Origin of the sequence: Variovorax sp. DAIF25 (assembly GCF_050711835.1) — a bacterium.
Lineage (GTDB): Bacteria > Pseudomonadota > Gammaproteobacteria > Burkholderiales > Burkholderiaceae_C > Variovorax.
The window spans coordinates 337913-450424 of the sequence record NZ_CP136636.1; the positions used below are offsets into that span (position 1 = coordinate 337913).

Annotated in this window: 103 protein-coding genes (1 of these 103 running past the window's edge); 68 read left to right on the forward strand and 35 right to left on the reverse strand. The window is 70.2% G+C overall.

The features are described from left to right. From R0232_RS01550 to R0232_RS01565, 4 genes are all read left to right on the forward strand, one after another. A protein-coding gene (locus R0232_RS01550; RefSeq protein ID WP_431511040.1) for a Bug family tripartite tricarboxylate transporter substrate binding protein crosses the window boundary here: on the forward strand, positions 1–383 show its 3' portion. 619 nt of this gene lie to the left of the window's left edge; only the last 383 of its 1002 coding nucleotides appear in the window; its start codon lies off the left edge, out of view; the stop codon is at positions 381–383. Beyond that, complete coding sequence (locus R0232_RS01555; protein ID WP_431511041.1) at positions 380–1333, forward strand: D-2-hydroxyacid dehydrogenase; 954 nt, start codon at positions 380–382, stop codon at positions 1331–1333. Before R0232_RS01550 ends, R0232_RS01555 begins: the two co-directional genes overlap by 4 nt. Before the next feature lie 52 nt (positions 1334–1385). After that, the gene (gene radA / locus R0232_RS01560) at positions 1386–2777 is read left to right on the forward strand and encodes a DNA repair protein RadA (protein ID WP_208513288.1); all 1392 of its coding nucleotides are present in this window, start codon (positions 1386–1388) and stop codon (positions 2775–2777) included. 463 nt (positions 2778–3240) lie between these two features. Continuing rightward, on the forward strand, positions 3241–3681 hold the full coding sequence (locus R0232_RS01565) for a glycerate kinase (RefSeq protein WP_208513287.1): 441 nt from the start codon (positions 3241–3243) through the stop codon (positions 3679–3681). Here R0232_RS01565 and R0232_RS01570 read toward each other — a convergent pair. Both R0232_RS01570 and R0232_RS01575 read right to left on the reverse strand, forming a co-directional pair. After that, positions 3678–4625, reverse strand: coding sequence for a LysR family transcriptional regulator (locus tag R0232_RS01570; RefSeq protein WP_296774586.1), 948 nt, complete (start codon positions 4623–4625; stop codon positions 3678–3680). The two genes, R0232_RS01565 and R0232_RS01570, sit on opposite strands and share 4 nt — an antisense overlap. 16 nt (positions 4626–4641) lie before the next feature. After that, on the reverse strand, positions 4642–5700 hold the full coding sequence (locus R0232_RS01575) for an asparaginase (protein ID WP_431511042.1): 1059 nt from the start codon (positions 5698–5700) through the stop codon (positions 4642–4644). Positions 5701–5990: 290 nt separating this feature from the next. Between R0232_RS01575 and R0232_RS01580 the strand changes: the two genes are divergently transcribed. Continuing rightward, entirely contained in the window at positions 5991–7304 is a 1314-nt protein-coding gene (locus R0232_RS01580) for an MFS transporter (RefSeq protein WP_431511043.1), read from the forward strand. Between the two features lie 44 nt (positions 7305–7348). Next, positions 7349–8560 (forward strand): M20 aminoacylase family protein, encoded by a 1212-nt coding sequence (locus R0232_RS01585; RefSeq protein WP_431511044.1) that lies wholly within the window; start codon positions 7349–7351, stop codon positions 8558–8560. A 16-nt stretch (positions 8561–8576) separates the two neighbouring features. On the opposite strand, the gene R0232_RS01590 is transcribed toward R0232_RS01585, so the two are convergent. Continuing rightward, a complete protein-coding gene (locus R0232_RS01590) occupies positions 8577–9563 on the reverse strand; it encodes a recombination-associated protein RdgC (protein WP_296774595.1) in 987 nt (328 codons plus the stop codon). A 214-nt stretch (positions 9564–9777) separates the two neighbouring features. On the opposite strand from R0232_RS01590, the gene R0232_RS01595 reads away from it, so the two are divergent. The 3 genes from R0232_RS01595 to R0232_RS01605 are packed head-to-tail and all read left to right on the forward strand — an operon-like array spanning position 9778 to position 12113. Continuing rightward, entirely contained in the window at positions 9778–10731 is a 954-nt protein-coding gene (locus tag R0232_RS01595; RefSeq protein WP_093344017.1) for a branched-chain amino acid transaminase, read from the forward strand. Positions 10732–10736: 5 nt separating this feature from the next. Continuing rightward, positions 10737–10946 (forward strand): zinc-finger domain-containing protein, encoded by a 210-nt coding sequence (locus R0232_RS01600; protein ID WP_208513281.1) that lies wholly within the window; start codon positions 10737–10739, stop codon positions 10944–10946. 42 nt (positions 10947–10988) lie between these two features. Then, the gene (locus tag R0232_RS01605) at positions 10989–12113 is read left to right on the forward strand and encodes a DUF2827 family protein (RefSeq protein ID WP_431511045.1); all 1125 of its coding nucleotides are present in this window, start codon (positions 10989–10991) and stop codon (positions 12111–12113) included. On the opposite strand, the gene R0232_RS01610 is transcribed toward R0232_RS01605, so the two are convergent. The 9 genes from R0232_RS01610 to R0232_RS01650 form a co-directional block, all read right to left on the reverse strand. Next, entirely contained in the window at positions 12110–13147 is a 1038-nt protein-coding gene (locus R0232_RS01610; protein WP_431511046.1) for an NADP-dependent oxidoreductase, read from the reverse strand. The genes R0232_RS01605 and R0232_RS01610 overlap by 4 nt on opposite strands. A gap of 109 nt (positions 13148–13256) precedes the next feature. After that, positions 13257–13880 (reverse strand): TetR/AcrR family transcriptional regulator, encoded by a 624-nt coding sequence (locus R0232_RS01615; RefSeq protein ID WP_431511047.1) that lies wholly within the window; start codon positions 13878–13880, stop codon positions 13257–13259. A 52-nt stretch (positions 13881–13932) separates the two neighbouring features. Next, positions 13933–15204, reverse strand: coding sequence for an O-antigen ligase family protein (locus tag R0232_RS01620; RefSeq protein ID WP_296774607.1), 1272 nt, complete (start codon positions 15202–15204; stop codon positions 13933–13935). Between the two features lie 80 nt (positions 15205–15284). Next, the gene (locus R0232_RS01625; protein WP_395349371.1) at positions 15285–16469 is read right to left on the reverse strand and encodes an ATP-binding protein; all 1185 of its coding nucleotides are present in this window, start codon (positions 16467–16469) and stop codon (positions 15285–15287) included. A gap of 85 nt (positions 16470–16554) precedes the next feature. Beyond that, positions 16555–17277, reverse strand: coding sequence for a response regulator transcription factor (locus tag R0232_RS01630; protein WP_093344026.1), 723 nt, complete (start codon positions 17275–17277; stop codon positions 16555–16557). Between the two features lie 66 nt (positions 17278–17343). Continuing rightward, the gene (locus R0232_RS01635) at positions 17344–18993 is read right to left on the reverse strand and encodes an NAD(P)/FAD-dependent oxidoreductase (protein ID WP_431511048.1); all 1650 of its coding nucleotides are present in this window, start codon (positions 18991–18993) and stop codon (positions 17344–17346) included. 14 nt (positions 18994–19007) lie between these two features. Beyond that, on the reverse strand, positions 19008–19829 hold the full coding sequence (locus tag R0232_RS01640; RefSeq protein ID WP_398496570.1) for a beta-ketoacyl synthase chain length factor: 822 nt from the start codon (positions 19827–19829) through the stop codon (positions 19008–19010). Continuing rightward, on the reverse strand, positions 19826–21031 hold the full coding sequence (locus R0232_RS01645; protein WP_431511049.1) for a beta-ketoacyl-[acyl-carrier-protein] synthase family protein: 1206 nt from the start codon (positions 21029–21031) through the stop codon (positions 19826–19828). The genes R0232_RS01640 and R0232_RS01645 overlap by 4 nt, the downstream gene beginning before the upstream one ends. A 127-nt stretch (positions 21032–21158) precedes the next feature. After that, positions 21159–22604 (reverse strand): AmpG family muropeptide MFS transporter, encoded by a 1446-nt coding sequence (locus R0232_RS01650; protein ID WP_431511050.1) that lies wholly within the window; start codon positions 22602–22604, stop codon positions 21159–21161. Positions 22605–22675: 71 nt separating this feature from the next. Between R0232_RS01650 and R0232_RS01655 the strand changes: the two genes are divergently transcribed. The 16 genes from R0232_RS01655 (at position 22676) to R0232_RS01730 (ending at position 38566) form a co-directional block, all read left to right on the forward strand. After that, positions 22676–23530, forward strand: coding sequence for a M48 family metallopeptidase (locus R0232_RS01655; RefSeq protein WP_431511051.1), 855 nt, complete (start codon positions 22676–22678; stop codon positions 23528–23530). 235 nt (positions 23531–23765) lie between these two features. Then, positions 23766–25487: an allophanate hydrolase gene (gene atzF / locus R0232_RS01660; protein WP_431511052.1), complete on the forward strand. Its 1722-nt coding sequence runs from the start codon at positions 23766–23768 to the stop codon at positions 25485–25487. 38 nt (positions 25488–25525) lie between these two features. Then, a complete protein-coding gene (locus R0232_RS01665; RefSeq protein WP_208508769.1) occupies positions 25526–26527 on the forward strand; it encodes an ABC transporter substrate-binding protein in 1002 nt (333 codons plus the stop codon). A 4-nt stretch (positions 26528–26531) separates the two neighbouring features. After that, on the forward strand, positions 26532–27362 hold the full coding sequence (locus R0232_RS01670; protein ID WP_431511053.1) for an ABC transporter permease: 831 nt from the start codon (positions 26532–26534) through the stop codon (positions 27360–27362). Next, positions 27359–28192 (forward strand): ABC transporter ATP-binding protein, encoded by an 834-nt coding sequence (locus R0232_RS01675; RefSeq protein ID WP_203203762.1) that lies wholly within the window; start codon positions 27359–27361, stop codon positions 28190–28192. The genes R0232_RS01670 and R0232_RS01675 overlap by 4 nt, the downstream gene beginning before the upstream one ends. A 14-nt stretch (positions 28193–28206) precedes the next feature. Continuing rightward, a complete protein-coding gene (locus tag R0232_RS01680) occupies positions 28207–28413 on the forward strand; it encodes a DUF4089 domain-containing protein (RefSeq protein ID WP_431511054.1) in 207 nt (68 codons plus the stop codon). Then, the gene (locus tag R0232_RS01685) at positions 28410–29837 is read left to right on the forward strand and encodes an AtzE family amidohydrolase (protein ID WP_431511055.1); all 1428 of its coding nucleotides are present in this window, start codon (positions 28410–28412) and stop codon (positions 29835–29837) included. Before R0232_RS01680 ends, R0232_RS01685 begins: the two co-directional genes overlap by 4 nt. A gap of 22 nt (positions 29838–29859) precedes the next feature. Next, on the forward strand, positions 29860–30246 hold the full coding sequence (gene hpxZ / locus R0232_RS01690; RefSeq protein WP_431511056.1) for an oxalurate catabolism protein HpxZ: 387 nt from the start codon (positions 29860–29862) through the stop codon (positions 30244–30246). Between the two features lie 63 nt (positions 30247–30309). Further along, the gene (locus R0232_RS01695) at positions 30310–31428 is read left to right on the forward strand and encodes a BMP family ABC transporter substrate-binding protein (RefSeq protein WP_203203766.1); all 1119 of its coding nucleotides are present in this window, start codon (positions 30310–30312) and stop codon (positions 31426–31428) included. Between the two features lie 25 nt (positions 31429–31453). Beyond that, a complete protein-coding gene (locus tag R0232_RS01700; RefSeq protein ID WP_431511057.1) occupies positions 31454–32530 on the forward strand; it encodes an ABC transporter permease in 1077 nt (358 codons plus the stop codon). Beyond that, positions 32527–33450 carry an ABC transporter permease gene (locus R0232_RS01705; protein WP_057592790.1) on the forward strand — a complete coding sequence of 308 codons (924 nt, stop codon included), beginning with the start codon at positions 32527–32529 and terminating at the stop codon, positions 33448–33450. The genes R0232_RS01700 and R0232_RS01705 overlap by 4 nt, the downstream gene beginning before the upstream one ends. Positions 33451–33493: 43 nt before the next feature. Continuing rightward, positions 33494–34495 (forward strand): formamidase, encoded by a 1002-nt coding sequence (locus tag R0232_RS01710; protein WP_431511058.1) that lies wholly within the window; start codon positions 33494–33496, stop codon positions 34493–34495. After that, on the forward strand, positions 34492–35202 hold the full coding sequence (gene biuH, locus R0232_RS01715; RefSeq protein ID WP_093344045.1) for a biuret amidohydrolase: 711 nt from the start codon (positions 34492–34494) through the stop codon (positions 35200–35202). The genes R0232_RS01710 and biuH overlap by 4 nt, the downstream gene beginning before the upstream one ends. 316 nt (positions 35203–35518) lie before the next feature. Further along, positions 35519–37084 (forward strand): ABC transporter ATP-binding protein, encoded by a 1566-nt coding sequence (locus R0232_RS01720; RefSeq protein WP_431511059.1) that lies wholly within the window; start codon positions 35519–35521, stop codon positions 37082–37084. Between the two features lie 13 nt (positions 37085–37097). Further along, positions 37098–37766: a cysteine hydrolase family protein gene (locus tag R0232_RS01725; protein WP_431511060.1), complete on the forward strand. Its 669-nt coding sequence runs from the start codon at positions 37098–37100 to the stop codon at positions 37764–37766. Continuing rightward, positions 37763–38566, forward strand: coding sequence for a GntR family transcriptional regulator (locus R0232_RS01730; protein WP_093344051.1), 804 nt, complete (start codon positions 37763–37765; stop codon positions 38564–38566). Before R0232_RS01725 ends, R0232_RS01730 begins: the two co-directional genes overlap by 4 nt. 135 nt (positions 38567–38701) lie before the next feature. Here R0232_RS01730 and R0232_RS01735 read toward each other — a convergent pair whose 3' ends face one another. After that, positions 38702–39664, reverse strand: coding sequence for a tripartite tricarboxylate transporter substrate binding protein (locus R0232_RS01735; RefSeq protein WP_208508761.1), 963 nt, complete (start codon positions 39662–39664; stop codon positions 38702–38704). Positions 39665–39698: 34 nt separating this feature from the next. Further along, on the reverse strand, positions 39699–40949 hold the full coding sequence (locus tag R0232_RS01740) for a flavin-dependent oxidoreductase (protein ID WP_208508760.1): 1251 nt from the start codon (positions 40947–40949) through the stop codon (positions 39699–39701). Positions 40950–41021: 72 nt separating this feature from the next. Between R0232_RS01740 and R0232_RS01745 the strand changes: the two genes are divergently transcribed. Continuing rightward, positions 41022–41921, forward strand: a complete 900-nt coding sequence (locus tag R0232_RS01745) for a LysR family transcriptional regulator (protein WP_431511061.1) — start codon at positions 41022–41024, stop codon at positions 41919–41921. 1 nt (position 41922) lies between these two features. Here the strand turns inward: R0232_RS01745 and R0232_RS01750 are convergent, their stop codons facing one another. Then, a complete protein-coding gene (locus R0232_RS01750; protein WP_261215328.1) occupies positions 41923–42828 on the reverse strand; it encodes a LysR family transcriptional regulator in 906 nt (301 codons plus the stop codon). A gap of 155 nt (positions 42829–42983) precedes the next feature. On the opposite strand from R0232_RS01750, the gene R0232_RS01755 reads away from it, so the two are divergent. From R0232_RS01755 to R0232_RS01800, 10 genes are read left to right on the forward strand one after another with little or no spacing between them, the layout of a single operon-like run. After that, entirely contained in the window at positions 42984–43829 is an 846-nt protein-coding gene (locus tag R0232_RS01755) for a cysteine hydrolase family protein (protein ID WP_431511062.1), read from the forward strand. A 1-nt stretch (position 43830) separates the two neighbouring features. Next, the gene (locus R0232_RS01760) at positions 43831–44871 is read left to right on the forward strand and encodes an ABC transporter substrate-binding protein (protein WP_431511063.1); all 1041 of its coding nucleotides are present in this window, start codon (positions 43831–43833) and stop codon (positions 44869–44871) included. 41 nt (positions 44872–44912) lie between these two features. Continuing rightward, a complete protein-coding gene (locus tag R0232_RS01765; RefSeq protein ID WP_398497618.1) occupies positions 44913–45704 on the forward strand; it encodes an SDR family NAD(P)-dependent oxidoreductase in 792 nt (263 codons plus the stop codon). Positions 45705–45721: 17 nt separating this feature from the next. Beyond that, positions 45722–47191, forward strand: coding sequence for an allantoinase AllB (gene allB, locus R0232_RS01770; RefSeq protein ID WP_431511064.1), 1470 nt, complete (start codon positions 45722–45724; stop codon positions 47189–47191). Next, positions 47188–48342: a ring-opening amidohydrolase gene (locus tag R0232_RS01775; protein ID WP_431511065.1), complete on the forward strand. Its 1155-nt coding sequence runs from the start codon at positions 47188–47190 to the stop codon at positions 48340–48342. Before allB ends, R0232_RS01775 begins: the two co-directional genes overlap by 4 nt. Positions 48343–48350: 8 nt before the next feature. Next, positions 48351–49235, forward strand: coding sequence for an ABC transporter ATP-binding protein (locus R0232_RS01780; protein WP_413761769.1), 885 nt, complete (start codon positions 48351–48353; stop codon positions 49233–49235). Further along, on the forward strand, positions 49232–50014 hold the full coding sequence (locus R0232_RS01785; RefSeq protein ID WP_093344073.1) for an ABC transporter permease: 783 nt from the start codon (positions 49232–49234) through the stop codon (positions 50012–50014). The genes R0232_RS01780 and R0232_RS01785 overlap by 4 nt, the downstream gene beginning before the upstream one ends. A gap of 21 nt (positions 50015–50035) precedes the next feature. Further along, positions 50036–50452 carry a DUF3830 family protein gene (locus tag R0232_RS01790; protein ID WP_203203782.1) on the forward strand — a complete coding sequence of 139 codons (417 nt, stop codon included), beginning with the start codon at positions 50036–50038 and terminating at the stop codon, positions 50450–50452. Positions 50453–50478: 26 nt separating this feature from the next. Continuing rightward, positions 50479–51522, forward strand: coding sequence for an ABC transporter substrate-binding protein (locus tag R0232_RS01795; RefSeq protein ID WP_209540480.1), 1044 nt, complete (start codon positions 50479–50481; stop codon positions 51520–51522). Between the two features lie 10 nt (positions 51523–51532). Next, complete coding sequence (locus R0232_RS01800; RefSeq protein WP_431511066.1) at positions 51533–53035, forward strand: amidohydrolase family protein; 1503 nt, start codon at positions 51533–51535, stop codon at positions 53033–53035. A 641-nt stretch (positions 53036–53676) separates the two neighbouring features. Here R0232_RS01800 and R0232_RS01805 read toward each other — a convergent pair. Then, positions 53677–54480 carry an exodeoxyribonuclease III gene (locus R0232_RS01805; RefSeq protein ID WP_057591267.1) on the reverse strand — a complete coding sequence of 268 codons (804 nt, stop codon included), beginning with the start codon at positions 54478–54480 and terminating at the stop codon, positions 53677–53679. Positions 54481–54491: 11 nt separating this feature from the next. Here R0232_RS01805 and pyrE point away from each other — a divergent pair, with 11 nt between their 5' ends. Together pyrE and R0232_RS01815 are read left to right on the forward strand one after the other, a co-directional pair. After that, positions 54492–55175, forward strand: coding sequence for an orotate phosphoribosyltransferase (gene pyrE / locus R0232_RS01810; protein WP_093344081.1), 684 nt, complete (start codon positions 54492–54494; stop codon positions 55173–55175). Positions 55176–55187: 12 nt separating this feature from the next. After that, entirely contained in the window at positions 55188–55898 is a 711-nt protein-coding gene (locus tag R0232_RS01815; protein WP_296774658.1) for a DUF4124 domain-containing protein, read from the forward strand. An 80-nt stretch (positions 55899–55978) separates the two neighbouring features. Here R0232_RS01815 and gatB read toward each other — a convergent pair whose 3' ends face one another. The 3 genes from gatB to gatC are packed head-to-tail and all read right to left on the reverse strand — an operon-like array spanning position 55979 to position 59281. After that, on the reverse strand, positions 55979–57469 hold the full coding sequence (gene gatB, locus R0232_RS01820) for an Asp-tRNA(Asn)/Glu-tRNA(Gln) amidotransferase subunit GatB (protein WP_431511067.1): 1491 nt from the start codon (positions 57467–57469) through the stop codon (positions 55979–55981). Position 57470: 1 nt separating this feature from the next. Beyond that, positions 57471–58985 carry an Asp-tRNA(Asn)/Glu-tRNA(Gln) amidotransferase subunit GatA gene (gene gatA / locus R0232_RS01825; RefSeq protein WP_431511068.1) on the reverse strand — a complete coding sequence of 505 codons (1515 nt, stop codon included), beginning with the start codon at positions 58983–58985 and terminating at the stop codon, positions 57471–57473. Further along, positions 58982–59281 (reverse strand): Asp-tRNA(Asn)/Glu-tRNA(Gln) amidotransferase subunit GatC, encoded by a 300-nt coding sequence (gene gatC / locus R0232_RS01830; protein ID WP_057591262.1) that lies wholly within the window; start codon positions 59279–59281, stop codon positions 58982–58984. The genes gatA and gatC overlap by 4 nt, the downstream gene beginning before the upstream one ends. 224 nt (positions 59282–59505) lie before the next feature. Here gatC and R0232_RS01835 point away from each other — a divergent pair, with 224 nt between their 5' ends. The 10 genes from R0232_RS01835 to R0232_RS01880 all read left to right on the forward strand — a co-directional run bounded on the left by R0232_RS01835 (position 59506) and on the right by R0232_RS01880 (position 72067). Then, entirely contained in the window at positions 59506–60549 is a 1044-nt protein-coding gene (locus R0232_RS01835; protein ID WP_057591261.1) for a rod shape-determining protein, read from the forward strand. An 84-nt stretch (positions 60550–60633) separates the two neighbouring features. Continuing rightward, a complete protein-coding gene (gene mreC / locus R0232_RS01840) occupies positions 60634–61647 on the forward strand; it encodes a rod shape-determining protein MreC (RefSeq protein WP_431511069.1) in 1014 nt (337 codons plus the stop codon). Further along, the gene (gene mreD, locus R0232_RS01845) at positions 61644–62165 is read left to right on the forward strand and encodes a rod shape-determining protein MreD (protein ID WP_093344091.1); all 522 of its coding nucleotides are present in this window, start codon (positions 61644–61646) and stop codon (positions 62163–62165) included. The genes mreC and mreD overlap by 4 nt, the downstream gene beginning before the upstream one ends. A gap of 2 nt (positions 62166–62167) precedes the next feature. Continuing rightward, positions 62168–62944: a hypothetical protein gene (locus R0232_RS01850; protein ID WP_431511070.1), complete on the forward strand. Its 777-nt coding sequence runs from the start codon at positions 62168–62170 to the stop codon at positions 62942–62944. A 26-nt stretch (positions 62945–62970) separates the two neighbouring features. Then, positions 62971–64941, forward strand: coding sequence for a penicillin-binding protein 2 (gene mrdA, locus R0232_RS01855; protein WP_203203792.1), 1971 nt, complete (start codon positions 62971–62973; stop codon positions 64939–64941). A 233-nt stretch (positions 64942–65174) separates the two neighbouring features. Further along, positions 65175–66197: a D-xylose ABC transporter substrate-binding protein gene (gene xylF / locus R0232_RS01860; protein ID WP_093344096.1), complete on the forward strand. Its 1023-nt coding sequence runs from the start codon at positions 65175–65177 to the stop codon at positions 66195–66197. A 95-nt stretch (positions 66198–66292) separates the two neighbouring features. Next, complete coding sequence (locus R0232_RS01865) at positions 66293–67483, forward strand: sugar ABC transporter permease (protein ID WP_431511071.1); 1191 nt, start codon at positions 66293–66295, stop codon at positions 67481–67483. 2 nt (positions 67484–67485) lie between these two features. Then, a complete protein-coding gene (locus R0232_RS01870; RefSeq protein WP_431511072.1) occupies positions 67486–68286 on the forward strand; it encodes an ATP-binding cassette domain-containing protein in 801 nt (266 codons plus the stop codon). A gap of 25 nt (positions 68287–68311) precedes the next feature. Further along, positions 68312–69487 carry an ROK family transcriptional regulator gene (locus R0232_RS01875; protein ID WP_093344100.1) on the forward strand — a complete coding sequence of 392 codons (1176 nt, stop codon included), beginning with the start codon at positions 68312–68314 and terminating at the stop codon, positions 69485–69487. 180 nt (positions 69488–69667) lie between these two features. After that, the gene (locus tag R0232_RS01880) at positions 69668–72067 is read left to right on the forward strand and encodes a membrane-bound PQQ-dependent dehydrogenase, glucose/quinate/shikimate family (protein ID WP_431511073.1); all 2400 of its coding nucleotides are present in this window, start codon (positions 69668–69670) and stop codon (positions 72065–72067) included. Here R0232_RS01880 and R0232_RS01885 read toward each other — a convergent pair. From R0232_RS01885 to R0232_RS01900, 4 genes are all read right to left on the reverse strand, one after another. After that, positions 72064–73059: a Bug family tripartite tricarboxylate transporter substrate binding protein gene (locus tag R0232_RS01885; protein ID WP_093344103.1), complete on the reverse strand. Its 996-nt coding sequence runs from the start codon at positions 73057–73059 to the stop codon at positions 72064–72066. The two genes, R0232_RS01880 and R0232_RS01885, sit on opposite strands and share 4 nt — an antisense overlap. A gap of 43 nt (positions 73060–73102) precedes the next feature. Further along, a complete protein-coding gene (locus tag R0232_RS01890) occupies positions 73103–73975 on the reverse strand; it encodes an isocitrate lyase/PEP mutase family protein (protein WP_093344104.1) in 873 nt (290 codons plus the stop codon). Between the two features lie 81 nt (positions 73976–74056). Next, entirely contained in the window at positions 74057–74572 is a 516-nt protein-coding gene (locus R0232_RS01895; protein ID WP_431511074.1) for a 3-isopropylmalate dehydratase, read from the reverse strand. After that, positions 74569–75840: a 3-isopropylmalate dehydratase large subunit gene (locus R0232_RS01900; protein WP_431511075.1), complete on the reverse strand. Its 1272-nt coding sequence runs from the start codon at positions 75838–75840 to the stop codon at positions 74569–74571. The genes R0232_RS01895 and R0232_RS01900 overlap by 4 nt, the downstream gene beginning before the upstream one ends. A gap of 123 nt (positions 75841–75963) precedes the next feature. Between R0232_RS01900 and R0232_RS01905 the strand changes: the two genes are divergently transcribed. Next, positions 75964–76812, forward strand: a complete 849-nt coding sequence (locus R0232_RS01905; RefSeq protein ID WP_208509402.1) for an IclR family transcriptional regulator — start codon at positions 75964–75966, stop codon at positions 76810–76812. A gap of 10 nt (positions 76813–76822) precedes the next feature. Here R0232_RS01905 and R0232_RS01910 read toward each other — a convergent pair whose 3' ends face one another. Next, a complete protein-coding gene (locus tag R0232_RS01910) occupies positions 76823–78091 on the reverse strand; it encodes a helix-turn-helix domain-containing protein (RefSeq protein WP_431511076.1) in 1269 nt (422 codons plus the stop codon). Between the two features lie 134 nt (positions 78092–78225). Here R0232_RS01910 and R0232_RS01915 point away from each other — a divergent pair, with 134 nt between their 5' ends. After that, complete coding sequence (locus R0232_RS01915; protein WP_431511077.1) at positions 78226–80355, forward strand: PQQ-dependent dehydrogenase, methanol/ethanol family; 2130 nt, start codon at positions 78226–78228, stop codon at positions 80353–80355. 91 nt (positions 80356–80446) lie between these two features. Here the strand turns inward: R0232_RS01915 and R0232_RS01920 are convergent, their stop codons facing one another. Further along, a complete protein-coding gene (locus R0232_RS01920) occupies positions 80447–81424 on the reverse strand; it encodes a tripartite tricarboxylate transporter substrate-binding protein (RefSeq protein WP_093344113.1) in 978 nt (325 codons plus the stop codon). A 263-nt stretch (positions 81425–81687) separates the two neighbouring features. On the opposite strand from R0232_RS01920, the gene R0232_RS01925 reads away from it, so the two are divergent. The 3 genes from R0232_RS01925 (at position 81688) to R0232_RS01935 (ending at position 85158) form a co-directional block, all read left to right on the forward strand. Next, positions 81688–82869 (forward strand): M48 family metalloprotease, encoded by a 1182-nt coding sequence (locus R0232_RS01925; protein WP_431511078.1) that lies wholly within the window; start codon positions 81688–81690, stop codon positions 82867–82869. Positions 82870–82987: 118 nt separating this feature from the next. Further along, positions 82988–84454 carry an NAD-dependent succinate-semialdehyde dehydrogenase gene (locus tag R0232_RS01930; protein ID WP_431511079.1) on the forward strand — a complete coding sequence of 489 codons (1467 nt, stop codon included), beginning with the start codon at positions 82988–82990 and terminating at the stop codon, positions 84452–84454. Between the two features lie 125 nt (positions 84455–84579). Next, positions 84580–85158, forward strand: coding sequence for a type 1 glutamine amidotransferase domain-containing protein (locus tag R0232_RS01935; RefSeq protein ID WP_431511080.1), 579 nt, complete (start codon positions 84580–84582; stop codon positions 85156–85158). 9 nt (positions 85159–85167) lie between these two features. Here the strand turns inward: R0232_RS01935 and R0232_RS01940 are convergent, their stop codons facing one another. Further along, positions 85168–86334, reverse strand: coding sequence for a citrate synthase (locus R0232_RS01940; protein ID WP_431511081.1), 1167 nt, complete (start codon positions 86332–86334; stop codon positions 85168–85170). An 83-nt stretch (positions 86335–86417) separates the two neighbouring features. On the opposite strand from R0232_RS01940, the gene R0232_RS01945 reads away from it, so the two are divergent. After that, complete coding sequence (locus R0232_RS01945; protein ID WP_431511082.1) at positions 86418–87530, forward strand: citrate synthase/methylcitrate synthase; 1113 nt, start codon at positions 86418–86420, stop codon at positions 87528–87530. 79 nt (positions 87531–87609) lie between these two features. Next, positions 87610–88635 carry a hypothetical protein gene (locus tag R0232_RS01950; RefSeq protein WP_431511083.1) on the forward strand — a complete coding sequence of 342 codons (1026 nt, stop codon included), beginning with the start codon at positions 87610–87612 and terminating at the stop codon, positions 88633–88635. Here the strand turns inward: R0232_RS01950 and R0232_RS01955 are convergent. The 7 genes from R0232_RS01955 to R0232_RS01985 all read right to left on the reverse strand — a co-directional run bounded on the left by R0232_RS01955 (position 88626) and on the right by R0232_RS01985 (position 97315). Beyond that, entirely contained in the window at positions 88626–89873 is a 1248-nt protein-coding gene (locus R0232_RS01955) for a phenylacetate--CoA ligase family protein (protein ID WP_431511084.1), read from the reverse strand. The genes R0232_RS01950 and R0232_RS01955 overlap by 10 nt on opposite strands. Positions 89874–90225: 352 nt before the next feature. Further along, positions 90226–91038 (reverse strand): ABC transporter ATP-binding protein, encoded by an 813-nt coding sequence (locus R0232_RS01960; protein ID WP_093344123.1) that lies wholly within the window; start codon positions 91036–91038, stop codon positions 90226–90228. 123 nt (positions 91039–91161) lie between these two features. Then, positions 91162–92493: an ABC transporter substrate-binding protein gene (locus tag R0232_RS01965; RefSeq protein WP_431511085.1), complete on the reverse strand. Its 1332-nt coding sequence runs from the start codon at positions 92491–92493 to the stop codon at positions 91162–91164. Positions 92494–92558: 65 nt separating this feature from the next. Then, a complete protein-coding gene (locus R0232_RS01970) occupies positions 92559–93623 on the reverse strand; it encodes a branched-chain amino acid ABC transporter permease (RefSeq protein WP_057597141.1) in 1065 nt (354 codons plus the stop codon). A gap of 3 nt (positions 93624–93626) precedes the next feature. Continuing rightward, the gene (locus R0232_RS01975; protein WP_431511086.1) at positions 93627–94556 is read right to left on the reverse strand and encodes a branched-chain amino acid ABC transporter permease; all 930 of its coding nucleotides are present in this window, start codon (positions 94554–94556) and stop codon (positions 93627–93629) included. Position 94557: 1 nt separating this feature from the next. Beyond that, positions 94558–95340, reverse strand: coding sequence for an ABC transporter ATP-binding protein (locus tag R0232_RS01980; RefSeq protein WP_093344128.1), 783 nt, complete (start codon positions 95338–95340; stop codon positions 94558–94560). Position 95341: 1 nt separating this feature from the next. Further along, positions 95342–97315: an AMP-dependent synthetase/ligase gene (locus tag R0232_RS01985; RefSeq protein ID WP_093344192.1), complete on the reverse strand. Its 1974-nt coding sequence runs from the start codon at positions 97313–97315 to the stop codon at positions 95342–95344. An 85-nt stretch (positions 97316–97400) separates the two neighbouring features. Here R0232_RS01985 and R0232_RS01990 point away from each other — a divergent pair, with 85 nt between their 5' ends. Then, the gene (locus R0232_RS01990) at positions 97401–98189 is read left to right on the forward strand and encodes a Crp/Fnr family transcriptional regulator (protein WP_093344129.1); all 789 of its coding nucleotides are present in this window, start codon (positions 97401–97403) and stop codon (positions 98187–98189) included. Continuing rightward, positions 98186–98656: a hypothetical protein gene (locus R0232_RS01995; protein WP_208509088.1), complete on the forward strand. Its 471-nt coding sequence runs from the start codon at positions 98186–98188 to the stop codon at positions 98654–98656. The genes R0232_RS01990 and R0232_RS01995 overlap by 4 nt, the downstream gene beginning before the upstream one ends. 12 nt (positions 98657–98668) lie before the next feature. Here R0232_RS01995 and R0232_RS02000 read toward each other — a convergent pair whose 3' ends face one another. Then, the gene (locus tag R0232_RS02000) at positions 98669–100102 is read right to left on the reverse strand and encodes a sigma-54 interaction domain-containing protein (RefSeq protein ID WP_431511087.1); all 1434 of its coding nucleotides are present in this window, start codon (positions 100100–100102) and stop codon (positions 98669–98671) included. Between the two features lie 285 nt (positions 100103–100387). On the opposite strand from R0232_RS02000, the gene R0232_RS02005 reads away from it, so the two are divergent. The 11 genes from R0232_RS02005 to R0232_RS02055 all read left to right on the forward strand — a co-directional run bounded on the left by R0232_RS02005 (position 100388) and on the right by R0232_RS02055 (position 111139). Then, a complete protein-coding gene (locus tag R0232_RS02005) occupies positions 100388–101320 on the forward strand; it encodes a 3-hydroxyacyl-CoA dehydrogenase family protein (RefSeq protein ID WP_431511088.1) in 933 nt (310 codons plus the stop codon). A 314-nt stretch (positions 101321–101634) separates the two neighbouring features. Then, positions 101635–103215, forward strand: coding sequence for a tannase/feruloyl esterase family alpha/beta hydrolase (locus tag R0232_RS02010; RefSeq protein WP_431511089.1), 1581 nt, complete (start codon positions 101635–101637; stop codon positions 103213–103215). 46 nt (positions 103216–103261) lie between these two features. Beyond that, positions 103262–104032 carry an ABC transporter ATP-binding protein gene (locus R0232_RS02015; RefSeq protein ID WP_431511090.1) on the forward strand — a complete coding sequence of 257 codons (771 nt, stop codon included), beginning with the start codon at positions 103262–103264 and terminating at the stop codon, positions 104030–104032. After that, positions 104032–104739, forward strand: a complete 708-nt coding sequence (locus tag R0232_RS02020) for an ABC transporter ATP-binding protein (protein ID WP_422099665.1) — start codon at positions 104032–104034, stop codon at positions 104737–104739. Before R0232_RS02015 ends, R0232_RS02020 begins: the two co-directional genes overlap by 1 nt. Positions 104740–104772: 33 nt before the next feature. Then, positions 104773–105978, forward strand: a complete 1206-nt coding sequence (locus tag R0232_RS02025) for an ABC transporter substrate-binding protein (protein WP_431511091.1) — start codon at positions 104773–104775, stop codon at positions 105976–105978. A 45-nt stretch (positions 105979–106023) separates the two neighbouring features. Further along, positions 106024–106899 (forward strand): branched-chain amino acid ABC transporter permease, encoded by an 876-nt coding sequence (locus R0232_RS02030; RefSeq protein ID WP_203201892.1) that lies wholly within the window; start codon positions 106024–106026, stop codon positions 106897–106899. A gap of 11 nt (positions 106900–106910) precedes the next feature. Beyond that, positions 106911–107912 carry a branched-chain amino acid ABC transporter permease gene (locus R0232_RS02035; protein ID WP_208510438.1) on the forward strand — a complete coding sequence of 334 codons (1002 nt, stop codon included), beginning with the start codon at positions 106911–106913 and terminating at the stop codon, positions 107910–107912. Positions 107913–108001: 89 nt separating this feature from the next. Further along, positions 108002–109471 (forward strand): GDSL-type esterase/lipase family protein, encoded by a 1470-nt coding sequence (locus tag R0232_RS02040; protein ID WP_431511092.1) that lies wholly within the window; start codon positions 108002–108004, stop codon positions 109469–109471. Between the two features lie 60 nt (positions 109472–109531). After that, positions 109532–110296, forward strand: a complete 765-nt coding sequence (locus tag R0232_RS02045) for an SDR family NAD(P)-dependent oxidoreductase (RefSeq protein WP_431511093.1) — start codon at positions 109532–109534, stop codon at positions 110294–110296. 11 nt (positions 110297–110307) lie between these two features. Further along, entirely contained in the window at positions 110308–110565 is a 258-nt protein-coding gene (locus R0232_RS02050) for a hypothetical protein (RefSeq protein WP_208510441.1), read from the forward strand. A gap of 175 nt (positions 110566–110740) precedes the next feature. Then, positions 110741–111139 (forward strand): hypothetical protein, encoded by a 399-nt coding sequence (locus R0232_RS02055; RefSeq protein WP_431511094.1) that lies wholly within the window; start codon positions 110741–110743, stop codon positions 111137–111139. 63 nt (positions 111140–111202) lie between these two features. Here the strand turns inward: R0232_RS02055 and R0232_RS02060 are convergent, their stop codons facing one another. Further along, entirely contained in the window at positions 111203–112186 is a 984-nt protein-coding gene (locus R0232_RS02060) for a Bug family tripartite tricarboxylate transporter substrate binding protein (RefSeq protein ID WP_431511095.1), read from the reverse strand. Positions 112187–112512 lie beyond the last annotated feature (326 nt).

Consider the following 112512-nt stretch of genomic DNA (forward strand, 5'->3'; position numbering starts at 1 on the left):
GCCGCGTCTCGTTCATGTTCGCCGACCTGCCGGCCGCGCTGCCGCACGTGCAGGGCGGCCGCGCGAAGATCATCGCGACCGCGGGCAAGACGCGCTCGGCGCTCTATCCCGAGGCGCCGACCCTGGCCGAGGCGGGCGTGGGCGAGATCGACTTCGACACCTGGGCCGGCCTGGCCGTGCCCAAGGGCACGCCGCAGCCCATCGTCGACCGGCTGGCGCTGGAACTCAACAAGGTCATCGCCGATCCGGCCGTGCGCGCGAAGCTGGCGCTCATCGGCGTCGAGCCCGCGCCGTCCTCGCCGGCCCGCTTCACCGAGTTCATCGCTTCGGAGAATGCCAAGTGGCGCGCCGTGATCCAGGCCGCCGGCATCAAGCTCGAATGACGGCGCCGCCGCTGCGCTCGCTGCTGGTCTTCAACGGCGAGGCCGGGTTCTATGCGCAGGCCCTGCGCGCGCGCTGCCCGTCGCTGGAGGTGCGGGCGACCACCGAGCGGGCCGAGGCGCTGCGCCTGCTGGCCGAGGTCGAGGCGCTGGTGGTCTCGGGCCCGTGGGTCGACGATGCGATGCTCGCGGCCGGGCCCGCGCTGCGCTGGGTCCATGCGCTGACCTCGGGCACCGACACCATCACCGGCTCGCCCGCGCTGCGGCCCGGCACGCTCGTGACCTCGTCGCGCGGCGTGCATGGCCCGCAGATGTCCGAGCTGGCGCTGCTGCTGATGATGGCGCTGGCGCGCGACCTGCCGCGCATGCTGCGCGACCAGCGCGAAGGCGCCTGGCACCGCTGGCCGCAGCCGCTGCTGTGGCGCCGGCACGCGGTGCTGGTCGGCACCGGCCACGTCGCGCGCGAGCTGGCGCGGCGCTGCCAGGCGATGGGCATGCGGGTCAGCGGCATCTCGGCCACGCCCGCGCCTATCGACGGCTTCGACGACGTGCAGGCGCGCGAGCGGCTGCCGCAGGTGGTGGCGCAGGCCGATTTCGTGGTGGTGCTGACCGCGCACGATGCGCGCACCCATCACCTGATCGATGCGCCGGTGCTCGCGGCCATGCCGGCGCATGCCTTCCTCGTCAACCTCTCGCGCGGCGGCGTGGTCGACGAGCACGCGCTGCTCGCGGCGCTCGAGGGTGGCGTGATCGCCGGCGCCGGGCTCGACGTCTACGAGACCGAGCCGCTCGCGGCCGGCCATCCGCTGCGCCGGCTGCCGAACGTGATTGCCACGCCGCACATCGGCGGCCTGAGCGACGTCTATGCGCGGCAGGTGCTGCCGATGCTGCTCGACAACGCGGCGGCCCTGGCGGTGGGCGACGTCGGCGCGCTGGTCAACCGCGTGTGCTGAGCGAGCGTCCCCGCGCCGCGGTGGCGCGGGGCCACGCCCTAAACTCCCGGCCATGGCCAAGGACAAATCCATCTACGTCTGCAGCGAATGCGGCGGCACCAGCGCCAAGTGGCTCGGCAAGTGCCCGAGCTGCGGCGCCTGGAACACACTGATCGAACAGGCGGCCGGCGGCGCGAACGCCCCGGCCAACAACCGCTTCGGCACGCAGTTCGCGTCGCTCGCCGGGGCTTCCGAACTCGCGGTGCTCTCGGAGATCGAGGCCAGCGACGTCGCGCGCACGCCCACCGGCCTCGACGAGCTCGACCGCGTGCTCGGCGGCGGCGTGGTGGCCGGCGGCGTCACGCTGATCGGCGGCGACCCGGGCATCGGCAAGTCGACCCTGCTGCTGCAGGCGGTCGATGCGCTGCAGCGCGCGGGGCAGAACGCGCTCTACGTCACGGGCGAGGAGAGCGGCGCGCAGGTGGCGCTGCGCTCCAAGCGGCTGGGCCTGGACCACTCGCAGGTGCAGGTGCTGGCCGAGATCCAGCTCGAGAAGATCATTGCCACGCTCGACGCCACGCGCCCGGCCATCGCGGTGATCGACTCGATCCAGACCGTCTACTCCGACCAGCTCACCTCGGCGCCGGGCTCGGTGGCGCAGGTGCGCGAATGCGCGGCGCACCTCACGCGCTTCGCCAAGACCAGCGGCACGGCCGTGGTGCTGGTGGGCCACGTCACGAAGGAGGGCGCGCTCGCGGGGCCGCGCGTGCTCGAGCACATGGTCGACACGGTGCTGTACTTCGAGGGCGACACGCACTCGAGCTTCCGGCTGGTGCGCGCGATCAAGAACCGCTTCGGCGCGGTCAACGAGATCGGCGTGTTCGCGATGACCGAGCGCGGCTTGAAGGGCGTGGCCAACCCGAGCGCGATCTTCCTGAGCCAGCACACCGAGCCGGTGCCCGGCAGCGTGGTGCTGGTCACGCTCGAGGGCACGCGGCCGATGCTGGTCGAGATCCAGGCGCTGGTCGACGACGGCGGGCCGAGCCCGCGCCGGCTGTCGGTGGGCCTGGACCGCGACCGGCTCGCGATGCTGCTGGCGGTGCTGCACCGCCATGCGGGCGTGGCCTGCATGGACCAGGACGTGTTCGTCAACGCGGTCGGCGGCGTGCGCATCAGCGAACCGGCGGCCGACCTCGCGGTGATGCTGGCCATCACCTCGAGCCTGCGCGGCAAGCCGCTGCCCAAGGGCTTCATCGCCTTCGGCGAAGTGGGCCTGGCGGGCGAGGTGCGGCCCGCGCCGCGCGGCCAGGAGCGGCTGCGCGAGGCCGCCAAGCTGGGCTACAGCATCGCGGTGGTGCCCAGGGCCAATGCGCCGCGCAAGGGCACGAAGGAGATCGAGGGCCTGACGATCCACGCGGTGGACCGGATCGAGGAGGCGATGGACGTGGTGCGCGAGCTCGAGTGAGCGAGCGCCCAAAAAAAACGGGCCGCAACGGCCCGTGAAAAAACGCCTGGCGCATCGGTGGCGGCGCGCCCGGCGAGCTCCCAACCTCCTACCCCCTGATTCGTGCGTCGCTGCGTGGCGTGAACGCCGGGCCGCCGTCGCGCCGGCATTGGCCGCCGGGCGACGGGGCCGGGTTCATCGCGTTCCGGCCGCCGACGGCGGCCTCTCCCTGACAACGTGGGCCGCCGCGGCCGCCTTGTTCGTGCCGGGGTTCGCCGGTGCCGCGCAGGGCGGCGAGGCTGAGCCGGACGAAGGTGACGGAGCGTGGAATGTTCATCTGCGGTGTCTGCGGGGCCCGGGCCGATGCCCGTGCGGCGAAATGTGCCCGCGACGGCCCGCGGCGCGGGCGGCTTTGTGGCCCGGTAGCGCGAGATGCGCCCGGCGGTAGCCGGGTCCGCTACCCCGGCGCGCCGGCGCGGCGACAATGCGGGCCATGAATTTCCAGAAGTTTCTCGTGCCCGTGGGGGCGCTCGTCGTGCTCGGTCTGGCCTGGCGCAGCTATGGCTGGGGCGGCGTGGCCCTGGCGGCCGGCGCGATCGTGATGTTCCTGCTGATGCACTTCAACCGCGCGATGCAGGTGCTCAAGCGCGCGGCCGACCGGCCCGTGGGCACGGTGGCCAGCTCGGTGATGCTCAACGCCAAGCTCAAGCCGGGCGTGACGCTGATGCACGTGGTCGCGATGACGCGCGCGCTCGGCGAACTGCGCTCGCCGCAGGACCAGCAGCCCGAGCACTACCGCTGGACCGATGCCGGCGGCTCGTACGTCGACACGGTGTTCAACGGCGGCAAGCTGCAGGGCTGGACGCTGACGCGGCCCGAGGTCCAGGACGACGAGCCCGAGGCGCCGGCCTCTCCTTCGGCCTAATCGACGCTCTTGCGCGCGCCGCGCGGCGCGCGCCACGGCGGGTTGATGCGCGCATGGTGGCGCGCCTCCTTCGCGAACTCGGTGCACACGTGCGTCATCAGGTCGGCCGAGCGGTAGACCAGGTAGACCTCGAAGTCGGGCAGCTCGTCGGTGATCGGCAGCCGCTCGAGCGCGTCGCCGCTCAGCCGCAACGGCCCGGCGCCGTGGAACACCGCGTCCGACCACATGCTGACCAGGTCGGTCTGCGTGGCGAGCTGCAGGCCCAGCAGGTTGGAGGCGCTCTGCACCATGCGCCGCGGCATCTCGAGCCCGTGCAGGCGCATGGTGCTGACCAGCGGGCTGAACGGATCGTCGACCGGGTCGAGCACCAGCCAGTCGGCATCGAGCAGCGGCCGCAGCTTGCGCACGCGGCGCAGCGGATGGCCGGCGCGCACCGACAGGTGCATCGCCACCGAGAACAGCGGCTCCCACTGGAACACGTTCGAGCCGGGCCCGCTGCAGGTCGAGATCAGGCCGAGGTCGAGCCGGCCCTCGCGCAGGCCCTCGAGCATCTGCTGCGGCCGCATCTCGAAGGCGCGCAGCGCCACGTTGGGAAAGCGCTGGCGGAACGCGGCCATGGCCTCGGGCAGCGGGCCGTTCGAGGCCACCGCGGTGAAGCCGATGTCGAGCCGCGCCTCGTCGTGGCCGCGGATCGCCTCGATGTCCTCGAGCGCATGGCGCAGCTCCTGCTCGACCACGCTGGCGCGCTTGACCAGCGCCGCGCCGTAGGGTGTGAGGCTCACGCCGCGCGTGGAGCGCGACATCAGCGTGACGCCGAGCTCGCGCTCGAGCTCGGCGATCGCCTTCGACAGCGCCGGCTGGGTGGTGTGCAGGCTGCGCGCCGCCTCGTGGATGCTGCCGTGCTGCGCCACCGCGAGCAGCACGCGCAACTGCTGCAGCTTCATCGCGCGCGCCCGGGCCTCAACGGTCGAAGGCCGCCTGCAGGCCGGCCTTGTCGCTCACGCCCTGGTGCAGCTTGAGCATCAGCAGCAGGCGCGCCTTCTGCGGGCTCAGGTCGCCGGCCATCACGGCGCCGGCATCGAAGGTGGTCTTGCCGCCGCCGACGAAGCCGTACAGCGGCATGGTGCGGCCGTTCGGCACGCGGGTGGCGATCACCACCGGCACGCCGCGCCCGAGCGCGTACTTCACGGCCTCGTACATCGAGACGTTCATGTTGCCCATGCCCACTGCCTGCACCACGATGCCCCTGGCGCCCTGGTCCACCGCGTAGCGCAGCAGCGAGCCGTCGGCACCGCCGAACATCGCGAGGATCTCCACGCGCGGCATCTCGGCGCTGCCGATGTCGATGTGCTGGCGGCGCAGCGCGGTGCGCGAGAACACCACCTTGTCGTCCCAGACCTCGCCGATGAAGCCGAAGTCGCCCGACTTGAAGGTCTCGACGTTGCCGGTGTGGGTCTTGGTCACGGTGCGCGCGGCATTGATCTGGTTGTTCATCGCGAGCATCACGCCCTGGCCCACGGCCTCGGGCGTGGTGGCGATGCGGATCGCGTTGAGCAGGTTGCGCGGGCCGTCGAAGTCGCTCGAGGACGCATTGCGCTGCGCGCCGATCAGGATCACGGGCTTGTTCGACTTGACCGTGAGGTCGAGCCAGTAGGCCGTCTCCTCCATGGTGTCGGTGCCGTGCGCGATCACAACGCCCGCCACCTCGGGGCGCGCGAGCGCGTCGTCCACCGCCTTGGTCAGGCGCGTCCACCACTTGGGCTCGACGTAGTTGGCCGACATGGCCGAGAAGTTGTTGACCTCGATGGTGGCGTACTTGCCGGCATCGGGCACGGTCTGCATCAGGTCGTCGCCCGAGATCGCGGGCACCACGCCCTTGGTGACGGGGTCGACCTTCATCGCGATGGTGCCGCCGGTGGCGATGAACTGCACGACGGGCCGGCTGCCCTGGGCCGAGGCGGCCATCATGCAGCAGGGCGCGAGGGCCAGCAGGCAGAGGCAGTGGCGGATGAGCTTCATGGTGTTGTCCTTTTTCTCGAGGGCTGGGAAGCGGCAGGGCGCCGACGCGCCATTGTGAAGGCGCCATGCCCGCGAATGGCGCGCGATGCGCCATCTCGGTAGTTCCACCGATGGCTTCGCGGCCCTGCTTCTGCGGGGGATGCCTTTTGGTTATCGGCATGAAAATTTGTGATTCCTCGCCACCGCGCTTTGCCTGAATACTCCGCCGCCACGGGTTCGGGGTGCCATGCGCCGCATGAAGTTCGCGCTTCGCGAATCCGTCGTCCGCAACAACGCCCCGTGGAGATCGAATGAGCGAAGCCGCCGCCCTGCCTGCCAGCCCCGTGCTGGCTTCTTCCCCACCCGCCACCGCCACCAAGGGCGGCCAGAGCCAGTTCCGGCTGATCGCCGCCTGCTCGATCGGCAACGCGCTCGAGATGTACGACTTCACCGTCTACAGCTTCTTCGCGCTGCTGATCGGCAAGCTGTTCTTTCCCTCCGAGAGCGCCTTCGGTTCGCTGCTGCTCGCGGTCGCGACCTTCGGCATCGGCTTCGTGATGCGGCCGCTGGGCGGCGTGATCATCGGCAACTACGCCGACCGCAAGGGCCGCAAGGCCGCGATGACGCTGACCATCGCGTTGATGGTGGCCGGCACGCTGTGCATCGCGCTCGCGCCCACCTATGCCTCGGCCGGCGTGTTCGGTTCGCTGATGATCGTCGCGGGCCGGCTGCTGCAGGGCTTCTCGCTCGGCGGCGAGGTCGGCGCCGCGACCTCGATGCTGATGGAGGCCGGCGGCGTCAAGGGCCGCGGCTTCCGCGTCAGCTGGCAGCTCGCGAGCCAGGGCCTGTCGGCGCTGGCCGGCGCGCTCACCGGCGCGCTGCTGTATGCGCTGCTGCCGCAGGCCTCGCTCGAGAGCTGGGGCTGGCGCCTGCCCTTCCTGCTGGGCCTGCTGATCGCGCCGGTGGGCCTGTACATCCGCTCGCACCTCGAGGAAACGCACCAGGCCGAGAGCCATGAAGCCAGCCCGATCGGCCGGCTGCTGCGCGCCCACGGCGGCACCGTGTTCAAGGGCATCCTCGCGACCACCGCGGGCACGGCCACCATGTACCTGGTGGTGTTCTTCATGCCCACCTACATGATCCGCGTGCTCCACATGCCGCCTTCGCTGTCGCTGCTGTCGGGCTGCGTCACCGGCATCACGCTGTTCGTGGTGTCGCTGGTGGCGGGCCGGCTGGCCGACCGGCTCGAGCGCCGCAAGCCGCTGGCGATCGGCTCGCTGCTGTTCAGCCTGGTCGCGGTGGGCCCGGTGTTCTGGCTCATCAGCCACCATCCGAGCGTGCCGCTGGTGCTGTGCCTGTCGGCGCTGCTGACCGCGAGCGTGAACATCGGCACCACGCCGATGTTCCTGATGCTGCTCGAGATGCTGCCGATCGGCGTGCGCGCCAGCGGCATCTCGGTGATCTACAGCGTGGGCGTCACGATCTTCGGCGGCTCCTCGCAGTTCATCGTGACCTGGCTGCTGGCGCAGACCGGCAACCCGCTCTCGCCGGCCTTCTACATGATGGCCTGCGGCGTGCTGAGCATCGGCGCGCTGCTGAGCCTGCGCGAACGGCGCGTCGGTTGAGCGCCGCCTTCCTTCCCACCTTTTCCGCGAAACGACGCCTTCCCATGACCCGCGAACTCAGCCTCCAGACCACCAAGCTCCTGTCCCGCCTGTTGCCGCCGATCGAGATCGACACCGAGGCCTTCGTCGACATCCGGCGCCGGATCCATGCCGAGCCCGAACTCGGCTTCGAGGTGAGCGCGACCAGCGAACTGGTCGCGCGGCTGCTGCGCGAATGGGGCTACGAGGTGCACACGGGCATCGGCAGGACGGGCGTGGTGGGGCAGCTCAAGCTCGGCAGCGGCACGCGGCGCCTGGGCATCCGCGCCGACATGGACGCGCTGCCGATCGTCGAGGCCACGGGCCTGCCCTATGCGAGCCGGCAGCACGGCCGCATGCATGCCTGCGGCCACGACGGCCACACCGCGATCCTGCTCGCGGCGGCGAAGGCGCTCGCCAAGAGCCGCGACTTCGATGGCACGCTGAACCTGATCTTCCAGCCCGACGAGGAGAACCTCTGCGGTGCGCGCGCGATGATCGCGGACGGCCTGTTCGAGCGCTTTCCCTGCGACGCGGTCTATGCGCTGCACAACGCGCCCGGCGTGCCGGCCGGCAGTTTCATCGTGCAGGCCGGGCCGGTCACGCTCTCGTCCGACGTGGCCGACGTGACGATCCAGGGCAAGGGCGGCCATGGCGCGATGCCGCACCGCGCGCAGGACCCGGTGGTGGCGGCCGCCGCCACCGTGACCGCGCTGCAGAGCGTGGTGGCGCGCAACGTCGCGCCCGACGACACCGCGGTGCTGTCGGTCGGCTTCATCCGCGGCGGCGCCACCCACAACGTGATCCCGCAATCGGTCGCGCTCGGGCTCAACGTGCGCGCGGCCCGGCCCGAGACGCGCGCGTTGGTGGAGTCGCGCATCCGCGAGATCGTCGCGCTGACCGCGCAGGCGCATGGCGTGGAGGCCAGCATCGATTACCGGCCACTGGTGCCGCCGGTGGTCAACACCGAGGCCGAGAGCCGATTGATGACCGAGGTGTGCGCCGCGCTGGTGGGCGCGGACAAGGTGGCGGCCACGGTGCCGCGCGGCTTCGCGGGCAGCGAGGACTTCGCCTGGATGCTGGCCGCGCTGCCCGGCTGCTACGTGCTGCTGGGCAACGGCGAAGGCGAGTTCGGCGGCTGCATGGTGCACAACCCCGGCTACGACTTCAACGACGAGGTGCTGCCGCTGGGCGCGGCCTGCTGGGTGCGGCTGGCGCAGACCTACCTGGTGGCCTGACGCCGGCCGCGCCGGCTCAGAACGGCGCGTCTTCCTCTTCGGCGGTGGTCACGGCCGTCGCGCTGGCGGCGGCCTTCGGCGCTTCCTCGGCCGGCGCCGCGGTGAACGCCGCCTCGCCGCCGAGCGCGTCGAGCAGCGCCGGCACCAGCTGGCCCAGCTCGCCGGTGGCGATCGCCACGTCGGCATCGAAGTTGTCTTCCTTCTTGCCGCCGCCGGCGCCTTCGTCGGTGCCCTCGAGGAACACGATCTTGCGGATCTGCAGGCCGTGCGTGAGCTCGAAGGACACGCGGTCGTCCCAGGTCAGCGCGAGGCGGGTCGGGCGCTTGCCGTCGGCGATGTGCTGCTTGACCTCGTCGATGTCGAGCGGGTGCTTGGCATAGCGCACCACGGCCTTCGATTCGTCGGTGGCCTTGAGCTCGCACTCGCGGTCGATGGTGAAGCCCGCGGGCGGCTCCTGCGAGGCCAGCCATTCGGACATGGCGGCGGCCGGCTCGATCTGGGTGTTGAGCTGCATCGTGCCGAAGCCCGTGAAGTTCTGCACCAGGCTGCTGACCACCTCGTCGGCGCGCGCCGCGTTGGAGCTGTTGACCACCAGCCGGCGCTCGGCCTGGTCGACCCAGACCGTGACGCGCGCGGTGCGCGTGAAGGCCATCGGCAGCAGCTCGTGCGTGATGTCCTCCTTGAGGTCCTTCTTTTCCTTCTTGCCGGGCTTGCGGCCGGTGGTGGCCTCGATCTGCGCGCAGCGCTCGTCGAGCTTGCGGCGCACCACCGAGCCCGGCACCGACTTGCTCTCGATCATGTACTCGAGCAACCACTGGCCGTCGATGGATTCCACCAGCGGGCCGTGGGCCTCGCCGCGCGGCTCGACCCAGCCGGCCGACTTCTCCTGCGAGGCGCCGCAGGGCTCGAAGCGCTGCTTGCCCAGGCCTTCCTCGGCCTCGGCCAGCGTTTGCGACCAGCCGGGCTCGATGCGGTAGACGATGACGTTCTTGAATACGGACACGGAGAATCTTTCCCTTCAATCGCTTGTTTGGCGGAACCGGCCATTGTCGCGGCGTCGGGCCGGTTCGCGCCACCGGCGGTGCATGGCCCGGGGCGCCGGTCAGGCAAGAGCGGCACGGCGCCGTAAAATCGGCGGCTTTGGCGGCCTTCAGGCCGCACCCCACAGCCTCCCCCCGCTGAAGGCTTTCTGCAAAAGCTCCCAAAGGAATCAGGAAATGAGCTCGATCCCCCCCTCGCTCGACGACCGTGACGGCAAGATCTGGATGGATGGCGAACTCGTGGACTGGCGCGACGCCAAGATCCACGTGCTGAGCCACACGCTGCACTACGGCTGCGGCGCCTTCGAGGGCGTGCGCGCCTACAAGACGGCCGACGGCGGCACGGCGATCTTCCGCCTGGCCGAGCACACCGAGCGCCTGTTCAACAGCGCCAAGATCCTGCGCATGAAGATCCCGTTCACGCAGGAACAGCTCAACGAGGCCCAGAAGCAGGTCGTGCGCGAGAACAAGCTCGAGAGCTGCTACCTGCGCCCGCTGATCTGGATCGGCTCCGAGAAGCTCGGCGTGAGCCCCAAGGGCAACAAGATCCACGCCATGGTCGCGGCCTGGTCCTGGGGTGCCTACCTCGGCGAGGAAGGCATGCGCCGCGGCATCCGCGTGAAGACCTCGAGCTACACGCGCCACCACGTCAACATCACGATGACGCAGGCCAAGACGGTCAGCAACTACACCAACTCGATCCTCGCCAACATGGAAGCGCTGGACGACGGCTACGACGAGGCGCTGCTGCTCGACGCGAGCGGCTTCGTGTCCGAAGGCGCGGGCGAGAACGTGTTCGTGGTCAAGAACGGCGTGGTCTACACGCCCGACCTGTCGGCCGGCGCGCTCAACGGCATCACGCGCAACACCATCCTGCACGTGTGCAAGGACCTCGGCATCGAGCTGGTGCAAAAGCGCATCACGCGCGACGAGGTCTACATCGCCGACGAAGCCTTCTTCACCGGCACCGCGGCCGAAGTCACGCCGATCCGCGAACTCGACCGCGTCGAGATCGGCAACCGCGGCGATGGCGGCGCGCGCGGCCCGGTGACCGAGAAGATCCAGGCGGCCTTCTTCGACATCGTGAACGGCAAGAATCCCAAGTACGCCCACTGGCTCACGAAGGTCTGAAGAACATGTCCACCACTGCAGTCGTCGAACTCCTCGCGAAGGAGCTCAACCACCAGGGCGGCGTGTTCTGCCCCAGCCCCAAGGCCGACATGAAGCTCTGGAACAGCCACCCCAAGGTCTACCTGGACGTGGCGCGCACCGGCGAGGCCAAGTGCCCGTACTGCGGCACCACCTACCGGCTCAAGGCCGGCGAGGTGGTGTCGGCGCGGCACTGACGCAACCTTAGAAAAAGAGACCGGGGGAGGCCCGGAACATCCATGAAGATCAACGTCGCGATCACGATGGAGATCCGGGCCGATGCACGGCAATCGATCTGGTTCAACGGCGCCAACCAGCACTGCGTGTACCTCTACATGCTGCTGAAGCGCTCGCCGCTGGTGGGCGAGGTCTGGCTGGTGCACGGCGACGGCGTCGCCGCCTATGCCGAGGGCATGATGCTCGGCGAACTGGCCGGCGCGCTGCGGCCGCTCTCGACGGTGGTCCACCAGACCGACCTGCTGATCGAGATGAATGCGCTGGTGCACCCGACGCACGTCGAGGCGGTGCGCCAGCGCGGCGGGCACTGCGTGTCCTACCGCTTCGGCAACGACTACGTGGTGGCGGTCGAGACCATCAACTTCCAGGCCAATCCCTGGCTGCCGAACCCGCACCGCGTGCAGTTCGACGAGCTCTGGACCAACCCGCAGCACGCCCACACCTGCAAGAGCTACTTCGAGGCCGTGTACCGCGCGCCGGTGCATGTGCTGCCGCACGTGTGGTCGCCGTACTTCCTCGAGCAGAGCCTCGCGGCCAATGCCGAGCTCAAGGCACGCTTCGGCTACCGCAACCAGGGCCGGGCCAAGCGCATCGCCTTCTTCGAGCCGAACCTCAACGTGGTCAAGAGCTCGCTGATCCCGATGCTGGCGGCCAACGAATGCCATGTGCGGCGGCCCGAGCTCGTGCAGCACGTCTACATGACGAACACCTTCGACAAGAAGGAGAACACGGCCTTCAAGCACATCGCGCTGGGGCTGCGGATGGTGCAGGACGGCAAGGCCACGGCCGACCCGCGCGCGCCTTTCGTCGAATGGGCCGCGCATCACACCGACATCGTGGTGTCGCACCAGTGGGAGAACGGCCTCAACTACCTGCTGTACGAGGCGCTCTACGGCAACTACGCGCTGGTGCACAACTCGCCGTTCCTGCGCGAGGTGGGCTACTACTACCCCGAGTTCGAGGTCTTCGAGGCGGCCGCCGCGATCGAGCGCGCGGCCGAGACGCACGATGCGCAGCTGGATGCGCAGGCGCAGGCCAACGCGGCCTTCCTGCGCACGCTAGCTCCGGCGCACGCGCCGAACATCGAGGCGCACGACGCGCGCATCAGGGCGCTGTTCTCGAACTAGGTCTCGTCGGCCACGCGCACCACGCGCTTGCCGAAGTTGCGCCCCTGCAGCAGGCCGATGAAGCCGGCCGGCGCGCTCTCCAGGCCCTCGACGACGTCTTCCATCGGCCGGACCTCGCCGCGTTCGATCCAGTCGCCCATCTCGCGGCGGAAGGCCTCGAAGCGCTCGCCGTAGTGGTCGAGGATGACGAAGCCCTGCATGCGGATGCGCTTCTGCAGCAGCGAGGCCATCAGCAGCGGCAGGCGGTTCGTCCCCTGGGTTTCGCCGTCGGCGTTGTAGTCGGCGATGTGGCCGCAGACCGGCACGCGCGCGCCGATGTTGAGCAGCGGCAGGACCGCGTCGAACACCGGTCCGCCGACGTTCTCGAAATAGACGTCGATGCCCTTGGGGCAGGCCGCGGCGAGGCGCTCGGCCAGTGAGGGATCGTGGCGGTCGAGGCAGGCGTCGAAGCCCAGCACCTCGACCGCGTGGCGGCACTTGTCCGCGCCGCCCGCGATGCCGACCACGCGCGCGCCCTTCAAGCGGGCGATCTGTCCGACCATCGCGCCGACCGCGCCGGTGGCCGCGGCCACGACCACGGTCTCGCCGGGCCTGGGCTGGCCGATGTCGAGCAGGCCGACGTGGGCGGTGAAGGCCGGCATGCCGAGCGCGCCGAGCGCGAGCGAGGGGCGCGCCATGTCGCCCAGCGGCATCAGGTCCTGGCCGTCGGACAGCGCGTAGTCCTGCCAGCCCGCGTTGCCGAGCACGAGTTCGCCGGCGCGGAACCGTGGATGCCTCGAGGCCACGACGCGGTTGACCGTGCCGCCCACCATCGGCTGGCCCAGCGGCACCGAGGCCGCGTAGATCGGCGCGACCTCGTCCATCAGCTGGCGCATGTACGGGTCGAGCGAGAGGTACAGCGTGCGCAGCAGCACCTGGCCTTCGGCGGGCGCGGGCACGGCGCCCTCCTCGAGGCGGAAGTGCGCGGGCGTCGGCAGTCCGCGCGGGCGAGCGGCGAGGACGAGGCGGCGGTTGACGGTGTCGCTTTGGGGCATGGACAGGGGCTCCTGGGTGGTGGAAGGGCGATGACCTGGCAGGTAATTAGACCGGTCGTCTAGAAAAGGGCCGCAAAAAAGGCGGGAGCGACATCCGTCGTCCCGCCTCTCAGCCGACCGGGGTGGGAACGGGGGCCAGACCGAGCGCCTGCCGCGTGCCGGCCATGGTGCGGTCGAGCGGTGCGCGGTCACGCGCGATCTTCGCGAGCAGGCTGGCGCCGAGCCAGCTCTGGTAGAGCGAGACCGCCTGGGTCTGTGCGGGATCGCCGGCTTCGGCGGCGGGCAGCGAGCCATCGGCGCGGCCGGTCTCGATGCAGTGTGCGAGCCGGTCGGTGATCTGGCGGATGCCGCGGTCCAGCGCCGCGCGCATGGTCTCGGACAGGTCGCAGACCTCGGCGCCGAGCTTCACCACGAGGCAGCGGCTCTGGGCGTCGTCGCCGGTCTGCGAGTCGAGCCAGTCCTGGAAGTAGGCGACCAGCTGCTGCGCGCCCGTGCCCGACTCGGCCAGCAGGGCGTCGGTGCGCGCGAGGTAGTCGCTGAAGTAGGCCTCGAGCACCGCCTCGCCGAAGGACTCCTTCGAGCCGAAGTAGTGATAGAACGAGCCCTTCGGCACCTTGGCCAGGCTCAGCACCTCGGCCAGCCCGACGGCCGTGAAGCCCTTGCGCAGCAACAGCGGATGCGCCACGTCGAGGATGTGGCGGCGAACGTCGGGAGGCGTGGCGACGGCAGTCATGGCGCCGGACTCTAGCGCCGATTAGACCAGTCGTCTAGTACGAGATTGCGGGTCAGCCCGGCGCCGCCGCGCGCTTCGAGGCCTCGGATTCGCTGCCGATCCGCCGGCCCGGCCAGAGGTCGCGCCAGGGCTCGGGGTCCTGCCGCTCCTGCGCCAGCCGCAGGTAGACCATCGCGATCCACAGCAGCGCCAGCCCGATCTGCGCGTCGCGCAGCGCCGAGTTCACGCAGGAGGCGATCAGCGCGATCAGGGTCGCGGCCAGCGCATAGCGACCCGCGATGTCGGGCCGCTTCCAGGCCTGCCAGACGGCCGCGACCATGATCGCGAGCAGGCTCAGCAGCCCAGGCAGGCCGCCCTGCGCGCCCATCCAGAGGAAGTCGTTGTGCGGCATGTTCGAGTCGGCGAACAGCGCGGGGCCGCGCTGGTGCCACTGCTCGGTCCAGCCGCCGATGCCCCAGCCGGTGAGCGGCCGGTCGGCGATCATGCGGCCGGTGTCGCGGTACATGAAGTAGCGGATGACCATGCTGCCGTGGAAGATCTCGCCGGCCTGCGCCTTCTCGATCTCCTGGATGCCGACCTCGACCTTCTGCTGCAGCTGCGGCAGCTGGTAGAGGCCCGCACCCAGCACCACGGCGCCCACGATCAGCGCCGCCGACAGCGCCTTCAGGTGGCTGCGCCACTGGTGGATGCAGACCAGCGGCAGCACCAGCAGCAACGCCAGCACCGAGGTGCGCGAGGTCAGCGGCAGCGCCACCACCGCCATCAGCAGCAGCACCAGCGCGAAGGCCGGCAGCGCGCGCAGCGGCCGGTGCGCCGCGATCTGCGACAGGCCCCAGACCGCCGCCGTCGATGCCACCACGCTGAACAGCAGCGCGTTGCTGATCGACTTGTTGCCGACCTCCATCACCACGCCGCGCAGCGGCGCCCAGATGTGGAAGCCGCCGACCGCGTAGAACACCACCACCAGCAGCAGGTTGAGCGCCGAGATCAGCAGGAAGCCGCGCAGCGCCCACATCGCCTCGTCGCGCGCGAGCGCCATCGCCATCAGCAGCGTGGCCGCGATGCGCAGCCCGTGCACCAGGTTCGAAGGGGTCTCGGGGTAGTGCGGCCGGATGGCCAGCACGATCAGGGTCCAGGCCACATAGGCCACGACCGGCCACCACAGCGGATTGGCGCGCAGCCGCGCGATGCGTTCGCGGCCGCTGCCCGCGACCAGCAGGGCGACCAGCAGCAGCAGGGCCGAGAGGTAGGTGACGCCGACCGGCATGTACACCGCGAGCCCCCAGAACATGGCCGCGGGCCGGACGATGTGCGATCTCTGCATAGGGCGCGAATTCTAGGGGGCCGCATTCCGGCGCAACCTGACTTCACCCCGGGGCGCGCGGGGCTTGGCCGCGCCGTGCCTCAGCCGCGCGGCAGCCGGATCACGAAGCTCGCGCCGCCGCCGGGCCGGTCCTCGCAGCGCACCGTGCCGCCATGGCGCTCGGTGATCGACTTGACCAGCGCCAGCCCGAGGCCGACGCCGCCGTTGCGCTCGCTCGCGCCCGGCAGCCGGTAGAAGGGCTCGAAGATGCGCTCGCGCAGCGCGGCCGGCACGCCCGGGCCGCGGTCGTTCACGCGCACCGTGGCCTGGCCGTCGGCGCTGCCGAGCTCGACCGAGATCTCGCCGGCGCCGTAGCGGCGCGCGTTCTCGAGCAGGTTGCGGATCACGCGGCGCAGCAGCCGCGAGACGCCCGGCACGGTCAGCGCCGCGTTGTCGGTGCCTTCCACCAGGTCGAGCTCGGCGTCGACGCGCGCGCATTCCTCGGCGGCCAGGCCGGTCAGGTCGACCGCCTCGATGGTGCCCATGTCGGCCTCGCTGGCGTCGAGCCGGCTGGCCAGCAGGATCTCGTCGATCAGCTGATCGAGCTCGGCGATGTTGCGCGAGATCTCGGCGCGCGCCGCGGGGCTCGGCTGGTCGCCCATGAGCTCCAGGCTCATGCGGATGCGGGTCAGCGGCGAGCGCAGCTCGTGCGAGGCATTCGCCAGCAGCGACTTGTGCGAGCGCACCAGCTGTTCGATGCGCACCGCCGATGCATTGAAGCGCTTGGAGAGATCGGCCACTTCGTCCTGCCCTTCCTCGGTGACGCGCACCGACAGATCGCCCTCGCCCCAGCGCTGCACGCCGCGCTGCAGCGTCTCGAGCCGCTTGGTGAGCCGGCGCACGATCGGATAGACGCCGAGCGCCACCGCCACGCCGACCAGCGCGATCATCCAGCCCAGGCCGAAGGGCGTGCGCCAGGGCGCGAAGCCGCTGGTGCCGGTGGCGCGCTCGCGCGGCGCCACGCGCAGCGTGATCTCCTTGCCGTCGCTGAGCGTCACGTCGAATTCCAGCCCCTGGCCCGGCACGCGCAATGCCTTGCCGGCGCCGATCTGCTTGTCCTGCGCGTCGAGCACCACCACCTCGCGCGGCACCGGCGCGAGCCGTTCGCGCTCGGCCTCGGCCGCCACGCGCACGATCCAGTTGGCCATCAGCGTGAGGATCACCACGCCGCCGACCACCGCGAGCCAGATGCGCACGTAGAGGTGGCGGGAGTACAGATTGATCATGGGGAGGAGGGGAGTGCGGCGGCCGGGGCCGGCCGCCTTTTCTGGAGAGGTGCCACGAGCGGGACGGAAATCACCCGTCGGCCGTTCAGTCCTGCTGCTTGGCGAACACGTAGCCCACGCCGCGGACCGTGAGGATGCGCTTCGGATTCTTCGCGTCGACCTCGATCGCCGCGCGGATGCGGCCCATGTGCACGTCGATCGAGCGGTCGAAGGCCTCGAGCTCGCGGCCACGCACGGCTTCCATGATCTGATCGCGCGTCAGCACCCGGCCCGCGCGCTCGGCCATCGCGACCAGCAGGTCGAACTGGTAGGAGGTGAGGTCGGCCACCTGGCCGGCTACCGAGACGGTGCGCGCGTTGCGGTCGATCTCGAGCGTGCCGAAACGCATCATCGACGCGGCCTCGGCCTCGGTGCTGCTCTCGCCGCGGCGGCGCAGCACGGCGCGGATGCGCGCCAGCAGCTCGCGCGGCTCGAAGGGCTTGGGCAGGTAGTCGTCGGCGCCGATCTCCAGGCCGATGATGCGGTCCATCGGGTCGCCCTTGGCGGTCAGCATCAGCACCGACACCTTGGAGATCGCGCCCGGCAGCGCGCGGATGCGGCGGCAGACCTCGAGGCCGTCGGTGTCGGGCAGCATCAGGTCGAGGATGACGAGGTCGGGCGCGTGCTGCTGCAGCTGCTCGAGGCCGCTGGCGCCGTCGCCGGCATGGTTGAAGCCGAAGCCCGACTGGGTGAGGTATTCGCCGACCATCTGCGCCAGGCGCTGGTCGTCTTCGATCATCAGGAGTTGGGGGGTGCTCATGCGCTTCATGGTGTTCCACCGGGAGCAAGCTGGCTTGAACGCTCCGTAAAGTTGGGTAAACCTGGTGCCGCGGTGTCAACCGGCCGGCACTGCGAAAAGCATAGCGCCGTCGTCCTGCGCAGCGGCCGAAAGCCGCTCCGCGCCGCGGTATTCGGGCTGCGCGAGCAGGGCCTCGAGCGCGACAGCCTCGAGCGCCGGATCGCAGTCGCGCGCCCGCGCCAGGATCTCGCCGGCCAGCCGGCGCAGCTGCGCGGTCGAGGCCCGGATGCGCGCCTTGAAGGCCGCGTCGTCGAGCCGGTCGTTGAGGCTGCGGTTGAGCTCGGCGAACCACGGCATCGCGGCCTGGTCGAGCATCGCCGCGCGGTTGCGCTTCTCGCTCGCGCCCGACCAGGCGCGCAGCAGCGCCTGCACCGCGAGGTTGAGGCGCTGGCAGTGCTGCAGCTCGTCGCGCACGCTGCCCAGCAGCGCCAGGTCGGTGAGCCGGCCCTGGAAGAAGATCTGCGACAGCACGCCCCAGTAGTAGGCGTAGTCCCAGATCACCTTCACCGGCAGCACCTCGGGATCGCCGAACAGCGGGTACTGGTCCTGGTAGAGCGCCAGCGTGCTCTCGTAGAACGAGTGGTAGATCTGGTCGTAGAGCTGCGCGCGCGCCTCGATCGAGCGGCCGCGCCGGTCGTGCGCGATCAGGTCGGTGATGTAGGTGTTGCCGATCGCGATGAAGTCGCTGCCCGGCGAATAGAAGGGGTCGAGGAACAGGCCGGCCTCGCCGGTCAGCGCCCAGCGCCGGTCCGAGAACACCTGCTTGCAGCCGTACGAGAAGTGGCGCAGGAACGCGAAGTCCTGCAGCAGGTGGCGCTTGCCGTCGAGCGCCTCGTAAAGCCGCGGCTGGTAGGTCGCGAACCAGGCCATGGCCTTGTCGAAGCTGTCGATGGTGGCCAGCGGATGCAGCTTCTGGTCGGCCACGATGCCCACCGAGTGCGAGCCCGAGGCCAGCGGGATCAGCCACACCCAGTAGCCCGCGCCCACCAGGTGGTTGGTCGACAGCCACCGCGCCTGCGGATCGCAGCGCGCGCGCCAGGCCTCGTCGTCGCTCCAGTGATCGATGGTGATGCGCTCGCCGATGCGGAACCACACGGCGTTCACGTCGTGGTCGTTGGGCTGCGCCAGCCCCAGCTTGCGCTTGAGCAGGCCGGCGCGCCCGCAGGCGTCGATCAGCCAGCGCGCCTCGGTGTCGCGGGTTTCGCCGCCCTGGGTCCATTGCAGCCGGTGGTGGGTGGCGCCGTCCTCGGCCAGCTCGATGCGGCGCACGAAGGCGTCGTCCGCGAAGTGCACGCCGTGGCGCGCGGCCTCCTGCGCGAGGTAGTTCTCGAGGATGCCGCGATCGATCTGGTAGCTGGGCACCGACAGGTAGCGGCTGGCGCCGATCTCGGTCACGCCGTCGATGTCGCGCCGGCCCTCGCTGAAGAAGAAGCGGAAGCCGAACTTGCGCAGCTGCTCGTTGTGGAAGTGCGGCTTCAGGCCCAGCACGGTGTCGAAGTAGTGGGCGCCGATCTCGACCGACGATTCGCCCACCTTGTGCGCCGCATGCGGCACCGGGTGCGCGCGGCGCTCGAGCACCAGCACCGAGAGGTCGTCGAAGCGCTGGCGCAGCTGCAGCGCGAGCGTGAGCCCTGCCAGACCGCCACCCATGATCACTGCGTCGTAACGAGGGGCGGTCGGCTTCATTCGGGGGTTTTCCGTCAGTGCCCGCCGGGCCGCAGCAGCAGTCTCAGCGAGAGGGTGGGGGACAGCGGCAGCGTCACCGGCGCATCGGTGCGGCCGTCGAGCCGCGCCAGCGCCTCGAACAGCCCGAGCGCCTGCGCCATCGGGTTGACCTGCGCGAGCGTTTTCGCCGCGTCGGACGTGGGCGCCGTTCCGGCCGCGCCGTCGCTGGCCAGCGACCAGTCGAGCGCCGCCACCGTGCGTTCGGTGGGCTCGGGCGCCAGCACCAGCGCCAGCGCGAGCTGGCCCTGGCTGCCCGTCACGGCCGCCAGCGGGCCGGAGGCGGGCGCGTCGTAGCCCACCAGCAGCACCGCCTCGCGGTCGGCCGCGCACTGCGCCGCGGCCTCGAGCAGGGCCGCGCCGAAGCTGCTGTCGTAGGCCGAGATCGAATTGCTCGCGGCCATGCAGCCGGTGCCGATGGTCCAGTAGCCCACGGCGGCGTTGTGCACCGAGTTGTGGAAGCGCGTGGGCGACAGCACCGACGGATCGGTGGCGAGCGTGCTGCACATGTAGTCGTTGATCGACAGGTCGCCGTGCGCCGAGACGAACACGCAGGGCAGGTCGGCGGCCTGCCGGCCCGAGCCGGCGATGGCGGCGGCCGCCACCTCGAGCGCCAGCGCCACGGTGTCGGGCGCGCGGCGGCGCTCGGCCGGGGCCAGCACCTGCGGCGCCGGGCGCTTCGCGGGCGGATCGGTGAGCGCGCCCTCGCCGCGGAAGGCCGCGCGCGCGGCCTCCCAGCCGGGCAGGGTGGGGGCCCAGAAGGCGGGCCCCTCGATGTAGATCGTCGGTGTCGTGCTCATGCGCCCATCGCCTTGCCGAACACCAGTGCGCAGTTGTTGCCGCCGAAGCCGAAGGAATTGGAGAGCGCGTAGCGCACCTCGCCGCGCGCCGGCGCGAGCCGGATCTGCGGGCCGAAGCCCGGGTCCAGCGCGGCCGAGTTGACCGTGCCCGGCATCAGGCCGCGCTCGATCGCCAGCAGGCTGATCACCGCCTCGACGATGCCCGCGGCGCCCAGCGTGTGGCCCGTGAAGCCCTTGGTCGAGCTCGCATGCGTGCGCGCCGGGAAGCGCCGCGCCACCAGCGCGCCCTCGACCTCGTCATTCTTCTGGCTCGCGGTGCCGTGCATGTTGATGTAGTCGATCGCCTCGGGCGCGAGGCCGGCGCGCGCCAGTGCCTCGTCGAGCGCGCGCTCGGCGCCCAGGCCCTCGGGATGCGGCGTCGACATGTGGTGCGCGTCGCTGGCCTCGCCGTAGCCCAGCAGTTGCAGCCCGGTGGCGGAAGCGGCGTCGGCGCGCTCGAGCAGCGCGAAGCCCGCGGCCTCGCCCAGGCTGATGCCGTCGCGGTCCGGATCGAAGGGCCGGCAGGGCCCGCCCGACACCAGCTCGAGCGAGTTGAAGCCGAACAGCACGCTGCCGCACAGCGTGTCGACGCCGCCGACCACGGCCGCGTCGACCAGGCCCAGGCGGATCAGCCGCTCGGCCGAGGCGAACACCTTGGCGCTCGACGAGCAGGCGGTGGAGATGGTCTCGCTCGGCCCCTCGAGGCCCAGCACTTCCTGCACGAACATCGCGAGCGAATGCGGCGTGTGCACCTTGGGGCGTCGCTGTGCGGGCGGAAAGGCGCCGCTGGCGTCGAGTTGGGTATAAGCAAGCTCGGCCTCACCGATGCTCGAGGTCGAGGTGCCGAGGATCAGCGCGATGCGCGCCGCGCCATGGCGCCGGCGCGCCGCGGCCACGGCCTTGAGGAAGCCGTCGGCCTGCAGGCCGAGCCAGGCCAGCCGGTTGTTGCGGCAGTCCCAGTGCGCGAGGGCGTTGGGCAGGCGGATCTCTTCGAGGCCGTCGACGCGGCCGATCCAGGTCGGCAGCGGCGCGGGGCCGAAGTCGTTGGCGCGCAGGCCGCTGCGCGAATGTTCGAGCGCTTCGGCAAGCGGCTCCTTGCCGACGCCGACGGCCGAGGTGGCCGTGTAGGCGCTGATCTGGAGGGGGGGAATGCGGGCGGGCACGGTGTGGGCGTGGCTGGGCGGTGACGCGGTTGGAGGAGTAGTTCTTGTGGTCGGGTCTGGGGAAAGCAGCGCAAAGCCTACCAGTTGCGGGGGTGGGGCCGTGTCGGCGGTTTCCTATGGGGCCGGGTCAGGATTTCCCGCTGTCCGGACCCACGGCCAGCGTGCGCGAGGCCAGCGCCACCAGCACCAGCACCGGCACGCCGAGCAGGGCGGTCGCATAGAAGAAGGTGCTGTAGCCGTAGGCGTCGACGAACACGCCCGAGTAGCCGGCGATGAACTTCGGCAGCAGCAGCATCAGCGAGCTGAACAGCGCGTACTGCGTGGCCGAGTAGCTGATGTTGGTGAGGCTCGAGAGGTAGGCGATGAAGGCCGCCGATGCGATGCCGCCCGCGAGGTTGTCGGCCGAGACCACGGCGATCAGCGCCGTGGTGTCGTGCCCGCGCGTTGCCAGCCAGGCATAGAGCAGGTTGCTGGCGGCGCTGAGCACCGCGCCAAGCATCAGCACCCGCATCACGCCCAGGCGCATCGACAGCACCCCGCCGATGAAGGCACCCACCAGCGTCATGGCGACGCCGAAGGACTTGCTGATCGTCGCCACTTCGTTCTTGGTGAAGCACATGTCGACGTAAAACGGGTTGGCCATGATGCCCATGACTACGTCGCTGATCCGGTAGACGGCGATCAGCGCCAGGATCAGCGCCGCGTGCCAGCGGTAGCGGCGGATGAAGTCGGCAAAGGGTTCGATCAGCGCGCTGCGAAGCCATTCGGCGGCGCCTCGCGCCCTGGGCAACTCGCGCCGCACGGGTTCGGGCGAAAACAGCACCGTCAGCACGCCGATGGCCATCGATCCGGCCATGACCAGATAGGCGGTGCGCCAGGCGCCCTGCGCATACGTGCCGGCGGCACTGGCGGCCTGGGCGATGGTGCCGGCCACCGCGCCGCTGGCGGCCCGGCAACTGGCGGCGACGGAGTCGGCCACCGGGCCTTCGGCGACGTTGGCCACCCACAGCACCCCCGCCCCGGCCCAGATCATCGCGAGCCGGTAGCCGGTCTGGTAGGCCGCGGCCAGCGCCGCCTGCTTGCGGGTTTCGGCCGACTCGATACGGAAGGCGTCGAGCGCGATGTCCTGCGTGGCCGAGCCGAAGGCCACCAGCAGCGCGCACCAGATCATCGGCGTGAGCCCCTGGCGCGGATCGTTGACCGCCATGCCGACCAGCCCCGCGATCACCATCCCCTGCGCCAGCAGCAGCCAGCCGCGCCGGCGCCCGAGCAGCGTGGTCAGCGGCGGCAGCGGCAGCCGGTCGACCAGCGGCGCCCAGACCCATTTGAAGCCGTAGGCCAGGCCGACCCAGCTCAGGTAGCCGATGGTGGCGCGGTCGATGCCGGCCTCGCGCAGCCGGAAGCTCAGCGTGCCCAGCACCAGCAGCAGCGGCAGCCCGGCCGAGAAGCCCAGCGCCAGCATGCGCAAGGTGGCGGGTTCGAGGTAGACCTTCAGGGCGTCGCGCCAGGGCGGCGAACCGGCGGCGGTGGATTCGGCGGGCGGGACGGAAGACATGTGGGGGCGATTGTCCATGAGCGCCGCGCCTGCCGGCCGCCGGGTCATCCACCAAGGCGTCTTCATTTGTTCCTATCATCCGGCCCCATATGTGCACACGCTGCGATCGCTCCGTTCCAGTCGGCTCCGCCGCTTCCCCCTGGCAGCCGCGGCGCGCCTTCCTGCTGGCCGCGGCCGGCGCGGCATTGAGCGGGCCGGCGCTCGCGCAGGTCGACGTCGGCAATGCCTCGGTCGCGCGCAACCTCGTGCCGGCCGACCGCATCGAGGCCGCGGGCGGCCAGCAGTACGGCGAGCTGCTGGAGCAGGCGCGCGCCAAGAACGCGCTCGCGGGCGACGGCAATCCGCAGCTGCAGCGGCTGCGCGCCATCGCCAACCGGCTGATCCCTTTCGCCACGCCCTGGAACAGCCGCGCGCGGCAATGGAAGTGGGAGGTCAACCTGATCGGCAGCAAGCAGATCAACGCCTTCTGCCTGCCGGGCGGCAAGATCGCCTTCTTCACCGGCATCCTCGACCAGCTCAAGCTCACCGACGACGAGGTCGCGATGGTGATGGGCCACGAGATGGCCCATGCGCTGCGCGAGCATGCGCGCGCCCGCATGGCCAAGAGCGCGGGCACCGGCGCCGCGCTCTCGATCGGTGCGCAGCTGCTCGGCCTGGGGCAGGTCGGCGACCTCGCCGCGCGCGCGGGCACCCAGCTGCTCACGCTCAAGTTCAGCCGCGGCGACGAGACCGAGGCCGATCTCGTCGGCCTGGAGCTCGCGGCGCGCGCCGGCTACGACCCGAAGGCCTCGGTCTCGCTGTGGAACAAGATGGCCACGGCCTCGAAGAACCAGGGCGGGCTGAGCTTCCTCTCCACCCACCCGAGCGGGCCGGACCGGATCGCGAAGCTGCAGGCGAATCTGCCGAAGGTGGAGAACCTGTACCGGGACGCCAAGAAGAGCTGAGCGCCCTGTCTTCCTCCTTCCCCCTCTGGGGGAAGGCCGGGATGGGGGCTCCGGGCGGTGGATGCGGTCTGCGCTGTTGCAAGGCCCGGTGCCCCCACCCCAACCCTCCCCCAGCGGGGGAGGGAGCCATACATAAATACCTGAGCAGCTGATGCCGTAGGCGCGTCGGCAGCGGCCCGTGCGCGCTGGCACGCCGCTTGCATCTCGACTTGTACACAAGTTTGGATGCCTGATCATGGTGCATGACGAGAAAGACCCGGCCGCCGCAGCGTGGATCCTGCGTTTCGCGCAGCCGCTGACGCGCGAGAACGACGACACGCGGGAAGCCACGCCCGCTTCCACCGCCACCCCCGCCCCGCTCGCGGGCCTGCGCTTCGCCGTCAAGGACAACATCGACGTCGCCGGCGTGCCCACCACCGCCGCCTGCCCGGCCTTCGAGCGCCTGCCGGCCGCCCATGCGGCCGTGGTGCAGCGGCTGCTCGACGCCGGTGCGTCGCTGCTCGGCAAGACCAACCTCGACCAGTTCGCCTGCGGCCTCAACGGCACGCGCTCGCCCTATGGCGAGGTCGGCAATGCCTTCGATGCACGCTACGTGTCCGGCGGCTCGAGTTCGGGCTCGGCGCGCGTGGTCGCCACCGGCGAGGCCGACTTCGCGCTCGGCACCGACACGGCCGGCTCGGGCCGCGTGCCCGCGGGCCTCAACAACATCGTCGGCCTCAAGCCCTCGCGCGGGCTGCTGAGCACCGCCGGCGTGGTGCCGGCCGCGCAGAGCGTCGACTGCGTCTCGATCTTCGCGCGCACCGTCGCGCTCGCGGCCGAGGTGCTGCAGGCCGCGCTCGGCTTCGATGCGCGCGATCCCTATTCGCGCGACATCGCGCTCGATGTCGAACCCTTCCCCGCCGCCTTCCGCTTCGGCGTGCCCGACCGCCTCGCCTTCTTCGGCGACACGCTCGCCGAGGCCGCCTTCGCCGATGCGCGCCGCCGCCTCGAGGCGCTGGGCGGCACGGCCGTCACCGTGCCCTTCGCGCCGCTGGCCGAGGCCGCCGCGCTGCTCTACGACAGCGCGCTGGTGGCCGAGCGCTATGCCGCGGTGCGCGCCTTCTTCGACCGCCACGAGGCCGAGGTGGTCGAGCCCGTGCGCGGCATCCTCGCGCAGGGCCGCGGCTACAACGCGGCCGACGTGTTCGAGGCCCAGACCCGGCTGCGCGCGCTCGCGCAGCAGGCCGAGCCGATGTGGCGCGACATCGATGTGCTGCTGGTGCCCACCGCGCCCACGCACTACACGCGCGACGCGATGCGCGCCGACCCGGTGGCGCTCAATCGCAACCTCGGCGCCTACACCAACTTCGTCAACCTGCTCGACTACGCCGCGCTCTCGGTGCCCAGCAGCCTGCGGTCCGACGGCCTGCCCTTCGGCATCACGCTGATCGGCCGCTGCGGCAGCGACCTCGCGCTGGCCGAGCTGGGCCAGCGCTACCACCATGCCACCGGCCTCGCGCAGGGCGCGACCGGCGAGCCGCTGCCCGCGCCGCGGCCGATCCGTGGCCTCGCACCAGTGCCGGCCGCGACGCTGCCGATCGCGGTGGTCGGCGCACACCTCAGCGGCATGCCGCTCAACGGCCAGCTCACCGAGCGCGGCGCCGTGCTGCGCGAAGCGATCCAGACCGCGCCGCGCTACCGCCTGTACGCGCTGCCCGGCACCGTGCCGCCCAAGCCCGGCCTGCAGCGCAGCGCCGAGGGCGGCGCCGCGATCGCGCTCGAGGTGTGGGACCTGCCGCTGGCCGAGGTCGGCGGCTTCCTCGCGCTGATCCCCGCGCCGCTGGGCCTGGGCAGCGTCGAGCTGGCCGACGGCCGCTGGGTGCACGGCTTCATCTGCGAGGGCCATGCGCTGGCCGGCGCCGAAGAGGTCACGCGCCATGGCGGCTGGCGCGCCTATCTCGCGAGCCGCGCCGCCTGAATCCCTGTTGTCTTCGAACCCCGACCGAGGAGTCTTCCATGTCCATCTCCGACCTTCCTTCCACCGCCTCGCGCCGACAGGTGCTGCAGGCCGGCGCCGCCGGCCTCGCGGTGCTCGCCGCGCCGGCGATCGTGCGCGCCCAGGCGGCACCGAAGATCCGCGTCGGCTTCTGGCCGGTGGCCGCGGGCCTGCCCTTCTTCGCGGCGGTCGAGCGCGGATTCTTCAAGGAAGCGGGGCTCGACGTGGAACCGCAGAAGTTCGCGGGCGCGCAGCAGGTGATGGAAGCCATGCTCGCGGGCCGCTGCGACGGCAGCGCCAACGGCACCGGCTCGGCCAACCTCGCGATCGGCGAGATCGCGCAGCCGGGCCTGTTCAAGATCTTCTGCACCAACCCGAGCAACGCGAAGTTCGTGCTCGACGAGTTCATCGTCGCCAAGGACAGCCCGATCAAGGCCATGGCCGAGCTCGCGGGCAAGAAGGTGGCCTCGGGCCCGGGCATCCAGAACGTCACGCTGTGCAAGACCATGCTCGAGCGCGCGGGCGCCAAGGGCGTGTCGGTCAGCGAGCTGCCGATCGGCCAGCACGTGGCCGCGCTGGTGGCGGGGCAGGTCGATGCCTGCTACACGCTCGAGCCCACGGGCACCGTGGGCCGCATGAACGGCACCACGCGCGTGCTCGAGGCCGGCGTGGTCGCGCGCTACATCCTCGGCGACCCGATGGCGCCCTGGCATGGCGGCGCCGCCAGCCTCACGACCGAGTTCCTCAAGAAGAACCCCGACGCCGCGAAGAAGTACATCGCCGCCTATGCGCGCGGCGTCGAGCTGGTGCGCAGCCAGCCCGACGAGGCGCGCCAGTACATGAAGGGCTACACCGCCATCGAGGGCAAGCTCACGGCCGAGGTGCCGCTGGCCTCGTACATGCTCTACAACGAGTTCAAGCCCAGCGACGTCGCCTACTTCCAGAAGTTCTACGACCTGTTCACCGAGAAGGGGATCTTCGAGAAGAAGGTCCTGGTGGACGGCCTGCTCTACAAGGCCTGACGCCATGGTCGACAGCAGCACCACCGCCTCCCCGTGGGCGCCGCCCGCGGGCAACGCCACCGCCTCCGCGGCACCGAAGGCGCCCGCCTGGGAGCGCTGGCTGCCGGCCATCGGGCCGGTCGTCCTGTTCATCGTCTGGGACCTGGTGGTGCGGCTCGGCTTCATCAAGCCGATCCTGCTGCCCTCGCCGGCCGACACCGTGGCCGCGCTCATCACCGGCCTGGCCGGCGGGCCGCTGCTGCTCGACTTCGCCGTCACCGTGTGGCGCACCGTGCAGGCCTTCGCGATCGCCGCCGTCGTCGGCATGCCGCTGGGCGTGCTGCTGGGCAGCAACGAACGCGCCTACCGCAGCGTCGAGTTCCTGATCGACTTCTTCCGCTCCACGCCCTCGTCGGCGCTGATCCCGCTGTTCCTGCTGATCTTCGGCGTGTCCGACATCAACAAGGTGGCGATCGCGGCCTTCGGCGCGCTGCTGATCGTGGTGTTCAACAGCGCCTACGGCGTCATCAACGCGCGCAAGCAGCGCGTGATGGCGGCGCGCGTGATGGGCGCCTCGCGCTGGCAGATCTTCAAGGACGTGCTGGTGTGGGAGAGCCTGCAGCCCAGCTTCGTGGGCCTGCGCTCGGCGGTCTCGATGGCGCTGGTGATCGTGATCGTGGCCGAGATGTTCATCGGCTCCGACAACGGCCTGGGCCACCGCATCATCGACGCGCAGCAGGTGCTCAACGTCAAGAGCATGTATGCCGCCATCCTCGCGGCCGGCGCGCTGGGCTACGTGCTCAACATCCTCTTCCTCGTGGCCGAGCGCCGCATCGTTCACTGGAGCGGCCGATGAAAGCCACGCCCGACATCGTCGTCAACGGCCCGGTGTATGCCGACGTGCCCAAGCCGGTGTTCAAGCCCGGCCCGGCCGGCACCCACATCACGATCCGCGGCCTCACCAAGTACTTCGCGGGCTGGCCGCTGTACGAGAACTTCGACCTCGACATCCCCAAGCACCGCATCGTCTCGGTGTTCGGTCCCAACGGCTGCGGCAAGTCCACGCTGATCAACATGATCGCGGGGCTGATCCCCATCGACAGCGGCGAGATCCTGTTCGACGGGAAACAGCGCAAGGACACCAAGATCGGCTACGTGTTCCAGAACTACCGCGAGGCGATGTTCCCGTGGATGCGCACCATCGACAACATCGCGTATCCGCTGAAGCTGGAAGGCCGCAGCAAGGCCGAGGTCGATCGCCGCATGGAGGAGCTGGTCGCTTCCTTCGACGTCAAGTTCGACCTCAAGCGCTTTCCCTACGAGCTCTCGGGCGGCCAGCAGCAGACCGCGTCGATCATGCGCGCGCTCGCGCCGAACCCCGAGGTGCTGTTCCTCGACGAGCCCTTCTCGGCGCTCGACTTCGAGATGACGCTGTTCATCCGCGAGAAGCTGCAGGAGGTGTTCATGCAGACCGGCACCACCATGTTGCTGGTCTCGCACGACCTCGAGGAGGCGGTGTACCTGGCCGACGAGGTGCTGCTGCTGACCAAGCGCCCGACCAAGGTGGCCGAGATCCTGCGCTATGGCGATGCGCGCCCGCGCACGGTCGAGACGCTGAGCACCGAGAGCTTCGTCGCGATGAAGAAGCTCAGCCTCGACATCTTCCAGCGCGAAGTGCGCCGTTGAGAGGAGACGACGCGATGACCCCCGAACAGATCGAACGCCACGTCGACGCGGCCGCGGCCGCGCTCGGCCTCCCGCTCTCGCCCGCGCACCGCGAGGGCGTGCTGCGCTACTTCGCGCTCGCGGCCGGCTTCGCGGCCACCGTCGAGGCGGTGCCGCTGTCGGTGCACGACGAGGCGGCGGTGCAATTCGTTCCGGTCGCGCCTTCGGAGGCCGGCCGATGAACGCCGCCAGCCTGATCGCCAGGGACGCGAGCGCCATGGTCGAGGCGGTGCGCCGCGGCGAGGTCAGCGCCAGCGCGCTGGCCGAAGCCAGCCTCGCGCGCATCGAGGCCACCGACGGCCGCGTCAACGCCTTCACCGCCGTGCTGCGCGAACGCGCGCTGCGCCGCGCCGCGCAGGTCGATGCCTCGCTGGCTTCGGCCACGGCCGAGCGCACGCGCGAACTGCCGCTGCTCGGCGTGCCCTTCGCGGTCAAGAACCTGTTCGACATCGCGGGCATCGCCACGCTGGCCGGCTCGAAGATCGAGCGCGAGGCCGCGCCCGCGAATGCCGACGCGCTGCTGGTGCGCCGGCTCGAGCGCGCGGGCGCGGTGCTGGTCGGCGCGCTCAACATGGACGAGTACGCCTACGGCTTCACCACCGAGAACAGCCACGAGGGCCCGACGCGCAATCCGCACGACCTCTCGTGCATCGCGGGCGGTTCCTCGGGCGGCTCGGGCGCGGCCGTGGCCGCGGGGCAGGTCGCGCTCACGCTGGGCTCGGACACCAACGGCTCGATCCGCGTGCCGGCCTCGCTGTGCGGCGTGTTCGGCCTCAAGCCCACCTTCGGCCGGCTGCCGCGCAGCGGCAGCTATCCCTTCGTCTCCAGCCTCGACCACCTCGGGCCCTTCGCACGCTCGGCGCGCGATCTCGCGCTGGCCTACGACGCGATGCAGGGGCCGGAGGATCCCGCCGGCCGGCGCGACCCCGGCTGCACGCAGCGCGCGGTCGAACCGGTGGCGCCGCTGCTGGTGCGCGGCACGCAGGGTTTGCGCATCGGCGTGCTCGGCGGCTACTTCCGTGCCAATGCGGGCGCCGAGGCCAACGCCGCGGTCGACCGCGTGGCCGATGCGCTGGCCGCGCACGCCAGCGTCGAGCTGCCGCTGGTCGAGGCCGGCCGCGCGGCCGCCTTCCTGATCACCAACGCCGAAGGCGCGGCGCTGCACCTCGACGACCTGCGCCGCCGCGCGCACGACTTCGAGCCGCTGTCGCGCGACCGCTTCCTCGCGGGCGCGCTGCTGCCCGCCGCCTGGATCGCGCGCGCCCAGCGCGTGCGCCGCGTCTATGCCGAGGCGGTGGCGCGCGTGTTCGGCCGCTTCGACGTGCTGCTCGCGCCCGCCACGCCGAGCGCCGCCACGCCTGTGGGCGCCGAGCGCTTCGAGATCAACGGCCAGAGCCTGCCGGTGCGGCCCAACATGGGGCTGCTCACCCAGCCGATCTCGTGCATCGGCCTGCCGGTGTGCAGCGTGCCGGTGTGGGGCGCGCATGCGCGGCTGCCGATCGGCGTGCAGCTGATCGCCGCGCCCTGGCGCGAAGACCTCGCGCTGCGCGTGGCCGCGGCGCTCGAGGACGCGGGCGTGGCGCGCGCGCCCGTGGCCACCCTTTGACGACCGACGGACACCCCGCTTCATGACCACTCCCGAGATCAACCTGCCCGACGTGCTCGCCGAAGTCGAGGCCGTGTTCGCGCGCTACGAGCACGCGCTGGTGAACAACGAGGTCGAGGTGCTCGACGAACTGTTCTGGAACAGCCCGACCACGCTGCGCTACGGCGCGACCGAGAACCTCTACGGCTACGAAGAAATCCAGGCCTTTCGCGCATCGCGCCCCGCGCAGGGGCTCGCGCGCGAGCTGCTGCGCGTCGTCGTCACCACCTACGGCCGCGACTTCGCGACCGCCAACTGCGAGTTCCGCCGCGAAGGCAGCGAACGCACCGGCCGCCAGAGCCAGACCTGGATGCGCACGGCCGATGGCTGGCGCGTGGTCGCCGCGCACGTGAGCCTGCTCGGCGCCTGAGAACACGTTCCGACGCAGGGCCCATTTCTTGCACCCCCACCTCCACCCTCCCGAAAGCACAGCATGACGAGCCAACCCAATCGCCGCGATTCCCTCAAGACCCTGGCCGCCCTCGGCGCGGCCGGCACCCTCGGTGCGCTGAGCCCCTTCGCTCGCGCGCAGGCCAAGCCGCTCACCGTCGGCGTGATCTACGTCGGCGCGCGCGACGACTACGGCTACAACCAGGCGCACGCGCAGGCCGCGGCCGAGATCAGGAAGCTGCCCGGCATCAAGCTGGTGGAAGAGGAGAACGTGCCCGAGACCGCGGCCGTGCAGAAGACCATGTCGGGCATGATCGCGCAGGACGGCGCCAAGCTGCTGTTCCCGACCTCCTTCGGCTACTTCGATCCGCACATCCTGGCCGTCGCGCCCAAGAACCCCGACGTGCGCTTCTCGCACTGCGGCGGCCTCTGGACCGAGGGCAAGCATCCGAAGAACGTCGGCAGCTTCTTCGGCTACATCGACGAGTGCCAGTTCCTCAACGGCGTGATCGCCGCCCACATGACGAAGAGCAACAAGATCGCCTTCGTCGCGGCCAAGCCGATCCCGCAGGTGCTGCGCAACATCAACGCCTTCACGCTCGGTGCGCGCTCGGTCAAGCCGAACATCACCTGCAGCGTGATCTTCACGGGCGACTGGTCGATGGCCGTGAAGGAGGCCGAGGCCACCAACAGCCTGGCCGACCAGGGCTGCGACGTGTTCACCATGCACGTGGACGGCCCCAAGGTGGTGGTCGAGACGGCCGCCAAGCGCGGCAAGATGGTCTGCGGCTACCACGCGAGCCAGGCCAAGCTCGCGCCGAATGCCTACCTCACGGGCGCCGAGTGGAACTGGCTCACCGCCTACAAGACCGCGATCGAGGCCGCGCAGACCGGCAAGCCGCATCCCAACTTCCTGCGCGGCGGCCTCAAGGAAGGCTACGTGAAGATGTCGGCCTACGGCCCCATGGTCCCGGACGCCGCGAAGAAGCAGGCCGACGACATCAAGGCCAAGATGATCGCGGGCACCTTCGACATCTTCAAGGACGGCATCAAGGACAACAAGGGCGCGGTGGTGGTGCCCGCGGGCAAGGTCCTCAAGCAGACCGACCTCGAGCTCGAGAAGATGAACTACCTGGTCGAAGGCGTGCTCGGCTCAGTTTGAGCGCAGCGCCGTCCATCGCATCGCCATGCGCAACGCGCTCAAGGAATTCGCCCTCCCGGTCTTCGCCATCGCGGCGGCGCTGCTGGTCTTCGGCCTGGTCGTCGCCTTCGCGGGCGTCGATCCGGTGGAGGTCTGGACCACGCTGTTCAAGGGCGCCTTCGGCGACTGGTTCTCGTGGCAGAACACGCTGCAGCGCGCGGCGCCGCTGATGCTCACGGCCCTGTGCGTGGCGCTGCCCGCGCGCGCCGGGCTGATCGTGATCGGCGGCGAGGGCGCGCTGGTGTTCGGCGGCCTGGCCTGCGCGGCGCTCGCGCACGCGCTGCCGCTGCCTTCGGGCGTGGCCGGCATCACGCTCCTGTGCATCGCGGGCGCGGCCGTGGGTGCGCTGTGGATCATGCTCGCGGGCTGGCTGCGCCAGTACCGCGGCATCAACGAGACCATCAGCAGCCTGCTGCTGGCCTACATCGCGATCGGCATCTTCAAGCACCTCGTCGAAGGGCCGCTGCGCGATCCCGCGAGCCTCAACAAGCCCTCGACCCACACCTTGCCCGACGGGCTGCTGATCGGCGGCATCGGCGGCTCCGACGTGCACTGGGGCCTGGTGGTCGGCATCGTCGCCTGCCTCGGCCTCGCGGCCTGGCTGCGCGCCACGCCCTCGGGCTTCTCGGTGCGCGTGGTGGGCGGCAACCCGCGCACCGCGCAGCTCGTGGGGCTGCCGGCCACGCGGCTGATCCTCGGCGCCTGCGGCCTCGGCGGCGCCTGCGCGGGCGTGGCCGGCGCGATCGAGGTGGCGGCGGTGCACACCAACGCCAACGCCTCGCTGATCGCGGGCTATGGCTACGCGGGCATCCTCGTTTCCTTCATCGCGCGCCACAACCCCGCGGCCATCGTGCCGGTGGCGATCCTGTTCGGCGGCTTCGGCGCCGCGGGCAGCCTGCTGCAGCGGCGTGTCGGCCTGCCCGATGCCTCGGTGCTGGTGCTGCAGGGCATCGCCTTCGTGCTGATCCTCGCGAGCGAGGGGCTGCGCACGGTCAACTGGAAGAAGTTCGGCGATCGCATGCTGCCCGAGGCCAAGAGCTACGACAGGAGTTCCGTCGTATGACCGCAGACCAATGGATCGCGCTCGTGGCCGGCATCGTCGGCGGCGCGCTGCGCGTGGGCGCGCCCTTTCTGTTCGTGAGCCTGGGCGAATGCCTCACCGAGAAGTCGGGCCGCATCAACCTCGGCCTCGAAGGCGTGCTGGTGCTGTCGGCCATGGCGGCCTTCGGCGGTGCCTACCTCACCGACTCGGCCTGGCTCGGCGTGCTGATCGGCGCGACGGCGGGCGCGGCGCTCGCGCTGCTGCACGGCCTGCTGTGTTCGCTCGACCGCGTCAACGACGTGGCCACCGGCATCGCGCTGATGCTGCTGGGCACCGGCCTGGCGTTCTACCTCGGCAAGCCGCTGATCCAGCCGCAGGCGCCGCAGATTCCCGCGATCCCGCTGGGCTTCTGGAGCGACAACCCGGTGGTGCGTTCGGCGCTGCAGCTCAACGCGCTGGTGCCGGTCGGCCTGGCGCTCGCGCTGCTGCTGTGGTGGGGCTTCGCGCGCACGCGCATCGGCCTTTTGGTACGCATGGCCGGCGATTCGGCGCAGGCCACGCGCGCGCTCGGCTATTCGGTCTCGGGCCTGCGCATCGCGGCCACCACCGCGGGCGGCTTCATCGCGGGCCTCGGCGGCGCCTCGCTCACGCTGTTCTATCCGGGCAGCTGGAACGAGGGCATCTCCAGCGGCCAGGGCCTGATCGCGGTGGCGCTGGTGATCTTCGCGCGCTGGAGCCCGCTGCGCTGCGTGGGCGCGGCCTTCCTCTTCGGTGGCGCGGGCGCCATCGGTCCCGCGCTGCAGTCGATCGGCATCGGCTGGGGCTACCACCTCTTCAACACCGTGCCCTACGTGCTCACGCTGGCGATCCTGGTGCTGACCTGCCGTCCCGGCAGCGCGGCCGCGGGCAGCCCCGGCGAGCTGTCGGCCACCAGGAACTGAGCTTCGACATGACCCCTGAACCCATCACACAAGGACATCGCCCATGAGCGGCCTCGGCGGACTCAACAAATCGGCCAACGGCGTCGTCGTCGGCCTGGTGCAGCTGCAGCTGCCGAACGTGAAGACGCGCGCCGAGCTCGCGGCCCAGACCGCGCGCATCTGCGAGCTGGTGGGCAAGGCGCGCCGCAACCAGTCGACCATGGACCTGGTGGTGTTCCCCGAGTACGCGCTGCACGGCCTCTCGATGGACACCAATCCCGAGATCATGTGCACGCTCGACGGCCCCGAGGTCGCGGCCTTCAAGCGGGCCTGCATCGAGCACCGCATCTGGGGCTGCTTCTCGATCATGGAGGCCAACCCGCGCGGCAACCCCTACAACAGCGGCCTGATCGTCGACGACCAGGGCGAGATCCGGCTCTACTACCGCAAGCTGCATCCGTGGGTGCCGGTCGAGCCCTGGGAGCCCGGCAACCTCGGCGTGCCGGTGTGCGACGGCCCCAACGGCAGCAAGCTCGCGCTGATCATCTGCCACGACGGCATGTTCCCCGAGATGGCGCGCGAGGCCGCGTACAAGGGCGCCGAGATCATCCTGCGCACGGCCGGCTACACCGCGCCGATCCGCCATGCCTGGAAGATCACCAACCAGGCGAACGCCTTCTGCAATCTCGCGTACACGGCCAGCGTGTGCCTCAGCGGCAGCGACGGCAGCTTCGACTCGATGGGCGAGGGCATGTTCTGCAACTTCGACGGCACGGTGCTGGTCGAGGGCGGCGGCCGCGTCGACGAGATCGTCACGGCCGAACTGCGGCCCGACCTGGTGCGCGAGGCGCGCACCGGCTGGGGCGTGGAGAACAACATCTACCAGCTCTACCACCGCGGCTACGTGGCGGTGAAGGGCGGGGCGCAGGACTGTCCCTACACCTACATGCGCGACATGGCCGCGGGCACCTACCGCCTGCCCTGGAGCGCCGAGGTCAAGGTGACCGACGGCACGCCTTGCGGCTTCGCGCCGCCCGAACGCAGCTACGCAGGACCCGAGCAATGAGCACCACCGACACCGCCGCCGTGCAGCGCCACGTCGCGGCCGAACCCTATGCCTGGCCCTACAACGGCCAGCTTCGGCCCGACAACACGGCGCTGATCGTGATCGACATGCAGACCGACTTTTGCGGCAAGGGCGGCTATGTCGACGTGATGGGCTACGACCTGTCGCTGGTGCAGGCGCCGATCCAGCCGATCGCGCGCACGCTCGCGGCGCTGCGGCCGCTGGGCTATCACGTGATCCACACGCGCGAGGGCCACCGGCCCGATCTCGCCGACCTGCCGGCCAACAAGCGTTGGCGCTCGCGCCAGATCGGCGCCAACGGCGTGGGCATCGGCGACGACGGTCCCTGCGGGCGCATCCTGGTGCGCGGCGAGCCGGGCTGGGAAATCATCCCCGAGCTCGCGCCGCTGCCCGGCGAGACCGTGATCGACAAGCCCGGCAAGGGCTCGTTCTATGCCACCGACCTCGAGCTGATCCTGCGCACGCGCGGCATCGAGAACCTGATCCTCGCGGGCATCACCACCGACGTCTGCGTGCACACCACCATGCGCGACGCCAACGACCGCGGTTTCGAATGCCTGTTGCTGTCGGACTGCACGGCGGCGACCGACCATGGCAACCATCTCGCGGCGCTCAAGATGATCACGATGCAGGGCGGGGTGTTCGGGGCGCATGCTTCGTCGCAGGCTTTGCTGGCGGCGTTATGAGCGCGGGTCATTCGGTTTGTGTCACGGGGACTGGCTTTCGACGGCCGGGGCGCGATCACGCCACTGGGGTGCCTTGCTCCGCGAATGTCCCCCGGCCTTCGGCCTCCTCCTTGATTTCGCTGCGCAAGGCACCCCAGCGACGTGATCGAGACGCGCACGGGTCGAACCGGCCGCACCACCGCTGCGCTTCTCGTGCACAGGGCGCCGGGTGCTCCCCGCAGCGAAATCAAGGAGGAGCCGAAGGCGGGGGACATTCGCGGAGGGGAGTACCCGGCGCCCTGTGCACGCGCCCCGAACGAAACCTCGGAGCACAAACATGAGCACCCACGCCATCGGCGGCCTCCCCCCAGGCACCGGCGCGCTCGCGCTCGACACCTACCGCCTCACCAAGCGCTTCGGCGCCTTCACCGCGATGGACAGCGTGACCCTGCGCGTGGAACCCGGCAGCGTGCATGCGCTGCTCGGCGAGAACGGCGCGGGCAAGAGCACGTTGGTCAAATGCGTGGCCGGCTTCCAGCGCGCGGAGGAGGGCAGCATCCTGATCGACGGCCGCGAGCAGGACATCGCCAACCCCATCGTCGCGCGCGCGCTCGGCATCGGCATGGTCTACCAGCACTTCACCCTGGCGCCGGGCATGACCGTGGCCGAGAACTTGCTGCTGGCCGGCGGCCGCACGCCCGCGGTGATCGACTGGAAGGCCAAGCGCGCCGAGCTCGAGGCCTTCCTCGCCACCACGCCGTTCCGCCTCGACCTCGATGCGCGGCCGTCCGAACTGGCCGCGGGCGAGAAGCAGAAGCTCGAGCTGCTCAAGCAGCTCTACCTGAAGCCGCGCCTGCTGATCCTCGACGAGCCCACCTCGGTGCTCACGCCGCAGGAGGCCGACGAGGTGCTGGGCCATGTGCGCGAGTTCGCGCGCAGCGGGTTGTGCACGGTGCTGATCATCACGCACAAGTTTCGCGAGGTCATGGCCTATGCCGACGGCGTGACGGTGCTGCGGCGCGGCAAGGCCGTGCACCACGGCCGCGTGGCCGACACCAGCCCGGCGCTGCTCGCCGCGACCATGATGGGCGCGCAGCAGACCGCCGCGGCCCCGGCGCAGGCCGCTGCCTCCACCCGCCGCGTGCCGGCCGCCGATGCGCCCGTCGCGCTCGAGGTCGAGGGCCTGCGCGCGCTCGGCGACCGCGGCACGCTCGCGCTGCACGACCTGAGCCTGTCGGTGCGCGCGGGCGAGATCGTCGGCGTGGCCGGTGTCTCGGGCAACGGCCAGCGCGAACTGGTCGAGGCACTGGTCGGCCAGCGCCCGCGCCTCGCGGGCCGGGTGTGCGTGATGGGCACGCCCTACCGCGCAAGCCGCGCCGAGAACCGCGAACTCAAGGTGCGCAGCCTGCCCGAGGAGCCGTTGCGCAATGCCTGCGTGGGCGACTTGAGCGTGGCCGAGAACATGGCGCTGCGCGACTTCGACCGTCTGCCGCTCGCGGCCGGCGGCCTGCTGCGCTTCTCGCGCTGGCGCGCACGGGCGCGCGAATGGATCGCCGAGTACGGCGTGAAGACCCAGGGCGAAGGCGCCCCCATCCGCAGCCTCTCGGGCGGCAACGTGCAGCGCGCCGTGCTCGCGCGCGAGCTCGCGGGCGATATCAACGTGCTGATCGCGGCCAACCCCGTGTTCGGCCTCGACTTCGCGGCCGTGGCCGAGATCCATGCGCGCATCGTGCAGGTGCGCGAGAAGGGCGGGGCGGTGCTGCTGGTCAGCGAGGACCTCGACGAGCTGCTCGAGCTGTCGGACCGCATCGTCGTCATGAGCGAGGGCCGCGTGGTCCACGAGACCGCCGCCGCGGGCGCCGAGCGGCACGTGATCGGCGCGCACATGGGCGGCGGCCACTAGAAGGACATCGAACATGCAGATCGCACAGGCCCTGCCTTTCCCCTACGACTTCGACCCAAAGACCACCGCGCTCGTGCTGATCGACATGCAGCGCGACTTCATCGAGCCCGGCGGCTTCGGCGAGACCCTGGGCAACGACGTCTCGCTGCTCGAGGCCATCGTGCCGGCCACGCAGCGCGTGCTCGCCGCCTGGCGCGCGGCCGGCGGCCTCGTCGTCCACACGCGCGAGGCGCACCGGCCCGATCTCTCGGACTGTCCGCCGGCCAAGCGCAACCGCGGCAATCCCACGCTGCGCATCGGCGACGAGGGGCCGATGGGCCGCATCCTCGTGGCCGGCGAGCCCGGCAGCCAGATCATCGAGGCGCTCGCGCCCGTGGCCGGCGAGATCGTGATCGACAAGCCCGGCAAGGGCGCCTTCTATGCCACCGAGCTGCACGAGCTGTTGCAGGCGCGCGGCATCACCCACCTGCTGTTCGGCGGCGTCACCACCGAGGTCTGCGTGCAGACCAGCATGCGCGAGGCCAACGACCGCGGCTACGACGGCCTGCTGCTCGAGGACTGCACCGAGAGCTACTTCCCGGCCTTCAAGGCCGCCACCGTCGAGATGGTGCGCGCCCAGGGCGGCATCGTCGGCTGGACCGCGACCGGCGGCCAGCTCATCGAAGCGCTCGGCGGCGCATGAAGCGCGCCGCAGCGACTACCATTCGCCCCGTGTCGACCATCGCCCGTCCCCGCCACGGCACCGAAGCCGCCGAACCCAGCGCCCCCGCGTCCACGCCCGTGGCCGCCGACGCGGTCGTGTTCCGCACGCGCGCCGACGAGGTCTATGCGCAGCTCAAGCGCGACGTGGCCGAGTTCATCCTCGTGCCGGGCGACCGCTTCACCGAGAACGAGATCAGCGATCGCCTCGGCGTCTCGCGCACGCCGGTGCGCCAGGCGCTGTTCCGGCTGCAGCAGGAGGGCTTCGTCGAGGTGCTGTTCCGCAGCGGCTGGCGCGTGCTGCCCTTCGACTTCGAGCAGTTCGAGCAGCTCTACGACCTGCGCATGATCCTGGAGACATCGGCCGTGCACCGCCTGTGCGAGGCCGACCGCCGCGTCGACCGCAGCCTGCTCGACGAGCTCGCGGCCATCTGGCTGGTGCCCGCCGCGCAGCGCAGCACCGACATGGCGCAGGTCGCGGCCTGGGACGAGGCCTTCCACTGCTCGCTGGTGGCGGCCGCGGGCAATGCCGAGATGGCGCGCGTGCACCGCGATGTCACCGACCGCATTCGCATCATCCGCCGCCTCGACTTCACGCAGCAGCCGCGCATCGACGCCACCTACGACGAGCACGCCAAGATCCTCAAGGCCGTGCGAGCCAACCGCGGCGACCAGGCCGCGATGCTGCTGCGCGCCCACATCGAGACCAGCCAGGCCGAGGTGCGCAAGATCACGCTGCACCAGGTGCACCTGGCGCGGCACGCGGGGCGCGCGCCGCGCTGAGGGTATTTGCCCCTTCCCCCTCTGGGGGAAGGTCGGGATGGGGGCACCGGGCGGTCGATGAGGCCGCGACCCTGTCCACCGCCGCATGCCCCCACCCCAGCCCTCCCCCAGCGGGGGAGGGAGCAAGACGCCGACTCAATCGGCCGTGATGTTCCCCTTCTTCACCACCGCCGCCCAGCGCTGCGCATCCTTCTGGATCAGCGTGCCGAACTCCGCCGGCGTCGAGCTCGCGGGCACCATGCCCTGCGACTCGAAGGACTTCGCGACCTCGGGCGACTTCAGCACCGCGGCGATCTCCTTGTTGAGCCGCGCCACCACGTCGGCCGGCGTGCCCTTGGGCGCGAGCACGCCGTACCACATGTCGACGTTGTCGGCGGTCACGCCGGCCTCGGCCAGGGTGGGCACGTCGGGCAGCTGCGGCAGGCGGTGGCTGCTGCCGGTGGCGAGCGCCTTGAGCTTGCCGGCCTGGATGTGCTGCAGCGCCACGTGCACCGGCAGGAACATCGCGTCGATGCGCCCGCCGAGCAGGTCGGTGACGGCGCCCGCGGTGCCCTTGTAGGGCACGTGCAGCAGCTCGGTGCCGGTGCCCTGCATCAAGAGCGCCATCGACAGGTGGTGCGGCGTGCCGACGCCGGGCGTGGCGTAGGTCAGCTGGCCCGGATGCGACTTGGCCGCGGCCACGAGCTGCGCGAGCGTGGTGGCCTTCTGCGTGTTCGGGTTGGTCACCAGCAGCAGCGTGCCCCAGGAGGTCAGCGACACCGGCGTGAAGTCGGCCACCGGGTCGTAGGCCAGCGTCTTGTAGAGGCTCTTGTTCATCACCAGCGTGTTGACCTGCACCATCAGCGTGTAGCCGTCGGGCTTGGCGCGCGCCACCTTCTCGCTGCCGATGTTGCCGCTGGCGCCGGCCACGTTCTCCACCACCACCGGCTGGCCCAGCGCCGCGGGCAGCCGCGCCGAGAGCTGGCGCGCGATCAGGTCGATGCCGGTGCCGGGCGTGTAGGGCACGACCAGCGTCACGGCCTGGTCGGGCCAGGCATGGGCGGCCATGGCGCTGGCGGCGGTGAGCAGGGTGGCGAGGGTCTTGGTCAGAAGGCGCATGGTGTCTCCGGGTGCATGTTCTTGTGGGATGGGTTCAAAGGTACGAGGCGCGCTGCTTGAGCGCGGCCGGGTCGTAGCCGGCCACGCGCTTGTAGTGGTCCGAGATCGCCTGCAGCTCCTGCTGCGTCACGATCTCGTCGAGCTTGTCGAAGCGCTTGCCGCCCGAGCGCTCGAACACCTCGCGCAGGATGGTGTCGGGCGGGTTGCTGCGGTTGGTCAGCACCACCTCGGTGGTGGCCTTCACGCGCACCCGGTCGTAGCTCTCGAGCGCGGCCTGGCCGACGCCCTCGCGCTTCATCGCGCCCGCGAGAAAACGTGCGTCGATGATCGCCTGGCCCGCGCCGTTGGAGCCGCGCGGCACCATCGGGTGCGCGGCGTCGCCCAAGAGCGTGAGGCGGCCGTGGGTCCAGCGCGGCAGCGGGTCCTGGTCGACCATCGGGTACTCGAGGATGGTGTCGGAGGCCTGGATCAGCGCCGGCACGTCGAGCCAGTCGAAGTGCCAGTCGGCGAAGGCGGGCAGGAAGTCCTCGAGCCGGCCGGCGCGGCTCCAGTCGCGCATCGCGGGCTGCGGCGCGTGGATCTCGGCCACCCAGTTCACGAGCTGGCGGCCCTGCGCATCGATGTCGTTGCGGATCGGGTAGATCACCATCTTGCCGACCGTGAGCCAGCCCGCGCGCACCATGCTTCCGCCCGACAGGAAGGGCTGCCACGCGGCCGTGCCGCGCCACATGTTGATGCCCGAGTAGCGCGGCGCGCCCTCGTTGGGATAGAGCTGCTTGCGCAGCGCCGAGTGGATGCCGTCGCAGCCGATCGCCACCGCGCCGCGCACCGGCGCGCGGCCGTCGGCGAAATGCACCGTCACGCCCGCGTCGTCCTGCTCGACGCCGGTGCAGCGGTGGCCGCAGCGCACGCTGTCGGGGCCGAGGCGCCTCAGCGTCTCCTCGAGCAGCACGGTCTGCAGGTCGCCGCGGTGGATCGAGTACTGCGGCCAGTCGTAGCCCGCATGCCGGCCCGCGGGTTCGCGGAACACCAGCTGGCCGTGCTCGGTGAAGAACACGGCCTCCTGCGTGCGCACGCCGACCCGGTCGAGCGCCTCGAGCAGGCCCAGCTCGGACAGCTCGCGCACCGCGTGCGGCAGCAGGTTGATGCCCACGCCCAGCGGGCGCAGCTCGGGCACGGCCTCGTAGACGCGGCAGGCGATGCCGGCCTGGTGCAGGCTCAGCGCGAGGGTCAGGCCGCCGATGCCGGCGCCCAGGATGATGACTTCGTTGGATGCGGTGCTCATGGGGGCCGTATTGGGACCTGAAACGAGCCATAGGGGAAATTTAGATGTGATATGGATTTATCATGAATCCTTATGAACCTGAGCACGCGCCAGATGCGCGCCTTCCTGCAGGTGGCGCGCATCGGCAACTTCACGCGCGCGGCCGAGCAGGCGCACATCACCCAGGCCGGCCTGAGCATCCTGATCCGCGAGATGGAGAAGCAGCTCGGCTGCCGCCTGTTCGACCGCACCACGCGCATGGTGAGCCTCACGCCGGCCGGCCGGCGCCTGCTGCCGGTGGTCGAGCGGCTGCTGACCGATCTCGACGACGTGGCGGCCGAGCTCGGCGCCGAGGGCGACGCGGCGCGCCAGACCCTGCGCATCGCGGCCACGCCGCTGGTGTCCTCGCACCTGCTGCCCTGGGTCTTCGCGAGCTTTCGCGAAGCGCATCCGCAGGTCGCGCTGCGGCTGTTCGATGCCGACCTGCGCGACGTCGAGGCGATGGTGGAGGCGGGCGATGCCGACCTCGGCCTGGGCTTCTTCTTCAGGGCCGCGCCCGACCTCGACCGCACGCCCGTGGGCCGCTTCGAGCTGATGCGCGTGACGCAGGCCGCGGCCGACGGCGAGCCGGTCGGCAGCGCGCCCTGGTCGGCGCTGCGCGGCGCCGCGCTGATCGGCCTGCCGCCCGGCAACCCGATCCAGAAGGTGATCGACCGCCAGCTCGGCGAGATGGGCCTGGCCGACGCACAGCGGCCCGCCTTCAACTTCTTCGGCACGCTGATCTCGATGGTCGAGGCCGGCTTCGGCACCGCCGTGATGCCCACCTTCGCGCTCGCGGCCTGCCGCCGCCACCGCGTGCGGACCGACGTGCTCGTGAAGCCGCGCGTGGGCATGGACTTCTTCCGCGTGACCAAGCGCGGCGCGCACGAGACCGAGGCGCTGCGGGCCTTCAGCGAGACGCTGATGAAGGCGCTGCCCGCGCTGTCGCGCTGATTCAGTCCAGCGCCGCCAGCCGCTTCCCCAGGAACTCCGCGAACGCATAGGCGATCACCGGCAGCTGCCGCCCGCGCAGGTTCGCGAGCACCAGTTCGCCGCGCGGAAAGCCGCGGTCCTCGATCTCGCGCACCACCACCTCGCGGTCGTCGGGCAGGGCGCCGATCGCCATCTGGAACGAGATCGAGCGGCGGTCGTAGACGCAGCCGCGCAGGAACTCGAAGCTGTTGCTCTCCACCATCGCGTCGATGCGTATCGAGCTGCGCGCGAGGAAGCGCTCGATCAGCTGGCGCCCGCCGGTGTCGCGGTTGGGCAGCACCACCGGGTACTCGGCGCAGTCGCGCAGCCGCACGCCGGTGGCCGTGCCGGTGGCGATCGCCAGCGGATGGCGCGCATGCATCAACGCCATCAGCCGCTGCTCGACCGAGGTCAGGCGCTCGATGTCGCTCTCGGGCGCGAGGTTGAACACCAGCGCGAGGTCGGTGCCGAAGCTGCGCAGCGCCTCGGCGGCCTGCACGTGGTCGCCGATGCGCACCTCGAAGGCCACCAGCGGATGGCTCTGGCGGAAGTCGTGGATCGCCGCGGGCAGGAAGCGCGGCGCCAGCGCCTGGCTCGCCACCACCCGCACCGTGCCGCGGCGCAGCCCCTTGAGCTCCTCGATCTCGGAGCGCACGCGCTCGAGGTCGGCCGCGCGGCCGCGCACGTAGCGCATGAACAGCTCGCCCGCGGTGGTCAGCCGCATGCCGCGCGGCAGCCGCTCGAAGATCGGCGTGCCGAGCTCCTCCTCGATGTCCTGGATGCGGCGGTTCACGGCCGAGGGCGCGACATGCAGCCGTTCGGCGGCCTGGCGGATCGAGCCCGCGCGGGCGACCTCGTCGGCATAGCGCAGGAATCGCAGGTGGTTCATGGCGGATCGTCGTGTGGAGGGTGTGGCCGCGGGCGATTGCACGATCCGGGCCAGTGGCGGCACAGGGCCTGCGTTGCCGTTGCGGCAACGCAGGGTCCGCGAAACGGTATGGATTCGGAGCACCTCCTGGCACGGTGACTGCGTGGTGGTCGGGCATGAAACGCCCATCGCCGTCCCCACGCACCAAAGACGCACAGCCAGCGCGCTTCGGCCCCGCCGCGCACAACGCCTGGACGCTCGACGCGCAGGGCGTGAGCCTGGTGCGCGCACCAAGGCGGCCCGTTCCGGTGCGCATCGATGCGCAGCCGCAGCCGGTGCGCTTCGACCTCGCGCGCAGCGCGCTCGTGGTGGTCGACATGCAGAACGACTTCTGCCATCCCGAGGGCTGGTTCGCGCAGAAGGGCCTGGGCACCAAGGCCGCGCGCAAGCCCATTCCCGTCATCGCGCGCCTCTTGCCCGCCTGGCGCGCGGCCGGCGGCGCGGTGGTGTGGCTCAACTGGGGCATCCGCGCCGATGCGCGCAACCTCAGCCCGACCATCCATTTCAAGGGCAAGCGCAGCGCCGACGGCGTGGGCTATGCCGAGCGCTCGCCGATCGACCGCGGCCCCTCGCTGGTGCGCGGCGAGTGGGGCGCGCGCGTGGTCGACGAGCTCGAGGTCGCCGCCTCCGACATCACCGTGCACAAGCATCGCCTGAGCGGCTTCTGGGACAACGAGTTCGACAGCCTGCTGCGCCAGCAGGGCATCACCACCTTGCTGTTCGCCGGCATCAACACCGACCGCTGCGTGTTCTCCACGCTGCAGGACGCGGCCTTCCTCGGCTACGACTGCGTGCTGCTGAAGGACGCCTGCAACACGCCGTCGCCGGCCTACGTCACGCGCGGCATCCATTTCATCGTGCAGCAGCTGCACGGCTTCGTCGCCACGGCCGAAGCGCTCATGGCCTCGCTGCCGAAGCGTTCGCGCCGCACCGCATCCACCCCGTCCCACCAGGAGTCCTGACATGTCCCTCTTCCGCCTTCCCATGCCCGCGCTGCTCTCGGCCTGCGCGCTCGCGCTGGCCGCCACCGGCGCCGCCGCCCAGACCTCCGTCAAGATGGTCCTCAACTGGAAGTACGAAGGCGCGCAGGCCTGGTTCTTCACCGCGCAGGACAAGGGCTACTTCAAGGCCGAGGGGCTCGACGTCGAGATCGACCAGGGCGAGGGCTCGGCCGCCTCGATTCCGAAGGTGGCCGCGGGCGCCTACCAGGCCGGCTTCGGCGACGTGAACGCGCTGATCGACCTGGCCTCCAAGCGCCCGGCCGATGCGCCGGTGGCGGTCTACATGCTCTACAACACGCCGCCCTTCACGCTGGTGGTGAAGCAGGACAGCCCGATCCGCACGCCCAAGGACCTCGAGGGCAAGACCATCGGCGGCCCGGCCAACGACGGCGCGCTCAAGCTGTTCCCGGCCTTCGCGAAGATCGCCAACGTCGACCCCGCCAAGGTCAACATCACCAACATGGCGCCTAACCTGCGCGAGCAGATGCTCAGCCGCGGCCAGATCGACGCCGCCTTCGGCTACGTGACCACCGTGAGCTTCAGCGCCAAGGCCATGGGCCTCGATCCCGCGAAGGACCTGCGCTTCATCCGCTACGGCGACCACGGCATGGACCTGTATTCGAACGCCGTGTTCTTCTCGCGCGCCTTCGTGAAGGACAACCCGAAGGCGGTGCAGGGCTTCGTCAAGGCGCTCAACCGCGCGATCAAGGACGTGATCGCCGATCCCGATGCCGGCGTGGCCGCGGTGATGAAGCGCGAGCCGCTGCTCAAGCGCGAGGTCGAGAAGGAGAAGCTGCTCGCCACCCTGCGCAACGACATGAGCCATCCCGAGATCGCGCGCATCGGCCTGGGCGACATCGACGAGGCACGCATGCAGCGCGGGATCGAGATCGTGGCCGATGCCAACAAGCTGCCGCGCAAGCCCACGGTGGCCGAGGTGTTCGACCGCGGCTTCCTGCCCGCGCGCGCCGAGCGGCCCTCGAGCCTGGACCGCCAGCCCTGAACCCCCGCCACAACGACGAACGAACAGAGAAAGACACGAACATGGACCTGCAACTCAAGGACAAGGTGGCGCTCATCACCGGCCCCGCCAAGGGCATGGGGCGCGCCGTGACGCTGGCCTTCGCGCGCGAAGGCGCGAAGCTGGTGCTGGCCGGCCGCGACACCGCCGCCATCGAGCCCGTGGCCGCCGAGGCGCGCGCGCTCGGCGTGGCCGCCATCGTGGTGCCCTGCGACCTCACGAAGAGCGCCCAGACCGAGGCGCTGGCCGCGCATGCGCTCGAGGCCTTCGGCCGCATCGACATCCTGGTCAACGTGGCCGGCGGCTCGGGCCCGATCGGCAAGACCGGCTGGGAGACCACGAGCGAGGAGTTCGACGAGATCGTGCAGCTCAACATGACGGGCTGCTTCAACACCATGCACGCGGTGCTGCCCTCGATGATCGAGCGCCGAAGCGGCAAGGTGGTCAACGTCGGCGGCACCTTCGGCATGCGCGGGCGCGCCGGCCGGCTCGCCTACTCGGCCTCGAAGTGGGGGCTGCGCGGCATCACCAAGAGCTTCGCGCTCGAGGCCGGGCCGCACGGCATCAACGTCAACTGCGTCGCGCCGGGCATGGTCGACGGGCCGCGTTTTCGCGAGAAGGTGTGCGCCAACATGGCCGAGAAGCTGGGCATCACGCTCGAGGAGGCAATGACGCGCCATGCGGCCGACTACGCGCTGCGCCGCGTCTCCACCGACGCCGACGTGGCCAACGCCTGCCTGTTCATGGCCAGCGACGTCTCGCGCCAGATCACCGGCGTCGACCTGCCGGTCGATGGCGGCTGGGCCATGCTCTGAACGCGGGGGAACGAAGCATGAAGGAAGTCGACCTCGTCATCCGCGGCGCCCAGGTGGTGTCGCCGGACCGCATCTTCGAAGCCGCCGTCGCGATCGCCGGCGAGCGCATCGTGGCCGTGGGCCACGACGACACCATGCCGAGCGCGCGCGAGGAGATGCGCGCCGACGGCCTGCACCTGCTGCCGGGCGCCATCGACAGCCACGTGCATTTCCGCGACCCCGGCTATCCGAACAAGGAGACCTGGAAGACCGGCTCGGCGGCCGCGGCGCTCGGCGGCGTGACCACCGTGTTCGAGATGCCCAACACCAACCCGCCGACCGGCACCGTCGAGGCGCTGCGCTTGAAGCAGAAGGCTGCCGAGTCCTCGTACGTGGACTTCGGCATCCACGGCCTGCTCGGCGACGACACCGTCGAGCGGCTCGAGGAACTGCTCGAGGCCGGCGTGACCAGCTTCAAGGCCTTCGTCGGCAACACCTTCGGCAACCTGCCCGCGCCCACCGACGGCGCGCTGCTCGAGGGCTTCGAGAAGCTCGCGCCGCTGGGCATCCGCACCGTGGTGCATGCCGAGAACTCCTCGATCCTGTTCCGGCGCCAGAAGAAGATGCAGGCGGCCGGGCGCATCGACGCGATGGCGCACCTGGCGGCGCGGCCCGCGGTGGCCGAGATCGAGGCCATCGGCCGGGTGCTCACCCTGGCCGAATGGACCGGCGCGCGCGTGCACATCGCGCACCACAGCGCGGCCGATTCGCTCTACCTGCTGCGCGCGGCGCGCGCACGTGGTGTCGACGTGACGGCCGAGACCTGCCCGCAGTACCTGCTGCTCAACACCGACCACATGCGCACGCTCGGCGGCGTGATGCGGCTGAACCCGCCGATCCGCGAACCGCGCCACAACCAGCCGCTGTGGGACGCGTTGATGGACGGCACGCTCGACATGATCGCCACCGACCATGCGCCGCACGCGCCCGAGGAGAAGACGCGCGAGAGCATCTGGGACTGCGACTGCGGCTTCCCGGGCGTGGAGACGCAGATGCCGCTGATGCTGACCGAGGTCAACCGCGGCCGCGCCTCGCTGATGGACTACGTGCGCTGGAGCTCGGTCAACCCGGCCAAGGCCTGGGGCCTGTACGGCACCAAGGGCGTGATCGCGCCGGGCGCGCATGCCGACATCGCCTTCGTCGACATGAACCGCGCGGGCGTGTTGTCGCAGAACAAGCTGCAGAGCATCAGCAAGATCTCGCCGTGGAACGGGCGCGCGGTGCGCGGCTATCCGCTGCACACCCTGCTGCGCGGACGCTTCGTGATGCGCGACGGCCGGCTGGTGGCCGAGGCCGCGGGCTGGGGCCGCTCGGTGAAGGGCGTGCAGCGCATGCCTGTGGCGAAGCCGCGCAACACCGAGCACTACAGCAGCGCGATCCTCGAGACGCCGCCGGGCGTGCCCGCGAATGCGGTGCCGGTGGGCGAGATCGACTGGAACGCGGCATGAGCGCAGATCGCATCCAGGAGGTGCGCGTCTGGCGCATCGCGTGCAGCGGGCCCGGCGACCTGCGCGGCGCGCGGGCATTGATCGAGGCGGGCGAGCTCGTGCCGTCGGAGATCGTCGCGGTGATGGGCAAGACCGAGGGCAACGGCTGCGTCAACGACTTCACGCGCGAGTACGCCTCCGCGGCCTGGTGCCAGCTGCTCGCGGGCGCGCTCGGCTGCACGCCCGAGGCCGTGCACCGCCAGGTGGCGCTCGTGATGTCGGGCGGCACCGAGGGCGTGCTCTCGCCGCACTTCACCGTGTTCGCGCGGCGCTGGCGCGAAGAGGCAGCGCCGGCGCATGGCGAGAAGCGGCTGGTGGTGGGCGTGGCGCACACGCGCGACTTCCTGCCCGAGGAGATGGGCCGCGCCGCGCAGATCGACGCCACCGCCGAGGCCGTGGCCGCGGCGATGCGCGACGCGGGCATCGACAGCACGCACGACGTGCACTTCGTGCAGGTCAAGTGCCCGCTGTTGACCTCGGCCAAGGTGGCGGCCGCGCTCGCGCGCGGTGCCGCGCCGGTCACGCACGACAGCTACGAGTCGATGGGCTACTCGCGCGGCGCCTCGGCGCTCGGCGTGGCGGTGGCGCTCGGCGAGGTGGCGCGCGCCGGGATCGGCGACGCCAGCGTGATGGCCGACTGGAGCGCCTACTCGGCGCGCGCCTCGGCCTCGGCCGGCATCGAGCTCGAGGGCAACGTGGTCATCGTGCTCGGCGAAGCGCGCGCCAGCGCCTCGGCGTTGCGCATCGCCCACGGCGTGATGCGCGACGCGATCGATGGCCACAGCGTGCGCGCGCTGCTGCGCGATGCCTTCGGCCTCGATGCCGAGCGCGACGCGCAGGCCGTCTCGCGCCGGCTCGTGAACCTGCTCGCCAAGGCCGAGGCCAGCCCCGACGGCCGCGTGCGCGGCGAGCGCCACACCATGCTCAACGACTCCGACATCCATGCCACGCGCCATGCGCGCGCGGTGGTCGGCGGCGTGCTGGCCTCGCTGGCCGGCCACACCGCGCTCTATGTCTCGGGCGGTGCGGAGCACCAGGGGCCCGCGGGCGGCGGTCCGGTGGCCGCGATCGTGCGCGTCGAGGACGCGCACGCGTCCTCTCCTTCATCCTGAAAGCGACCATGGAACGAGCCTTCATCCAACTGTCGGACGTGATGCTGCGCTACGGCGGCGGCACCATCGCGCTGGACCACACCACGCTGGGCATCGACAAGGGCGACTTCGTCGCGCTGGTCGGCCCCAGCGGCTGCGGCAAGTCGACCATCCTCAAGCTGGTGGCAGGGCTGCTGCGGCCCAGCGCAGGCGCCGTGATCGCGGGCGGGCGCGAGGTGGGCGCCGTGGGCGTGCGCACGCCCGCCGGCAGCCATGCCTCGGCCGCACCGCGGCTGCGCATCGGCCTCGCGTTCCAGAACCCGACCATGCTGCCCTGGCTCACGATCCGCGAGAACGTGATGATCCCGCTGAAGATCGTCGAGCCGTTTCGCCAGGACTACCGGCGCAAGAAGCGCGGCGAATACGCCGAGCGCGCCGATGCGCTGCTGGCCCAGGTCGGCTTGAAGGGCTTCGGCGACAAGCGGCCCTGGCAGCTCTCGGGCGGCATGCTGCAGCGCGCCTCGCTGTGCCGCGCGCTGGTGCACGAGCCCGAGCTGCTGCTGCTCGACGAGCCCTTCGGCGCGCTCGACCAGTTCACGCGCGAGGAGCTGTGGGACATCATGCAGTCGCTGTGGATCGCGCGCCGGCCCACGGTGCTGCTGGTGACGCACGACCTGCGCGAGTCGGCCTACTTGGCCAACCGCATCTGCGTGATGAGCGCGCGGCCGGGCCGCATCCTCGAGACGCGCGAGGTCGGCTTCGCGCGGCCGCGCACGCTCGAGAGCAGCTATGCGCCCGAGTTCGCAGCGCTGGTGCAGCAGCTGCGCATGCGCATCGCGCAGGCGCGCCGCGGCGGCGACGCGGTGCCCGAGGCCGTGGCGGCCGAGCCGCTGGTCGCGGAGGTGGCGGCATGAACGCGATCTCCCCCGTGCTGCGCCAGCGCCTGCTGTCGACCGGCGCGCTGCTCGGCTTCTTCGTGCTGTGGGAGCTGGCCTGCCTGGCCGGCGGCATCTCCGACCTGGTGCTGCCGCGGCCGAGCCAGATCGCCCACGTGCTGCTCGAGAAGATGCCGCTGCTGTGGCCGCACACCGTGCAGACGCTCTACACCACGCTCGCGGGCTTCGTGCTCGGCGTGGCCGCGGGCGTGCTGATCGGCGTGGCCATCGGCTCCTCGAAGCTGGCCTACGACGTGACCTATCCGCTGCTGGTGGGCTTCTCGAGCATCCCGAAGGTGGCGGTGGTGCCGCTGTTCGTGGTGTGGTTCGGGGCCGGCACGGTGCCCGCGATCCTGACCTCGATGGTGATCAGCATCTTCCCGGTGGTGGTCAACGTGGCCACCGGCCTCGCGAGCACCGAGCCCGAGCTCGAGGACGTGCTGCGCGTGCTCGGCGCGCGCAAGCGCGACATCCTCTGGAACGTGGGCCTGCCGCGCACGCTGCCCTACCTGTTCGCCTCGCTCAAGATCGCGATCACGCTGGCCTTCGTGGGCACGGTGCTCAGCGAGACCGTGGCGGCCAACAAGGGCATCGGCACCGTGATGATGATCGCCAGCGGCAACTTCGACGTGCCGATGGTGTTCGCGGGCCTGTTCCTGCTCGCGGCGATGGGCGTGCTGCTGTATGCGGTGTCGGCCCTCGTCGAGCGGCGCATGACGGGCTGGGCCCAGCGCAAGACCGACATGGCCATGGCCTGACTCCCCCACGACGAGACCGACATGACTTCCACACGCATCCTCATCACCGCGGGCGACCTGCGCTTCGTGGCGCAGACCCATCCCGACGCGCCGCTCACCGTGGCCGCGTTCTCGAAGCTCCTGCCCTACCGGCAGAAGCTGATCCACGTGCGCTGGAGCGGCGAGGGCTGCTGGGTGCCGCTGGGCGACTTCCAGCTCGGCGTGGGCTTCGAGAACCACACCAGCCATCCCTCGGTGGGCGACATCCTGTTCTATCCCGGTGGCTACAGCGAGACCGAGATCATCCTGGCCTATGGCGCCTGCAGCTTCTCGAGCCGCATGGGCCAGCTCGCGGGCAACCACTTCCTGAGCATCGTCGAGGGGCGCGAGCAGTTGCGCGAACTCGGCCGGCGGGTGCTGTGGGAGGGCGCGCAGGACGTGCGCTTCGAGGCCGCCTGAACATCACGCAAGACCAAGGAGCTTCCATGCTGCAAACCCTCTCGCGCCGCGGCGCGCTCGCGGCCCTGCCCGCGCTGGCGGCCGCGCTCGGCGCGCCGCGTGCCTTCGCGCAGGCGCCCACGCCGATCAAGTTCGTGCTCGACTGGAAGCTGCAGGGCATCCATGCCTGGTACTACCTCGCGCAGGACCGCGGCTATTTCGCGGCCGAGAAGCTGGCCGTGAGCATCGACCAGGGCGACGGCTCGGCGGCCGCCGTCACCAAGGTGATGAACGGTGCCTACCAGGCGGCCTTCGGCGACATGAACGCCATCGTGCAGAACGCCGCCACGCGGCCGGCCGACGCGCCGGTGATGGTCTACATGCTCTACGACCGCGCGCCCTTCGCGCTGATCGTGAAGGCGGGCGGGCCCATCAAGACACTGAAGGACCTCGAGGGCCGCACGCTCGGCAGCCCGGCCGGTGGCGCCGCGGCGCGCATGTTCCCGGTGATCGCGGCGCGCGCGGGCATCGACCCGGCCAAGGTCCAGTGGACCGGCATGGCGCCCAACCTGCAGGAGCAGATGCTGCTCAAGGACCATGTCGACGGCTCGGCCGTGTTCTCGGTCACCAGCTACATGAACCTGGTGGCGCAGGGCGTCGACCCCGACCGCGACATCCGCTGGTTCCACTATGCCGACCATGGCGTGGACCTCTACGGCAACGGCGTGATGGTGTCGCGCGCGCTGCTGCGCGACAGGCCCGAGGCCGTGGCCGGACTGGTGCGCGCGATCCACCGCGCGGTGCTCGACACCATCGCCGATCCCGACGCGGCCATCGCCGCGCTCGCCAAGCGCGAGCCGCTGCTCGATGCTGCGCTCGAGAAGCGGCGCCTGCTCTACACGCTGCGCACCGTGATGCTGACGCCCGCGGTCGCGCAGGCCGGCATCGGCGACGTCGACGATGCGCGCATGGGCCGCGCGATCGCGCAGCTGCGCACTGCCTTCGAGCTGCCGCGCGCGCCCGCGCCCGGCGAGGTGTTCGACCGGCGCTTCCTGCCGCCCGCGGCCGCGCGCCGGGTGGTGGCGAGCTGAGGCGTAACGCATGAGCCTTGCCCTGCATTCCGGTGCCATCGACTGTGCCTGGCTGCTGGCCGAGCCGGGCCTGGAGCCCGCGCAGGCCGGCATGTGCATCGTGCTCGACGGCGAACGCTTCGGCGCGATCGCGCCGCGCGATGCCGCCGGCCCCGCGCCGCGCCTGCTCGCGCTGCCGGCGCTGGCCAACGCGCACGACCATGCGCGCACCTTCCGCAGCGCCACGCTCGGCGCCTTCGGCCAGCCGCTCGAGAGCTGGCTGCCCTTCCTGGGCACGGTGCCGGGCATGGATCCGTACCTCTGCGCCGCCACCTCGTTCGCGCGCTCGCTGCGCCATGGCGTGACGAACCTGATGGTCCACTACACGCGCGTGCAGGGCGGCATGGACTACGTCGACGAGGCGCGGGCGGTGGCGCATGCCGCGCGCGACGTCGGCGTGCGCATCGGCTTCGCGGTCGCGATGCGCGACCGCCACGGCATCGCCTATGACGACGATGCCGCCGTGCTGGCCCTGCTGCGTCCCGGCATCCGCGACGCGGTCGCGCGGCGCCTCGCGGTGCAGCCCGTCGAGCCCGCGCGGCAGCTCGCGCAGGTCGATGCCGTGGCGCGCATGGTCGAGGAGGAGGGCCTGGGCGCGCACGTCACCGTGCAGTACGGCCCGACCGCGGTCCAGTGGTGCGGCACGCCGCTGCTCGAGGCCATCGCGCGCGCCTCGGCCGATACCGGCCGGCCGGTCCACATGCACCTGCTCGAGACGCGCTACCAGCGCGACTGGGCCGATGCCCACCATCCGGGCGGCATCGTGCGTTTTCTCGATGCGATCGGCCTCTTGAGCCCGTGCCTCACGCTCGCCCACTGCACCTGGGCGCGGCCCGACGAACTCGCGCTGATCGCCGAGCGCGGCGCCACCATCGCCGTCAACACCAGCTCGAACCTCGGCCTCCAGTCGGGCATCGCGCCGCTGGCCGAGATGCTGCGCCAGGGCTGCCGCGTGGCCATGGGGCTGGACGGCATGGCCTTCGACGAGGACGACGACGCCCTGCGCGAGATGCGCCTGGCCTACGCGCTGCACCGCGGCTGGGGCTACGAGCGCGCGATGACCCCGGCCCAGCTCTGGTCCTTCGCAGCCGGTCACGGCCCGCGCAGCGTGGGCGGCGCGCTGGTGTCGGGCGGCCGCATCGCGACCGGCGCCCCGGCCGACCTGGTGCTGCTGGACCTCGAGGCGCTCGACGACGATGCGCTGTTCGACGACATCGATCCGCTCGAGCTGGTGCTCGCGCGTGCCAGTGGGCGCCATGTGGCGCAGGTACTGGTCGGCGGGCGGCTGGCGGTCGATGCCGGGCGGGTGCTGGGCATCGACGAGCCCGCGCTGCGCGCCGAACTGCTGGCGCGCATGCGCGCGGCGCTGGCGGCCGATCCTTCGCATGCGCAATGGCGCCGCACGCTGGGGGCGCTGGCGGAGGACCTGGGGCCGCTGTACCGCGAGGGGCGGATCGGGCGCTGCTGCGGTTGAAGACGAGCAGCCGATTCGAACAGCCGGACGCAGAGGACGCGAAGGTTTCGCGAAGAGCGCGAAAAGAAAATCTTCAAAGGGACCGCGGTCTGCTGAGGGCACGGGTCTTGCGCGGGCTCCTCGGGGTGCAACCGCCGCGAGCGTGCAACCCACACCCTTCTGGCTGTTCTTTTGCGTCCTTCGCGAAACCTTCGCGTCCTCTGCGTCCGGCTGTCCGTTCCCGATTCCCGGAGTGTGGGGTCGTCAATGCGGCGAACAACCGCTTGCATGGTTGAGCAGCCACGCTGTTGCAGACCGGCGCGCTGCACGATACAGCGGTGCCTCGCGTTTGCTCCGATAGTCCAGCTCGACGTAGCCCGCTCTGCCTGAGTTGGATAAAGTTCAAACCTTTGAAATCACAGCATGACCAAGCCTGCATTCCCTCAACGCAGAGCGCCGAGCCGCAAGGCTGTGCTGCGGTCGGTGGCCAGCTCCACGGCTGTGGAAACAGGCCAAAACGTCGCGGAGCTCGAGCGCCGGTTGCAGCAACCCGTTGTGCGCTTTCCCCACATCAAGCTGGCTCGCTGAGGTGGCATCGCCATCAGCGATGGCGTGGGCCACAAGTTGACCCATGGGGAGGGCATCGAGTGCCCGGGCGCCGCTCAGAGCGTGAAGTCGTACTCCAGCGTGATCGGCGCGTGGTCGCTGAACTTGATGGTCTTGAAGATCTGCTCGGTGCGCGCGAGCGCGGCGGTCTTCGGCGTGGCGAGGTGGTAGTCGAGCCGCCATCCCACGTTGTTGGCATAGGCCTGGCCGCGGTTGCTCCACCAGGTGTAGGCCTCGCCGGTGGTGTCGGGCTTGAGCATGCGGTAGACGTCGACCAGTCCCGCGCCCTCGGCGCCGGCGTCGAGCAGCTTCGTCATCCAGGCGCGTTCCTCGGGCAGGAAGCCGCTGTTCTTCTGGTTGCCGCGCCAGTTCTTGAGGTCGATCTCCTTGTGGGCGATGTTGATGTCGCCGCACAGCACGAACTCGCGCTGCTTCTTCAGCGCCACCAGGTGCGGGAAGAAGCCCTTGAGGAAGCGGAACTTGGCCTGCTGGCGCTCCTCGCCCGAGCTGCCGCTCGGGAAATAGCAGCTGATGACCGAGAACTTGCGTTTCGGCGTGTCGAAGCGCAGCTCGAGGTAGCGGCCCTCGGCGTCGAATTCGGCGTCGCCCCAGCCCACCACCACCTCGCTGGGCACGTGCTTCGTGTAGATCGCGGTGCCCGCGTAGCCCTTCTTCTCGGCAAAATGGAAGTGGCCCTTGAGGCCGGCCATCTCCTCGAAGCGGCCTTCGATGTCGCTGGCCTGGACCCGGATCTCCTGCATGCAAATACAATCCGGCGCCAATTCGGCCACCCAGTCGGCAACGCCCTTGGTGGCGGCCGAACGCAGGCCATTGAGATTGAGACTGGTCAGTTTGAACACAAGGAATTCCGATGGCTGTAGATGGTGAGAAAAGCAGTGCGGTGGCGCAGGACTTCGTCCAGTTCGCGCTCGACGCGGGCGTGTTGCGCTTCGGCGAGTTCAAGACCAAGGCCGGCCGCATGAGTCCTTATTTCTTCAATTCGGGCCTCTTCGACGACGGCGCCAAGATCGCGCGGCTCGCGGGATTCTATGCAGACCGCCTGATCGAGAGCGGGCTCGAGTTCGACATGATCTTCGGCCCGGCCTACAAGGGCATCCCGCTGGGCGCCACGGTGGCGGCCGAGCTCGCGCGGCGCGGCCGCAACGTGCCCTTCGCCTACAACCGCAAGGAAGCCAAGGCGCACGGCGAGGGCGGCAACCTGGTCGGCGCGCCGCTCCAGGGCCGGGTGTTGATCGTCGACGACGTGATGTCCGCGGGCACCGCGGTGCGCGAGTCGATCGCCGCGATCCAGGCCGCGGGCGCGGTGCCGCACGCGGTGGCGATCGCGCTCGACCGGCAGGAGAAGGCGACCGAGAACGGCGTCGACGTGGACCACAGCGCCGTGCAGTACGTGCGCAACCAGCTCGGCCTGCAGGTGGTGGCGATCGCCACCCTCGACGACCTGCTGAGCTACCTCTCGGGCGGCGCGGCCGCCGACCTCGGCACCCACCGCGAGCGCGTGCTCGCCTACCGCACGCGCTACGGCGCCCTCTGAAGGACACGCCCGATGCACCGCCTGCCGCGCCGCGCCCGCCACAGCCGATTCCGCGCCATCGGAAACGCCCGTGCCGCGCTGGCCGCGGTGCTCGCCGCCGGCTGCACGCTGGCGCTGGCCCAGGCGCAGAAGGGCGCGCCGGTGCCCAGCGCCGCGGGCATCTATTCGTGCGTCGATGCCAAGGGCCGCACCCTGACCGCCGACCGGCCGATCGCCGAGTGCAGCGACCGCGAGCAGCGCGAGCTGAGCCCGAGCGGCATGACGCGGCGCCGGCTCGAGCCCACCTACACGGCGCGCGAGCAGGCCGAGCGCGAGGACCGCGCGCGCGAGGCCGCGGTGCAGGCCGCGCGCATCGCCGACGAGCGCCGGCGCGAGCGCGCGCTGCTGATCCGCTATCCGAACGCCGCCGCCCACGAGCGCGAGCGCGGCGAGGCGCTGGTGCAGGTCGACGCGGTGATCCAGGCGGCGCGCAAGCGGCTGTCCGAACTGGCCGACGACCGCAAGAAGATCGACGAGGAACTCGAGTTCTACAAGGGCGACGCGAGCAAGGCGCCCGGCGTGCTGCGGCGCCGGCTCGACGACAACGCCAAGAGCGTGGCGGTGCAGAACCGCTTCATCGGCGAGCAGGAAGACGAGAAGAAGCGCGTCAACGCGCGCTTCGACGAGGAGCGCGTGCGGCTCAAGCAGCTGTGGTCGGGCGAGACCGCGACCACCGCGCGCTGACCGGCATTCCCTAAAAGAAAAAACGGTGAAGCGGCCCGCGCGGGGCCCGCTTCACCGTCGTGCCGGGGCGAAACCCGGGCTCAGGCCAGCTTGGCCTTCAGCAGTTCCGTGACCTGCGCGGGGTTGGCCTTGCCGCCGCTGGCCTTCATGACCTGGCCCACGAGGCCGTTGAGCGCCTTCTCCTTGCCGCCGCGGTACTCCTCGACGTTCTTGGCGTTCTTCGCGATCACCTCGTCGAGGATCGCGTCGAGCGCGCCGGCGTCGTTCATCGGCTTCAGGTCCTTGGCCTCGATGATCGCGTCGACGTCGCTGCCTTCGCCGGTCCACAGCGCCTCGAACACCTGGCGCGCGGCGTTGTTCGGCAAGGTGCCGTCGGCGATGCGCTTCACGAGCTGGCCGAGCTGCGCGGCGCTGACCGGCGCGGCCTCGATGCCGATCTCCTGGGCATTGAGGCGGCGTGCGATCTCGCCGGTGATCCAGTTGCTCGCGAGCTTCGGCGTGGCGCCGGCCTTCACCGCGTCGTCGAAGTAGCGCGCGAGCGCGGGGCCCTGCGTGAGCTGCGCGGCGTCGTAGGCCGACAGGCCATGGTCGCGCACGTAGCGCTCGGCCATCACGCGCGGCAGCTCGGGCATCTCGGCCTTCACGCGCTCGATCCAGTCGGCGGCGATCACCAGCGGCGGCAGGTCGGGGTCGGGGAAGTAGCGGTAGTCGGACGAGTCTTCCTTGGCGCGCATCGCGCGCGTCTCGCCGGTGTCGGGGTTGAACAGCACGGTGGCCTGCTCGATCCTGCCGCCGTCCTCGAGCGTGTCGATCTGCCAGCTGATCTCGTAGTCGATCGCCTGCTGCATGAACTTGAAGCTGTTCAGGTTCTTGATCTCGCGGCGCGTGCCGAGCTTCTCGCCGGGGCGGCGCACCGAGACGTTGGCGTCGCAGCGGAAGCTGCCTTCCTGCATGTTGCCGTCGCAGATGCCGATCCAGGTCACGATCTTGTGCAGCTCCTTCGCATAGGCCACGGCCTCGGCGGTGGAGCGCATGTCGGGCTCGGTCACGATCTCGAGCAGCGGCGTGCCGGCGCGGTTCAGGTCGATGCCGCTCTGGCCCACGAAGTCCTCGTGCAGCGACTTGCCCGCGTCTTCCTCGAGGTGGGCGCGCACCAGGCGCACGGTCTTCTGTTCCTCGCCGACGAAGAAGCTCACCGAGCCGCCCTGCACCACGGGAATCTCGAACTGGCTGATCTGGTAGCCCTTGGGCAGGTCGGGGTAGAAGTAGTTCTTGCGCGCGAACACGCTGCGCGGCGCGATGTGCGAACCGAGCGCGAGGCCGAGCCGGATCGCGCGTTCGACGGCGCCCTTGTTCATCACGGGCAGCGTGCCGGGCAGCGCGAGGTCGACCGCGCAGGCCTGCGTGTTGGGCTCGGCGCCGAAGGCCGTGGAGGCGCGGCTGAAGATCTTGCTCGCGGTCGAGAGCTGGGCGTGGGTCTCGAAGCCGATGATGACTTCATAGCCGCGCACCAGCGGGCCGGTCGGGCGGCCCTGTTGCTGTGCTTCGAAGGTGTTCACTGTCTCGCTCATGTCAGAAGCCCTCCGGCGTGCGCGCGTGCCAGTCGGTGGCCTGCTGGAAGCGGTGCGCCGCGTTGAGCAGCTTCGCTTCGCCGAAGTAGTTGCCGATCAGCTGCAGGCCCACGGGCATGCCGCCGTCGAAGCCCACCGGCAGGCTCATGCCGGGCAGGCCGGCCAGCGAGGCCGGCAAGGTGAAGATGTCGGCCAGGTAGTCGGCCACGGGATCGTCGCCGTGCTCGCCGATCTTCCAGGCGGTGGTCGGCGCGGCCGGGCCGGCGATCACGTCGCACTGCGCGAAGGCCTGCTGGAAGTCGTCGGCGATCATGCGGCGCACCTTCTGCGCCTGCAGGTAGTAGGCGTCGTAGTAGCCGTGCGAGAGCACGTAGGTGCCGATCATGATGCGGCGCTTGACCTCGTCGCCGAAGCCTTCGGCGCGCGTGCGCTCGTACATCTGCGTGAGCGCGGTCTTCTTGCTCGCGGGGTCGAAGAAGTCCTTGGCGCGGTGGCCGAACTTCACGCCGTCGAAGCGGCTCAGGTTGCTCGAGGCCTCGGCCGCGGCAATGATGTAGTAGACGGGAATCGACAGCTCGGTGCGCGGCAGCGAGACCTCGACGCGCTTGGCGCCGAGCTTTTCGTACTGCAACAGCGCTGCATCGATGGCGGCGCGCACGCCGGGCGCCACGCCCTCGCCGAAGAACTCCTTCGGCACGCCGATGCGCAGGCCCTCGAGTGAATCGTTCAGCGTGCGGCCGAAGTTCTCGGCCGGGCGGTCGAGCGAGGTCGAGTCGCGGTCGAGGTCGGGGCCGCAGAAGGCCGACAGCAGCAGCGCGCAGTCCTCGGCCGAGCGGGCCATCGGGCCGGCCTGGTCGAGGCTGGAGGCGAAGGCCACCATGCCGTAGCGCGAGGCGCGGCCGTAGGTGGGCTTGATGCCGGTCACGCCGCAGAACGAGGCCGGCTGGCGGATCGAGCCGCCGGTGTCGGTGCCGGTGGCGGCCGGCGCGAGGCGCGCGGCCACGGCGGCCGCGCTGGCGCCCGAGGAGCCGCCCGGGATGCGCTCGAGGTTCCAGGGGTTGCGCACCGGCACGGCCCGGTCGTGGCCGACGGCGGGCACGGCCACGTTCTCGTTGGCCGAGCCCATCGCGAACTCGTCGCAGCTGAGCTTGCCCAGCGTGACGGTGCCGGCCTCGGCGAGGCGGCGCACCACGGTGGCGTCGAAGGGCGAGCGGTAGCCCGCGAGCATCTTCGAGCCCGCGGTGGTGGCGAAATCGGTGGTGACGAAGATGTCCTTGTGCGCGATCGGCACGCCGGCCAGCGCCGGGGCGTTGCCGGCCGCGATCGACGCGTCGGCCGCGCGGGCCTGGGCCAGCGTCGCGTCCTCGTTCACTTCGACGAAGCTGCCGAGCGCCTGGTGGGCCTTCATGCGGCCCAGGAAGTGCTGCGCGGCCTCGACGGCCGAGACTTCGCGTCCGGCCAGCGCCTTCGCCAGCGCGGCCACCCCGAGGTGGTGCAGGTCCTTGGCGCCGCTCATTCGATCACCTTGGGCACGAGGAACAGGCCGGCTTCGACGGCGGGGGCGCTGCGCTGGTTGGCTTCGCGGTTGTCCGGCTCGCTCACGACGTCCTCGCGCAGGCGCAGGACGATGTCCTCGATGGCGGCCACGGGATGGGCCAGGGGCTCGACGCCGGTGGTGTCGACCGAGCGCATGCGCTCGACCACGTCGAAAAAGCCGTTGAGCTGGCTGAGCATGCGCTCGCTTTCGTCGGGGGCGAGCTGCAGCCGCGCCAGGGAGGCGATGCGGGCGATATCGGAAGCGGAAAGGGACATGGTGGAACCGGCCGAAAAACCGGAGGTAAATAGCGCGCCGCAAGGGCCGCCAACACGGGATTCAGAGGGGATTCGGGTATTATCCCGCCTTTGCCGCAACCCCCGCGAACGCGCCGGCTTTTGCTGCAAAAACGATCAAATTCACCCTTCCAGCACCCCCAAAACACCCATAGAGTGAGCGACGTTCTGCCGATGCGCAGCCCGTGCTCCAGAGGATTCCGCACATGTTTGGAGCTTTCCGTCGGTACTTCTCCACCGACCTCGCGATCGACCTCGGCACCGCCAACACGCTCATCTTCGCCCGCAACAAGGGCATCGTGCTGGACGAACCCTCGGTCGTCGCCATCCGCCACGAAGGCGGTCCGCATGGCAAGAAGGTGATCCAGGCCGTCGGCCGCGAGGCCAAGGCCATGCTCGGCAAGGTGCCGGGCAACATCGAAGCCATCCGCCCGATGAAGGACGGCGTGATCGCCGACTTCGTGATCACCGAGCAGATGATCAAGCAGTTCATCAAGATGGTGCACCCGCGCACGCTGCTCACGCCGAGCCCGCGCATCATCATCTGCGTGCCCTGCGGTTCCACCCAGGTCGAGCGCCGCGCCATCAAGGACGCGGCCGAGGCCGCGGGCGCGACCTCGGTCTACCTGATCGAGGAACCCATGGCCGCGGCCATCGGCGCCGGCCTGCCCGTGAGCGAAGCCTCGGGCTCGATGGTGGTCGACATCGGCGGCGGCACCACCGAGGTGGGCGTCATCAGCCTCGGCGGCATGGTCTACAAGGGCTCGGTGCGCGTCGGCGGCGACCGCTTCGACGAGGCCATCATCAACTACATCCGCCGCAACTACGGCATGCTGATCGGCGAGCCCACGGCCGAGGTCATCAAGAAGAGCATCGGCTCGGCCTTCCCGGGCTCCGAGGTCAAGGAAATGGAAGTCAAGGGCCGCAACCTCTCCGAGGGCGTGCCGCGCAGCTTCACGATCAGCAGCAACGAAGTGCTGGAAGCCCTGACCGACCCGCTCAACAACATCGTCTCGGCCGTCAAGAACGCGCTCGAGCAGACCCCGCCCGAACTCGGCGCCGACATCGCCGAGCGCGGCATGATGCTCACCGGCGGTGGCGCGCTGCTGCGCGACCTCGACCGCCTGCTGGCCGAGGAAACCGGCCTGCCGGTGCTGGTCGCCGAGGACCCGCTGACCTGCGTGGTGCGCGGCTGCGGCATCGCCCTCGAGCGCATGGACCGGCTGGGAAGCATCTTCACGAGCGAGTGAATGCAGCGCCGCCTCCATCGGCCGGCCCCCGCTTGCGCGGGCCGGCCTTTTGTCATCTGATGCCGCAGCACCCGACCTGATCCCATGCCCCTGGGCACGCTCGACCGCACCGCGCCACCCCTGTTCAACCAGGGGCCATCGGCGCTGAGCAAGCTGATCTTCTTCAGCACGCTCGCGCTTTTCCTGATGGTGGCGGACGCCCGCTTCCACATCGTGCAGCCGGTGCGCCAGGCCATCGCGGCCGTGCTCTACCCGGTGCAATGGGTGGCGCTCAAGCCCGTGCAGTTCGTGGTGGGCGCCGGCGGCTACCTCGAGGACCTGCAGACCGCGCAGAAGAACGAGGCCGACGCCCGCAAGGCGCTGATGCTGCAGGCCGAGCGCGCGAGCCAGGCCGACACGCTGGCGCAGGACAACGCGCGGCTGCGCGCGCTGCTCGAGCTGCGGCAACTGCAGCAGACGCCGGGCCGCGCGGCCGAGGTGCTGTACGACGCAGCCGATCCCTATACGCGCAAGATCGTCATCGACCAGGGCCTGGCCCAGGGCGTGGCGCCGGGCTCGCCGGTGATCGACGCGCAGGGCGTGCTCGGCCAGGTGACGGCGGTGCAGCCCTTCACGAGCGAGGTCACGCTGGTGATCGACCGCGACCTTTCCATTCCCGTGCAGAACACCCGCACCGGCGTGCGCAGCGTGGCCTTCGGCGATGCCTCGGCGCATGGCGGCGGGCTCGAGCTGCGCTTCATGGCCGCCAACGCCGACCTGCAGGAGGGCGACCTGCTGTCCACCAGCGGCGTCGACGGCATCTATCCCGCCGGATTGCCGGTGGCGAAGATCGAGCGCATCGAGCGCCGCGCCGACTCGGCCTTCGCGCGCATCTACTGCGTGCCGCTCGCGCACGTGATGGCCGCGCGCTACGTGCTGGTGCTGCAGCCCACGGGGGCGCCCTCGGCACCGCCGCCGGCGGCCGCGGCCGCGCCGGCGCCGCGCCCGAAGAAGGCCGAAGGCAAGGCCGGCGCGGCCGTCAAGGGCGCGGAGAAGGCGTCCGAGAAGAACGGCGCCGCCGCCGCCGCTGCAAAGAAACCTGCGGAGGCCGCGCGATGATCAAGCGACCCGGCCAGCAGCAGCTGTTGCTGCCCGTCAGCCCCGTGTTCATGTGGGGCAGCCTGGTGGTGGCCCTGCTGATCAACATGGTCCCGATCGGCCGCGCCGCCTGGATGCCCGACCTGCTCGCGCTGGCGATCGTGTTCTGGGGCGTGCACCAGCCGATGCGCGTGGGCATCGGCGCCGCTTTCGTCTTCGGCCTGCTGATGGACGTGCACCAGGCCTCGATGCTCGGCCAGCATGCGCTGTCCTACACCACGCTGGGCTTCTTCGCGATCACCATCCACCGCCGCCTGCTCTGGTACCCGGTGCTGTCGCAGGCGCTGCAGGTGCTGCCGCTGTTCGCGCTGTCGCAGCTGATCGAGATCGTCACGCGCATCCTCGGCGGCGGGGTGTTCCCGGGCTGGTCGGTGCTGATCTCGCCGGCCGTCGAGGCCGCGCTGTGGCCGCTGGCCACCTTCGTGCTGCTGGCGCCGCAGCGCCGCACGCCCGAGCCCGACGAAAACCGTCCCTTGTGACCATGTCCGTCGCCGGGCCTTCCCTGCCGCCGTCCGTGCAGGCCTTCGTGGATGCCGCCCTCGTGGTCGGCGACCTCGGGCTGCCGCAGTGGTATCCCGAGCCGGGCGGCATCGATGCCTTCCAGGTCGGCTACCGCTCGCACGGCCATACCGGCGAGGACCTGAGCAGCGAGGCGCCGGGCCAATGGCATCCCGCCTGGCTCGCGGTGGCGGCCAACTACTTTCGCGATCCCTACTTCATCGACCTGCGCGAGGCCGACGCGGGCTATCCGGTCTGGTGGGCGCCGGCCTCGGCCGGCCGCTGGACGCCGTCGCCCGTGGCCGCGTCGATCGAGCGCTTCGGCGCGCTGCTGCAGTCGCTGGCGGCGCTGGGCGACGACCCGGGCGCGATGCTCGCGCGCATCGAGCGCGAGCCCGGCACCGAGGGCGCGCCCTGGCGCGAGATTCGCGCCAACCTCGCCGAGGCCATGGATGCGCCCGAAGAGGAGGAACCGTCCGCGCCGGTCGACCCCGCGCACTGGACGCGCGGCGCGCTGGTGCTGCGCGATGCGGGCGCGCGCCGCGTCGAGATCGCGCAATGCCTGGTGCGGCTGCTCGGCGTCGCGCCGGCACGCGCGCTCGCGCTGCTCAAGGCGCTGCCGCTGGAACTGTGCAGCGGTTTCCAAACTCATCTGGAAGCCGACCTGCGCAGCCTGCGCGCGCTCGGCGCCACGGTGGACTTCGTGCCCGCCGGCACCGGCGATACCGGGCCGGTTGCCTCGCCACCGCATGAAGCCTAAGCTCATCCATTGACCGTTCGCCGCCCATGACCGAAATCCGCAACGTCGCCGCCGACCTCGCGCGCTTCAAGCGCCGCGTGATCGTGATCGGCCTCACGGTGCTGTTCGCCTTCGGGCTGCTGTCGTCGCGGCTGATCTACCTGCAGGTCACGCGCCACGAGGACCTGGCCGAGCAGGCCGAGAGCAACCGCACGGCCGTGGTGCCGGTGGTGCCCAACCGCGGGCTGATCCTCGACCGCAACGGCATCATCCTGGCCTCCAACTACTCGGCCTACACGCTCGAGATCACGCCCTCGAAGGTGGGCGACGTCGAGCAGACCATCGACGACCTGACGCAGGTGGTCGAGGTCTCGCCGCGCGACCGGCGCCGCTTCAAGCGCCTGCGCGAGGATTCGCGCAGCTTCGACTCGATCCCGATCCGCACCCGCCTGAGCGACGAGGAGGTCGCGCGCTTCGCGGCCCAGCGCTACCGCTTTCCGGGGGTGGAGATCAAGGCGCGGCTGTTCCGCAACTATCCGCAGGGCGAGCTCGGCTCGCACGTGCTCGGCTACATCGGCCGCATCAACCAGCGCGAGAAGATCGCGATGGAGGACTGGGACGAGGAAGAGCAGGCCAACTACAAGGGCACCGACTACATCGGCAAGCTCGGCATCGAGCAGAGCTACGAGAAGACGCTGCACGGCCAGACCGGCGTCGAGCAGATGGAGACCTCGGCCGGCGGCCGCGCGGTGCGCCGGCTCGCGAGCCATCCGGCCACGCCGGGCAACACCGTCATGCTGTCGATCGACATCAAGCTGCAGAAGCTGGTCGAGGAGATGTACGGCGACCGGCGCGGCGCGCTGGTGGCGATCGATCCCAAGACCGGCGAGGTGCTGGCCTTCGTGAGCAAGCCCACCTTCGACCCCAACCTGTTCGTCGAGGGCATCGACACCGAGAGCTGGCAGGCGCTGACCGAGTCGATCGACAAGCCGCTGCTCAACCGCGCGCTGCGCGGCACCTACCCGCCCGGCTCCACCTACAAGCCCTTCATGGCGCTGGCCGCGCTGCAGACCGGCAAGCGCGGCGCCAGCGTGGTGGTCAACGACCCCGGCTACTTCAACTTCGGCGGCCACCGCTTCGGCAGCCCCGAGGGCAACTTGGGCGGCGTCGACATGCGCCGCTCGATCCAGCTGTCGAGCAACATCTACTACTACTCGCTGGCCAACGAGATGGGCGTGGACATGATCCACGACTTCATGAAGCCGCTGGGCTTCGGCCAGATCACCGGCATCGACCTCGGCGGCGAGGTGCGCGGCGTGCTGCCGAGCACCGAGTGGAAGCGCAACACCTACAAGCGGCCCGAGCAGAAGAAGTGGTACGCGGGCGAGACCATCTCGCTGGGCATCGGCCAGGGCTACAACACCTTCACCATGCTGCAGCTCGCGCAGGCCACCGCGATCGTGGCCAACGGCGGCATCAAGCACAAGCCGCACCTCGCGCTCGCCACGCGCGACACCGTCAGCGGCCAGGTGGTGCCGCTGCCGCAGCCGCCGGGCGTGAACCTGGGCCTCACGGCGGCCAACATCGCCGTCATCCGCGAGGGCCTGACCAGCGTGGTCACCAGCGGCACCGCGCGCAGCGTGTTCGCGGGCGCGGGCTACCAGGCGGCCGGCAAGACCGGCACGGCGCAGGCCGTGACGCAGGCGCAGAACACCAAGTACAACGCACGCGCGCTCGAGGAGCACCAGCGCGACCACGCGCTGTTCATGGCCTTCGCGCCGGTCAACGATCCCAAGATCGCGCTCGCCGTGATCGTCGAGAACGCGGGCTGGGGCGCCGGCGCCGCCGCGCCGATCGCGCGCCGCGTGTTCGACTACTGGCTCTCGGACCAGTACCCGAGCGAGGCCGACATGGCGGCCGTGCGCATCGGCAAGGCCGGCGCGCCGATGGGCAAGCCGCGCGTGGCCAGCGAGGTCGCCTGGCCGGCCCCCGCGCCGGCGAACGCACCCGCGCCCTGAGCCGGGGCGCCTCCTTTTCCCCCGTCCGTCCGACCTGCTCGGGGAATTCCCCGATGCCCCCGCCGCGCCTGCGATGGGATAGTTAGTTCGCCAGCCAAACTAAGTAGCGCCAAGGTTCTCAATCGGGTCCGCGGCGAACCACAGGCGTGGCATGGGGCGGGTTCCGGCCTTCGCGCGCCGGTCCCGAAGCACAGGCCGCCTGCACCGGGCGACTCAACACTGGAGAGACATCGATGCAACTGAAACACACCCTGGCCGCCATGGCTTTCGGTCTGACGGCCGTGGGCGCCATGGCCCAGACCGTGGTCGGCGTGAGCTGGTCCAACTTCCAGGAAGAACGCTGGAAGACCGACGAGGCCGCGATCAAGGCGCAGCTCGAGAAGCTCGGCGCCAAGTACATCAGTGCCGATGCGGGCGGCTCGCCCGAGAAGCAGCTCGGCGACATCGAGGGCCTGATGGCCAAGGGCGCGAAGGCGCTGATCGTGCTGGCGATGGACAAGGACGCGATCCTGCCCGCCGTGACCAAGGCCACGCGCCAGAAGGTGCCCGTGGTGGCCTACGACCGCCTGATCGAGGCGCCCGGCGTGTTCTACATCACCTTCGACAACGTCGAGGTCGGCCGCATGGAGGCGCGCGAGGTGCTCAAGGTCAAGCCCAAGGGCAACTACGTGATCATCAAGGGCTCGCCGAGCGACCCGAACGCCGACTTCCTGCGCGCGGGCCAGCAGGAAGTGCTGGCCGACGCCATCAAGAAGGGCGACATCAAGATCGTCGGCGACGAATACACCGAGGGCTGGAAGCCCGAGGTGGCGCAGAAGAACATGGAGCAGATCCTCACCAAGAACGGCAACAAGGTCGATGCCGTGGTGGCCGCCAACGACGGCACGGCCGGCGGCGCGGTGGCCGCGCTCACGGCCAAGGGCCTGCGCGGCATCCCGGTGTCGGGCCAGGACGCCGACTTCGCGGCGCTCAACCGCATCGCGCTGGGCACGCAGACCGCCACCATCTTCAAGGACTCGCGCGAGCTCGGCCGCGAGGCCGCCAGCGCCGCGCTGGCGCTGTCGCAGGGCAAGCCGGTCGAGAAGGCCGGCACCTGGAACTCGGGCCCGAAGAAGGTCTCGCTGTCCTCGCGCCTGCTGACGCCGGTGCCGGTCACGCGCGACAACCTCGACGTGGTCGTCAAGGCCGGCTGGATCAAGAAGGACGAACTCTGCAAGGGCGTCTCGGGCGCGAACGCGCCGGCGGCCTGCAAGTAGGCAGCAGACCGGGGCGCAGCGCGCTGCGCCTCCTCCTTCCACGGGCCGGCCCCCGGCGCGGCCGCCCATTCCGTTCTCTCCGAGGGAGTCTTCCCATGAGCAATCCAACCCCCGGCTGGTGGCGGCGCAGCGGCGTCGACCTGCGGCTCGTGCTGATGTGCGTGCTGCTGGCGGTGCTGGCGATCGCCTTCAACCTCATGTCGGGCGGCGTGTTCCTCACGCCCGAGAACCTCTACAACGTAGCCCAGCAGACGGCCGTGGTCGGCATCGTCTCGACCGTGATGGTGTTGATCATCGTGGCGCGCCACATCGACCTGTCGGTCGGTTCGGTGATGGGCTTCGTGGGCGTGCTGATCGCCTACCTGCAGTACACCTCGGGCTGGTCCTGGCCCACGGCCTGCCTCGCGGGGCTCGCGGTGGCGCTGCTGGTGGCCATCTACCAGGGCTGGCTCACGGCGGTGCTCGGCGTGCCCTCGTTCGTGGTCACGCTCGGCGGCCTGATGTCGTTCCGCGGCGCGGCCTTCCTGGTGGCCGACGGCAAGACCCAGCCGGTCAACGACGAGTTCTTCCAGCGCCTGGGCGGCGGCTACGACGGCGGCATCGGCGTCACGGCCAGCTGGGTGATCGCGGGGCTGGTGGCCGTGGTGCTGTTCGCGCGCATGGTGCAGAAGCGGCGCGCGCGCACGCGCCACGAGATGCCCAACGAGCCGCTGTGGATCGAGCTGCTGCTGACCGCGGTGCCGGCGGCCGTGGTGCTGCTGTTCGCGGCCGTGATGAACCACTACAAGATCGACTCGAAGGACGCGCCGCAGGGCATCCCGATCCCGGTGCTGATCTGGGCCGTGGTGGCGATCGTGCTGTCGTTCATCGTGCACCGCACGCGCTTCGGCCGCTACGTCTTCGCGATGGGCGGCAACCCCGACGCGGCGGCGCTGGTGGGCATTCCGGTCAAGCGCGTCACGCTGATGCTGTTCGCGCTGCTCGCGGTGCTGGTGACCATCGCGGCGATTGTCTCGATTGCGCGGCTGAACGCCGGCACCAACTCGCTGGGCACCGGCATGGAGCTCTACGTGATCGCCGCGGCCGTCATCGGCGGTACCGCGCTGGCCGGCGGCAGCGGCTCGATCTTCGGCTCGGTGCTGGGCGCGCTGATCATGCAGTCGCTCGACAGCGGCATGCTGCTGCTCGACGTGCCGATCGGCAAGCGCATGGTGATCATCGGCCAGGTGCTGATCGTGGCCGTGGTGTTCGACGTGCTCTATCGCCGCAAATTCGGGGAGAACTGAAGATGGCCGAGATCGACAAGACCCGGCCGCTGGTCGAGCTGCAGGAGATCCGCAAGGCCTTCGGCGGCGTGAAGGCGGTCGACGGCGTGAGCGTCAACCTCTATCCGGGCGAGGTGGTGGCGCTGCTGGGCCACAACGGCGCCGGCAAGTCCACGCTGATGAAGATGCTCGCGGGCGCCTACCCGATCGACTCGGGCGAGGTGCGCATCGCGGGCGACAGGGTCAACATCCGCACCCCGGCCGAGGCGCAGGCGCAGGGCATCGAGACCATCTACCAGACGCTGGCGCTGGCCGACAACCTCGACTCGGTGGCCAACCTGTTCCTGGGCCGCGAGAAGATGACGGCCTGGAACACGCTCGACGACCACTTCATGGAAGTGCAGGCGCGCAAGGTGTTCCAGCGCCTGAACAGGAACTTCACCAACATCCGCATCCCGGTGCGCCGCCTCTCGGGCGGCCAGCGCCAGGTGGTGGCGATCTCGCGCGCGCTGTACTTCAACGCGCGCATCCTGATCATGGACGAGCCCTGCGCCGCGCTGGGCCCCGAAGAAACGGCGATGGTCGGCCGGCTCGTGAAGCAGCTCAAGGACGACGGCGTGGGCATCTTCCTGATCACCCACGACATGCCCGACGTGTTCTCGCTGAGCGACCGGCTCGCGGTGATGAAGAACGGCAAGCTGGTCGGCACCTACCGCACCGCCGACGTCACCGAGGACGAGGTGCTCGGCATGATCATCGCGGGCAAGCGGCCCGAGGGCCGCGAGCAGGCGCCGCACGCGGCGACGGCGGTGGCCGCGGCCTGAGGCTTTTCTCCACCCGGCCTCGCGCATGAAGACCATCGGCGACCAGCAGCTGCTCAAGCGCATGAACCGCAGCGTGCTGCTGCGGCTCCTGCGCGCGCAGCCGGGGCTGTCGCGCGCGCGGCTCGCGAGCGAGAGCGGCCTCACCAAGTCGACCGTGAGCCTCCTGGTGCGCGAGCTGCTCGACGAGGGCTGGCTCAGCGAGTCGGGCGCCGCGGTGGCCGACGGGCTCGGGCGGCCCTCGACCCCGCTGCAGATCAATGTCGGCGTGCGCGCGCTCATGGGCATCGAGATCGCGGTCGACACGGCGCGGCTGGCCTGCGTCTCGCTGCAGGGCGAGGTGCTGCATTCCGACGAGCAGGCGCTGGCCGACAGCGCGCCGGCCGGCACCTGCGCGCAGGTCGCGCGCATGGCCGCGGCCGCGCACCGCCGGCTGGCCGAGCGCGGGCTGCGGCTGTCGAGCATCGGCGTCTGCGTGCCGGGCGCGGTCGACGACTGCACCGGCGAGGTCCGCTTCGCGCCCAACCTCGGCTGGCGCAACGTGCGCCTGCTGCCGATGCTCGAGGACGCGCTGGCCGCGGCCGGCCTCACGGGCGTCACGGTGCAGCTGCAGAACGATGCCGATGCCGCCGCGCTCGGCGAGTACGAGTTCGCCGCGGGCGAGGGCGAGGACCCGCTGATCTTCGTCAACTGCGACGTCGGCGTGGGCGCGGGCGTGGTGCTCAACGACCGCCTGTTCACTGGCGCGCAGGGCATGGCCGGCGAGATCGGCCACACCATCCTCGAGCTCGACGGCCCGCCGTGCTCGTGCGGCCGGCGCGGCTGCGCCGAGGCCTTCTTCGGTGCCCGCGTGCTGGCGCGCGAGGGCGTGGACATGCAGCGCGCCGCTGCGCTGTTCGGCGTGCTGCTGCAGAACCTCTGGGTCACCTTCAATCCGCGCGCCATCGTGCTTGGCGGCAAGTCCTGCGCCGAGCACCGCGGCTTCGCGCAGGCCGCCTTCGCGAGCGTCAAGCACCATGCCGACGGCGCCGGCATGCCCGCGCCCGAGCTGCGCACCGCGCGCTACGACGCGCTCGCGCCCGCCGTGGGCGCGGCCGCGCTCGCGCTGCACGAGTACCTGCGGCCGCTGCAGCCCGATGCGCGGGCGCGGCGCGCGCGGGCGGCGCTGGCCCATGCGCGCGCGGGCCTGAGCGCGCGGGTCTGAGCGCGCGGGTCTGAGCGCGCGAGTACCTTCGTCCACGCCGCGCCCGCGCGCTGCATACCTTGGTGCCCGTGCGCGCGATCTGCCGCGCCGCGCCGGGAGGCACATGCGCGAACCGCCTACGCCGGCGGGGCGCGCACAGGACTACGGTGGCAGCTTGCCCGCCGTTCCGGAGTCCCTGCCATGCCCTCGTCCACCCGTCCCCGCGCCAGCGCGCTGCTCCTCGTCCTCGCGCTGCTGATCGGACTGGCCGGCCTGGGGCTCGTCGTCGCGGGCGGCTGGCTGATCGCGCTCGGCGGCTCCTGGTACTACCTGCTCGCGGGCCTGGGCCTCGTCGCCACCGCGCTGCTGCTGCCGCGCGGCGGCGGGCGCGGCCTGATGGTCTATGCGCTGGTGGTCGCGTTCACGCTGGCCTGGGCGCTGTGGGAGGTGGGGCTCGCATGGTGGCCGATGGCCGCGCGCGGCGACCTGTTCTTCCTGCTCGGCCTGCTGCTGCTCACGCCCTGGGTCGCGCGTGCGCTCGCGCGGCGCGATGGCGCCGGCATCGTGGCCTCGCGCCGGGCGCTGAGCCTGGTGCTCGCGGCCTTCGCGGTGGCGGCCGTGCTGTCGTGGGTGCGCGGCGACGAGCGCCTCGAGGGCATCGCGCCGCAGGCCGATCCGCCCTTCACTGGCGAGGCGCTGCCGCCCGCCGGCGCCGACTGGACCGCCTACGGCGGCACCGCCATGGGCCAGCGCTATTCGACGCTGGGCCAGATCACGCCGGTCAACGTGTCGCAGCTCGAGGAGGCCTGGCACTACCGCACCGGCGACGTGCGCGGCCAGCCCGGCGATCCCGAGGAGACCACCTTCGAGGTCACGCCGCTGAAGGTCGGCGAGCGGCTGTTCCTCTGCACGCCGCACCAGTCGGTGGTGGCGCTCGACGCGACCACGGGTCAGGAGCTGTGGCGCCACACGCCGAAGATCGCGCCCTCGCTCGCGCTGCAGCATCTCACCTGCCGCGGCCTCTCGTACCAGCCGCCGCCGGCCACGGCCCCGTCGCCCAACCTCTCGGCCGATGGCGCCTGCGCCGCCAAGCTGTTCATGCCCACGGCCGACGGCCGCGTGCTCGCGCTCGATCCCGAGAGCGGCAAGCCCTGCGCGCGCTTCGGCGGCGGCAGCGGCCAGATCGACCTGTGGAAGAACATGCCCAACGTGAAGCCGGGCTCGTACTACTCGACCTCGCCGGTGGTGGTCACGCGCTCGCTGATCGTGGTGGGCGGCACCGTGCTCGACAACGTCTCGACGCAGGAGACCTCGGGCGTGATCCGCGCCTTCGACATCGAGACCGGCGCGCTGGTGTGGAACTGGGATTCGGGCCGGCCCGAGGACACCGCGCCGATCGGCCCGGGCCGGACCTACTCCGTCAACTCGCCCAACAGCTGGTCGATCTCGAGCGTGGACGAGAAGCTCGGCATGGTCTACGTGCCCATGGGCAACCAGCCGCCCGACCAGTGGGGCGGCAAGCGCACCGAGGGGGCCGAGCGCTATGCCTCCTCGGTGGTTGCGCTCGACCTCGCGACCGGCCGCGTGCGCTGGCATTTCCAGACCGTGCACCACGACCTCTGGGACTACGACGTGCCCGCGCAGCCCAGCCTGGTCGACCTGCGCGTGGGCAGCGTGCGCGTGCCGGCGCTGGTGCAGCCGACCAAGCAGGGCGAGCTGTTCGTGCTCGACCGCCGCACCGGCCAGCCCGTGGTGCCGGTGCGCGAGCAGGCCGCGCCGCAGGGCGCCGCGCAGGGCGACCGCACGGCGGCGACGCAGCCGGTGTCGGGCCTGTCCTTCGACCCGCCCGCGCTGCGGCCGGCCGACATGTGGGGCGCCACCGTGTTCGACCAGCTGGCCTGCCGCATCGCCTTCCACCGGCTGCGCTACGAGGGCCGCTTCACGCCGCCGTCGACGCAGGGCTCGCTGATCTATCCGGGCAACTTCGGCGTCTTCAACTGGGGCGGCGTGGCGGTCGATCCGCAGCGCCAGATCGCGTTCGCCACGCCGGCCTCGCTGGCCTTCGTCTCCACGCTGGTCCCGCGCGCCGACGACAGCACGCTCTACGTGCAGGGCGGCAAGCCGCCCGAGGGCAGCCTGCCCGCGCTCAACGAGAACTTCGGCGCGCCCTTCGCGGTGAAGCTCCATCCCTTCACCTCGGCGCTCGGCCTGCCGTGCCAGGCGCCGCCCTGGGGCCACGTGGCGGCGGCCGACCTGCGCAGCGGCCAGATCCTCTGGAAGCACAAGAACGGCACCGTGCGCGACAGCTCGCCGCTGCCGCTGCCCTTCGCGATGGGCGTGCCCAGCCTCGGCGGCCCGATCCTCACGGGCGGCGGCGTGGCCTTCCTCTCGGGCACGCTCGACTACTACCTGCGCGCCTACGACGTGAACAGCGGCAAGGAGCTCTGGCGCAGCCGCCTGCCCGCGGGCGGGCAGGCCACGCCGATGACCTACGAGGGCGGCGACGGCCGCCAGTACGTGGTGGTGGCCGCGGGCGGCCATGGCTCGCTGGGCACGCGCACGGGCGACCACGTGATCGCGTACGCGCTGCCCAAGCGTTAGTCCAGCTGCAGCCCCGCGTCCTGCGCCGCCTTCGGCAGGATCGCGAGTTCGCGCTTGAGCACCTCGGCGAAGGCCTCGGGGGTGTTGCCGGTCGCGGGCGCCACGCCGCCGAGGTCGTTGAGCCGCTTGCGGAAGGCCGGCTCGGCCGTGATCTTGGCGATCTTCTCGCCGAGCAGCTTGACCACCGCGGGCGGCGTCTTCGCAGGCGCCACCACGCCGAACCAGACGTCGAAGTCCACGCCGCCGGGCACGCCCTGCTCGGTCAGTGTCGGCACCTCGGGCCACAGTTCGGAGCGGCCGTTGCGCAGCTGGCCGATGGCCTTGAGCTTGCCCGACTGGATGAAGCTGCGCACGTCGCCCGTGCCCAGCAGGCCCCAGCTCACCTCGTTGGCCATCAGCGCCTGCACCAGCGGCGCGCCGCCCTTGTAGGGCACATGCGTGAAGTTGCCGTCGGCGTTGGCGTTGAAGGCTTCCGACGCCAGGTGCGAGAGCCCGCCCGCGCCGGCCGAGCCGTAGGGCATGCCGCCCTTGCCGGCCTTCCTGCCCGCTGCCAGCAGCTCCTGCACGTTCTTGTACGGCGACTTCTCGGGCACCACCAGCAGCAGCGGCGCCAGCGACACGCGCGCGACCGGCACGAAGTCCGACGCCTGGAAGCCCGCCTTCTTGTAGATGACCGGGTTGATCGACAGCATGCCCGTGAGCGTCACCGCCAGCGTGTAGCCGTCGGGCGGGCTCTGCACCACGTTGACCATGGCGATGTTGCCGCCCGCGCCGGGCCGGTTGTCGACCAGCACGGTCTGGCCCAGCTCCTCCTGCAGGCGCGGGCCCAGCATGCGCGCGGCCACGTCGGTGGCGCCGCCCGGCGGGTAGGGAACGACCAGGCGGATCGGCTTGGTCGGATAGGCCGCGTCCTGCGCCAGGGCGGCGCCGCCCAGGCCCAGGGCCAGGGATCCCGCCGTGAGGACACGGCCGATGAGGGTGAGGGTACGCACGTGTGCTCCTGATTCTTCTGATGGGAAAACGGGTGGGGCCGGCTCAGCGGACCTCGTAGTGCGCCTGCCGCTCCTCGAGCGCATGCCAGCCGATGATGTGCTTGAAGTCGGCCATCGAGGTCTGGGCGAAGGGCAGGTCGGCGAAATCGCCCGAGCGGCGGCGCGCCAGTTCGCGCAGGTTGGCCTGCACCGTGTGCACGGTGGTCAGCAGGCCCGCGATCGGATAGCTCGCGAAGGCCGCCACGCTCTCGATCTGCTCGCGCGTCAGCGCCGTCATCCAGGTGCCGGCCATCAGCATCAGCGACAGCCGGCGGCCGCAGGCCTCGCGCAGCTGCACCAGCTGCTCGTGGCGCTCGAAGGTGCGCGAGATCGGCTGGATCAGGTCGGCGCCGGCCTCGGCATAGCGCGCGGCGCGCTCGAGCGCCTCGCCCGGGTCCTGGGCATCGGTGCGCGCGACGATCAGCAGGTCGGGGTCGAGGCGCGCATCGAGCGCTGCCTTGATGCGCGCCACCGCGTCGTCGATGGACACCAGCGTGGAGGGCGCCGCCGCGGCCGGGCAGCGCTTGGGGCTGACCTGGTCCTCGAGCTGCAGCGCCGCGGCGCCGGCCTTCTCGAACTCGCGCACGGCTCGGCCCACGTTGAGCACGCTGCCGTAGCCCGTGTCGGCGTCGACGAAGATCGGTTTGCGCACCACGTTCGCCATGCGGTTCACGGTGGCGACGTTCTCGCTCAGCGTGTAGAGCTCCATGTCGGGCTGGCCCAGCAGCGCGGCCGAGACGCCGAAGCCGGTGCTGAAGATGCCGTCGAACTCGGACTGGTCGACCAGCAGGGCCGACAGCGCGTCCTGCGCGCCGCCGAACCAGAGCGTTGGGCCGTGGGTGATGCGCTGGCGCAGCGCCTGGCGGGATGAAGTCATCGTGTGTCTCCAGAAAAAGGGCGTGGCGACCCGACATGGGCGCTGCGCCATGAACTCACTGCAAAGGAAGAGAAAGAGGGCTCAGCTCGCGGGGACCACGCGGCGCTTCAGGTAGGGGATGAGTCCGCCCGCGTCGAGCATGCCGCGCTCGGAGGCCGAGAAGGGCTGCAGCATCAGCGTCTGGCCCGAGCGCAGGTTCCTCACTTCGTTGGTGTCCCAGTCCACCGTCAGCTCGTCGCCGCGCGCCGTGGCCGCGCGGATGCCGGGGCAGCTCACGAGCGGAAAGCCCATGCTGGTCTCGCCGCGGAAGAAGCCCGGCGAGAAGGATTCGGCGATCACCGCCGCGATGCCCAGGTGCCGCATGGCGCGCATGGCCGGGTAGTGCGGATGGCCGTAGCCGAAGTTGTGGCCGCCGATCAGCAGGTCGCCCTTCCGTACGCCGGCCGCGAAGCCGGGCATGTAGTCGGCCATGGCCAGCGCGGCCAGTTCCTTCACGTCGGTGATCTTGATGTTGCGCACGCCGACGATCAGGTCGATGTCGTAGTCGTCTTCCTCGAAGACCCAGGCCGCGCGGCCGCGCAGGTTCACGAGGCTCATGCCGCGACTCCCTCGCGCGCCGCCGCCAGGTAGGGCCGCGGATCGGCGATGCGGCCCTCGAGCGCCGAGGCCGCGACCACGGCCGCGTTGCAGATGTAGATCTCCGAATCCACGCTGCCCATGCGCCCGGGCGTGTTGAGCGTGCCGGTGGACACGGCGCGCTGGCCGTCGCTCATGGTGGCGATGCGGCCGAAGCAGTAGTCGCAGCTCGGCGAACTGATGAAGGCGCCGGCCTCGACCAGCACCTCGATCAGCCCCTCGCGCGCGGCCGCCGCCATGATGGCCTTGGAGGTCGGCACCACGTGCAGCTGGAAGCCCGGCTGGATGCGGCGCCCGCGCAGCACCTCGGCCGCGATGCGCAGGTCCTCGAGCCGGCCGCTGGCGCACGAGCCCAGGTAGCCGGTGTGCACCTCGATGCCGGTGTAGTCCTTGAGGTCGCGCGTGTTGGCGGGGCTCGGCGGAATCACGACGATGGGCTCGAGCGCCGAGACGTCGATCGTCACCACGCGCTCGTAGGCGGCATCGGCATCGGGGTAGACCGGATCGAGCGCGATCTTCGAGCGGCCCTGCACGTAGGCCAGGGTCTTCGCATCGGGCGCGATCAGCATCGTGGTCGCGCCCAGGAACATGGCCTGGCCGCAGAGGGTCTGGCGGCCCTCGATGCTCATGGCGTCGATCACCGGGCCGCAGAGCTCCACCACCTTGAAGCGGCAGGAGGCCGGGCCCATCACGCGCACCATGTGATGGAACACGTCGCGCGCCATCACGCCGGGCTGCAGCGTGCCCGTGAGCTCGACCTTCACGGTCGCGGGCACGGTCAGGGTCAGCGTCTCGGTCACGAAGGACTCGAGCACGCCCTTGCGCGCGCCGAAGGCGAAGGTGCCGAAGGCGCCGAGCTGGCTCACGTGGCCGTCGAAGTGCACGGCGAAGGCGCCCGGCGTGGCATAGCCGAGCTCGGCCGCGACCTGGTGGCCGATGCCCTCGCGCTCGTGCACCGGCACGCCCTGTTCCTTGCCCCAGGCGCGGGTGATCTTGTGCAGCTCCTCTTCCTTCGGCGCGGTGGCCGGCACCATGTGGTCGATGAACAGCACGAAGCGCTCGGGGCTCGACACCTTCTCGATGCCGAAGTCCTCGCGCGTCTCCTTGAAGAACACGTCGGTGTAGCCCGGGAAGTCGTAGGCGATCACGAAATCGGGCCGCGCCGTGATCTCCTCGCCGGGCACCACGCGCGGCCTGCCGGCGGCGCGGGCCAGGATCTTCTCGGTCATCGTCTGGGGCATCTTGTTCGGCTTTCGACTTCCACGATGTGGCAGTCCTTGTATTTCGATCCACCGATTACAGTCGAGCCAACTTCCTCCCCATTGGGGAGCAACCCGAATTACTGCCGCATCGTGGAAACTAAACGCCGAACCACCGCCAAGACCGATTCGCCACCGACCGCCGCCGGCGCGCGCTCGGGCACGCAGAGCATCGAGCGCGTGGTGGGCATGCTGCGCGTGGTGGCCTCGCGCGGGCGGCGCGGCATGCGCATCGCCGATGTCGTGAACTTGAGCGGCCTGCCGATGTCGACCTGCTTTCGCATGCTGCAGCGGCTCGAGGTCGAGGGCCTGCTGGTGCGCGACCTGCTCACGCGCAAGTACCACCTGGGGCCGCTGCTGCACGAGCTCGGCATGCTGGCCCAGCCGCGCTACCACCTGAGCGAGCTCTGCGAGCCGGCGCTGCGCACCATCGCCGAACTCACGCAGGACACGGTCTACCTCAGCGAGCGGCGCGGCCCCGAATCGATCTGCACCAGCCGCGCGCTCGGTGCCTACCCGATCAAGGCGCTGACGCTCGACGTCGGCATCCGCCGGCCGATGGGCGTGGGCGCGGGCGGCCTCGCGATCCTCAGCGCGTTGCCCGAGGCCGAAGCCGAACTGATCGTGGCCTCCAACGAGGCGCGCTATGCGAAGTTCGGCGCCGCCTTCGCGCCGGGCTTCCTGCGCGAAGCCATCGCGCAGACGCGCGCGCAGGGCCATTCCTTCCTCGACAGCGCGGCCACGCCGGGCGCGGCCGCCATCGGCGTCGCCTTTCCGCCCGACAACCCGATCGCGGCCGTGAGCGTGGCCGCGATCTCCAGCCGCATGGGGCCGGCGCGCCGCGCCGAGGTGGCGAAGATCATCGAGCAGCAGGTGCGCGCGATCTGCGTGCTGCTCGAATCGCAGCCGGTGGAGGCGGGCTCGGGCCGCGAGGGCGAGTGAGGAGAACGAGCTAGGCGTCGCCCGGCTCGTCGCTCCCCTGTTCCCAACTGCGCAGCCGCCGGTACAGCGTGCCGCGCGACACGCGCAGTTGCCGCGCCGCCTGCGACACGTTGCCGCCGTGCGCGGCCAGCGTCTCCTCGATCAGCTTGCGGCTGTGCTCGCGCAGCGTGCCCGCCTGCGGCGCGGCCGGCGCATCGGCGGACTGCAACACTGTTGCGTCCTCCTGCTGCATCTGCTGCACCGGCTCCTGCGCCGGCGCCGGCGCCGGCACCTCGACACGCTGCGGCAGCGCCACCGCATGCCGGAAGTCGATGCCGTTCGCGCCCTGCAATTGCGCCTGCACCCACACGCCGAGCCCGCTGGCCAGCCGCAGCGGCTGCGCCGATTCGCGCCGGCCCAGCCGCAGCAGGCTCGCGAGGTCGTGGCCCAGCAGGCACTCGACGCCGCGCTCGTCGGCATGCTCGGGCAGGTGGCCGATCAGGCGCGCGCCCGCGCCGTTGAGCCAGGCGATGGTGCCGTCGGCCGCGATGCCCGCCAGCCCCTCGAGCGGCGTGCCCAGCAGCGTGGGGCTGGCCTGGAAGCGCAGGATCAGCTGCTCGCGCGACTGCGCCTGCAGCAGGCGGTTCTCGATCGTGGTCGCATAGACCGCGACCATCGAGGCCGCGTCGAAGCCGAAGCGCTGCGCCTCCACCGTGAGATCGAGCACGCCCGCGAGCCGGCCGTCGACGTCGCGGATCGGCGCCGCGGCGCACTGCATCTCGCGCAGCACGTCGAAGTAGTGCTCGGCGCCGTCGACCGTGCAGGCCAGCCCGGTGCTCGCGACGATGCCGGGCGCGGTGGTGCCCACCACGCGCTCGGAGATGTTCACGCCCACGCGCGCGGTCTTGCGCAGCACCGGCTGGTGCGCGGGCGCGGGCTCGTGCGTGACGTGCACCACCACGCCGTCGCGGTCGGTGAGGATCACGCGGCAGTCGGTGCCCGCGAGCGAGTGCTCCATGCTCGCGAGCTCCTGGCGCGCCACCTCGAGCAGCTCGCGGTTGCGCGCCAGCGTGGCATGCAGCCGGCTCGGCGTCACGGGGTCGAAGGGCACGATGCGCTGGCGGTCGCTGTGGGTGCGGCTGCAGCGCATCCACGACTGCAGCACCGCCTCGCCGACGAGGCCCGAGGGCCGCACGCCTTCCTCGAAGAACTGCTGCCGCGCGAGCGCCACGCGCTGTGCCGGCGTGGTGGCGAAGAGTTGGCGCGGCGCGTTCGCCGTGCCCAGCCTGTCGAGGGTCATGTGCCATCGCCTCCGTGGGGGACCGGGGACCAGCATCGAATGTGTTCCGCAATGGAACAGCACCGGATCGGGGAAATCCCGAAGGTGAACGCATGCGCCGCTCGGACGATTCTCTGGGCACAAGGAGACCCACGATGACGAGAAGAAGGAATTCCTCCGGGCTGCCGGCGCTGGCCGCCGCATGTCTGTTCGCGGTCGCATCGATCGCCGCGGCGCAGGGCAGCGGGCCCTCGCCGCAGGACCGTGCCGCCGCGGCCGCCCAGCGTGTCAATGGCAGCTTCATCCGCGCCAACGCGGCGCAGAAGCAGACGCCCGACTGGCCCAGCATCGGCCTGGACTACGCCGAGACCCGCTTCAGCAAGCTCGACCAGGTGAACGCGGGCAACGTGAAGCAGCTCGGCCTGGTCTGGTCCTACGACCTGCAGTCCACGCGCGGCGTCGAGGCCACGCCGCTGGTGGTCGACGGCATCATGTACGTCACGGCCTCGTGGAGCGTGGTGCATGCGATCGACACGCGCACCGGCCAGAAGCTGTGGACCTTCGATCCCGAGGTCGATAAGTCCAAAGGCTTCAGGGGCTGCTGCGACGTGGTGAACCGAGGCGTTGCGTTGTACGAGGGCAAGGTCTACGTGGGCGCCTACGACGGCCGCCTGATCGCGCTCGATGCCGCCAGCGGCCGCAAGCTCTGGGAGAAGAACACCATCGAGGGCCAGAAGGGCAGCTACACCATCACCGGCGCGCCGCGCGTGTTCAAGGGCAAGGTGATCATCGGCAACGGCGGCGCCGAGTACGGCGTGCGCGGCTACATCACGGCCTACGACGCGGCCAGCGGCGAACAGAAGTGGCGCTGGTTCACCGTGCCCGGCGATCCCGCCAAGCCCTTCGAGAACGAGGCCATGGCGCGCGCCGCCAGGACCTGGGACCCCGACGGCAAGTACTGGGAGGCCGGCGGCGGCGGCACCGTGTGGGACTCGATGGCCTTCGATCCCGAGCTCAACCTGATGTACATCGGCACCGGCAACGGCTCGCCCTGGGCCCACAAGGCGCGCAGCCCCAAGGGCGGCGACAACCTCTACCTGGGCTCGGTGGTCGCGCTCAATCCCGACACCGGCAAGTACGTCTGGCACTACCAGGAGACGCCCGGCGACAACTGGGACTACACCTCCACGCAGCCGATGATCCTGGCCAACATCAAGGTCGACGGCAAGCAGCGCAAGGTGGTGCTGCATGCGCCGAAGAACGGCTTCTTCTTCGTCATCGACCGCACCAACGGCAAGTTCATCTCGGCGAAGAACTTCGTCGAGGTCAACTGGGCCACCGGCTTCGACAAGAACGGCCGCCCGATCGAGATCGCCGCCGCGCGCCAGAACGAGAAGCCCGGCGACAGCATCCCCGGCCCCTTCGGCGCGCACAACTGGCACCCGATGTCCTTCAATCCGCAGACCGGCCTGGCCTACCTGCCCGCGCAGCACGTGCCGCTGAACCTGATGGACGACAAGGACTGGAAGTTCGACCAGAACGCGCCGGGCCGCCCGCATGCCGCGCTGGGCTGGAACACCGGCAAGTTCGCCAACGTCGAGCCGCCCACCAGCAAGCCCTTCGGCCGCCTCGTGGCCTGGGATCCGGTCAAGCAGAAGGAGGCCTGGGGCGTGGACTACGCCTCGCCGTGGAACGGCGGCACCCTGACCACCGCGGGCAACCTGGTGTTCCAGGGCACGGCCGACGGCCGGCTCGTGGCCTACGACGCGCGCAACGGCGACAAGCTCTGGGAGACCCCCACCGGCACCGGCGTGGTCGCCGCGCCCGCCACCTACATGGTCGACGGCAAGCAGTACGTGTCGGTGGCCGTGGGCTGGGGCGGCGTCTACGGCCTCGCGCAGCGCGCCACCGAGCGCCAGGGCCCGGGCACCGTCTACACCTTCGCGGTCGGCGGCACCGCCAAGATGCCGGACTTCGTGCAGTACCGCATGAGCAAGCTGGTGCAGGGCGTGAAGTACGACCCCGCCAAGGTCCAGGCCGGCACCATGCTCTACGTCAGCAACTGCGTCTTCTGCCACGGCGTGCCGGGCGTGGACCGCGGCGGCAACATCCCGAACCTCGGCTACCTCGATTCCGCGTACATCGAGAACCTCGACAAGTTCGTGCTCAAGGGCCCGGCGATGGCGCGCGGCATGCCCGACTTCACGGGCAAGCTCTCGACCGACGACATCGAGAGCATCAAGGCCTTCATCCAGGGCACGGCCGACGCGATCCGCCCGAAGTGAACCGGCCGGGCCGCGCTCGGCGGCCCATGAAAAAAGCCGCCGGGCCCGCGAGGGCCGGCGGCTTCGTCGTTGATGCGAGCGACGCGATCGATCAGTCGGCGTACACGCCCGCGGCCTTGATGATCGGGCTCCACTTGGCGATCTCGGCCTGCACGAACTTCTTGTGGCCATCGGGCTCGATGCGGCCGTCGACCGCCACCACGGCGCCCAGCGCTTCTTCCTTCTTCAGGAAGTCGGGGTCCTTGAGCGCGACCTTCAGCGCGTCGTTGAGCTTCTTCAGCACCGGTGCCGGCGTGCCCTTGGGCGCATAGAGGCCGTGCCAGATCGTGACCTGGAAGTCCTTCAGGCCCGACTCCTGCAGCGTGGGCAGGTCCTTGAGCAGCGGCACCGTCAGGCGCTTGGGCGTGGTCACGGCATAGGCCTTGACCTTCTTGCCCTCGATCTGCGGCGAGGTGTTGGTGGTCTGGTCGCACAGCAGGTCGATCTGGCCGCCGATCAGGTCGGTGATGGCCGGCGCCGTTCCCTTGTAGGGCACGGGCGTCATCTCGGTCTTCATCGCGCTCTGGTAGAGCAGGCCGCACAGGTGCGAGGCCGAGCCCACGCCCGCGTTGCCGAGGTTGATCTTGCCCTTGTTGGCGCCGATCCAGTCGGTCAGTTCCTTGTAGTTGTTGGCCGGCAGGCTGGGCTTGGCGATCAGGGTCATCGGCACGTCGTTGATGATGCCCAGGTACTCGAAGTCGCTCTCGACCTTGAACGGCACGTTGCGCACCAGCGTCGGGATGGTCGACATCGCGATGTGGTTGAGCAGCAGCGTGTAGCCGTCCGGTGCCGCGCGCGCCACCTTGGCCGCGCCGATCGAGCTGCCGGCGCCGGGCACGTTGTCGATCACCACGCTGGCGCCGCCGAGCGGCTTGCGCAGCGCCTCGGCGAGGTCGCGCGCGACGCGGTCGGTGGGGCCGCCGGCGGCGAAGGGCACCACGATGCTGATGGGCTTGCCGCTCGGGTAGTCCTGGGCGTGGGCGCCGATGGCAACAGCGGCGATCGCCGTCAGGGCTAGCAGTTTTTTCATGGAGAGGACCCCCGGAAGAGGAAAAAGGAATGAAGGGAAATTGAAAGCGGGCGCGATCTTAAAGGCTGACCATGCCCTGACGAATCCCCACAAGCCCTAGTCCACATGGCAAGGCGGGCAGAGGCTCCTGCGGAAGGAGGGGCGCCACCGTTGCGCCGCGCGGCTCGGGCATGATGTTTCCCTGGGAGACGCGCCATGGGGGGCGCGCATACCGCAACGACGGTGCGGCCCGCCGGGCCGCGACAAAAGAAGGGAAAACACACATGGATCCTCTGGTCTATCCGCGCGAGCGCACGCTCGGCGCGATCACGCTCGTGCTCGGCCTGCTGGTCTGGCTGGCCCTGCTGGTGGGCACCTTCGGCATCCTGCTGCTCTACCTGCTGATGGGCTTCATCGGCTACTGCTTCGCGCACTCGGCGCTGATCGCCTGGATCAAGGGCACCGGCGTGAAGCTCTCGCCGACCCAGCTGCCCGAACTCAACGCGCGCTTCGAGGCCTGCTGCGCCCGGCTCGGCATCGCCACGCCGCCCGAGGCCTACCTGCTGCACGGCGACGGCATGTTCAATGCCTTCGCCACCCGCTTCCTCGGGCGCGACTTCGTGATCCTGCTGTCGGACGTGGTCGACGCGATGGAGCCGCAACCCGACGGCATCAACTTCTACATCGGCCACGAGCTCGGCCACATCCGGCGCAAGCACCTCACGGGCCACTTCTGGCGCGCGCCGGTGCTGTGGCTGCCGCTGCTGGGCGCGGCCTATGCACGCGCCAAGGAATACACCTGCGACCTGCACGGCGCCGCCTGCTGCGAGCAGCTCGATTCCGCGCCGCGCGCGCTGCTCGCGCTGGCTGCCGGCGCGCACCAGTGGCGCAACGTCGACATGAACGCCTATGCGGCGCAGTCGCGCGCCAATGCCGGCTTCTGGGGCTCGTTCCACGAAGTGGTCGGCGGCTACCCCTGGCTCACCAAGCGCGTGGCGCGTGCCATCGACCCGGCCGCGCGGCTGCCCGAGCGCAATCCCGCGGCCTACCTGCTGGGCCTGTTCGTGCCCTACGCGGGCCGCGCCGGCGGCGGCGCGCTCGGCATCCTGGTGACGGTGGCCGTGATCGGCATCGCGGCCGCGGCGGCGATTCCCGCCTACCAGGAGTACCAGTCGCGCGCGGTGGTCGCGCAGGCCTGGGCCAACGGTGCGCCGGTGCGCCTCGCGCTCGCCGAGTACTACCGCGAGAAGGAGGAGATCCCCGAGAGCCTCGAGGCCGCGGGACTGCCCGAGACCCTGCCCGACGGCACCGCGCTGCGGCTCGACAGCGACACCATGGTGGTCGAGGTGCAGACCGCGCGCGGCACGCTGCTGATGGAGCCCGCGCCCTCGGGCCAGGGCCTGCGCTGGACCTGCGGCGCGGGCGAGGGCCTGGCCGAGAAGGCGCTGCCCGCCAGCTGCAAGTAGGCGTCGCCAAACCCGAGCCGCACGCGCGGATTTGGCGCGCGCGGCTTGCGGCCCGGGCCCGGGCGTGGTCCCCTCGTCGTTTCCCCTTTCAGCAACGACGACCCGGAGACCCTGCCCGATGCCCGCCCTTCGACTCAAAGACCCGACCCTGCTGCGCCAGCAGGCCTATGTTGCCGGCGCCTGGATCGATGCCGACGACGGCACCACCGTCGCCGTGACCAACCCCGCCAACGGCGAGACCATCGGCACCGTGCCGATGTGCGGCACGGCCGAGACCGAGCGCGCCATCGCGGCCGCCGAGAAGGCGCAGAAGGGCTGGGCCCGGCTGCCCGCCAAGGAGCGCTCGGCGATCCTGCGCAAGCTCAACGACCTGATGCTGGCCAACGTCGACGACCTCGCGCTGATCATGACCACCGAGCAGGGCAAGCCGCTGGCCGAGAGCCGCGGCGAGATCGCCTACGCCGCCTCGTTCATCGAGTGGTTCGCCGAGGAGGCGCGCCGCGTCTACGGCGACACCATTCCCGCGCCGCAGGCCGACCGCCGCATCCTCGCGCTCAAGCAGCCCGTGGGCGTGACGGCCGCGATCACGCCCTGGAACTTCCCGGCCGCCATGCTCACGCGCAAGGCCGGCCCGGCGCTGGCCGCGGGTTGCGCGATGGTGGTCAAGCCCGCCACGCAGACGCCGTATTCGGCGCTGGCCTTCGCCGAACTGGCCGCGCGCGCGGGCGTGCCCAAGGGCCTGCTGTCGGTGCTCACCGGCTCGGCCAGCAAGATCGGCGGCGAGATGACGCGCAGCCCGATCGTGCGCAAGCTCAGCTTCACCGGTTCCACCGAGGTCGGCCGCACGCTGATGAAGCAGTCGGCCGACACCATCAAGAAGCTCTCGCTCGAGCTCGGCGGCAACGCGCCCTTCATCGTGTTCGACGATGCCGACATCGACGCGGCCGTCGAGGGCGCGATGGTCTCGAAGTACCGCAACACCGGCCAGACCTGCGTCTGCGCCAACCGCCTCTACGTGCAGCGCGGCGTGCTCGAGGCCTTCACGCAGAAGCTGGTGGCCAAGGTCCAGGCGCTCAAGGTCGGCGACGGCACCGAGGCCGGCGTCAACCAGGGCCCGCTGATCGATGCCAAGGCGGTCGAGAAGATCGAGGAGCACGTGGCCGACGCCGTGGCCAAGGGCGGCCAGGTGCTGGCCGGCGGCAAGCGCCATGCGCTCGGCGGCCTGTTCTACGAGCCCACGGTGATCGGCGGCGCCACCGCCGACATGCTGTTCGCGCGCGAGGAGACCTTCGGCCCGCTGGCGCCGATCTTCGCCTTCGACACCGAGGAGCAGGCCGTCGCCGCGGCCAACGACACCGAGTTCGGCCTCGCCGCGTATTTCTACAGCCGCGACATCGGCCGCATCATGCGCGTGGCCGAGTCGCTGGAGTCGGGCATCGTCGGCGTCAACACCGGCCTGGTGTCGACCGCCGAGGCGCCGTTCGGCGGCGTCAAGCAGTCGGGGCTGGGGCGCGAGGGTTCGAAGTACGGGCTCGACGATTTCCTCGAGGTCAAGTACGTCTGTCTCGCGGGCCTCGACAAGTAAGCGGAGGTTGCCGGCCGTCGAACTGTCCGACAACGGTGGCCGGCGCCGGCCGATGCGGCATGCGTGGCACGGGCCTAGGGTGAAGTTTCATTGCCTCGAGAAACCCACCCAAGGAGTGATTCACCATGCCCACCATCACCACCTCTTCACTGGACGGAATGACGGTCGCGATCCTCGTCTCGGACGGCTTCGAGCAGGTCGAGATGACCGAGCCGCGCAAGTCGCTGGAAGCCGCGGGCGCGAAGACGCAGGTCGTCTCGCCGCTCGACGGCAGCGTGCGCGGCTGGAAGCACCACGATCCGGCCGACACCTTCGAGGTCGACGTGCCGCTCAAGACAGCGAACCCCGGCGACTTCGATGCGCTGCTGCTGCCCGGCGGTGTCGTCAATCCCGATGCCTTGCGCATCGACGAGAAGGCGGTCGCGTTCGTGCGCGCCTTCGTCGAGGCCGGCAAGCCGATCGCGGCGATCTGCCACGGGCCCTGGACCCTGATCGATGCCGGCGGCGTGAAGGACCGGCGCATGACCTCGTGGCCCTCGCTGCGCGCCGACCTGCGCAATGCGGGCGCGCGCTGGAGCGACCAGGAGGTCGTGGTCGACCATGAGCTCGTGACCAGCCGCAAGCCCGACGACCTGCCGGCCTTCAACCGCGAGATGGTGCGCTTGTTCGAGCTGGCGCACGAGGCGGCGCTGCAGCACCACTGAGGTTGCGCTTCAGTCCTGCGCGACGGCCGGCCCCGTGTAGCGCGCCCGCGGCCGGATCAAGTGGCCCGTGGCGGCCTGCTCGAGCACGTGCGCGGTCCAGCCCACGCTGCGCGCGAGCGCGAACAGCACCAGTGGCGCATCGGCCGGCAGCTTGTGCACGGCCGCGAGCGCGGCCAGCGCGAAGTCGATGTTGACGGGCTCGCCCACGAGGCGCTCGCCGGCCTCGCGCAGCGCCGCGAAGGCCGGCGGCAGTTCGAGTTCCTCGAGCAGCGCGGCACAACGCACGTCGCCGGCCGGATAGAGCGGATGGCCGAAGGCCGCGAGCGGCCGGTCGTGCGCGAGCCATTCGCGCGCGGCCGCGTCGGCGCTCGACTGCCCGGCTTGCCGCACCAGCGCCTGCACGGCGCGCGCCGCGCCGCCGTGCAGCGGGCCGGTCAGGGTCGCGAGGCCGGTCAGCAGGCAGGCCGCGAGCGAGGCGCCGGTGGAGGCCGTGACGCGCGCCGCGAAGGTCGAGGCATTGAGCTCGTGGTCGGCCAGCAGCACCAGCGCACGGCGCAGTTGCGCAGCGGCACGCGGCCGGCGCCAGGCCGCGGCGAGGCGCGCATGCAGCGGCTGCGCGGCGGCGCTCGCGGGCACCTTGCCGATCAGCGCATCGGCCAGCGTGCCCACCACCTCGGCGGCCTCGGCGCGCAGGGCCTGCGGCGAGCGGCCGCGCGAGGGCGGGTCGATCGCCGCGCGCAGCGCGAGCGCGCGCAGGCCCGCCTGCAGCGGCGGCATGCCGTCGCGCGCGGTGGCTTCATCCGAAGACAGGCGCGGCGGTGCGCACTCCCACAGCAGGCCCGCCACGTCCTCGAGCGTCGCCTCGATCGACAGCGCGCAGGCGTCCTGCCCGCGGTACCAGAGCCGCCCGCCGGCCACGGTCGACACGGCCGAGGGCAGCACCGGCTCGCCCCACTGAATCGCCTCGCTCGCCACCGCCTCGCTGCTGCGCCGCCCCTGCGCGCGCGCCGCGAGCCGCTGCACGTCGTCGCGGTGGTAGAGGCTGCGCCGCGGGTCGGCGGCATCGGGCTTGGCGCGGATGCGGCCGCGGCTCACGCCGGCATAGAGCGTCTGGGGCCGCACCTGCATCAGGGCGAGCGCTTCGGCGGCGGGAAGCCAGGGCGAGGAGCGGGTCATGTTGACGGAATGGATCAAGATTGACGTCAATGTTAGCGGCGCCAGAATCGTCCGCATCGTGAACATAGATGGAGCATGAAACGATGAACGACGATGGACTCGAAGGCGTGGTGGCGGCGCACACCGTGCTGTCGGAGGTGGATGGCGCGGCGGGCCGGCTGGTGATCCGTGGCCACACGCTCGACGAGATCGCGCGCCGCTGGCAGTTCGAGGACGTGGCGGCCGCGCTGTTCGAGGGCTTCTTCGAACGCGCGCCCGATGCCGCCAGCCTGCGCATCGCGTTGGGGCGCGCGCGGCGCGAGGCCTTCGAACGGCTGCAGCCCGGCGACGAGGCGCAGCTTCGCCGCCTGCCGGCGATCGAGGCGGTGCGCGCGCTGCTCGCGCGGCTGCCCGACGGCGACGACCTCGCGACCGCGCTGCGCCTGCTGGCCGGCCCGGCGGTCTACACCGGCGCGGTGATGCGCTGGCGGCTCGGCGTGCCGGCGCTCGCGCCCGACGAAGGCTTGGGGCACGCGGCCGACATGCTGCGCATGCTGCATGGCCGCGCGCCCACGGCCGCGCAGGCGGCGGCGCTCGACACCTACCTCGTCACCGTCTGCGACCACGGCCTCAATGCCTCGACCTTCGCGGCGCGCGTGGTGGCGTCCACCGGCGCGGGCCTGGCCTCGGCGGTGCTCGCGGGCATCAGCGCGCTCAAGGGGCCGCTGCATGGCGGCGCGCCCGGGCCGGTGCTCGATGCGCTCGACGCCATCGGCAGCGCCGAGCGGGCCCGGGCCTGGCTCGAGGCGGCGGTGGCCGAGGGCCAGCGCCTGATGGGCTTCGGCCACCGTATCTACCGCGTGCGCGATCCGCGCGCCGATGCGCTCAAGGGCGCGCTGAAGCGGCTCAGCGCCGAGGGCGGGGTCGATGCCGCGCGCTTCGCGCTGGCCGAGGCCGCGGAGCAGGCCGCGCTCGCGATCCTGCGCGAGAAGAAGCCCGATCGGCCACTCGAGACCAACGTCGAGTTCGACACGGCGCTGCTGCTCGAGGCGCTGGGCTTCTGCCGCGAGAGCTTCACCTGCGTGTTCGCGGCCGGTCGCACCGCGGGCTGGCTCGCGCATGCGCGCGAGCAGGTGCAGAAGGGGCGGCTGATCCGGCCGCAGTCGGTCTACGTGGGGCCCGAACCCGCCGCGCGGGAACCCGCACTCGCGCACTGAGCCTACACGGCGGTCCCGCCGTCCTCCGATACGCTCGTGTCGACTGCCATTTCCTTACAGCGACACGACCTGCCGACCGATGACGACCGCCGACCCCGCCCATGCCCGCGCGCTGCGCCTGCCGCGCGACTTCGCGCTGATCGCGGTCGGCCTCGATGCCGTGCTGCTCGCGATCAACATCGCGATGCTGCTGCTGCCGGGCACCGACGAGGCGGCGCAGATCCGCCGCGCCTATGCGCAGGCCGGCGTGTGGATCCTGCTGGTCGCGAGCACGGCGATGTCGTGGGCCTTGATCGGCGGCCTGGCCTGGAGCCATGGTCGCCATGCGCTCGAACGGCTGGGCGTGCCGCGGGTGGCGCTGTCGGGCGGCGCGCGACTGCGTTTCGGCGGCGCCTGGCTGCTGGTGCTGGTGCTCAACCACCTCGCGCTCACGCCGCTGTTCTACGAGCTGCAGCTGATGTTCATGCCGGGCGGCCGCTATGCCGAGGCCATGCCGCGCCTGAGCCTGGGGCTGGCAGCGCTGCTGCAGTCGCTGGTGCAGCTCGCGGTGCTGGTGCTGGGCCTCTGGCTCGCGGCCCGCTTCGCGCTGCGCCGCAGCCGCTCGGCGGCCGCCGAGGCGCTCGATGCGCGCGCGCCCGATGAAGTCTCGACGGTGCCGGCCGGTGCTTCGCCGCGCGCCGCGGTGGCGCTGCTGGTGGGGGCGCTGTTCGCGTCGCTGCAGGTCTGGAGCGCGCTCGCCGTGGCGCGCTGGGCCGGTGCTTCGCAGGACGGCGGGCCCTGGGCGCTGCTGCTGACCTGGGCCCTGCCGCCGGTCGTGGCCGGCGCGCTCGCCATCTGGGGCGGCTGGCTGGGCACACGCCCGGGCCTGTGGCCGGTGCGGCCGTTCCGCGCGGTATCCGCCGCGTTGCTGAGCTTCGTGCTGGTGCAGCTCGGCTGCATCGTCTTCGCGTTCCTGTGGTTCGCGCTCGCGGTGGGCACGATCAAGGCGCTGCAGGGCATCGGCGCGATGGCCGGCTTCATGGTCGTGCTGATCGCGCTCTACGCGGCGCTCACGGTGCTGCTGGCGCGCGCCATGACGCGCCGGCTGTACCGGCGCTACTTGTAGCTGCGCGCGTCCTCGATCACCTTGCCGTCGTTCGGCAGGCTGCCGGGCGCCACCAGCTCGATGGTGCCGCGCAGCTTGGTCACTTCGCGCACGGCCTCGGCGATGCGCACCACCAGGCCCTCGGGCGCGCCCGCGCATTCGAGCCGGAAGTTCATCTGGTCGTCGCCCATCTCGCCCGACACGACGAGCCGCGCACGCTGGATCTCGGGAAAGCGCCGCGCGATCTCGGCCACCTGCGAGGGATGCACGAACATGCCGCGCACCTTGGTGGTCTGGTCGGCGCGGCCGAGCCAGCCCTTGATGCGCTTGTTGGTGCGGCCGGTGGGGCAGGTGCCCGCGAGCACGGCCGAGAGGTCGCCGGTGCCGAAGCGCACCAGCGGATAGTCGGGGTTGAAGGTGGTCACGACGATCTCGCCGACCTCGCCGTCGGGCACGGGGTCGCCGGTGCCGGGCCGCACGATCTCGACCAGCACGCCCTCGTCGAGCACCAGGCCTTCGCGCGCGCTGGTCTCGTAGGCGATGAGGCCGAGGTCGGCGGTGGCGTAGCACTGGGTGCCTTTCACGCCGCGCGCGGCGATCCAGTCGTGCAGGCTCGGCGGGAAGGCCTCGCCCGAGACCAGGGCCTTGGTGAGCCAGGGCAGCTTCTGGCCCTTCTCCTCGGCCTTCTCGAGCAGGATCTTGAGGAAGCTCGGGGTGCCGGCATACCCTTCGGGCTTGAGGTCGACCATGGCCTCGAGCTGCTGTTCGGTCTGGCCGGTGCCGCCCGCGAACACGGTACAACCGACGGCGCGCGCGCCGCTCTCCATGATGGAGCCGGCCGGTGTCATGTGATAGCTGAAGCTGTTGTGGATCAGCTCGCCGCTGCGAAAGCCCGCGGCGTGCAGCGCGCGCGCGGTGCGCCAGTAGTCGCGCGCCTCGCCCTCGGGTTCGTAGATGGTGCCGGGGCTCGCGAATATGCGCGGCATGCGGGTGCCGCGCGCAATGGCCGAGAAGCCACCGAAGGGGTCGTTCTCGCGGCCTTGCTTCTGGAGTTCGAGCAGTTCCGACTTGCGCGTGACCGGCAGCTTCGCGAGGGCCTCGCGCGTGGTGACGTCGGCGGCCTGGATGCCGTCGAGGATCTTCGAGAGGGCGGGCGCGGCGGTCTGGGCCTGGGTGATCTGTCGGGGCAGCGCGGCCAGCAGGTCGCGTTCGCGTTCGGCAGGGTCGCGGATCTCTAGTGCGTCGTAGTGGTCGGTCATGTCCGTACCCTTCAATCTGTTCAATTCGGTTTTCCGCTGGCTTGGGTCGAGAAGGAGGTCCGGGGCGCGTGCACAGGACAGCGGGTACTTCCCTCCGCGAATGTCCCCCGCCCTTCGGGCTCCTCCTTTATTTCGCTGCGGGAAGCACCCACTGCTCTGTGCACGTGGGCGCTGCGGCGGTGCCGGCGGTTCAACAACGATTGCGTCCAGGCTCGCGTCGATGGGGTACTCCCCGCAGCGAAATCAAGGAGGAGCCGAAGGCGGGGGACATTCGCGGAGGGGAGTACCCCGTCGGCGCGAGCCCACCCCCACCCGTAGACGGCAGGGACAGCACAGACGGCAGGAAAGAACATCAAGCCAGCCACCTCTTGCGCCGCTTGTAGCTCTTCACATCCCGGAAGCTCTTGCGATCCGCCCCACCCACGCCGAGGTAGAACTCCTTCACGTCCTCGTTCTCGCGCAGGCTCTGCGCCGCGCCGTCCATCACGATGCGGCCGTTCTCGAGGATGTAGCCGTAGTCGGCGTAGCGCAGCGCCATGTTGGTGTTCTGTTCGGCCAGCAGGAAGGTCACGCGTTCCTTGGTGTTGAGGTCCTTCACGATCTCGAACACCTCCTCCACGATCTGCGGCGCCAGGCCCATCGAGGGCTCGTCGAGCAGCACCATCGTCGGGTTGGCCATCAGTGCGCGGCCGATCGCGCACATCTGCTGCTCGCCGCCCGAGGTGTAGGCCGCCTGCGAGGTGCGCCGCGTCTTCAGGCGCGGGAAGTAGGCATAGACCTTCTCGAGCGTCTGCTGCACCGCGGCCTTGCCGTCGGTGCGCGTGTAGGCGCCCGTCATCAGGTTCTCCTCGATGGTCAGGTGCGCGAAGCAGTGGCGGCCTTCCATCACCTGGATCAGCCCGCGCTTGACCAGCTCGGCCGGCGACAGCGCCTCGATGCGCTCGCCGCGCAATTCGATCGTGCCCTTGGTGACCGCGCCGCGCTCGCCTGCGAGCAGGTTGCTCACCGCGCGCAGCGTCGTCGTCTTGCCCGCGCCGTTGCCGCCCAGCAGCGCCACGATCCCGCCCTCGGGCACGCTCAGCGACACGCCCTTGAGCACCAGGATCACGTGGTTGTAGATGACCTCGATGCCGTTGACGTCGAGAAGGATGTTGGGTTGGCTCATGGTGTTCTTTCGGACATCCGCAAGCGCACGTGGAACGAGACGCTGCGCTTGCGGATGCCGCCTCCCATGAAGGGGAGGCAGGCCCCCTTCCGCCTGGCGGGAGGGGGTAGGGGGAGGGTGCCGTCAGCTCTGGCAGTCCGCAGCGTCGCGGCGCGTGAGCTTCTTCTCGGTCGCGTACTTGTCGGCCGCGGCCTTCGCCATCGGCTTGATGATCTGCTCGTCGGCCTGGTACCAGTCCGACATGCCGCCCCACTGCGTGCCGTCCCAGGTGTGGACACGCGCCCAGGTCGAGCCCATGTGGTCCTGGCACGAGGTGCTCACCGGACGCATCACGCCCGAGAAGCCCAGCGCGTCGAGCTTCTTCTGGTCGAGCGCGAGGTTCTCGAAGCCCCAGCGCACCTGGTCGCCGGTCATGACCTTGCCCTTGCCGAAGCGCTCCTGCGCGCGGCGCACGGCCTCGACCGACAGCATCTGGATGATCACGCCGCGCGTGTAGAGGACCGAGCCCACCTCGTCCTTCGGACCCGTGCCCTGGCCCTTCTCGTGCACCTGCTTGAGGATGTCCTGGATCACCTTCGGCTGCGTGCCCGAGGTGTTGAGCGCCAGCGCGTTGTAACCCTTGGCATTCGCGCCCACGTCCTTCACGTCGGGCTCGGCGCCGGCCCACCACACGCCGTACATCTTCTCGCGCGGGTAGCCCGTGGCCACGGCTTCCTTGAGCGCGGTGGAGTTCATCACGCCCCAGCCCCACAGCAGCACGTAGTCGGGCCGCTGCTGGCGCACCTGCAGCCAGGCCGACTTCTGCTCGACGCCGGGCGCGGTCACGGGGATCAGCGAGAGCTCGAAGCCGTTCTGCTTCGCGCGCTCCTGCAGCAGCGGGATCGGTTCCTTGCCGAACGGCGAGTCGTGATAGACCAGCGCGATCTTCTTGCCCTTGAGCTTGTCGAGGCCGCCTTCCTTCTTGCCGATGTGCTGGATCAGGATGTCGGCCGCGGTCCAGTAGCTGCCCATCAGCGGGAAGTTCCACTTGAACACGCCGCCGTCCTGCGAGGCCGCGAGGCCATAGCCCAGCGTGATCAGCGGGATCTTGTCGGTCAGCACCTTGTCGGTCAGCGCGAAGGTGATGCCGGTGGCCTGCGGGTCGAACAGCGCGACGCCCGGGCGGCCCTTGAGGCGCTCGTAGCATTCCACGCCCTTGTCGGTGGCGTAGCCGGTCTCGCACTCTTCGTACGAGATCTTCACGCCGTTGATGCCGCCTTGCGCATTCACCAGCTTCAGGTAGTCCTGCTTGCCGTTGGCCCAGGGCGTGCCGTTGGGTGCATAGGGGCCGGTGCGATAGACCAGCAGCGGGAAGAACTGCTCCTTGGCCTGTGCCTGTGCGAGCGAGGGCGCCAGCGCGGTGCCGAGGGTGCCGGCCACCAGGGCGGCGGTCAGAGCGAGCGATTTCAGTTTCATGCCTGTCTCCTTTTTGGGGGCACCGCGGTGCCGGGTTGTCAACGCCGAAAAAACGCTTGAAAAGCTCAATGGGGGAAGGGCCACAGCCGCAGCTTCTCCTTGGCCGTGGACCACAGCCGCGCGAGGCCGTGCGGTTCCACGATCAGGAAGAACACGATGAGCGCGCCGAAGATCATGTATTCGAGGTGCGAGGCCAGGGCGGTCGAGATCGAGAAGCCCAGCCAGCCCGGCAGCTGGTTCAGCAGCAGCGGCAGCAGCACGATGAAGGCGGCACCGAAGAAGCAGCCCATGATCGAGCCGAGGCCGCCGATGATCACCATGAACAGCAGCTGGAACGAGCGGTCGATGCTGAAGGCCGCGGGCTCCCAGGCCCCCAGGTGCACGAAGCCCCACAGCGCGCCGGCCACGCCGACGATGAAGCTGCTGACCGCGAAGGCCGTGAGCTTGGCGTAGACCGGGCGGATGCCGATCACCGCGGCCGCCACGTCCATGTCGCGCATCGCCATCCACTCGCGGCCGATCGCGCTGCGCACCAGGTTCTTCGCGAGCAGCGCGAAGATCACCACCAGCGCGAGGCAGAACAGGTACTTCTGCACCGGCGACTCGATCGGGATGCCGAACACGTTGAGGCCCGCCACGCTGACCGAACCCGACGAGGAGTTGTTGGTGAACCACTGGATGCGCAGGAAGGCCCAGTCGGTGAAGAACTGCGCCGCCAGCGTGGCGACGGCGAGGTACAGCCCCTTGATGCGCAGGCTCGGGATGCCGAACAGCACGCCGATCACCGTGGCGCACAGGCCGCCCAGCAGCAGCGAGGCGATCAGCGGCATGCCGTCGATGCGCACGTGGAAGTTGTAGGCCGCGTAGGCGCCCACCGCCATGAAGGCGCCGGTGCCCAGCGAGATCTGGCCGCAGTAGCCCACCAGCACGTTGAGGCCGATGGCCGCGAGCGACAGGATCAGGAAGGGCGTGAGGATGGCGCGCATCCAGTAGTCCGACACGCCCAGCGGCACCGCGATGAAGGCCACCGCGAGCAGCGCGAGGATCGCCACGCGGTCCTGCAGGATCGGGAAGATCTGCTGGTCGGCCCGGTAGGTCGACTTGAACTGCCCGTTTTCTCTATAGAACATGTCTCAGACCCGATCGATGATCTTCTCGCCGAACAACCCCTGCGGCCGAACCAGCAGGAACACGAGCGCCAGCACATAGGCGAACCAGATCTCGATGCCGCCGCCGAGCATCGGCCCGAGGTAGATCTCCGAGAGCTTCTCGCCCACGCCGATCAAAAGGCCGCCGATGATCGCGCCCGGGATCGAGGTCAGGCCGCCGAGGATCACCACCGGCAGTGCCTTGAGCGCCACCAGCGAGAGCGAGAACTGCACGCCGAGCTTGGAGCCCCAGATGATCCCGGCCACCAGCGCCGAGAAGCCGGCCACCGACCACACGATCACCCAGATGCGGTTGAGCGGAATGCCGATCGACTGCGCCGCCTGGTGGTCGTCTGCCACGGCGCGCAGCGCGCGGCCGGTGGCGGTCTTCTGGAAGAAGATCGCGAGCACCACCACCAGCGCCGCCGCCACCAGCGCCGCGATCAGGTCCTCCTGGCTCAGCAGCAGGCCGCCCTGGAAGGTGCTCTCGAGCACCATCAGCGGTTCCTTCGGCATGCCGACGTCGATCTTGTAGATGTCGTTGCCGAACAGCGTCTGGCCCAGGCCGTCGAGGAAGTAGGCGATGCCCAGCGTGGCCATCAGCAGCGTGATGCCCTCCTGGTTCACGAGCTTGCTGAGCGCGAGCCGCTCGATCAGCCAGGCCACCACGACCATGATCGCCATCGCCGCGATGAAGGCCAGGATGTTCGCGAGGATCAGGCTCTGGAAGCCCAGCCACCGCGGGATCCATTCGGCGAAGCGCGCCATCGCGAGCGCCGCGAACAGCACCATCGCGCCCTGCGCGAAGTTGAACACGCCCGAGGCCTTGTAGATCAGCACGAAGCCGATCGCTATCAGCGAATAGAGCATGCCTACCATCAGGCCGCCGAAGAGGGTCTCAAGAAAAAAGCCCATATCAATGCTCCACGCCCAGGTACGCCCGGATCACGTCTTCGTTGTTGCGCACTTCGTCGGGCGTGCCGTCGCCGATCTTCTTGCCGTAGTCGAGCACCACCACGCGGTCGGAGATGTCCATCACCACGCCCATGTCGTGCTCGATCAGCACGATGGTGGTGCCGAACTCGTCGTTCACGTCGAGGATGAAGCGGCTCATGTCCTGCTTCTCCTCCACGTTCATGCCGGCCATCGGCTCGTCGAGCAGCAGCACCTGCGGCTCCATCGCGAGCGCGCGGCCCAGGTCCACGCGCTTCTGCAGCCCGTAGGGCAGGCGGCCCACCGGCGTCTTGCGGTGCGCCTGGATCTCGAGGAAGTCGACGATGTGCTCGACGAACTCGCGCTGCTTGAGCTCCTCGCGCTCGGCCGGGCCCCAGCGCAGCGCCTGCGCGAGCAGGCCGCTCTTCATCTTGAGGTTGCGCCCCGTCATGATGTTGTCGAGCACGCTCATGCCCTTGAACAGCGCCAGGTTCTGGAAGGTGCGCGCCACGCCCATCTCGGCCACCTGGCGCGAGTTCATGTGCTTGAAGGTCTGGCCGCGGAAGGTGATCGAGCCCTGCTGCGGCCAGTACACGCCGTTGATGCAGTTGAGCATCGAGCTCTTGCCCGCGCCGTTGGGCCCGATGATGGCCCGCACCTCGTGCTCGCGCACGTTGAAGCTGATGTCCGTCAGCGCCTTCACGCCGCCGAAGCTCAGGGAGATGTTCTGCACGTCCAGGATGACGTCGCCGGTTTTTCTTGCCATGTCAGGCCGCCTTTGCCATGCCGGGGAAGCGCTTCGCCTCGACGATCTTCAGGGTCGCGCTCACCGCGCCGGTGCGGCCGTCCTCGAACTTCACCTGGGTCTCGATGAACTGCTCGGTCTTGCCGCCATACAGCGCCTCGACCAGCACCGCGTATTTCTCGGCGATGAAGCCGCGGCGCACCTTGCGCGTGCGGGTCAGCTCGTCGTCGTCGGGGTCGAGCTCCTTGTGCAGCACCAGGAAGCGCGCGATCTGCGTCTCGCCCATGCCGGCTTCCGCCGCCAGGTCGGCATTGACCTTGCCGAGGCACTCGGCGATCAGCGCCAGCACCTCGGGCTTGCCGGCCAGGTCGACGTAGCCGCCGTAGGCCAGGCCGCGGCGCTCGGCCCAGTTGCCCACGGCCTCGAAGTCGATGTTGACGAAGGCGCTGACCTCGTCGCGCGCATGGCCGAAGCACACGGCTTCCTTGATCTGCGGGAAGAACTTGAGCTTGTTCTCGATGTAGTTGGGCGCGAACATCGCGCCGCCCGCGAGCCGGCCCACGTCCTTCGCGCGGTCGATGATGCGCAGGTGGCCTTCGCTGTCGAGCACGCCGGCGTCGCCGGTGTGGAAGTAGCCGTTCGCATCGAGCACCTCGGCGGTGGCGTCGGGGCGCTTGTAGTACTCCTTGAGCACCGAGACGCCGCGCACCAGCACCTCGCCGTCGTCGGCGATCTTGAGTTCGATGCCCGGCGCGGCCGTGCCCACGGTCTGCAGCTTGACCTTGCCGTCCTGCTGCAGGCAGACATAGGCGCAGGTCTCGGTCTGGCCGTAGAACTGCTTGAGGTTGACGCCGATCGAGCGGTAGAAGCGGAACAGGTCGGGCCCGATCGCCGCGCCCGCGGTGTAGGCCACGCGGATGCGGCTCATGCCCAGCACGTTGCGCAGCGGACCGTAGACCAGCAGGTTGCCCAGGCCGTACAGCAGCCGGTCGCCGGCGCCCACCGGCTGGCCGTTGAGGATGTCGGCGCCCACGCGCTGCGCGAGCGCCATGAACTTCGCATAGAGCCAGCGCTTCGGCGCCGCCGCGTCCTCCATGCGGATCGACACCGCGGTGAGCAGGCCCTCGAAGGTGCGCGGCGGACCGAAGTAGTAGCTCGGGCCGATCTCTCGCATGTCGTTCATCACCGTGGCGGCCGACTCGGGGCAGTTGAGCGTGAAGCCGCCCACCAGCCACTGCGCCACCGAGAACAGGTGGTCGCCCACCCAGGCCATCGGCAGGTAGCTCATGATGTTGTCGCCGGGGCCGAGCCTGTCGGTCTCCACGCCGCCGCGGCCCGCTGCGATGAAGCTCGCATGCGTCTGGCACACGCCCTTGGGGCGGCCGGTGGTGCCCGAGGTGTAGAGGATCACGCCCACGTCGGTGGCCTCGCCGCTGGCCACCGCGGCGTCGAACACGCCCGGATGCGCCTGGTCGTAGGCGCGGCCGAGCTCGCGCAGTTGCTCGTAGCCGATCAGCCCGGGCTGGTCGTAGTGGCGCAGGCCCTTCGGGTCGTCGTAGATGATGTGGCGAATGCCCTGGCGGCCCTCGCCGCGCGCCACGCGCTCGGCCTGCAGGTCGCGGCACTCGAGCAGCTTGTCGACCTGCTCCTGGTCCTCGACCACCACGAAGTCGATGGCCGCGTCGTCGAGCATGAACACCATCTCGTTGGCCACCGCGTCCTGGTACAGCGGCACCGGCACGCCGCGCAGGCTCTGCGCCGCGACCACCGCCATGTACAGGTGCGGGCGGTTGGCGCCGACGATCGCTAGGTTGTCGAAGGATTGGAAGCCCAGGCTCGCGAGGCCGCACGCGATCTCGCGCACTTCCTGCGCCACGGCGCGCCAGGTCCAGGTCTGCCAGATGCCGAGGTCCTTCTCCCGCACCGCGGGCGACTCGGGCTGCGCTTGCGCATGCGCAAGCAGCAGGCGGGGAAAGGTGAGGGCGTTTGTTTGCACGGTGCGCGGATCGTAGGGCCGCACTTTGACGTCCAGTTGTCGTTCCAACGACAATCCTAGGGACACTACTCCCCGGAGTTTCCCGATGCCGACCGGCAGCCCCTCGCTCAACCTCCCCCTCGCCGCGGGCAGTTCGATCAAGGACCGCGTGCGTCCGCCCAATGCCGCCGAGCTCGACGGCATCCCCTGGCTGCTCACGCTCACCGCGCCCGAGCGCCGCCGCGCCGAGGCCGCGCTGGTGGTCGGCGAGGCCGAGGTCGGCGACCTGGTCTGCCGCGTGGGGCGCTCGCCCACCTATTGGTTCGGCGTGGTCGAGGGCCTGCTCAAGATGAGCAACGACAACGCCGACGGCGGCTCGGTCACCTACACCGGCGTGCCGCCCGGCGGCTGGTTCGGCGAGGGCACGGTGATGAAGCGCGAGCCCTACCGCTACAACATCCAGGCGCTGCGGCGCAGCCTCGTCGCGGGCCTGCCGATCGAGAGCTTCCACTGGCTGCTCGACCATTCGATCGGCTTCAACCGCTTCGTGATGAACCAGCTCAACGAGCGCCTGGGCCAGTTCATCGCCGCGCTCGAGATCGACCGCCTCAACAACCCCGACGCGCGCGTGGCGCGCAACCTGGTCTCGCTGTTCAACCCGGTGCTCTATCCGGGCGTGGGCGAGGTCCTGCGCATCACGCAGCAGGAACTGGCCTACCTCGTGGGCCTGTCGCGCCAGCGCGTGAACGAGGCGCTCAACGGGCTGTCGGCGCAGGGTTTGATCCGCGTCGAATACGGCGGCCTGCGCGTGCTCGACCTGCCCGGGCTGCGCGCGACGGCGATGACCAGCCGCAAGACTTCCTCGACAGACACCGGCCACGGAAAGAAATCATGAGCCTGCAAGACCAACTCCAGATCGTTCCCGCCGATGCCAACGTGGCCGGCTTCGTGCCACCGCCGCCGCCCGCGCCCAAGGCGGCGGAGCCGGGGCCCACGCCCGAGCAGCTGGCCGAGCGCAATGCCGCGCTGAGCGAGCGGCTCGAGGCGATGGACGCGCTGCTCGCCAAGCCGCTGAAGGACATCCTCGCCGAGCACGAGAAGGCCGGCGAGTCCGCGCTCGCCTGGGACCGCTTCGGCGCGATGTGGATGCTGTCGCAGCGCGCGATGCGGCGCGTGGCGCTGGACCTGGGCGCGCAGCTCGGTGTGAGCGAGGAGGAGATCGTGGCGCGCGCGCTCGCGCATGCGAACGCCGTGCTCAACGGCGCGGACGAGAACGACCTGGGCGGCACCATCGCGCCCGCGCAGATGGGGCACATCGCGCGACACCGCAACTTCCTGCGCGGGCAGTTCCGCGGCGGTTGAACGCGCGGGTCGCTAGCGCTCGAGCGCCATCTGCTTGAGCTTGTTGTAGAGCGTCGAGCGGCTGATGCCGAGCAGGCGGGCCGCGAGCAGCTTGTTGCCCTTGGTCTCCTGCAGCGCATGGAGCAAGGCCTTCTGCTCGGTCTCGTTCACGGCGGCGTGCAGGTCGTGGCGCGCCGGAGCCACCGTCGAGGTCGACGCAGCAACCGCGGCCGGCCGCGCGCCGTCGTTGAGCAGCATGTGCTCGGCGCGCAGCTCCGAGGCATCGCCAGACACCACGCAGGCGCGCTCGAGCACGTTGCGCAGCTCGCGCACGTTGCCGGGCCAGCCGAACTTCGCGAGCAGCGCCAGCGCGTCGGGCGCGACGTCCTTCTCGCGCATGCCGAGCGTGGCGCAGAGTTCGGCCAGCAGCAGGTCGACCAGCTCGGGCAGGTCCTCGAGCCGCTCGCGCAGCGGCGGGATCTGGATCGGCACCACGCTCAGGCGGTAGTAGAGGTCGGCGCGGAACTGTCCGGTCTCGACCAGTTGACGGAGGTCGCGGCTGGTGGCCGCGATCACGCGCAGGTCGAGCGGGATCACGGTGTTGCCGCCGATCGGCTCGATCTCGCGCTCCTGCAGCGCGCGCAGCAGCTTGACCTGGATGCGCATCGGCATGTCGCCGATCTCGTCGAGGAACAAGGTGCCCTTGTCGGCCAGCATCATCTTGCCGGTGCGGCCCTTGGGATGGGCGCCGGTGTAGGCGCCCGGCGCAGAGCCGAAGAACTCGGCCTCCATCAGTTCCTCGGGAATGGCCGCCACGTTGACGCCGATGAAGTTCTGCCGCGCGCGCCGCGAGGCCGCGTGGATGCCCTGCGCGACCATCTCCTTGCCCGTGCCGGTCTCGCCGAGCAGCAGCACCGTGGAGTCGGTGGCCGCCACCTGCCGCGCGCTGCGCCGGACCTGCGCGGCCTGCGGGCTCGAGCCGACGAAGTGGCTGAACTCGTACTTCGTGCGGCGCAGCTGGTTGAGCTTCGAGCGCGTGCGCTCGAGCTCGCTCTGCAGCTGCTGGATGCGCGCGAGCATCGGCCGCAGCGGATCGATCTCGTCGAACAGCACGAAGCAGAAGCCGCCGATGACTTCCTGCTCGTCGTTCTTGATCGGAAAGCGCGACACCACGGCCCAGCGGTTGTTGACCTCGATCACGTCGAACGGGATCGAGCGGCCGGTCTCGACCACCTCGGGCATGCGGGTCGTGGGCACCACCGTCGAGATGTGCTGGCCGACCACCGGCCGGTCGGGCTCCAGGCCGATGAAGGCCAGGTAGCGCGCGTTGGCCCAGATGACCTTGCTGTCGCGATCGACCACGAAGGCGCCCTCGGCGAGCTGGCCGAACAGCTCGAAGAAGGACTGCAGGGCCTGGCCCCGGATGCTCGCCAGGTCGAAGGCCTGGTCTCCCTTGATCTGCAGCATGGCTGACTCCCTTGGTTCGCGGTGCGAATGCCCACCGCGCGCGCAGCGACTGTAGTGGCTCCGAATCGCTGTCCAGTTATTGGACGTTGTGTGCAGTGGCTTGAACACTATTGGACATCGCTCGCACGCCGTCTCGCGTGCGTCCCGCATGCGGGTTTACGCGAAGCGCCCGAATGAAAAACGGGGCCCGCGGCGAGGGGCGCAGTGTCCGGGCACGCTTTCTGCAAAAACCAGCGCAAGGGACCGAACGATCTCGGTGCCAAGCGATGCTGGGAGACAAGCTGCATGCATGGAAAGAATCGACGCGTGGCCGTGGTGGGCGCAGGCCTGATGGGCGTGGGCATCGCCACCTGCCTGGCGCTTGCCGGTGAAGACATCGACGTGTTCGATCTCAGCGATGCGCGGCGCGGCGAGCTGCCCGCGCTGGCGGAAAAGATCTTCGAGGAGCTGATCGCCGCGGGCCGCATCGGGGAGGCCGGGCGCGACGCGGCCCTGGCGCGGATCCGCGTCGTCGCGACGCTCGCGGCGATGGCCGATGCCACGCTCGTGTTCGAGGCGGTCGTCGAACGGCTCGATGTCAAGCATGCGCTCTATGCGGAGCTCGAGGCGCTCCTGCCTTCCTATGCGCTGATCGCGAGCAACACCAGCGGCTTCATGCCCGACGTCCTGTGCGAGCGCATGCAGCATCCCGAGCGCTTTCTGGTCGCGCACTTCTGGAATCCCCCGCATGTCATCCCGTTCGTCGAGCTCGTGCCGGCGACCGCGACGGCCCCCGATGCCAGCGCGGCCGTGCGCGAGCGGCTCGAACATGCGGGCTTCGAGGCGGTGCTGCTGAGCAGGGCCACGCCCGGCTTCATCGGCAACCGGATCCAGTTCGCGGTGCTGCGCGAGGCGCTGCACCTGGTGCAGAGCGGCGTGGCCGATGCGGCCACCGTCGACACCGTCGTCCGCTCCTGCATCGGACGTCGCTACGCGTCGTTCGGACCCTTCGAGACGGCCGACCTCGGCGGCCTGTGCACCTTCCTCGACATCGCGGGCCACCTGATGCCCGAACTCGAGAGCGACGCCTCGGGGCTGCAACTGTTGAAGGCCATGGTCGCGACCGGCCATTGGGGCGCGGCCGTGGGCCAGGGCTTCTACGAGTGGACGGATGCGCACTGGCAGTCGGTGCGGGAGCGAAGGCAGCGCATGTTGACGGACATGCGCTCGTCGCACTGACCGCCGCGCGAGCCGCCGGCGCGGCAACGCCAGGTGTTCTCGCCGCGCCCCTGCGTGGCGACTTTTCGAATTCATCACAAAGAGAGACAAGCATGCACCGAAGCACACAGACCCCATCGCGGCGCGCCGCAGCGCGCGCTCTTCCGCGCATGCCGTGGGCCCCGGCCCTCGCTGCCGCTGCCTTGCTGGGCGCCTGTGGCGGTGGCGGCAGCAGCAGCGTGGTCCTCGGCCCCCTCGTTCCGGGTGCGCCCGGACCGCAGACGCCGCCGGCACCGCCGCCATCCGTCGCGGCGACACCGCTGAGTTGCGAGCAGATGGCCAGGCTGTCCGTGCCCGCATCGGCGATCGCGCTCGCCACCGGCGGCGCCAAGGTGACGGCGGCCACGCTGGTGCCCGCGGGCGGCAAGGCGCCGAAGAACTACGGCGAGCACTGCAAGCTCAGCGCCGAGATCGCGCCGGTCGATCCCGCCGCGCCGCCGATCAAGATGACGCTGCTGCTGCCCACCGAGTGGAACCGCAAGGCGATGATGTATGGCGGGGGCGGCTACGACGGCTTCATTCCCGGCGTCGGTGGCAACGTGCCCGCCGGTCCCGTCGACGCGCCGGACCCGATCGGCCGCGGCTATGCGGTGTTCGCGAGCGACTCGGGCCACGACGCTGCCACCGATCCCGCCAACCAAGGGGCCTTCGCGCTCAACACGGAGGCGCTGCGCAACTTCTCGTTCGAGGCCCTGAAGAAGACGCGCGATGCGGCCGTGTTCCTGATCGAGCAGCGCTATGCCCAGCTCCCGCAGCGCAGCTACTTCGCGGGTGGCTCGTCGGGCGGCCGCGAAGCGCTCGCGGCGGTGCAGAAATGGCCGGCCGATTTCAACGGCGCCATCGTCCTCTACCCGGCCTTCAATGCGGCCAGCCTCGACCTGCAGTTCGGTCGCATCACGCGCGCGCTGGCAAAGCCTGGCGCCCATCCCAGCCTCGCGAAGCGCGCGGCGCTGTTCGATGCGGCGATGCAGGCCTGCGATGCCATCGATGGCGTGAAGGACGGGGTGATCGGCAACCAGAGCGCCTGCAACCAGCGCTTCGATCCCGCGACCGCGCTGCTCGACGGGCGGCCGCTGCGCTGCCCGGGCGGCGCCGATACCGCGGACAACTGCCTGTCGGATGCGCAGATCGCCGCCTTCAAGGTGATCGACACGCCCGTCGTCTTCAACTACCCGCTCGGCAGCGGCGAGAACCAGTATCCGGGCTTCAATGCCTGGGGTGCCGAGTTCGGCCGGCCCGGCGCCAACCCGATCCAGGCGACGGTCACGTCACTGGGCCTGGGTTTCGCCGTGCCCGCCTCGCCGATGCCCGCGAGTGCGGCTGCTCTCGCCAGCTTCTGGGACCAGTGGGTGCGCTTCTTCGTCACGAAGAATCCGGGCTTCGATTCGCTGACGCTCGACCCGGAAAATCCCGGCCCCTGGCAGGCACGCATCGCCGAGCTCACGCAGCTGCAGGACATCAACCAGGCCGACCTATCCGCCTTCGCCGCGAACGGCGGCAAGCTGCTGATGGCGCACGGCACCGCCGATCAGCTGGTGAGCACACGCGCAACCGACCAGTACTTCAACCGGGTGCGCGCCACCATGGGGGCCGAGCGCGTGAAGGGCTTCATGCGCTACTACCAGATCCCGGGCTATGCGCATTCCGGCGGCACGGTGTTCAACGCCAGCTGGGATTCGCTGAGCGCGCTCGAGAACTGGGTCGAGAAGGGCACGGCACCGACCACGCCGACCGTGGCCGACACCGTGGGCGTGCCGGGCCGCACCCGGCCGCTTTGCGACTATCCGTCCTGGCCCAAGTACAAGGGCAGCGGCGACGTCAACGTGGCGGCGAGCTTCTCGTGCGTCGACGAATGAACGGACCATGCATGAACCAAGCCACCCCGCGCGTAGAGGTCCGTCGATGAGCGGCGCCATCCTCGAAACACGCCAGCTCACCAAGGAATTCAAGGGTTTCACGGCGGTGAGTCAGGTGGATCTGTCGGTGATGCGTGGCTCGATCCACGCGCTGATTGGTCCGAACGGGGCGGGCAAGACGACTTGCTTCAACCTGCTGACCAAGTTCCTGGAGCCCACGCGGGGCACGATTTTGTTCAACGGCCAGGACATCACGGGCGAGCGCCCGGCGCAGATCGCGCGGCGCGGCATCATCCGCTCGTTCCAGATCTCGGCCGTGTTCCCGCACCTCACGCTGCTGGAGAACGTGCGCCTGGGGCTGCAGCGCAGGCTGGGCACCTCGTACCACTTCTGGAAGAGCGAGAAGTCGCTCGAGCCCTTGAACGCCCGGGCGCGCGAGCTGCTCGCCGAGGTCGGCCTGGAGGAACTGGCCGAGGAACAGACCGTGAACCTGCCCTACGGCCGCAAGCGCGCGCTAGAGATCGCGACCACGCTCGCGATGGAACCCGAGCTGATGCTGCTGGACGAGCCCACGCAGGGCATGGGCCACGAGGACGTGCACCGCGTGGCCGAGCTGATCAAGCGCGTGTCGGCGGGGCGCACCATCCTGATGGTCGAGCACAACATGAGCGTGGTGTCGACCATCGCCGACACCATCACCGTGCTGCAGCGTGGCGCCGTGCTGGCCGAAGGCCCCTACGCGGAGGTCTCGAAGAACCCGCAGGTCATGGAGGCCTACATGGGCACCACGGACGGCCAACTGCAGGGAGCCCACTGATGACCGCCGCACTCGAGATCAAGGGCCTGCAAGCCTGGTACGGCGAATCGCATGTGCTGCATGGCGTCGACATGGTCGTGCAACCCGGCGAGGTCGTGACGCTGCTGGGCCGCAATGGCGCGGGCCGCACCACCACGCTGCGCGCGATCATGGGCCTGACGGGCGCGCGCAAGGGCAGCATCGAGGTCAATGGCCGGGAGACGATCGCGATGCCCACGCACCGCATCGCGCACCTGGGCATCGGCTACTGCCCCGAGGAACGGGGCATCTTCGCGAGCCTGTCGTGCGAGGAGAACCTGATGCTGCCGCCGGAGCTCAAGGGCGCGGGGCAGGGCATGTCGGTCGACGAGATCTACGCGATGTTCCCGAACCTGGCGGAGCGGCGCCACAGCCAGGGCACGCGGCTGTCGGGCGGCGAGCAGCAGATGCTCGCGGTCGCCCGCATCCTGCGCACGGGCGCCAAGCTGCTGTTGCTCGACGAGATCTCCGAAGGCCTGGCGCCGGTGATCGTGCAGGCGCTCGCGCGAATGATCACGACCCTGCGTTCCAAGGGCTACACCATCGTGATGGTGGAGCAGAACTTCCGCTTCGCGGCGCCGCTGGCCGATCGCTTCTACGTGATGGAGCACGGCCGCATCGTCGAAAAGTTCGGCGCTGCCGAACTCGAAGCCCGGATGCCCGTGCTCACCGAGTTGCTCGGTGTCTAGCGTTTTCCATTCATCCACCAAGGAGGCAATCCCATGAAACAACGCAACCCATTCATCGCCATCGGCTTCGGCATCCTCGCGCTGGGGGCCACGGGCGCCCTCCACGCGCAGGCGCAGGAGAAGGTCCGGATCGGCTTCATCACCGACATGTCCGGCCTCTACGCCGACCTCGAAGGCAAGAACGGCGCGACGGCGATCCAGATGGCGATCGACGACTTCGGCGGCAAGGTCAACGGCCAGCCGATCGAGCTGCTGACCGCCGACCACCAGAACAAGGCCGACATCGCCGCGTCGAAGGCGCGCGAATGGATCGACACGCAGGGCCTGAGCATGGTGTTCAGCGGCACCAACTCCGGCACCGCGCTCGCGACCGCGAAGGTGGCGACCGAGAAGAAGCGCGTGCACTTCAACAACGGCGCCGCGTCTTCCGCGCTCACCAACGAACAGTGCAGCCCCTACACCGTGCACTACGCCTACGACACCGTCGCGCTGGCCAAGGGCACGGGTGCGGCGGTGGTCGACCGCGGCGGCAAGAGCTGGTTCTTCCTGACGGCCGACTATGCCTTCGGCGCCGCGCTCGAGGCCGACACCACCACGGTGATCAAGGAGAAGGGCGGCACGGTGGTGGGCGGCGTCAAGCATCCGCTCAACGCGTCCGACTTCTCGTCCTTCCTTTTGCAGGCGCAGAACTCGAAGGCGCAGATCCTCGGCCTGGCCAATGCCGGCGGCGACACGATCAATTCGATCAAGGCCGCCAGGGAGTTCGGCATCAACAAGACGATGAAGACCGCGGGCCTGCTGGTGTTCCTCACCGACATCCACAGCCTGGGCCTGAAGAACACCGAGGGCCTGTTGCACACCACGAGCTGGTACTGGGACCTCAACGACGACACGCGCAAGTTCGCGAACCGCTTCTTCGAGAAGACCAAGCGCATGCCGACCGACGTGCAGGCCGCCGACTACTCGGCCACCACCACCTACCTGAAGGCGGTGGCCGCTGCGAAGACCACCGACGCCGACAAGGTGATGGCGCAGCTCAGGAGCATGAAGATCGACGACTTCTACGGCAAGGGCCAGATCCGCGCCGACGGCAGCTTCATCCACGACATGTACCTGGTGGAGGCGAAGTCGCCGTCCGAGTCGAAGAAGCCCTGGGACTACCTGAAGGTGCTCAAGACGCTGCCGGGCGACCAGGTCTTCACGACCAAGGCCGAGAGCAAGTGCGCGCTCTGGAAATGACCGACCCCCGCGGGCCCGCTCGGGCCCGCGCTTGCTGAACCCCCTATGACCATTTCCCTTCCCGCCCTGTTGAGCCAGCTCCTCCTGGGGCTGGTCAACGGCTCCTTCTATGCCATCCTGAGCCTCGGGCTGGCCGTCATCTTCGGCCTGCTCAACGTCATCAACTTCGCGCACGGCGCGCTGTTCATGCTCGGCGCGGTGCTCACCTGGATGGCGATGGAATATTTCGGCATCAACTACTGGGTGATGCTGATCGCCGCGCCCATCGTCATCGGCCTGTTCGGCGTGCTGATCGAGCGGCTGCTGCTGCGCTGGATCTACAAGCTCGACCACCTCTACGGCCTCTTGCTCACGCTGGGTCTCACGCTGCTCATCGAGGGCGTGTTCCGCTCCATCTACGGCGTCTCGGGCCTGGCCTACGACGCGCCCGAGGCACTGTCGAGCGCCACCGACCTGGGCTTCATGGTGCTGCCCAACTACCGCGCCTGGGTGGTCGTGGCCTCGCTGGTCGTTTGCATCGCCACCTGGTTCGTGATCGAGAAGACCCGCATCGGCGCCTACCTGCGCGCGGGCACCGAGAACCCGCGGCTCGTGGAGGCCTTCGGCGTCAACGTGCCGCTGATGATCACGCTGACCTATGCCTTCGGCGCGGGCCTGGCGGCCTTCGCGGGCGTGCTGGCCGCGCCGGTGATCCAGGTCTCGCCGCTGATGGGCCAGAACCTGATCATCGTGGTGTTCGCCGTCGTCGTGATCGGCGGCATGGGCTCGATCATGGGCGCCATCCTCACCGGGCTGGGGCTGGGCGTGATCGAGGGCTTCACCAAGGTCTTCTATCCCGAGGCCTCGTCCACCGTCGTGTTCGTGATCATGGTCATCGTGCTGCTGGTGCGTCCTGCCGGCCTGTTCGGCAAAGAGAAGTGAGAGCAGGCGGCATGAACATGAAAAAGATCTCCACCGTCTTCTACGGCCTGCTGCTCGTCGCGCTGGTGCTGGCGCCGTTCTTCGGCGCCTACCCGGTGTTCGTGATGAAGCTCTTGTGCTTCGCGCTGTTCGCCTCGGCCTTCAACCTGTTGCTGGGCTTCACCGGACTCTTGTCCTTCGGCCATGCGGCCTTCCTCGGCGGCTCGGCCTACGTGGCCGGCCATGCGATCAAGGTCTGGGGCCTCACGCCCGAGCTGGGCCTGATCGCGGGCACGCTGGTGGGTGCGCTGCTGGGCTGGTTGTTCGGCGTGCTGGCCATCCGTCGCCAGGGCATCTACTTCGCGATGATCACCCTGGCGCTGGCGCAGATGATGTTCTTCGTCGCGCTGCAGGCGAGGTTCACCGGCGGCGAGGACGGCCTGCAGGGCGTGCCGCGCGGCAAGCTGTTCGGCCTGCTCGACCTGAGCAACGACCTGACGATGTACTACGTCGCGCTGGCGATCGTGGCTGCGGCCTTCCTGCTGATCGTGCGCACCATCCACTCGCCGTTCGGCCAGGTGCTCAAGGGCATCAAGGAGAACGAGCCGCGCGCGCTGTCGCTGGGCTACGACGTGGCGCGCTTCAAGCTGCTGGCCTTCGTGATCTCGGCGGCGCTGTCGGGCCTGGCGGGTTCGCTCAAGACGCTGGTGCTGGGCTTCGCGACCCTGTCGGACGTGCACTGGACCGCCTCGGGCCAGGTGATCCTGATGACGCTGGTGGGCGGGCTGGGCACCTTGTCGGGTCCGCTGGTGGGCTCGGCCGTGGTCGTGCTGCTGGAGAACAAGATCGGCGAGCTGGGCAACCTGCTCGCGCGCATCACCACCATCGACTGGTTCAACACCCTGGGCGAGTCGGTGACCATGGTCACGGGCCTGATCTTCGTGATCTGCGTGCTCGCCTTCCGCAAGGGAATCATGGGCGAACTGAACAGCCTGATCGAGCGCCTCGCCGAGGGCCGCAAGCGCGGCAAGTAGCCGCGGTCCCTCCCCTTTTTTCACGATCAGCGAGGTGTCGATGTAGAGCGCAAACCCAACCCGGAAAGTCAGCAACTCAAGGAGGCAACATGAAGAAGACGTTCGAAACGGTATTGGTGGGCCAGGCCCTGTTCAAGACGGTATGGCGCACGGCCTGGGCGACGGTGGTCGTCGGGGCCGTGGCGGCCTGTGGTGGTGGAGGCGGCAACGACAATGCGAATGCCGCGGCGATCGCGGCGGTCGTCGCCGCCAACGCCGCGGCGGCCCTGGGCCCTCCTCCCACCGCGGTCGTGCCCGTGCCGCCGGTCGAGCCGGCAGGTCCGACGGAAGTGGTTCCCCCCGAGAAGAAGACCAGGTGGGCCACGACCTGGCAGGTCGCGCTGCGCGCCAACTTCATGCAGAACGAGGATTCCGACACGGTCCGGATGCGCATCCGGACGAGCGTGGGCGGCGAGGGCGTCCGGATCCGGCTTTCCAATGTCTTCGGCACCGCCACCATGCGCGTCGACCATGCCAGCGTGGCGCTGCCCGACGCCCGCGATGCCTCGGACCCGACGGCCATCGATCTCGGTACGCGCAAGGTCCTGACCTTCAACGGCAAGACGCTGGCCGAGGTTCCCGCGGGGACGGAGCTGCTGAGCGATCCCGTGTCGATGAACGTGCCGAAGCTCTCCGACCTGCTGATCACCCTGCATTTCCAGGGGAACACCCAGTATGCGGACATGCATATGGACAAGAGCGTCCCGCTTCCCGGGTACTTCGTGGTGAGGAAGCGCGATGTCTCGGGCGAAGCATCGATCAAGACGGCGGCGCCGAACTATCAGACCTACGACGGTGCCTTCAGCCTCAGCGAGGTCAAGGTGCTCGCGCCCGAGCAAGCCCGGGTCGTGATTGCCATGAGCGAATCGATCACGGCCGGATTCGGCGCCAAGGGCATTCAGGAGTCATGGCCCGCCGTCTTGTCGAAGCTGGCGAATTCCAATGGCGAACTGCTCGGCGTGGGCAACGCGGGCATCAGTGGCAACTCCATGATCGGCTCCGACAACGGACCCTCCTTGCGCAGCCGGTTCGAGCGCGACGTGCTGTCCCGCGATCCGACCGACATCGTCATCCTGGCCGGCGACAACGACCTCAACCAGGGCTATACGACGGACCGGATCATCGAGCACTACAAGTATTTCGTCGAAACGGCCCGCGCCAGGAAGATCAAGGTCTATGGGGGCGTCAACACGCCGATCGGGAACATTCCCGGTATCGGGGACGCGGGGGAGACCGGTTTTGTCAAGGACCCCGCCAACTACGGCAAGTGGCTCAAGATCAACGAATGGATCAAGACGCCCGGAAACTTCGATGGGGTCATCGATTTCCCCGCGGTGGTGAGCAATCCCGCGAGCATGCCGCTCGCGCTCTCGAGCGATTGCTACATGCCGGGCAGTCCCATCCATCTGAACACGCGCGGTCTCGACGTGATGGGGACCCTGGCCTACGACGTCCTGTACGGAAAGAAGGAGAAGCCGGCCGCGCCTTGCAACGGGCTCGAATTCCCGCCATCCAACTGAGCGGGTCGGGCATGGAGGAGGGCGGCGGCGTCTCCTCGGCGCGATGACTATCATCGCCCCATGCCCACCTCCCACCTCTACCTCATCACCGGCGCATCGCGCGGCCTCGGCCGCGCCATGGCCGAACAGCTGCTGCAGCCCGGCCACGTCCTGCTGTGCATCTCGCGCCGCCAGAGCCCCGAACTCGGCGAGCAGGCGAAGGCGGCCGGCGTCGAACTCGTGCAATGGGAGCAGGACCTGTCCGATCCCGTCGCCTCGGCCGCGCGCCTGCGCGAATGGCTGGCCACGCAGGACGCCCAGCGCTTCGACGCCGTCACGCTGATCAACAACGCGGGCACGGTCGGCAATCCGGCGCCGCTCGCGGCCGCGGTCGATGCCGAGCTCTCGCAGGCGCTGCGCATCGGGCTCGAAGCGCCGCTGCTGCTGACGGCGGCCTTCCTCGGCGGCACGCGCGGCTGGCGCGGCGCGCGCAAGGTGCTCAACATCTCCTCGGGCCTGGGCCGCAACGCGATGGGCAGCCAGGCACCGTACTGCGCGGCCAAGGCCGGCATGGACCACTACTCGCGCGCGGTCGCGCTCGAGGAGGCGAACCTGCCGAACGGCGCGCGCATCGTGTCGCTGGCGCCCGGCGTGATCGACACCGACATGCAGGTGCAACTGCGTGGCGCCTCGGCCGAGAACTTCCCCGACCGCACGCGCTTCGAGAAGCTCAAGAGCGAGGGCCTGCTCGACAGCCCCGCGAGCGCGGCCGCGAAGGTGCTCAAGTACCTCGCGCGCGCGGACTTCGGCGCCAAGCCGGCGGCCGACGTGCGCGATCCGGACTGAGCACCCGCGCCATGGCCACCGCCCAAGGCATCGACACCGGCGAGTACAAGCTCTTTCCCTCGCCGAGGAACCAGCACCGCATCGTCTTCACGCACCAGGTCTTCGTGCCGTACCCCTACGCGCTGATCGTGATGGACGAGTTCGGCTTCCAGGGGCGTCACAGCCTGTTCGCGGCCTGCCGCCTGAGCGACGGCAAGATGGGCCAGCTCGCGGCCTTCGAGCGCGAGTCGGACGTGGCGGTGTTCAACCGCAAGTTCGTGCCGGACTGAGCCGGGTCTCGGATGACGAGAACGTAACCGGGCGGATAAGTCCGCGTCGGTTTCCATTTCTAGTGTGTGGGCGTGGAGAGATCGACGCCCCGCGAATGGCACGCCCGAACGCATCGCCGTATCTCCACCCCCGCGCCTGACATCCGGTCGCGGGGAACAACCACAGGAGATATGCATGTCGAACCGAAGAATCGCCGCGCTCGCGGCCGCCTCCGCCCTGGCCGGCTTCATGCCGCTCATGGCCTTCGCCCAGCAGAGCGTGCAGCACGTCGACGCGCCTTCGCATTTCGCGGCCAACGAAGCGGGCATCAAGGCCCATGCGGAACTGGCCGGTGCGGGCAAGTCGACGGACCAGGTCGACCAGGAGCTGGCGGCTGCGCGAAACGATCCGAAATGGAAGAGCTTCCTGGCCTACGGCACGCCGGTTCCGGCGACCAATGCCAGGCCGAAGACCCGCGCCGAAGTGACGGCCGAGCTGGAGCGTGCACAGCGGCATCCGGGCTGGGACCGGGCCTCGCGTTCGGGCGCACCGCTGGTGCTGCCGCCCGCGCCGATGCCCGTGTCCGCGCGTTGAGGCGCCGCCCTCCAACGAAAAGAGGGCGCAGCGCGCCCTCTTTGTTCATCGGCCCTCGCGCGCCTACTCGATGGTCGCGCCCGAGGCCTGCACGATGCCCTTCCACTTCTCGTAGTCGGTCTTGAGCAGCGTGCCGAACTGCTCGGGCGTCATGCTCTGCGGCTCGGCGCCCTGCGCGATGATCGCGGCCTGCATCTCGGGCGTGGCCAGCAGCTTGTTGACCTCGGCGTTCAAGGTGGCGATCACTTCCTTGGGCGTCTTGGCCGGCACGAACAGGCCATACCAGGTGCTCACGTCGAAGCCCTTGTAGCCGAGCTCGGCCACGGTGGGCGTGTCGGGCAGCGAGCTGCTGCGCTTGGCCGAGGTGACGGCCAGCGGGCGCAGCTTGCCGGCCTTGATCTGGGCCATGGCCGAGGGCACCGACGACACCATCAGGTCGACGTTGCCCGCGAGCACGTCCATCATGGCCGCGTTCGAACCCTTGTAGGGCACGTGGCGCATCTTGATCTTGGCCGCGCCGTTGAAGATCTCGCCGGCCAGGTGGATGGTGGTGCCGTTGCCGGGCGAGCCGTAGGTGATGGTGTCGGGCGCGGCGCGCGCGGCCTTCACCACGTCGTCGAGCGTCTTGTACTTGGAGTTGGCCTGCGTGACGATCACCACGGGCGTGAAGGCCACGTGGGCCACCGCGGCCAGGTCCTTGGTCGGCTCGTAGCTGAGGTTCTTGTAGAGCCAGGGCGCGACGACCATGTTGTCCTTCTGGCCCATCACGATGTCGTAGCCCGTGGGCGCGGCGCGCGCGGCCTCGGCGATGCCGATGGTGCCGCCGGCGCCCGCGCGGTTGTCGGGCACCACGGTCCAGTGGTTGGTCTCGGTGAGCTTCTGGGCCACCAGGCGCGCCAGGATGTCGGTGCCGCCGCCGGGCGGGAAGGGCACGATCATGCGGATCGGCTTGGCAGGCCAGGCCTGGGCCTGGGCGGTGGAGGCGGCGCCGAAGGCCAGCGGAAGCGCCAGCGCGAGGGCCAGCGGGCGGATGAGTTGTCGGATCATGGGTTTGTCTCTGTATCTGGACGGATCGGGTTGCAGCCTGGAAGCCATCGCATCGCTGCACCAGGGTGCAGTGTGCCGGAACGACCCCGTGCGGGATTTCGCGGTTCGCGATGGCCGTCTTCTCCAGGCGTGGCGGCTTGCACCGATTTTGCACCCCCTTAGTGCGCCTCGCGCCGTCTCCTGTTCCTTTTTGCGCCGCTGTCGGCACCACCGTCGTGCCGCCGGACCGATTCGGGCTGGCATGGAACTTGTGTGTTCTAAGCAAGTGACTTGCATGAATGCAAGTTGCTTGCTGAATCTGTCCACACCTGCTTCAATCCACACCC

Coding starts and splice junctions, on each gene's coding strand:
- R0232_RS01935 (WP_431511080.1), top strand. CDS start 84,580: ATGCCCACCATCACCACCTCTTCACTGGACGGAATGACGGTCGCGATC.
- R0232_RS01990 (WP_093344129.1), top strand. CDS start 97,401: ATGCCGACCGGCAGCCCCTCGCTCAACCTCCCCCTCGCCGCGGGCAGT.
- R0232_RS01600 (WP_208513281.1), top strand. CDS start 10,737: ATGTCCACCACTGCAGTCGTCGAACTCCTCGCGAAGGAGCTCAACCAC.
- R0232_RS02035 (WP_208510438.1), top strand. CDS start 106,911: ATGAACATGAAAAAGATCTCCACCGTCTTCTACGGCCTGCTGCTCGTC.
- R0232_RS01750 (WP_261215328.1), bottom strand. CDS start 42,828: ATGAACCACCTGCGATTCCTGCGCTATGCCGACGAGGTCGCCCGCGCG.
- mreC (WP_431511069.1), top strand. CDS start 60,634: ATGCCCCTGGGCACGCTCGACCGCACCGCGCCACCCCTGTTCAACCAG.
- hpxZ (WP_431511056.1), top strand. CDS start 29,860: ATGACCACTCCCGAGATCAACCTGCCCGACGTGCTCGCCGAAGTCGAG.
- mreD (WP_093344091.1), top strand. CDS start 61,644: ATGATCAAGCGACCCGGCCAGCAGCAGCTGTTGCTGCCCGTCAGCCCC.
- R0232_RS01865 (WP_431511071.1), top strand. CDS start 66,293: ATGAGCAATCCAACCCCCGGCTGGTGGCGGCGCAGCGGCGTCGACCTG.
- R0232_RS01775 (WP_431511065.1), top strand. CDS start 47,188: ATGAGCGCAGATCGCATCCAGGAGGTGCGCGTCTGGCGCATCGCGTGC.
- R0232_RS01670 (WP_431511053.1), top strand. CDS start 26,532: ATGGTCGACAGCAGCACCACCGCCTCCCCGTGGGCGCCGCCCGCGGGC.
- R0232_RS01610 (WP_431511046.1), bottom strand. CDS start 13,147: ATGCCCCAAAGCGACACCGTCAACCGCCGCCTCGTCCTCGCCGCTCGC.
- R0232_RS02000 (WP_431511087.1), bottom strand. CDS start 100,102: ATGCTGCAGATCAAGGGAGACCAGGCCTTCGACCTGGCGAGCATCCGG.
- pyrE (WP_093344081.1), top strand. CDS start 54,492: ATGGCTGTAGATGGTGAGAAAAGCAGTGCGGTGGCGCAGGACTTCGTC.
- R0232_RS01570 (WP_296774586.1), bottom strand. CDS start 4,625: ATGAAGCTGCAGCAGTTGCGCGTGCTGCTCGCGGTGGCGCAGCACGGC.
- R0232_RS01675 (WP_203203762.1), top strand. CDS start 27,359: ATGAAAGCCACGCCCGACATCGTCGTCAACGGCCCGGTGTATGCCGAC.
- R0232_RS01580 (WP_431511043.1), top strand. CDS start 5,991: ATGAGCGAAGCCGCCGCCCTGCCTGCCAGCCCCGTGCTGGCTTCTTCC.
- R0232_RS01900 (WP_431511075.1), bottom strand. CDS start 75,840: ATGACCGAGAAGATCCTGGCCCGCGCCGCCGGCAGGCCGCGCGTGGTG.
- R0232_RS02030 (WP_203201892.1), top strand. CDS start 106,024: ATGACCATTTCCCTTCCCGCCCTGTTGAGCCAGCTCCTCCTGGGGCTG.
- R0232_RS01630 (WP_093344026.1), bottom strand. CDS start 17,277: ATGAAGCGCATGAGCACCCCCCAACTCCTGATGATCGAAGACGACCAG.
- R0232_RS01955 (WP_431511084.1), bottom strand. CDS start 89,873: ATGACCGACCACTACGACGCACTAGAGATCCGCGACCCTGCCGAACGC.
- R0232_RS01710 (WP_431511058.1), top strand. CDS start 33,494: ATGAGCGGCCTCGGCGGACTCAACAAATCGGCCAACGGCGTCGTCGTC.
- R0232_RS01615 (WP_431511047.1), bottom strand. CDS start 13,880: ATGACTGCCGTCGCCACGCCTCCCGACGTTCGCCGCCACATCCTCGAC.
- R0232_RS01635 (WP_431511048.1), bottom strand. CDS start 18,993: ATGAAGCCGACCGCCCCTCGTTACGACGCAGTGATCATGGGTGGCGGT.
- R0232_RS01850 (WP_431511070.1), top strand. CDS start 62,168: ATGTCCGTCGCCGGGCCTTCCCTGCCGCCGTCCGTGCAGGCCTTCGTG.
- R0232_RS01940 (WP_431511081.1), bottom strand. CDS start 86,334: ATGACCCGCTCCTCGCCCTGGCTTCCCGCCGCCGAAGCGCTCGCCCTG.
- R0232_RS02045 (WP_431511093.1), top strand. CDS start 109,532: ATGCCCACCTCCCACCTCTACCTCATCACCGGCGCATCGCGCGGCCTC.
- R0232_RS02025 (WP_431511091.1), top strand. CDS start 104,773: ATGAAACAACGCAACCCATTCATCGCCATCGGCTTCGGCATCCTCGCG.
- R0232_RS01915 (WP_431511077.1), top strand. CDS start 78,226: ATGACGAGAAGAAGGAATTCCTCCGGGCTGCCGGCGCTGGCCGCCGCA.
- R0232_RS01950 (WP_431511083.1), top strand. CDS start 87,610: ATGACGACCGCCGACCCCGCCCATGCCCGCGCGCTGCGCCTGCCGCGC.
- R0232_RS01745 (WP_431511061.1), top strand. CDS start 41,022: ATGAACCTGAGCACGCGCCAGATGCGCGCCTTCCTGCAGGTGGCGCGC.
- gatC (WP_057591262.1), bottom strand. CDS start 59,281: ATGTCCCTTTCCGCTTCCGATATCGCCCGCATCGCCTCCCTGGCGCGG.
- R0232_RS02015 (WP_431511090.1), top strand. CDS start 103,262: ATGAGCGGCGCCATCCTCGAAACACGCCAGCTCACCAAGGAATTCAAG.
- R0232_RS01980 (WP_093344128.1), bottom strand. CDS start 95,340: ATGGCAAGAAAAACCGGCGACGTCATCCTGGACGTGCAGAACATCTCC.
- R0232_RS01925 (WP_431511078.1), top strand. CDS start 81,688: ATGGATCCTCTGGTCTATCCGCGCGAGCGCACGCTCGGCGCGATCACG.
- R0232_RS01700 (WP_431511057.1), top strand. CDS start 31,454: ATGCGCAACGCGCTCAAGGAATTCGCCCTCCCGGTCTTCGCCATCGCG.
- R0232_RS01815 (WP_296774658.1), top strand. CDS start 55,188: ATGCACCGCCTGCCGCGCCGCGCCCGCCACAGCCGATTCCGCGCCATC.
- R0232_RS01890 (WP_093344104.1), bottom strand. CDS start 73,975: ATGACTTCATCCCGCCAGGCGCTGCGCCAGCGCATCACCCACGGCCCA.
- R0232_RS02050 (WP_208510441.1), top strand. CDS start 110,308: ATGGCCACCGCCCAAGGCATCGACACCGGCGAGTACAAGCTCTTTCCC.
- R0232_RS01960 (WP_093344123.1), bottom strand. CDS start 91,038: ATGAGCCAACCCAACATCCTTCTCGACGTCAACGGCATCGAGGTCATC.
- R0232_RS02040 (WP_431511092.1), top strand. CDS start 108,002: ATGAAGAAGACGTTCGAAACGGTATTGGTGGGCCAGGCCCTGTTCAAG.
- R0232_RS01920 (WP_093344113.1), bottom strand. CDS start 81,424: ATGAAAAAACTGCTAGCCCTGACGGCGATCGCCGCTGTTGCCATCGGC.
- R0232_RS01585 (WP_431511044.1), top strand. CDS start 7,349: ATGACCCGCGAACTCAGCCTCCAGACCACCAAGCTCCTGTCCCGCCTG.
- R0232_RS01720 (WP_431511059.1), top strand. CDS start 35,519: ATGAGCACCCACGCCATCGGCGGCCTCCCCCCAGGCACCGGCGCGCTC.
- R0232_RS02005 (WP_431511088.1), top strand. CDS start 100,388: ATGCATGGAAAGAATCGACGCGTGGCCGTGGTGGGCGCAGGCCTGATG.
- R0232_RS01975 (WP_431511086.1), bottom strand. CDS start 94,556: ATGGGCTTTTTTCTTGAGACCCTCTTCGGCGGCCTGATGGTAGGCATG.
- R0232_RS01625 (WP_395349371.1), bottom strand. CDS start 16,469: ATGATCAATCTGTACTCCCGCCACCTCTACGTGCGCATCTGGCTCGCG.
- R0232_RS01680 (WP_431511054.1), top strand. CDS start 28,207: ATGACCCCCGAACAGATCGAACGCCACGTCGACGCGGCCGCGGCCGCG.
- R0232_RS01565 (WP_208513287.1), top strand. CDS start 3,241: ATGCGGGCCATGAATTTCCAGAAGTTTCTCGTGCCCGTGGGGGCGCTC.
- R0232_RS01755 (WP_431511062.1), top strand. CDS start 42,984: ATGAAACGCCCATCGCCGTCCCCACGCACCAAAGACGCACAGCCAGCG.
- R0232_RS01650 (WP_431511050.1), bottom strand. CDS start 22,604: ATGGACAATCGCCCCCACATGTCTTCCGTCCCGCCCGCCGAATCCACC.
- R0232_RS01575 (WP_431511042.1), bottom strand. CDS start 5,700: ATGAAGCTCATCCGCCACTGCCTCTGCCTGCTGGCCCTCGCGCCCTGC.
- R0232_RS01730 (WP_093344051.1), top strand. CDS start 37,763: ATGAAGCGCGCCGCAGCGACTACCATTCGCCCCGTGTCGACCATCGCC.
- R0232_RS01930 (WP_431511079.1), top strand. CDS start 82,988: ATGCCCGCCCTTCGACTCAAAGACCCGACCCTGCTGCGCCAGCAGGCC.
- R0232_RS01620 (WP_296774607.1), bottom strand. CDS start 15,204: ATGCAGAGATCGCACATCGTCCGGCCCGCGGCCATGTTCTGGGGGCTC.
- R0232_RS02010 (WP_431511089.1), top strand. CDS start 101,635: ATGGCCAGGCTGTCCGTGCCCGCATCGGCGATCGCGCTCGCCACCGGC.
- R0232_RS01685 (WP_431511055.1), top strand. CDS start 28,410: ATGAACGCCGCCAGCCTGATCGCCAGGGACGCGAGCGCCATGGTCGAG.
- R0232_RS01725 (WP_431511060.1), top strand. CDS start 37,098: ATGCAGATCGCACAGGCCCTGCCTTTCCCCTACGACTTCGACCCAAAG.
- R0232_RS01910 (WP_431511076.1), bottom strand. CDS start 78,091: ATGACCCTCGACAGGCTGGGCACGGCGAACGCGCCGCGCCAACTCTTC.
- R0232_RS01640 (WP_398496570.1), bottom strand. CDS start 19,829: ATGAGCACGACACCGACGATCTACATCGAGGGGCCCGCCTTCTGGGCC.
- R0232_RS01970 (WP_057597141.1), bottom strand. CDS start 93,623: ATGTTCTATAGAGAAAACGGGCAGTTCAAGTCGACCTACCGGGCCGAC.
- R0232_RS01880 (WP_431511073.1), top strand. CDS start 69,668: ATGCCCTCGTCCACCCGTCCCCGCGCCAGCGCGCTGCTCCTCGTCCTC.
- xylF (WP_093344096.1), top strand. CDS start 65,175: ATGCAACTGAAACACACCCTGGCCGCCATGGCTTTCGGTCTGACGGCC.
- R0232_RS02020 (WP_422099665.1), top strand. CDS start 104,032: ATGACCGCCGCACTCGAGATCAAGGGCCTGCAAGCCTGGTACGGCGAA.
- R0232_RS01995 (WP_208509088.1), top strand. CDS start 98,186: ATGAGCCTGCAAGACCAACTCCAGATCGTTCCCGCCGATGCCAACGTG.
- R0232_RS01735 (WP_208508761.1), bottom strand. CDS start 39,664: ATGCGCCTTCTGACCAAGACCCTCGCCACCCTGCTCACCGCCGCCAGC.
- R0232_RS01965 (WP_431511085.1), bottom strand. CDS start 92,493: ATGAAACTGAAATCGCTCGCTCTGACCGCCGCCCTGGTGGCCGGCACC.
- R0232_RS01895 (WP_431511074.1), bottom strand. CDS start 74,572: ATGAGCCTCGTGAACCTGCGCGGCCGCGCGGCCTGGGTCTTCGAGGAA.
- R0232_RS01780 (WP_413761769.1), top strand. CDS start 48,351: ATGGAACGAGCCTTCATCCAACTGTCGGACGTGATGCTGCGCTACGGC.
- R0232_RS01835 (WP_057591261.1), top strand. CDS start 59,506: ATGTTTGGAGCTTTCCGTCGGTACTTCTCCACCGACCTCGCGATCGAC.
- R0232_RS01595 (WP_093344017.1), top strand. CDS start 9,778: ATGAGCTCGATCCCCCCCTCGCTCGACGACCGTGACGGCAAGATCTGG.
- radA (WP_208513288.1), top strand. CDS start 1,386: ATGGCCAAGGACAAATCCATCTACGTCTGCAGCGAATGCGGCGGCACC.
- gatB (WP_431511067.1), bottom strand. CDS start 57,469: ATGAGCGAGACAGTGAACACCTTCGAAGCACAGCAACAGGGCCGCCCG.
- R0232_RS02060 (WP_431511095.1), bottom strand. CDS start 112,186: ATGATCCGACAACTCATCCGCCCGCTGGCCCTCGCGCTGGCGCTTCCG.
- biuH (WP_093344045.1), top strand. CDS start 34,492: ATGAGCACCACCGACACCGCCGCCGTGCAGCGCCACGTCGCGGCCGAA.
- atzF (WP_431511052.1), top strand. CDS start 23,766: ATGGTGCATGACGAGAAAGACCCGGCCGCCGCAGCGTGGATCCTGCGT.
- R0232_RS01785 (WP_093344073.1), top strand. CDS start 49,232: ATGAACGCGATCTCCCCCGTGCTGCGCCAGCGCCTGCTGTCGACCGGC.
- R0232_RS01765 (WP_398497618.1), top strand. CDS start 44,913: ATGGACCTGCAACTCAAGGACAAGGTGGCGCTCATCACCGGCCCCGCC.
- R0232_RS01795 (WP_209540480.1), top strand. CDS start 50,479: ATGCTGCAAACCCTCTCGCGCCGCGGCGCGCTCGCGGCCCTGCCCGCG.
- gatA (WP_431511068.1), bottom strand. CDS start 58,985: ATGAGCGGCGCCAAGGACCTGCACCACCTCGGGGTGGCCGCGCTGGCG.
- R0232_RS01555 (WP_431511041.1), top strand. CDS start 380: ATGACGGCGCCGCCGCTGCGCTCGCTGCTGGTCTTCAACGGCGAGGCC.
- R0232_RS01695 (WP_203203766.1), top strand. CDS start 30,310: ATGACGAGCCAACCCAATCGCCGCGATTCCCTCAAGACCCTGGCCGCC.
- R0232_RS01870 (WP_431511072.1), top strand. CDS start 67,486: ATGGCCGAGATCGACAAGACCCGGCCGCTGGTCGAGCTGCAGGAGATC.
- allB (WP_431511064.1), top strand. CDS start 45,722: ATGAAGGAAGTCGACCTCGTCATCCGCGGCGCCCAGGTGGTGTCGCCG.
- R0232_RS01875 (WP_093344100.1), top strand. CDS start 68,312: ATGAAGACCATCGGCGACCAGCAGCTGCTCAAGCGCATGAACCGCAGC.
- R0232_RS01800 (WP_431511066.1), top strand. CDS start 51,533: ATGAGCCTTGCCCTGCATTCCGGTGCCATCGACTGTGCCTGGCTGCTG.
- R0232_RS01665 (WP_208508769.1), top strand. CDS start 25,526: ATGTCCATCTCCGACCTTCCTTCCACCGCCTCGCGCCGACAGGTGCTG.
- R0232_RS01705 (WP_057592790.1), top strand. CDS start 32,527: ATGACCGCAGACCAATGGATCGCGCTCGTGGCCGGCATCGTCGGCGGC.
- R0232_RS01740 (WP_208508760.1), bottom strand. CDS start 40,949: ATGAGCACCGCATCCAACGAAGTCATCATCCTGGGCGCCGGCATCGGC.
- R0232_RS01790 (WP_203203782.1), top strand. CDS start 50,036: ATGACTTCCACACGCATCCTCATCACCGCGGGCGACCTGCGCTTCGTG.
- R0232_RS01655 (WP_431511051.1), top strand. CDS start 22,676: ATGTGCACACGCTGCGATCGCTCCGTTCCAGTCGGCTCCGCCGCTTCC.
- mrdA (WP_203203792.1), top strand. CDS start 62,971: ATGACCGAAATCCGCAACGTCGCCGCCGACCTCGCGCGCTTCAAGCGC.
- R0232_RS01605 (WP_431511045.1), top strand. CDS start 10,989: ATGAAGATCAACGTCGCGATCACGATGGAGATCCGGGCCGATGCACGG.
- R0232_RS01945 (WP_431511082.1), top strand. CDS start 86,418: ATGAACGACGATGGACTCGAAGGCGTGGTGGCGGCGCACACCGTGCTG.
- R0232_RS02055 (WP_431511094.1), top strand. CDS start 110,741: ATGTCGAACCGAAGAATCGCCGCGCTCGCGGCCGCCTCCGCCCTGGCC.
- R0232_RS01760 (WP_431511063.1), top strand. CDS start 43,831: ATGTCCCTCTTCCGCCTTCCCATGCCCGCGCTGCTCTCGGCCTGCGCG.